The 115,343-nt window shown below is 28.5% G+C and carries 86 protein-coding genes and 1 riboswitch (2 of these 87 only partly in view); of the genes, 74 read left to right on the forward strand and 12 right to left on the reverse strand.

Going from position 1 to position 115,343, the window contains the following annotated elements; all coding sequences use genetic code 11:
- On the forward strand, positions 1-4,557 hold the 3' portion of the coding sequence (locus ACYUEX_RS02265; protein ID WP_460286377.1) for an Ig-like domain-containing protein. The gene continues 1,836 nt to the left of window position 1, outside the view; the window shows 4,557 of its 6,393 coding nt (coding positions 1,837-6,393); its start codon lies beyond the left edge, outside the window; its stop codon occupies positions 4,555-4,557.
- A gap of 425 nt (positions 4,558-4,982) precedes the next feature.
- Here the strand turns inward: ACYUEX_RS02265 and ACYUEX_RS02270 are convergent, their stop codons facing one another.
- Positions 4,983-5,927 (reverse strand): hypothetical protein, encoded by a 945-nt coding sequence (locus ACYUEX_RS02270; RefSeq protein ID WP_460286378.1) that lies wholly within the window; start codon positions 5,925-5,927, stop codon positions 4,983-4,985.
- Positions 5,928-6,518: 591 nt separating this feature from the next.
- Here ACYUEX_RS02270 and dhaK point away from each other — a divergent pair.
- The 3 genes from dhaK to dhaM are packed head-to-tail and all read left to right on the forward strand — an operon-like array spanning position 6,519 to position 8,561.
- Positions 6,519-7,517: a dihydroxyacetone kinase subunit DhaK gene (dhaK, locus tag ACYUEX_RS02275; RefSeq protein ID WP_460286379.1), complete on the forward strand. Its 999-nt coding sequence runs from the start codon at positions 6,519-6,521 to the stop codon at positions 7,515-7,517.
- Positions 7,518-7,529: 12 nt separating this feature from the next.
- Positions 7,530-8,153, forward strand: a complete 624-nt coding sequence (dhaL, locus tag ACYUEX_RS02280; protein WP_460286380.1) for a dihydroxyacetone kinase subunit DhaL — start codon at positions 7,530-7,532, stop codon at positions 8,151-8,153.
- A gap of 18 nt (positions 8,154-8,171) precedes the next feature.
- A complete protein-coding gene (gene dhaM / locus ACYUEX_RS02285) occupies positions 8,172-8,561 on the forward strand; it encodes a dihydroxyacetone kinase phosphoryl donor subunit DhaM (RefSeq protein ID WP_460286381.1) in 390 nt (129 codons plus the stop codon).
- 115 nt (positions 8,562-8,676) lie between these two features.
- On the opposite strand, the gene ACYUEX_RS02290 is transcribed toward dhaM, so the two are convergent.
- Entirely contained in the window at positions 8,677-12,399 is a 3,723-nt protein-coding gene (locus ACYUEX_RS02290; RefSeq protein ID WP_460286382.1) for a discoidin domain-containing protein, read from the reverse strand.
- Positions 12,400-13,301: 902 nt separating this feature from the next.
- On the opposite strand from ACYUEX_RS02290, the gene ACYUEX_RS02295 reads away from it, so the two are divergent.
- Together ACYUEX_RS02295 and ACYUEX_RS02300 are read left to right on the forward strand one after the other, a co-directional pair.
- The gene (locus tag ACYUEX_RS02295; RefSeq protein ID WP_460286383.1) at positions 13,302-17,009 is read left to right on the forward strand and encodes a family 20 glycosylhydrolase; all 3,708 of its coding nucleotides are present in this window, start codon (positions 13,302-13,304) and stop codon (positions 17,007-17,009) included.
- Positions 17,010-17,212: 203 nt separating this feature from the next.
- Positions 17,213-23,653 carry a beta-N-acetylglucosaminidase domain-containing protein gene (locus ACYUEX_RS02300; RefSeq protein WP_460286384.1) on the forward strand — a complete coding sequence of 2,147 codons (6,441 nt, stop codon included), beginning with the start codon at positions 17,213-17,215 and terminating at the stop codon, positions 23,651-23,653.
- 107 nt (positions 23,654-23,760) lie between these two features.
- Here ACYUEX_RS02300 and ACYUEX_RS02305 read toward each other — a convergent pair whose 3' ends face one another.
- Positions 23,761-23,964 (reverse strand): DUF3955 domain-containing protein, encoded by a 204-nt coding sequence (locus ACYUEX_RS02305; RefSeq protein WP_460286385.1) that lies wholly within the window; start codon positions 23,962-23,964, stop codon positions 23,761-23,763.
- A 241-nt stretch (positions 23,965-24,205) separates the two neighbouring features.
- On the opposite strand from ACYUEX_RS02305, the gene ACYUEX_RS02310 reads away from it, so the two are divergent.
- From ACYUEX_RS02310 to rpsD, 24 genes are all read left to right on the forward strand, one after another.
- Positions 24,206-26,956, forward strand: a complete 2,751-nt coding sequence (locus ACYUEX_RS02310) for a sigma 54-interacting transcriptional regulator (RefSeq protein ID WP_460286386.1) — start codon at positions 24,206-24,208, stop codon at positions 26,954-26,956.
- An 87-nt stretch (positions 26,957-27,043) separates the two neighbouring features.
- Positions 27,044-27,463 carry a PTS sugar transporter subunit IIA gene (locus tag ACYUEX_RS02315; RefSeq protein WP_460286387.1) on the forward strand — a complete coding sequence of 140 codons (420 nt, stop codon included), beginning with the start codon at positions 27,044-27,046 and terminating at the stop codon, positions 27,461-27,463.
- A 21-nt stretch (positions 27,464-27,484) separates the two neighbouring features.
- A complete protein-coding gene (locus ACYUEX_RS02320; protein WP_460286388.1) occupies positions 27,485-28,228 on the forward strand; it encodes a BtpA/SgcQ family protein in 744 nt (247 codons plus the stop codon).
- A 1-nt stretch (position 28,229) separates the two neighbouring features.
- Positions 28,230-28,700: a PTS sugar transporter subunit IIB gene (locus ACYUEX_RS02325; RefSeq protein WP_460286389.1), complete on the forward strand. Its 471-nt coding sequence runs from the start codon at positions 28,230-28,232 to the stop codon at positions 28,698-28,700.
- Positions 28,701-28,721: 21 nt separating this feature from the next.
- Positions 28,722-29,498: a PTS mannose/fructose/sorbose/N-acetylgalactosamine transporter subunit IIC gene (locus ACYUEX_RS02330; protein ID WP_460286390.1), complete on the forward strand. Its 777-nt coding sequence runs from the start codon at positions 28,722-28,724 to the stop codon at positions 29,496-29,498.
- Positions 29,482-30,318, forward strand: a complete 837-nt coding sequence (locus ACYUEX_RS02335; protein ID WP_460286391.1) for a PTS system mannose/fructose/sorbose family transporter subunit IID — start codon at positions 29,482-29,484, stop codon at positions 30,316-30,318. Before ACYUEX_RS02330 ends, ACYUEX_RS02335 begins: the two co-directional genes overlap by 17 nt.
- A gap of 207 nt (positions 30,319-30,525) precedes the next feature.
- Complete coding sequence (locus tag ACYUEX_RS02340) at positions 30,526-31,350, forward strand: transketolase (RefSeq protein WP_460286392.1); 825 nt, start codon at positions 30,526-30,528, stop codon at positions 31,348-31,350.
- A 1-nt stretch (position 31,351) separates the two neighbouring features.
- A complete protein-coding gene (locus tag ACYUEX_RS02345) occupies positions 31,352-32,278 on the forward strand; it encodes a transketolase family protein (protein WP_460286393.1) in 927 nt (308 codons plus the stop codon).
- Positions 32,279-32,288: 10 nt separating this feature from the next.
- Entirely contained in the window at positions 32,289-32,936 is a 648-nt protein-coding gene (gene fsa / locus ACYUEX_RS02350; protein ID WP_460286394.1) for a fructose-6-phosphate aldolase, read from the forward strand.
- Between the two features lie 206 nt (positions 32,937-33,142).
- Entirely contained in the window at positions 33,143-34,060 is a 918-nt protein-coding gene (locus ACYUEX_RS02355) for an ABC transporter ATP-binding protein (RefSeq protein WP_460286395.1), read from the forward strand.
- A gap of 18 nt (positions 34,061-34,078) precedes the next feature.
- Positions 34,079-34,873 (forward strand): ABC transporter permease subunit, encoded by a 795-nt coding sequence (locus tag ACYUEX_RS02360; RefSeq protein ID WP_460286396.1) that lies wholly within the window; start codon positions 34,079-34,081, stop codon positions 34,871-34,873.
- A 100-nt stretch (positions 34,874-34,973) separates the two neighbouring features.
- Complete coding sequence (gene sigY, locus ACYUEX_RS02365; protein ID WP_460286397.1) at positions 34,974-35,510, forward strand: RNA polymerase sigma factor SigY; 537 nt, start codon at positions 34,974-34,976, stop codon at positions 35,508-35,510.
- Position 35,511: 1 nt separating this feature from the next.
- The gene (locus ACYUEX_RS02370) at positions 35,512-35,892 is read left to right on the forward strand and encodes a hypothetical protein (protein ID WP_460286398.1); all 381 of its coding nucleotides are present in this window, start codon (positions 35,512-35,514) and stop codon (positions 35,890-35,892) included.
- A complete protein-coding gene (locus ACYUEX_RS02375; RefSeq protein ID WP_460286399.1) occupies positions 35,889-36,092 on the forward strand; it encodes a hypothetical protein in 204 nt (67 codons plus the stop codon). Before ACYUEX_RS02370 ends, ACYUEX_RS02375 begins: the two co-directional genes overlap by 4 nt.
- Positions 36,093-36,106: 14 nt before the next feature.
- Entirely contained in the window at positions 36,107-36,289 is a 183-nt protein-coding gene (locus ACYUEX_RS02380; RefSeq protein ID WP_460286400.1) for a hypothetical protein, read from the forward strand.
- Complete coding sequence (locus ACYUEX_RS02385) at positions 36,289-37,227, forward strand: ABC transporter ATP-binding protein (protein WP_460286401.1); 939 nt, start codon at positions 36,289-36,291, stop codon at positions 37,225-37,227. Before ACYUEX_RS02380 ends, ACYUEX_RS02385 begins: the two co-directional genes overlap by 1 nt.
- Positions 37,217-37,969 (forward strand): hypothetical protein, encoded by a 753-nt coding sequence (locus ACYUEX_RS02390; RefSeq protein WP_460286402.1) that lies wholly within the window; start codon positions 37,217-37,219, stop codon positions 37,967-37,969. Before ACYUEX_RS02385 ends, ACYUEX_RS02390 begins: the two co-directional genes overlap by 11 nt.
- 277 nt (positions 37,970-38,246) lie before the next feature.
- Positions 38,247-38,450: a heavy-metal-associated domain-containing protein gene (locus ACYUEX_RS02395; RefSeq protein ID WP_460286403.1), complete on the forward strand. Its 204-nt coding sequence runs from the start codon at positions 38,247-38,249 to the stop codon at positions 38,448-38,450.
- A 136-nt stretch (positions 38,451-38,586) separates the two neighbouring features.
- Positions 38,587-39,573 carry a hypothetical protein gene (locus tag ACYUEX_RS02400; RefSeq protein WP_460286404.1) on the forward strand — a complete coding sequence of 329 codons (987 nt, stop codon included), beginning with the start codon at positions 38,587-38,589 and terminating at the stop codon, positions 39,571-39,573.
- 80 nt (positions 39,574-39,653) lie between these two features.
- A complete protein-coding gene (locus ACYUEX_RS02405; RefSeq protein WP_460286405.1) occupies positions 39,654-40,907 on the forward strand; it encodes an Nramp family divalent metal transporter in 1,254 nt (417 codons plus the stop codon).
- Positions 40,908-41,039: 132 nt separating this feature from the next.
- A complete protein-coding gene (locus ACYUEX_RS02410; protein ID WP_460286406.1) occupies positions 41,040-42,017 on the forward strand; it encodes a diaminopimelate dehydrogenase in 978 nt (325 codons plus the stop codon).
- A gap of 312 nt (positions 42,018-42,329) precedes the next feature.
- Entirely contained in the window at positions 42,330-43,361 is a 1,032-nt protein-coding gene (locus ACYUEX_RS02415; protein ID WP_411170087.1) for an ArsR/SmtB family transcription factor, read from the forward strand.
- A 281-nt stretch (positions 43,362-43,642) separates the two neighbouring features.
- A complete protein-coding gene (locus tag ACYUEX_RS02420) occupies positions 43,643-45,322 on the forward strand; it encodes an ABC transporter ATP-binding protein (RefSeq protein ID WP_460286407.1) in 1,680 nt (559 codons plus the stop codon).
- 277 nt (positions 45,323-45,599) lie between these two features.
- Positions 45,600-46,193: a 30S ribosomal protein S4 gene (rpsD, locus tag ACYUEX_RS02425; RefSeq protein ID WP_460286408.1), complete on the forward strand. Its 594-nt coding sequence runs from the start codon at positions 45,600-45,602 to the stop codon at positions 46,191-46,193.
- 268 nt (positions 46,194-46,461) lie between these two features.
- On the opposite strand, the gene brnQ is transcribed toward rpsD, so the two are convergent.
- Positions 46,462-47,748: a branched-chain amino acid transport system II carrier protein gene (brnQ, locus tag ACYUEX_RS02430; RefSeq protein WP_460286409.1), complete on the reverse strand. Its 1,287-nt coding sequence runs from the start codon at positions 47,746-47,748 to the stop codon at positions 46,462-46,464.
- 525 nt (positions 47,749-48,273) lie between these two features.
- Complete coding sequence (locus ACYUEX_RS02435; RefSeq protein WP_460286410.1) at positions 48,274-48,822, reverse strand: 50S ribosomal protein L25; 549 nt, start codon at positions 48,820-48,822, stop codon at positions 48,274-48,276.
- Between the two features lie 470 nt (positions 48,823-49,292).
- On the opposite strand from ACYUEX_RS02435, the gene ACYUEX_RS02440 reads away from it, so the two are divergent.
- From ACYUEX_RS02440 to ACYUEX_RS02485, 10 genes are all read left to right on the forward strand, one after another.
- On the forward strand, positions 49,293-49,763 hold the full coding sequence (locus ACYUEX_RS02440) for a L,D-transpeptidase (protein WP_460286411.1): 471 nt from the start codon (positions 49,293-49,295) through the stop codon (positions 49,761-49,763).
- 228 nt (positions 49,764-49,991) lie between these two features.
- Positions 49,992-54,707, forward strand: a complete 4,716-nt coding sequence (locus tag ACYUEX_RS02445) for a SpaA isopeptide-forming pilin-related protein (protein WP_460286412.1) — start codon at positions 49,992-49,994, stop codon at positions 54,705-54,707.
- Positions 54,708-55,051: 344 nt separating this feature from the next.
- A complete protein-coding gene (locus tag ACYUEX_RS02450; protein ID WP_460286413.1) occupies positions 55,052-55,903 on the forward strand; it encodes a DegV family protein in 852 nt (283 codons plus the stop codon).
- Between the two features lie 21 nt (positions 55,904-55,924).
- Positions 55,925-56,446 (forward strand): DUF1836 domain-containing protein, encoded by a 522-nt coding sequence (locus tag ACYUEX_RS02455; RefSeq protein ID WP_411170094.1) that lies wholly within the window; start codon positions 55,925-55,927, stop codon positions 56,444-56,446.
- A 189-nt stretch (positions 56,447-56,635) separates the two neighbouring features.
- The gene (locus ACYUEX_RS02460) at positions 56,636-57,301 is read left to right on the forward strand and encodes an ABC transporter ATP-binding protein (protein WP_460286414.1); all 666 of its coding nucleotides are present in this window, start codon (positions 56,636-56,638) and stop codon (positions 57,299-57,301) included.
- A gap of 11 nt (positions 57,302-57,312) precedes the next feature.
- A complete protein-coding gene (locus tag ACYUEX_RS02465) occupies positions 57,313-59,838 on the forward strand; it encodes an ABC transporter permease (protein ID WP_460286415.1) in 2,526 nt (841 codons plus the stop codon).
- Positions 59,839-60,057: 219 nt separating this feature from the next.
- Positions 60,058-60,738, forward strand: coding sequence for a response regulator transcription factor (locus ACYUEX_RS02470; protein WP_460286416.1), 681 nt, complete (start codon positions 60,058-60,060; stop codon positions 60,736-60,738).
- Positions 60,739-60,740: 2 nt separating this feature from the next.
- Complete coding sequence (locus tag ACYUEX_RS02475; RefSeq protein WP_460286417.1) at positions 60,741-61,985, forward strand: sensor histidine kinase; 1,245 nt, start codon at positions 60,741-60,743, stop codon at positions 61,983-61,985.
- 367 nt (positions 61,986-62,352) lie between these two features.
- Positions 62,353-64,278: a peptidase U32 family protein gene (locus ACYUEX_RS02480; protein ID WP_460286418.1), complete on the forward strand. Its 1,926-nt coding sequence runs from the start codon at positions 62,353-62,355 to the stop codon at positions 64,276-64,278.
- Between the two features lie 78 nt (positions 64,279-64,356).
- A complete protein-coding gene (locus ACYUEX_RS02485; RefSeq protein WP_460286419.1) occupies positions 64,357-65,628 on the forward strand; it encodes an aspartate aminotransferase family protein in 1,272 nt (423 codons plus the stop codon).
- A 67-nt stretch (positions 65,629-65,695) separates the two neighbouring features.
- Here ACYUEX_RS02485 and lpdD read toward each other — a convergent pair whose 3' ends face one another.
- Positions 65,696-66,064 carry a prenylated flavin chaperone LpdD gene (gene lpdD / locus ACYUEX_RS02490; RefSeq protein WP_460286420.1) on the reverse strand — a complete coding sequence of 123 codons (369 nt, stop codon included), beginning with the start codon at positions 66,062-66,064 and terminating at the stop codon, positions 65,696-65,698.
- Positions 66,065-66,436: 372 nt separating this feature from the next.
- Between lpdD and ACYUEX_RS02495 the strand changes: the two genes are divergently transcribed.
- The 6 genes from ACYUEX_RS02495 to ACYUEX_RS02520 are packed head-to-tail and all read left to right on the forward strand — an operon-like array spanning position 66,437 to position 71,804.
- Positions 66,437-67,882 carry a menaquinone biosynthesis decarboxylase gene (locus ACYUEX_RS02495; RefSeq protein ID WP_460286421.1) on the forward strand — a complete coding sequence of 482 codons (1,446 nt, stop codon included), beginning with the start codon at positions 66,437-66,439 and terminating at the stop codon, positions 67,880-67,882.
- Positions 67,872-68,741: a UbiA-like polyprenyltransferase gene (locus ACYUEX_RS02500; RefSeq protein WP_460286422.1), complete on the forward strand. Its 870-nt coding sequence runs from the start codon at positions 67,872-67,874 to the stop codon at positions 68,739-68,741. The genes ACYUEX_RS02495 and ACYUEX_RS02500 overlap by 11 nt, the downstream gene beginning before the upstream one ends.
- Before the next feature lie 10 nt (positions 68,742-68,751).
- The gene (locus ACYUEX_RS02505) at positions 68,752-69,342 is read left to right on the forward strand and encodes a UbiX family flavin prenyltransferase (protein WP_460286423.1); all 591 of its coding nucleotides are present in this window, start codon (positions 68,752-68,754) and stop codon (positions 69,340-69,342) included.
- Positions 69,332-70,285, forward strand: a complete 954-nt coding sequence (locus tag ACYUEX_RS02510; RefSeq protein WP_460286424.1) for an ABC transporter substrate-binding protein — start codon at positions 69,332-69,334, stop codon at positions 70,283-70,285. The genes ACYUEX_RS02505 and ACYUEX_RS02510 overlap by 11 nt, the downstream gene beginning before the upstream one ends.
- Before the next feature lie 17 nt (positions 70,286-70,302).
- A complete protein-coding gene (locus tag ACYUEX_RS02515) occupies positions 70,303-71,055 on the forward strand; it encodes an ABC transporter ATP-binding protein (RefSeq protein ID WP_460286425.1) in 753 nt (250 codons plus the stop codon).
- Complete coding sequence (locus ACYUEX_RS02520) at positions 71,052-71,804, forward strand: ABC transporter permease (protein ID WP_460286426.1); 753 nt, start codon at positions 71,052-71,054, stop codon at positions 71,802-71,804. The genes ACYUEX_RS02515 and ACYUEX_RS02520 overlap by 4 nt, the downstream gene beginning before the upstream one ends.
- Positions 71,805-71,908: 104 nt before the next feature.
- Here the strand turns inward: ACYUEX_RS02520 and ACYUEX_RS02525 are convergent, their stop codons facing one another.
- On the reverse strand, positions 71,909-72,421 hold the full coding sequence (locus ACYUEX_RS02525) for a ferritin (protein ID WP_460286427.1): 513 nt from the start codon (positions 72,419-72,421) through the stop codon (positions 71,909-71,911).
- Positions 72,422-72,929: 508 nt separating this feature from the next.
- On the opposite strand from ACYUEX_RS02525, the gene ACYUEX_RS02530 reads away from it, so the two are divergent.
- The 3 genes from ACYUEX_RS02530 (at position 72,930) to ACYUEX_RS02540 (ending at position 74,715) form a co-directional block, all read left to right on the forward strand.
- Complete coding sequence (locus tag ACYUEX_RS02530) at positions 72,930-73,436, forward strand: GNAT family N-acetyltransferase (RefSeq protein ID WP_460286428.1); 507 nt, start codon at positions 72,930-72,932, stop codon at positions 73,434-73,436.
- A 187-nt stretch (positions 73,437-73,623) separates the two neighbouring features.
- Positions 73,624-74,049, forward strand: coding sequence for a flavodoxin (locus ACYUEX_RS02535; protein WP_460286429.1), 426 nt, complete (start codon positions 73,624-73,626; stop codon positions 74,047-74,049).
- 12 nt (positions 74,050-74,061) lie between these two features.
- A complete protein-coding gene (locus ACYUEX_RS02540; protein ID WP_411170110.1) occupies positions 74,062-74,715 on the forward strand; it encodes a DUF3793 family protein in 654 nt (217 codons plus the stop codon).
- 130 nt (positions 74,716-74,845) lie between these two features.
- On the opposite strand, the gene ACYUEX_RS02545 is transcribed toward ACYUEX_RS02540, so the two are convergent.
- Positions 74,846-75,646 carry a phosphotransferase gene (locus tag ACYUEX_RS02545; RefSeq protein ID WP_460286430.1) on the reverse strand — a complete coding sequence of 267 codons (801 nt, stop codon included), beginning with the start codon at positions 75,644-75,646 and terminating at the stop codon, positions 74,846-74,848.
- Positions 75,647-75,784: 138 nt separating this feature from the next.
- On the opposite strand from ACYUEX_RS02545, the gene ACYUEX_RS02550 reads away from it, so the two are divergent.
- The 20 genes from ACYUEX_RS02550 (at position 75,785) to ACYUEX_RS02645 (ending at position 103,706) form a co-directional block, all read left to right on the forward strand.
- The gene (locus ACYUEX_RS02550) at positions 75,785-76,396 is read left to right on the forward strand and encodes a TetR/AcrR family transcriptional regulator (protein ID WP_460286431.1); all 612 of its coding nucleotides are present in this window, start codon (positions 75,785-75,787) and stop codon (positions 76,394-76,396) included.
- A gap of 12 nt (positions 76,397-76,408) precedes the next feature.
- On the forward strand, positions 76,409-77,110 hold the full coding sequence (locus ACYUEX_RS02555; RefSeq protein ID WP_460286432.1) for an ABC transporter ATP-binding protein: 702 nt from the start codon (positions 76,409-76,411) through the stop codon (positions 77,108-77,110).
- Between the two features lie 6 nt (positions 77,111-77,116).
- On the forward strand, positions 77,117-79,489 hold the full coding sequence (locus ACYUEX_RS02560; RefSeq protein WP_460286433.1) for an ABC transporter permease: 2,373 nt from the start codon (positions 77,117-77,119) through the stop codon (positions 79,487-79,489).
- 233 nt (positions 79,490-79,722) lie between these two features.
- Positions 79,723-81,093: a GTP pyrophosphokinase gene (locus ACYUEX_RS02565; RefSeq protein WP_460286434.1), complete on the forward strand. Its 1,371-nt coding sequence runs from the start codon at positions 79,723-79,725 to the stop codon at positions 81,091-81,093.
- Positions 81,094-81,179: 86 nt separating this feature from the next.
- A complete protein-coding gene (locus ACYUEX_RS02570; protein ID WP_460286436.1) occupies positions 81,180-81,641 on the forward strand; it encodes a YdeI/OmpD-associated family protein in 462 nt (153 codons plus the stop codon).
- Positions 81,642-81,798: 157 nt separating this feature from the next.
- Positions 81,799-82,302, forward strand: coding sequence for a GNAT family N-acetyltransferase (locus ACYUEX_RS02575; protein ID WP_460286437.1), 504 nt, complete (start codon positions 81,799-81,801; stop codon positions 82,300-82,302).
- A gap of 431 nt (positions 82,303-82,733) precedes the next feature.
- Positions 82,734-84,461: an ABC transporter ATP-binding protein gene (locus ACYUEX_RS02580; protein WP_460286438.1), complete on the forward strand. Its 1,728-nt coding sequence runs from the start codon at positions 82,734-82,736 to the stop codon at positions 84,459-84,461.
- A complete protein-coding gene (locus tag ACYUEX_RS02585) occupies positions 84,461-86,248 on the forward strand; it encodes an ABC transporter ATP-binding protein (protein ID WP_460286439.1) in 1,788 nt (595 codons plus the stop codon). Before ACYUEX_RS02580 ends, ACYUEX_RS02585 begins: the two co-directional genes overlap by 1 nt.
- An 80-nt stretch (positions 86,249-86,328) precedes the next feature.
- Positions 86,329-87,228 carry a hypothetical protein gene (locus ACYUEX_RS02590; RefSeq protein WP_460286440.1) on the forward strand — a complete coding sequence of 300 codons (900 nt, stop codon included), beginning with the start codon at positions 86,329-86,331 and terminating at the stop codon, positions 87,226-87,228.
- Positions 87,229-87,752: 524 nt separating this feature from the next.
- Positions 87,753-88,904: a CdaR family transcriptional regulator gene (locus tag ACYUEX_RS02595; protein WP_460286441.1), complete on the forward strand. Its 1,152-nt coding sequence runs from the start codon at positions 87,753-87,755 to the stop codon at positions 88,902-88,904.
- 145 nt (positions 88,905-89,049) lie between these two features.
- Positions 89,050-90,186 (forward strand): glycerate kinase, encoded by a 1,137-nt coding sequence (locus ACYUEX_RS02600; protein WP_460286442.1) that lies wholly within the window; start codon positions 89,050-89,052, stop codon positions 90,184-90,186.
- Positions 90,187-90,281: 95 nt separating this feature from the next.
- Complete coding sequence (locus ACYUEX_RS02605; RefSeq protein WP_460286443.1) at positions 90,282-90,581, forward strand: DUF3307 domain-containing protein; 300 nt, start codon at positions 90,282-90,284, stop codon at positions 90,579-90,581.
- A gap of 61 nt (positions 90,582-90,642) precedes the next feature.
- A complete protein-coding gene (locus tag ACYUEX_RS02610) occupies positions 90,643-91,578 on the forward strand; it encodes a carbohydrate ABC transporter permease (RefSeq protein WP_460286444.1) in 936 nt (311 codons plus the stop codon).
- Between the two features lies 1 nt (position 91,579).
- Positions 91,580-92,431, forward strand: coding sequence for a carbohydrate ABC transporter permease (locus tag ACYUEX_RS02615; protein ID WP_460286445.1), 852 nt, complete (start codon positions 91,580-91,582; stop codon positions 92,429-92,431).
- A 74-nt stretch (positions 92,432-92,505) separates the two neighbouring features.
- A complete protein-coding gene (locus ACYUEX_RS02620) occupies positions 92,506-93,786 on the forward strand; it encodes an ABC transporter substrate-binding protein (protein WP_460286446.1) in 1,281 nt (426 codons plus the stop codon).
- 71 nt (positions 93,787-93,857) lie between these two features.
- Entirely contained in the window at positions 93,858-94,823 is a 966-nt protein-coding gene (locus ACYUEX_RS02625; protein ID WP_460286447.1) for an N-acetylglucosamine kinase, read from the forward strand.
- A complete protein-coding gene (locus tag ACYUEX_RS02630) occupies positions 94,817-95,557 on the forward strand; it encodes a sugar isomerase domain-containing protein (RefSeq protein ID WP_460286448.1) in 741 nt (246 codons plus the stop codon). Before ACYUEX_RS02625 ends, ACYUEX_RS02630 begins: the two co-directional genes overlap by 7 nt.
- 12 nt (positions 95,558-95,569) lie before the next feature.
- Positions 95,570-97,594, forward strand: coding sequence for a DUF6259 domain-containing protein (locus ACYUEX_RS02635; protein ID WP_460286449.1), 2,025 nt, complete (start codon positions 95,570-95,572; stop codon positions 97,592-97,594).
- An 84-nt stretch (positions 97,595-97,678) separates the two neighbouring features.
- Positions 97,679-102,895, forward strand: a complete 5,217-nt coding sequence (locus ACYUEX_RS02640) for an alkaline phosphatase family protein (RefSeq protein WP_460286450.1) — start codon at positions 97,679-97,681, stop codon at positions 102,893-102,895.
- Positions 102,896-102,956: 61 nt separating this feature from the next.
- Complete coding sequence (locus ACYUEX_RS02645) at positions 102,957-103,706, forward strand: SIS domain-containing protein (RefSeq protein WP_460286513.1); 750 nt, start codon at positions 102,957-102,959, stop codon at positions 103,704-103,706.
- A 94-nt stretch (positions 103,707-103,800) separates the two neighbouring features.
- Here the strand turns inward: ACYUEX_RS02645 and ACYUEX_RS02650 are convergent, their stop codons facing one another.
- Entirely contained in the window at positions 103,801-105,807 is a 2,007-nt protein-coding gene (locus tag ACYUEX_RS02650) for a methyl-accepting chemotaxis protein (RefSeq protein ID WP_460286451.1), read from the reverse strand.
- A gap of 258 nt (positions 105,808-106,065) precedes the next feature.
- Between ACYUEX_RS02650 and ACYUEX_RS02655 the strand changes: the two genes are divergently transcribed.
- The 3 genes from ACYUEX_RS02655 (at position 106,066) to hisC (ending at position 109,204) form a co-directional block, all read left to right on the forward strand.
- Positions 106,066-107,121 carry a PTS transporter subunit IIC gene (locus tag ACYUEX_RS02655; protein ID WP_460286452.1) on the forward strand — a complete coding sequence of 352 codons (1,056 nt, stop codon included), beginning with the start codon at positions 106,066-106,068 and terminating at the stop codon, positions 107,119-107,121.
- Between the two features lie 82 nt (positions 107,122-107,203).
- Positions 107,204-108,190 carry a D-isomer specific 2-hydroxyacid dehydrogenase family protein gene (locus ACYUEX_RS02660; RefSeq protein WP_460286453.1) on the forward strand — a complete coding sequence of 329 codons (987 nt, stop codon included), beginning with the start codon at positions 107,204-107,206 and terminating at the stop codon, positions 108,188-108,190.
- Positions 108,191-108,199: 9 nt separating this feature from the next.
- Positions 108,200-109,204 carry a histidinol-phosphate transaminase gene (gene hisC, locus ACYUEX_RS02665; RefSeq protein WP_460286454.1) on the forward strand — a complete coding sequence of 335 codons (1,005 nt, stop codon included), beginning with the start codon at positions 108,200-108,202 and terminating at the stop codon, positions 109,202-109,204.
- Positions 109,205-109,354: 150 nt separating this feature from the next.
- On the opposite strand, the gene ACYUEX_RS02670 is transcribed toward hisC, so the two are convergent.
- Positions 109,355-109,870, reverse strand: a complete 516-nt coding sequence (locus ACYUEX_RS02670; protein WP_460286514.1) for a DUF5698 domain-containing protein — start codon at positions 109,868-109,870, stop codon at positions 109,355-109,357.
- Positions 109,871-110,225: 355 nt separating this feature from the next.
- The gene (locus tag ACYUEX_RS02675) at positions 110,226-110,540 is read right to left on the reverse strand and encodes a hypothetical protein (protein ID WP_460286455.1); all 315 of its coding nucleotides are present in this window, start codon (positions 110,538-110,540) and stop codon (positions 110,226-110,228) included.
- A 358-nt stretch (positions 110,541-110,898) separates the two neighbouring features.
- Between ACYUEX_RS02675 and ACYUEX_RS02680 the strand changes: the two genes are divergently transcribed.
- Positions 110,899-111,462, forward strand: coding sequence for a beta-class carbonic anhydrase (locus ACYUEX_RS02680; protein WP_460286456.1), 564 nt, complete (start codon positions 110,899-110,901; stop codon positions 111,460-111,462).
- 62 nt (positions 111,463-111,524) lie between these two features.
- Here ACYUEX_RS02680 and ACYUEX_RS02685 read toward each other — a convergent pair whose 3' ends face one another.
- On the reverse strand, positions 111,525-112,475 hold the full coding sequence (locus ACYUEX_RS02685; protein ID WP_460286457.1) for an alpha/beta hydrolase: 951 nt from the start codon (positions 112,473-112,475) through the stop codon (positions 111,525-111,527).
- 234 nt (positions 112,476-112,709) lie between these two features.
- A riboswitch (M-box (ykoK) riboswitch) is annotated at positions 112,710-112,869 on the forward strand.
- A gap of 346 nt (positions 112,870-113,215) precedes the next feature.
- On the opposite strand from ACYUEX_RS02685, the gene mgtA reads away from it, so the two are divergent.
- Positions 113,216-115,343, forward strand: the 5' portion of a protein-coding gene (mgtA, locus tag ACYUEX_RS02690; protein ID WP_460286458.1) for a magnesium-translocating P-type ATPase. Its footprint extends 563 nt past the window's final position; the window shows 2,128 of its 2,691 coding nt (coding positions 1-2,128); it begins with the start codon at positions 113,216-113,218; the stop codon falls past the right edge of the window.

Below are 115,343 nucleotides of genomic sequence, written 5' to 3' on the forward strand. Positions count from 1 at the left end.
TCATACTTTGGTGCTATAGATACAGCTGGATTTGAGAAAGATATATTCTATTTCTACCAAAGTCAATGGACAGATAAGCCGATGGTTCATTTATTACCACACTGGAATTGGGAAAATGATGATAGTATAAAGGTTGATGGAGATAAAATATTAGTACATGCATATACTAATGCTAATTCTGTTGATTTATACCTTAATGAAGATGTAACTAGTAATGAGTTAGGAACGTTAGTAGATTCTGAGGAATATGAAGTTACTAATGCAGGTTACAATGGAACTTATAAAGAGACTAAGGATGGTAAGCTTTACTTAGAATTTAGAGTTCCTTATAAACCAGGTAAGTTAACTGCTGTTGCAAAGGATGAAAATGGTAAGGAAATTGCAAGAGATGTAGTTAAAACTGCTAATGATGCTAAAAAGATTGATTTAAGCGCAGATAGACAAGTTATAACTGCAGATGGATATGATTTATCATTTATTACAGTTGATGTAGTTGATGAAAATGGAACTTTAGTTCCAAATGCCGATAACTTAATTAACTTTGACGTTAAAGGTAATGGTAAAATTGTTGGTGTTGACAATGGTAATGCTGCAACTGCTGAGAGATATAAAGATAATAAGAGAAAAGCCTTTAATGGTAAAGCTTTAGTTATTGTTCAATCAACAAAAAATGCTGGTTCATTTACATTAACAGCAACAAGTCCGGGGCTTTCTTCTGATAACACAACAATATACACTGTACCAGAAGAAGAATTAAGTGAAAATAAGATTCTTGGATATGATGTAAGTGATGTTACAGTACCTATTAATGGGGAACTAAAACTTCCAGAGAAAGTAACAGGAATTTATTCAGATGGAAGTAAAAAAGAAGTAGATGTTATGTGGGATTCAGTTCCAGAGGATGCTTTAAAAACTCCTGGAATATTTAAAGTTAAGGGAACTGTAGTAGATAGTAATATACCAGTAAGTATTAAAGTAATAGTTAAAGATATTATTGGGGTATTAGATTCTAGAATGTTATTACCTGTTGGAAAGCAAGATAAACTTCCGACTGAAGTGTCAGTAGTAAGTAATGATGGAAGTATAGAAAAGTATCCAGTAACTTGGGAGAGGGAGTTAACAGCAGAGGATGTTGATTCAGCTAAAACTGTTACAATAGAAGGTATTATTACAGGAGTAGAAAGTTTAAAGGCTAAAGCTATTGTAGTTGTATCTGATAATTTTAAAGAAGCAAATATAGCATTAAATGAAGGTAAGGCATATCCAAGAGCATTTGATGGATTTAGTCTATATGATAGTGTAAATAATATAAATGATGGTATAGTTTCTAAGGTGAGTAGCCCTAAAAACAGATGGACAAACTGGGGGAAACCTGGAGAAAACTATGATGAATATGTTGGTATAGAGTTTGATAAAGAATACTCTATAAGTAAAATAGGAATTTCACTATATGTTGATGGTGGAGTTGCTATTCCAAGTGAGATTTTAGTTGAATATTGGAATGGCAATGAATGGGCTTCTGTTTCTAATCAAAGTAAGACAACTGGATTTTCAGCAGAAGGCACAGAAGAGATTACTTTTGATGAAGTAAATACAACTAAAATAAGAACTTTATTAAAAGAGGATACTGTAGCTAATAAGGCAGTTGGTATTACTGAATTTTATATTTATTCTAATGTAGTAGAGAGTGATGCTACAGCGTTATTAAGTGATATTAAAGTAAATAATGCTAGTATTGAAGGGTTTAATGAGAACACCAATCAGTATGCAATTAATCTACCATATGCTTCAAAGGTACCAGTAGTTACAGCAACTGCTAAGGATAATGCAAGTGTATTTGTAGTTCCAGCATCAAATGTTTATAGCAACGCTACTGTTATGGTTACATCAGAAGATGGAAGAACTAATAATTATATAGTTAATTTTTCAGAAGGTGATCCACAATTAACTTCAGCAACAATAGAATTATCTAAGAAGAATATAATTGAGGATGATATTGTTGATATTATAATAGAGGGAAAATTAGAAGATGATTCTTTAATTGGAAAAGACCAAATACAAGCTAAATATAATATATCTTCAAAGGATTCTGGAGAAGCTAAAATAGAAAATGGTAAGTTATATGCTTATACAGAAGGAACAGTAATTCTAAATGCGGAAATAACTTATAAAGGTAAGACTGTTAGTACTGAAGATATAGAAATAAATATTGGAAAGAATCCAGCTAAAAAGACTATTATTTCATATGAAAAAGTAAATGTAGAAACAAATAAGGGAGTTGCACCAATATTACCAGAAAAGGTAAAAGCAATATATGATATTGGGTTACCTAGAGAGGTAAAGGTTACTTGGGATAATATAAAGGAAGATTCTTATAATAAGTACGGGGTATTTGAAGTAGAAGGAACTGTTGAAGGACAAGCATTAAAAGCTAAGGCAAAAGTGGTTGTTAAGGGGTTATCAGCAGTACAAAATGTTTCACTTGCAACTAATGTAAAGGTGGAACCAAAGCTTCCACAAACAGTAAAGGCTTACTATACAGATGGAACAATAGTTGATCTTCCTGTTACTTGGGAAGATTATGATAAAGAGTTATTAAGTAAAGTTGGAACTTTTGCTGTAAATGGAACAGTAGAAGGAACAGATAAAATTGTAAATGCAAGTATCAGAGTAACTGATGTAACTATAAAAGGTATTAACTTTGCAGGAACAAGAGTAGGTTTCGATTTGGCAATGGCAATAGCTTCATATACACATGAACCATTTGATAGCATTAAATCTGTAAATGATGAAATGATAGATAATAGGAGATGGACTAACTGGGCAGACGTTTCAAGAAGAAGTGATGATTGGGTTGGCGTTATCTTCGGAACAGATGTACCAGAGGATAAATATATAAATAATCTAGAAATTAATTTCTTTGAAGATCATGGATGCAGCCTTCCAGAAAGCTTTGAAATACAATATTATGTTGGAGATAAGGTTGTTCTACCAAATAAACCAGGACAGGTATTAATGGAGCCAGAAAACCCATTTAATGATGAGAGCAATTGGGTAACAGTATCTAATTTAGTTTCTAACCCAGGAATTACATCACCGACAGATACAAATTATTATACTTTTGAAATGGTAAAGACAAAGGCTTTAAGAATAAAGATGAAAGCGAAGGCTGGTAAAGGTTTAGCAATAAGAGAGATGCAATCCTTTGAACAGAGAGTAGTGCAAAATCCAGATTTCGTTGCAAATAGCATAAAGATTAATGGAAAAGATTTAGAAAGCTTTGCTTCAGATAGATATAATTATACAATGAAGTTAAAATCTAATGAAGATTTACCAGAAATAACAGTAGATGCAACTAACAATGCATCAGCATCTGTAGTTTATACTGTAAATAATTCAGAGAAGCTAGATGTTATTGTTAAATCTGAAAATGGACTTAAAGAAGTTAAATATGGAATAACTTTAGAAAGAGAAGCTGAGCAAGGTGAAGTTGATAAAACAGCATTAAGAATGGCAATAGATTATGCGGTAGATGCTGAAGCTAATGGAGCTTTAGAAGGTGTCGTACCAGTGGTTGTTAAAGAGTTTAGAGCTGCATTAGAAGGTGCTAATAAAGTTTATGCTAAGGTTGACGCTACTACAGAAGAAGTTAATGAAACATTTACTAGATTGGTTAATGCAATTCATATGCTTGAGTTTAAGGCTGGAGATAAGACAGAGCTTAATAGACAAATTGAAATAGTTGAAGCTTTAATTGAAGGTAAGTACACTGAAGAAACTTGGTCAAGCTTACAAAAAGTATTAGAAGAAGCTAAAAAGGTATCAGCAGATGAAAATGCTTTAGAGAAAGAAGTTAAAGAGGCTCATGATAAATTAGTTAATGCTATTAGCAAGTTAGAGGTTAAGCCAGAGCCTGCAAATAAATTAAATCTTAAGAATATGATAAAAAAGATTGAAGGGTTAAATAAGGAAGAATATATACCATCTACATGGGCAAAAGTAGAAGAAGTTTTAGCACATGCTAAGGTTATATATGAAAAAGAAGATGCTACACAAGTTGAAGTAAATAAAGTTTATGAAGATTTATTAAAATCATATATTGATTTAAGATTAAAGCCAGATAAGTCTAAACTTGATGATTTAATAAATAAAGTTAAGGAAATGGATTTATCTAAATATACTAATAAGACAGTTGGAAATTTAAAGGCTGCGTTAAATAGAGCAAATGAAGTTTTAGATGATGAAGAAGCCACTAATTCAATTGTAGAAAAAGCCGTTAAAGATTTAGAATTAGCTGTAGCTAGTTTAGAAGAGAAAAAAGACAACGAAGGAAACGGTGGTAATAACAATAATAATGGAGATAACAATAACCAAGGCAACAATGGAAATAATGGAAACAATAATTCAGGAAACAATAAGCCAAATAAAGACAATGGAAAAGGTGGTGAATTACCTAGTACTGGAGCAGCTGTTTCATCTACAGTAATGTTACTTTTAGGAGCTGGAGCAGTTATTGCAGGAGCTAAAACTTTAAAGAAAAGAAAAAGAGAAGAATAATAGAGTTTACTAGAAAAAAATATAGAAGGATTGTAAGATGACATTTCAAATTCATTTTACAATTCTTCTTTTTTATAGAATTAATAATATTAGCTGGATTTGGTGTAGTTACTAATTGTAATATCATAGTAACTACAATAACATCAGTATTTGGTGTAGTTACTAATTATAATATCATAGTAACCACAATAATATTAATTTTATTAGCACCACTTATTTTTTTAGTCTTAGGAATTATGGTAAGAAATAAAATACAAGTTATAACACTAATCTAATAGCTATTTTTTTATAAAATGTATATAAAGTAATGGACACTCCTATTCTTAGATAATTGATATTTTATCTAACTAAGAATGGAAGTGTCCATTATTTTATACTAACAGTATATTTAAAAGTCTTATATTAATTTGATTTTCATTAATAATTTACAAATTTATTTCTTCTGCTTTTATTTTATAATTAGCTTCTCTATATGCTTTTTTAATATAAGAGAATGAACCAATAGCAGTAAGAAGATAACCAATAAGTAAATCTTTCATAAATGCTTCTCTAATGGAAGGCTCTTCTAAGAAATCCGGAACAGCTTTCAATGCATCAAAGAATGTTATATAATAATCCATTTTAAATTCTGAGTAAATATCAATAGCTAAGGAAAAGTGGTTAGCTAAATAAACCATTAAGATAGTAATTATAGAGGTGATGATAACACCTAATAAATTAAGTTTTCCTCCAAGCATTTGATACCCTTTAATACAACAAACAGCAATAGCTAGTCCAGCGATTGCAGCTATATAATTCATTTGATATATAATTATCCAAAGAACAGATCCGAGTAATGCTCCTATAAATCCACCAACAATTCCACCAACTACATTATTACTTTTGTTTTGAACATTATTTTGCTGTTCAGTTATTGTATTTTTTATTTCTAACTGGCAGTTCTTACAACAAGGAATAACAGTAGAGCCTAATAAAAATGGTGTTACTTCTATCCCTTCACCACAAGAACTACAGCAAGTAACTAAATTGTTCATAATAGCAAAATCTATTAACTTATTTAATATAGATAATACTATTTCTGGATTACGATATTTTTTATACTGTGGTGTATATTGTAGCTGAATGCTAGAGGGTTTATATGCTGCATAATTAAGTTTTTTAAATTCAGTTGTTAAATCATGGAGAAAAGAATTCAGTTTATCTTCCCCAAATTCAGAAGTAAGTTTTATAGGGAAATCAATATAATATACATAGTTTATTGAATTTATTGAAATATTATATCCCCTATAGTTTCCAAATAAAACCTCCTGCTTGTTAATAAAATTTAAGTTAGTTGACTCAGCAAGACTTAAAAGTAGTTTATCTTTCATTTCAAATTACCTCCATTACCATCTATTAATATACATAAATAAAAATTAATATTTTTATAAGCTTAATTTAGAAAAATTAATATCCCCAAATATTAATTTAAAAAATTAAGTTAGTTATAATAGTGTCTTAATATATTTTAAATTTGTGTAATTATACCAAAAATTCATTAATATAGCAAGCGGTGTGAAATAATTTTGTGACAAATTTTTGCTTCTAAAATAATAAAGTAGAGTTTAAAAACTACTTAAGATACTATCGTAAGTTTTTAGGGGGTATGCAAAGAGTAATACCAAGAATATGAAGTGAAAATAATGGTTTAACTAATAATAATATTATCATCTAAATAAAGAAATAAAACCATTGTTACGTTTTTATAATTTTCAATGTATTGATAAAATTTGTAAAAAATGATAAAATTTAGCTAAGGTGAATGCGAAAGCTAGTAGTATTCAAGTATGCCAAATAATTTATAAATAGGTAGATTTAAATACTTTTCATAAAGTAGATAATAGATATCTTATCATAAATATACTTGGCATAATTACTGCTTTAAATATAATTAAAGATATTTTTGGGAGGAGAGTGTGGTTATGAAAAAGGTAATAAATGATCCAAGTAATGTTTTAAGTGATATGTTAAAAGGTATTGAGTATGCATATCCTGAGTATTTAAGAAAGATAGAAGAAGGAAATGTTTTAGTAAGAAAGGATAAGGCTACTAATAAAGTTGCTATTATTTCTGGTGGAGGAAGTGGACATGAACCAGCTCATGCAGGCTATGTTGGATATGGAATGTTAGACGGAGCTGTTTGTGGAGAAGTATTTACATCACCTACTCCGGATCAAGTTTATGAAGGGATTAAAGCTGTTGACAGTGGCAAAGGTGTATTGTTAGTAGTAAAAAATTATACTGGTGATATCATGAATTTCGATATGGCTAAGGAAATGGCGGAAATGGAAGGGATAGAAGTTGCTAGTGTAGTTGTAAATGATGATGTTGCTGTTGAGGATAGCCTTTATACAGCTGGAAGAAGGGGAATTGCAGGCACTGTATTTGTTCATAAAATTGCAGGAGCTATGGCTAAAAGAGGTAGAGATCTTTCTGAGGTTAAAAGAGTTGCAGAGAAGACAATTGAAAACGTTAAGAGTATGGGAATGGCAATATCATCTTGTATGGTACCAGCAGCTGGTAAGCCAAACTTTAATTTAGCCGAAGATGAAGTTGAAATTGGAATTGGTATTCATGGTGAGCCAGGAACTCATAGAGAAAAGATTTCAACAGCTGACTCTATAGTAGAGCAGTTAGTGGAAAGAATACTTTTAAACATAGATATTGAAAAAGGTGAAGAAGTAGCAGTTATGGTTAATGGTTTAGCAGCTACACCATTTATGGAACTTTATATAGTAAATAAAAAGCTACATGAAATGTTAGGAGAAAGAGAGATAAAAATATATAAAACCTTTATAGGTGAATATATGACGTCTCTAGAAATGGCAGGATTCTCAATTTCAATTTTAAAATTAGATAAGGAATTAAAGAGTTTATTAGATGAAGAAGCAGATACACCAGCATTAAAAGTTTTTAAATAGGAGGATATACTTATGATAAATGGAATAAAAGTAAAAGAAATATTAAGAAAGATAAATTCAGTTATGGAAGAAAATAAACTATATTTATCTGAGTTAGATGCAGCAATAGGTGATGGTGACCATGGATTAAACATGAGCAAGGGATTTGCAGCAGTAGTTGATAAAATAGATACATTACAATATGATGATATAAGCAATATAATAAAGGCTTCTGGAATGGCTTTAGTATCTAATGTAGGTGGAGCATCAGGTCCCTTATATGGTACAGCTTTTATGAAAGCATCAATGGTTATAGCAAAGAAAACTGAAATAGGAATAGAAGATTTTATTCATATGCTAGATGCGGCACTAGAAGGTATTAAGATGCGAGGCAAAGGAGTTTTAGGAGAGAAAACTATGATAGATTCTCTTGAACCAGCACTTCTATCAGGCAAAAAGGCTTTGGCAGAGGGCATAGAAGCTAAATTAGTATTAAATAAAATTCAAGAAAATGCAGAAAAAGGAATGATTAGCACTAAGGATATAGTAGCAACTAAGGGAAGAGCAAGTTATGTTGGCGATAGAAGTATTGGACATCAAGATGCTGGAGCTACATCTATGTATCTTATATTAAAAACAATTTCACAAGAAGTATAGCAAAGGTAGGATATAATCATGGTTGGTATAGTTATAGTTTCACACAGTAAAAATATCGCAGAAGGAATTAAGGAGCTATCAATGCAAATGGCCCCAGAAGCAAAAGTAGCAACAGCAGGGGGAACAAAGGACAATAGAATAGGAACTGATATGGAGAAAATAACCGAATGTATAAAAGAAGTTTATAGTGAAGATGGAGTACTTGTGTTATTTGATTTAGGAAGTGCCTATATGAATGCAGAAATGGCTATAGAATTTTTAGATGAAGAGCTACGAGGTAAAGTTATCATTGCAGATACAGCTATAGTTGAAGGCGGACTTACTGCAATAGTAGAGGCCTCTATGGGAAGAAATTTACAAGAAATTAAAGATTCAGTAGAGGTTATGAAATTAAATAAAATGCCATAAAGAGATTAGTAAACACGGTTAAGTGTAAAATCAATGTGGAAAATTCTTTAACTAAAAGAAATAGGGATAGTAGGTAGATTTTTGAAAAACTAAATCTACCCACCGTTCCTTTATTTTATTTAAATATTTTACTTGATATAAAGTTTAAATCATAATCATCTACTTTTCCATCATAATTAATATCAGAGTTAATGCTCTTAATATTTGTATCATCTACATTTCCATAATGCTTAGAAGCTATTGCTAAATCCGATATATTAATAAGCTTATCTTTATTTACATCTCCTGTTGTATCAGTTATTAAATACTTATTGAGGATAGATATTTCATTTTTTAAGTTTTGAACTTCGAAGGCAATATCGTATTCAGTAGACATAGGATCATTATATACTTTTTCAGAGTTAGAAATAATTTCAGTGAGTTTATCTTTAACACCTTTTAGGTATTGACCATTTTCAGTACCTTCAACTATAGTACTTAAGAAGGCTTTTGCTTTAATTATTTCATCTTCTAAACTTTTTCTACTTACAGATCCATACACTTCAAATTCATAGAAAGAATATCCATATCCAGAGCTTCTCTTAACACCCTGGAACTTAACATATCGTGCTTTCACTTGAGCAAAGAGTAGCGATTCTGCTCCTCCTGATCCATTTTCTTTATTGTAAACTTCTGTATAGTTTTTTCCATCTTCAGAAACTAAAATTTTATATTTTGTTGCATATGCTGATTGCCAGAATATCTTTACTGAAGATATTTCTTCAACCTTTCCTAAATCAACTTGAAACCATTCATTATCGTTATAATTTGAAGACCACCTAGAGTTTTTAGACGTTTTATCTCCATCTACAGCTTGATTAGGTCCTAAATAAGGTACTTCTGATGATGATGCTGTAGCAGTTTTATTTAAAGCTAAGTTTTCTTGTGGAGCCTCTATTTCAATTCCTGAAAGTTTGCTTATTTCTTCATTAGATAATACTCTATTATAAACTCTTAAATCATCTAAATATCCATTAAAAGAATTAGTCTTACTTCCTATATAATTAAGTGGTAAAACGAATGTTTGAACATATCTACTGCCTTCACCGCCAATTACACCAGGAATTCCATTACCTTCTAATCTTTCTTTAAATTGGCCATTTACATATAAGCTAGTGCCTTTATTATCACCAGTTAGAGTTATATGTGTCCATTTGTTTTCAGGAACAGCATAATTAAAATAATGGTTATAATTTTCTTTTGAAAAACCTAGCTTATTAGTATCGCCTTGCTTTAACTTTAATTTTCCTTCATCAGATTCCATAATTACAGCATCATTTTTATTGTTTTCACTTGGGTTAATCCATGTAGACATTGTCCATCCAAAGCCTAGTGAATCCATATTAGTTTCGATATAACTTTCTCCACCATTTAATTTAACAGAATTTCCAATTCTTCCATCCATGTTCATAGTTATATTTTTACCTTCTAAGGTTACATCTAAATCACTTTTGTTTGTTAGCTCATTATCAAAATCAATTCCTATAACCTCATTATTTGGAAGCTCTTCTTCAACTTTATGAGATATGTTGGCATTTGGAGCTTCTCCTACCTTTTTACTTAATGTTTGGAAGGTACTATAATCTATCTTGCTATCGCTACCACTCCACATTTTTTGTGATAAAGTTTGTACTGCAGGGAAAATTCTATCGTGACAATCATGTTTAGAAATTCCATTTCCATATTTATCATTCCAAAGAGCGAACATACCACCTTTAAGTTGAGGGAATCCATATGGGAAAGTTACATTTCCAATTTTATTTGGCTCCCAATTGTTATAAAGGCTACTGGTATTTAAATAATCATAATAGTATCCAGCTGCTGGAACAATATAAACTGAACCATCTGGTATACTTACTAGATCATAACCTTGTTTTGCCATTTCTATAGGATCAGCATAGCCATTATACCAACAAGCAACAGTTGCATCATTACTTATTGGAGTTTTGCCATTTAAAGCAGTAAGTGATCCCCAGAACATAGGGTCTTTTCCGTAATCATTTACAAGGTTGATTAGATCATCAGCATATTTTCTAAATAACTCCTTAGTTGGTTGATCTGCACCTTTATATTCATCAGTACCTATATGGACATCTGGACCAACAAATACAGGGTCATCTCCTGATAAATATTCATCAAATAGATTTTTTACAAACTCGTATGTTTTTGGATTTTCTAAATTTAAATGATCAGGACCATATTTCTCACTTGCTATTTCAGGCATATAATGTGATATTGCTAAAGAGTGAGCTGGTGTATCTAGTTCTGGTATAATATTTATACCATAATTAATAAATTCTTTTTGAAAGTTTTTAAATTCTTCCTTAGTATAATGTCCATCTTCTGATGCTAATCCTGGATAAGTTTCGGATTCTATTCTAAATCCAGTATAAACTTTAGACCAATCATTACCGAACATTGAAGGGAAGGCGTTGTCATTAAGGTGGATTTGGAAATCATTCATTTTATACCAGGACATAAGTTCTGCTGTATCCTCTAAATAGCTAAGAGGGAAGTATTTTCTTGCTACATCTAGTGAAAAGCCTCTTTTTCCGTACTTAGGGTAATCTCTTGCTTCACCTTTTGGAACATTATCTTTTCCTTCATCTTGCTTTAATATTTGTAATACAGATCTTGTTCCATAAAATACTCCTGTTTCCTCTGGGGCTATAATAGTTATATAGTCATCTATTGATAGCTCATATCCTTGTTTACCTAAAGTAGAATCTTCTTCATTTAATGTTAAATATATATCGCCTTCTGATGGAGAGCCAAACTCTACATTAAAATCTTTTCCTGTAATGTCTTTTAAATCTTTTTTTGTAATATCTGCTGAACTTTCAAGCTTGTCTTTGAATTCAGGATTTACAACTATAGTAGAATCGTCAGTTAAAGTATATTGACCATCATCCCCAGCCCATTCTCTTAATGAAGGAATAACAAATGGTTTTTTATTTTCTCCATCTTGAGGGGGATGGATACCAGGAATATCTATTTTTATATTTTTAGTAATTGCTGTTTTTTCCACATTATCCTTATATGCTAACTCATATAATAAGTTTACACTAACATCTTCTAATGGATTTGTTATGTTTCCGTTTAAATCCAGTACTTCAGCTCTATCAGTACCATATAACTTTAAAGTACATCCTTCTGGAGCATCAGGTAAAATTATAGATTTTCCATCTTCAGAGACAGTAGGTTGAGTAGTAAAATCTTGTGCTATATCATTGATATCTTTAGGTGGAGTTTCTTTATAGATTTCAAATTCATATAGTGAAACACAGTTCCAAACCGCAGGGCTATGTTTTTTTATAAACAACCTTACATATCTTGAAGATACTGATTTATCGAGAGTAATAACTTTTTTTCCTTCAGCACCATCAGTAATACTAGAAACTGTTTCCCAATTAGTTGCATCATTACTTATTTGTATGTCGTATTCCTTTCCTGCGGCAGCTTCCCAATAAAGATGGAACTCCTTAAATTCTTTAACTTCTTCTAAATCAACATAAATCCAAGCACCTACATTTTCATTAAAACTAGAGCTAGACCATCTTGAATCTCTTGATGCTCGGTTTCCATCAAAGGCTTTGTTAGGTGATAGTGATGAGGTCTCATTTCCAGATGAATAAGCTTTTCTATTTAAAGCTAAATTATAGTTGATTTCTTGAGACTGTATATTTTCATATATTATATTTTTATTTTCATTCATAAATGCATTAACTTGAACAGATTGTGATATTGTCATACTTCCAAATATTATGGCACTTATAAGAGCTATAAACTTCTTTTTCATTAATAATTCCCCCTAAAATATTTATTTTAAATCTAATACATTAGTAATTTAAAATAGTTTAATAACCTTAGAATTAAGTAAAGCGTAAAGAATTGTATAGTTATTAAAGTGTAAGATATTAATTTAGCTTCTAATTATCCCTCCTTCATTGTATTACCCAAAATTAAGTTTAATTAACTAAAGAATAGTATGGTAGACAACACCTCCTTTAAGAATTTACTGAAGCTATATTTAGTTAAATATAATTAAAAAAGAAAAGAGCTAGTCCCTCGGTAATAAAGAACTAACTCATGCCTTTTCAGTAACACGTTAATTAACTATATTATTAATAATATAATACTATCTTAACTTTTATTCCAATTTTTGTAAATAGGATTAGGATGGATTATTTAAATAAATAGCAATATGTAGCTCAACTATTAGAAGTAAAGCTTATTTTGAATAAATATACAAAAATATTCAGTGGATACATTTACAGATGGAATTATATGGTATATAATTGAATAAAAGTAATTAAATGGAATAATTTGTGTTGCGTGTTACCAGTTGGGCATTAGCTTTCTCACAATTTTAGTAAGAGAGCTTTTTTTTATGCTCAAATGTAGAATTAAAGATAAAATTCCTAAGAGGACTATTACATAAGAAAAAATTTAAGGATCATATTTTAAATGTTGATAAAGCTGTTTATATAATAAATAAAAAAGTACAAAAACTAACTCTTTTTATAATATGTTGAAATTAATAGAGTTTATAAAAGATTATAGAGGAGGTGAAAGTGAATATTTATTAAATAATTAATAAAGTTTGGAGGTGAAATAATAAAAAGATTATTTAGAAGATAAAAGTTTATTTATAACTAAGTATCATAATTTTTAAGTTTAGAATTTTAGGGGGTAGGATAAATGGGAAAATTAAAATCTAAAATATGCACTATATTAAGTTTTGTATATCTCTTTACATTAACTCCAACTATATCATTTGCAGAAACAAAGGCAACTGATGTTAATAATGAGGTAAGTCTTGAAAGGGCACTTATACCAAAGCCACTTAGCGATTACCAAACAGAAGGAAAATTCATTTTAACAGAAAATACATCTATTTATGTACAAGGAAACACTGAAGAAGAAACAGATGAAATATTTAGAACAGGGGAATATATTTCAAATAAGTTTAGCCCATCAACAGGATTTCAATTCAATGTAGTGAAAGGAGCTAATGTTCCAGATGGAAATATATACTTAACAACTGTAGGTGGAGAAGAAGAGCAAGGTGATGAAGGATACAAAATAAGTGTTACAACTAATGGTGTTGAAGTAGTAGCATATAAGCCAGAAGGTATTTTTAGGGCAGTACAAACATTAAGACAATTACTACCAGCAAGTATTGAAAAAAGTAAAGTAGTTACAGGTGAAGAATGGAGCATGCCATGCTCAGAAATTGATGATAAGCCAGAATATGAATATAGGGGAACAATGCTAGATACTGCAAGACACTTCTTTAGTGTTGATCAAGTTAAGAGATATATTGATAATGCTGCTCAATATAAAATTAACAAATTACATTTACATTTAACTGATGACCAAGGTTGGCGTCTTCAAATTAAAGGAACAATTGGTGAAAAAGAAGAAGACCTTAATAAATTAGTTGAAATTGGAGCCCAATCATCAGTTTATGGTGATAAAGGTGGATATTATACACAAGAAGAATTTAAAGAAATTGTAGAATATGCAAATGAAAGATATGTTGAAGTTATACCAGAATTCGATATGCCAGGACATACTTGGGCTGCATTGGTTTCTTTAAATTATTTAAATTCAACTCAAGATGGAAAACCTGTTGGTCCAAAGGATAATACAAAACCATCTAAAGATTATGATGTAGGATATTCTTCATTTGAATGTAATAATGAAAATACTTATGAATTTGTAGATATTGTATTTAAACAAATATCTGAAATTTCTCCATTAATTAAAACAATTCATGTTGGTGGAGATGAAGCTCATAACACCAGTAAAGAAGATTACAAGAAATTCTGTCAAAGAGTAACTCAAATAGCTCATAACTATAATATGACTACAATCGGATGGCAAGGTTATGATGAAGTAGTAACAGGTGATCAAAATGCTATTTGTCAATACTGGGATAATAGCTCTGCAACTGGAAATAATTTCAAAGGGGATTTAAAACAATTAGTTTCTCCAGCTAATAAAGCATATATTGATCAAAAATATGATAGAAGTACTGAGTTAGGTCTAAGTTGGGCAGGTCCAACTTCAGTTAAACAAGCATATGAATGGGATCCAACTGATTATGGTGCTAGAGATAGAATTATTGGTATTGAAGCACCATTATGGAGTGAAACTATAAGAGAAAGTAAAACTGAAAATCTTGAATTTCTGGCTTTCCCTCGGTTGTTAGGATTAGCTGAAATCGGTTGGTCACAAAAAGAATATACAGAATGGGAAACTTATAAACCACGATTAATTGCTCATGGCGAAAGAATGAAAAATCAAGGAATAAATTACTTTAAAGATCCTAATATATGGGAAGTTCCATATGAGCCAGTAAATGCTGAGTGGAATATGGATGAAGCTGAAGGAACAGTAATTAATGATAAAAATGGTTTATATCCAGGAACAATAAAAGGTGGAACTACATGGGTTGAAGGTAAAAATGGAAGCGCACTTTCATTTGATGGAACTGGGTACGTTGATTTAGGAATAAATGATTTAAAGGGTGATTGGTCTGCTACACTTTGGGTTAAGAAAGGTCAAAATACTGGAACAAATGCAGTTTTAATTGGAGGAAATGAAGGAGAAATCAAGCTTGAACAATGGAAAAATACCAAAAAAGTAGGTATTACAAAATTTGGTGTAAGTGATTCTACATTTAATTATGTAGCTCCAGAAGGAGAGTGGGTACACTTATCATTTGTAGGTGATGGAACAGGTACAATTTTATATGTAAATGGGCAATTACAAGATAAAATATCAGCAAAAATAAATGGACCAGCTAAGAGAATTGGTGCCAATGCTAAGGCAGGATTAGCTGATTCAGGAAATATGAAGGGTTCCTTAGATGAGGTTAAGATATTTAATAGAGCATTAACAGCAGAGGAAATAGCTACAATAGTAAAAGGTGGAGAAGAAGTACCAGTAGAAGTAGGTTTTAAAGTTACTTTACCAACAGATGAAATAACTGTTGGAAATAACTTTGGTATTAAATTAGGAGCTAAAGATTTATCTGCTGATAATATGTATGCTATGCAATTTGATGTAGCTTACGATAAAGAAAAAGTAGACTTTGCTAACGCAACATCAGTTGATGATTCTAAGTATATAGTTTCAGCTAAAGATAATAATGGAACTGTAACTGTAGTAGTTGCTACAAAGGGAGTAGCTATAGAAAATGATAAAGATATTGTTAACTTAGAATTCACTGCTAAGGCTTCTGGAGAAGAGATAGCATTTAATATCACAAATGGTGTAATTGCTGATGAAGATGGTAATGTTGTTGAGATGGCTGATGAGGCTGCAACATTAACTATCGTTGAAGGAGAAGTTGAGCCTGAGCCAGAAGTTGATAAGACAGCATTAAAGATAGCAATAGATTATGCTGATGAAGTAGTAGCTAATGGTGGATTAGAAGGTGTAGTACCAGCTGTTGTTAAAGAATTCAATGAATCGTTGGCACAAGCTAAAGAAGTTTATGGAAATAAAGATGCAACAGAGGTAGAAGTAGATGCTGCATTTAAGAGATTAGTTAATTCAATATGGATGCTTGAATTTAAGCAAGGAAATAAGGAAGCATTACAAGCACTTGCAGATTCAGTAAAAGCATTAGTTGAGAAAGAGTATACATCAGATTCATGGGCGAACTTACAAAGAGCTCTTGGAGAAGCAGAAAAGGTAATAGCTGATGAAAATGCAATGCAAGAGGAAGTAGATGAAGCATTAAATAACTTAAAGACAGCTATAGATGCTTTAGTTAAGAAGAATATAAATAAGACAGCTCTTCAAAGCTTAGTAAATAAGGTTGAAGGCTTAAATAAAGATAAATATATTAAGTCAACTTGGGATAAGTTTGAAAAAGCATTAAAAAATGCAGAAAAAGTTTTAGCAAATGAAGATGCAACTCAAGAGGAAGTAGATGCAGCTTATAATAACTTACTTAAATCTTACCTTGATTTAAGATTAGTTCCAGATAAATCTGCTCTTGAAGATTTAATAAATAAAGTAAAGAATATGAATTTATCTAAATATACTAAGGAAAGTATAGCAATGCTTAAGAAAGAATTAAAGAGTGCTAGTAAAGTAGTAAAAGATAAAGAAGCTACACAAGAAGAAGTAAATGCAGCAACTAAAACTTTAAATCTAGCTTTAGCTAATTTAGAGGCAAAGGGAGACTCAAATAATTCAGGTAATAATAACAATGGAAACAACAATAATAATGGAAATAACAATAATTCAGGTAACAAGAAGCCAAATAAAGACAGAGGAAAAGGTGGTAAATTACCTAATACAGGTGGAACTCCAGCAGCTGCTGTAGGATTATTTGGAACGGTGCTTGCAACAGCAGGAGTATTTATATTAAAGAGAAAAAGTAAATAAGACGAAGTAACATTAAAGAGTGACATAAGATAGATAGAATACTTATGTCACTCTTTATTTTATATTTTTAAAAGACATAATTCTCTTAATTTTTATAAATAAATTAAGAGAATGAACAATATAATATTATGAAGTACAATTAAGCATTAAGTGAAAATGTTTATTGGGTTAAAAGAATAAAGTTTATTATGGGGGGATTGATTTTGAAAAGTAAAATGATTAGAAAATTATTAGCCACAGCAATGGCTACAGTATTTATTATTAATGGATTAACAGTAACCAAAATAGATGCTGTGACTAATAATAGTACAGAGGTAGAAAGAACACTACCTAACTTAAATCCAGTTCCACAAAATATAGAGATAAATGATGGAGTATTGACAATAACATCTTCTGTAAATATAAAAGGTAGTGATGTTGCCGATGAAGATGCTATAAGAATTTTAAATGAGTTTTTAGTTGAAAATAATATTACAGTAAATGAGACATATAATGAAGCTTCTACTACTTTAATAATTGGTGAAGTGGAAGATGATATAGCTGATATGGATACTGCAAAGGAAAAGTTAGGTATTGAAGATACTGTAGAATTAGAAGAAGAGGGATATGTACTTGCTGTTGATAATAGCAAAGGCAAAGGTGGAACTATATTAATAGAAGGTAAGGATGGCGATGGTACTTTCTATGGGGTGAAAACTTTAACACAGCTAGCTGAGAGTGATGGAGGGGAAACTACTGTTACAGAAGTTAAAATAAGTGATGAACCTACAATGAGGACAAGGGGAATAGTTGAAGGTTTTTATGGAAATCCTTGGACTCATCAAGATAGATTAAATCAAATTGAATTTTATGGAGAGCATAAAATGAATACTTATATTTATGCTCCAAAGGATGATCCTTATCATAGGGAACAATGGAGAGCTCCATACCCTGAAAGTGAAATGTCAAGAATGAGTGAGTTAATAGAAACTTCGAAAAAAAATAAGGTGGATTTTGTTTTTGCAATTTCTCCAGGTATAGATATTAGATTTGATGGAGATGCTGGGGAAGAAGACTTTCAAGCATTAATTAATAAATGCCAATCACTATATGATATGGGAGTTAGAAGTTTTGCAATATTATTTGATGATATCAGCAATAAGGATGGAATAAAGCAAGCCACTTTACTAAATAGATTTAATGAAGAGTTTGTTAAGGTTAAAGGTGATGTAAAACCACTTATAACAGTTCCAACAGAGTATGATACTCATTCTATGGGAAGAGTTGAGGAATTAAATCCATATACTAGAGATTTTTCTAGTACATTGGATAGTGACATAATGGTTATGTGGACTGGGCCAGTAGTTGTTTCAGAAGGAATAGATTTAGAAAATGCACAGTTTGTAAATTCTATATATGGTAAGAGAATGGGAGTATGGTGGAATTATCCTGTTACTGATTATATGAAAGAAAAACTAGCATTAGGACCAATATATAATGCTGATAAAGCTTTAAAAGATGAAGTGGACTTCTTTACAATGAACCCAATGGAGCATGCAGAATTTTCTAAAATAGCATTAGCTACAGGTGCAGCCTATTCATGGAACACAGAAGCTTATGATTATGATAAAGCTTGGAATAAAGCTATAGAAATGTTATATGGAGATTTAGCAGAAGAAATGAAGGTTTTTGCAAATCATTCTACAAGAATGGAAGGTGGGTGGGCTTCTACAGGTAGAGCTGATGCACCAGAGGTAAGAGCTAATATGGATAGCTTATTGAAAAAGTTAGCTAAAGGACAAGATGCTTCTTATGAAATAGATTATTTATATAAAGAGTTTGATAGTATGATTAATGCAGCAGATAAATTAAATGCTGAATTACCAAGTGAGGTATTATCAAGATGTAAATCTAATTTGGATAAGTTAAAGCTCTTAGGTGAAAATGATAAATTAGCTTTAGATATGTTAATTGCTTTAGTTAATAATAATGAATCAGAGGTTTATAGAATAAAGAGTATATTAAACGATAATATGTCTAAATTAAATTCTGGAGCTAAGGTTTCAGAAAAAACAGCATTAGCATTTATAAATGAAGCATTAGCATTTGATCCTTATCCAGTGGCCGGATTTAATATATCAAGTACATTTGTAGCTACAGGTGAAGAAGTTACTTTTACAAGTACAAGTTCATTATCAGCTGTTGATATGGAGTGGACATTTGAAGGTGCTAATATTGAGAAAAGCAGAGAGGAAAATCCAACTGTAACTTATGCAGAAGAGGGAATATATTCAGTCTCTCTTAAGGTAAAGAATCCTTTAGGAGAAGATGAAATAGTAAAAGAAGGATTGATTACGGTTTCAAATGCAGCAAAAGAGGAGAAAATCAATCTTTCATTAGGTAAGACAGCAACAGCATCAAGTTTTGTAGCTCCAGGAGAAGCACCAAGATTTGCAATAGATGGAGATGTAAATACTAAATGGTGTGCTTCAGGTAATGGAACACATACTTTAACTATAGATTTAGGAACAGTAAGTACAATAAGCGATGTAATAATTAAACATGCAGAAGCGGGTTCAGAATCACCAGCGTTGAATACACTTTCTTATAGGATACAAGTTAGTAGTGATGGACAAAACTATAAAGAGGTATTAAAGGTAGATAAAAATAATAAGGCTGTAACTAATAATCCAATTCCAGTAACTAAAGGTAGATATGTTAAATTGTTAGTAGACAAGCCTGCGCAAAATAGTGATAAAGCAGCAAGAATTTATGAAGTAGAGATAATGGGATTAAATAAAGATATTGAATTACCACCTATATATGGAGAATCAGGGGATAATAAAGAGCCAATAGTTTACCCAACTCCTCAAAAAACTAAATATTTATCAAAGGAAGACATGTCATTAACTGGTGAAGTAAATGTAGTTGTTCATGGTGATCAAGAAAAGTCAACAATAACTAAATTAGATGAAATATTAAAGAAAAATGATATAGAGTATGCTGTATCTGACAATATAGATGAGAATAAGGCTAATATAGTGATAACTTCTGATAAAAATCATTGTGATGAATGTGTAGATGACGATTTAGTAAATGATAAAGCATTAAAAAATAAAGAAGGTTATGTACTTAAGACTAGTGATGATGATAATAAAAATGGGGATATAACTATTATTGGTTCAGATAAAGATGGAGCATATTATGGCGTATTAAGCTTAGGACAAATATTAGAAAAAGGTTCAGATGATAAATTTGCTGAGGTAGTTATTTCAGACTATCCAGAAATAGAGTTTAGAGGGTTTATCGAGGGGTTCTACGGTATACCTTGGAGTCATGAGGATAGAATGAGCCTTATGAAGGATACAAGTGAATATAAAATGAATACTTATATTTATGCTCCAAAGGATGACCCTTATCACAGGAAGGATTGGAAGAAGTTATATCCAGAAGATAAGGCACAAGAAATTAAGGAGCTTGCAACAGCAGGTGCAGAAAATAACTTTAATTTCTGTTGGACAATACATCCAGGTGCAACTTTGAAGTTTACAGATGAGGATTTTAATGCATTAATTAATAAGCTTGAACAATTATATGATTTAGGGGTTCGCCAATTTGGAGTATTATTTGACGATACAGATGACTGGACTAATGGGAAAAAACAAGCAGAATGGATTAATAGAATAGATACAGAGTTTGTAAAGGCTAAAGGTGATATTGCACCTATGATTGTCATTTCAGCTAGATATAACTCTGCATGGGGACCAAGTATGAATAATTATTTTAAGCCATTCATGCAAACATTACACGAAGATATTCAAGTAATGTGGACAGGACATGCAACAATGTCAAATGTATCTAGAGATGTATTTGAGTGGCCTAAGATTCAAACAGGTGTAGATAAGGATATGGCAGTTTGGTGGAACTATCCTGTTAATGATTATTGTGATAGTAGACTTCTAATGGCTCCATTACACAATCTTAATAAAGATTTAGATAATGTTAGTGGATTCTTTTCTAATCCTATGAATCAAGCGGAGGCGTCTAAGGTTGCATTATATAGCATAGCTGACTATACATGGAATACTGATTCATTTGATTATATGAAGAGTTGGGAGACTTCTATAGAAAAACTTGTTCCAGGGGCTAAGGAAGAATTTATGAGATTTGCATCTAATACTTCTTATTTAAAAGATAGTGGTGGTGCTAGTGGTCCTTTTGAATATGATGAGTCTTGGTATTTGACAGATAAAATAAATAATTTATCCAATAGTATAGCAAATAATGAATCAATAATTGAACCAGCTAATGCATTATTAGATGAATTTAAGCTTATCATATCAGATTACGATAAACTTGTAAGTAATATAAATAATAAAAACTTACTTGAGGAAACACAAGTATTCTTAGATGCATACAAAGCTTTAGGAGAAGCAGGAGCAGCAGCAATGGAATCATTAATAGCTGCAGAAGAAGGTAAAATCGAAAATTGGTTAAATAAAAATAATTTAGCTAAAGAAAAACTAGATTTAATGGAAAGTTATAAGGTAAAGAGAGCAGAAGATAATAATGGAGATTTAGTTGAAGTAGAGTATGTAGTAGCAGTAGGTGAAAAGAGACTTAAACCAATAATAAAAGATGCTATAAGATTATCAAATACTATTCTTTCTAAATCTATATTTGTTGATGAGCAAGCTAAGGCTGTAGGTACATTAGATGGAATTGATAATATTAATGTAAAATTCGAAAATGGATCATATTCAATTGATAATGTAACTGGAGTAAAGTTAGGAGATTATGATTATATTGGAATAGCATTTCCTAAGGCAACTAAATTAAGTGAAGTTGTAATTGAGGCTAGTGATTATGAGGGGTTAGCACTTGAGTACTCATTAAATGGGTTAGAGTGGCAAAAGGCAGAGACAACTGTAGAAGATAATATAATGAAGACTACTTCTAATGTAGCTGCAACTTATGTTAGATTAGTTAGTACAAATGGAGATACAAAGGTTATTGATATAACTAGATTAATAACAAAACCAGTTTATAAAGCGAATTCTAGCATATCTCAAAATATAGGACAATATCAAAGTTATTCTATTGATAAAGCTTTAGATGGAAATATGGATACTAAGTATTGGTCAGATAAAGCTACATCAAAAGGCCATTATATTCAAGTTGACCTTGGAAATAAAATACCTCTTTATGATGTAACTTCATATTTTGGAAATATGGATTATATGAGAAATTCAGAATATTTAATCTCAGAAGATGGTATCAATTGGACATCCTTAGGTGATTTACAATTTGCTGATGAAGGTGGGAAAAAGGTAGCTACTGCAAATGCTGAAGGTAAAATGACAAGATATATTAGAATAAAAGCTAATGGAGAAAATTCAGGATACTGGATACAATTATATGAATTAAAATTTAATAAAACTGTTCCGGATTTTGGTAATGATTATGTTGAATTAGTCACAGGAAGCCCAGCAGGTAGATGGGATGCATTATATGATAGAGATTTATCTACTGCTTTTGAGGCTGATGAGGTAAGTGAAGGTGATGCATTAGTTTATAAAATGACAAGAACAACTAAAGTTGAAGAAATAATGTTCTTACAAGATTCAGAAAGAATAAGTGAAGCAAAGATAAGTGTTAAGAATACAGAGGGTAATTGGAGAGAAGTAGGAAGTTTAGAGGAACAATTAACAACTCTAATTGTTAATGAAGAGATACTTGAAGTAAAATTAGAATTTGATTCAAATAAACCTGCTCCAAAGATTTATGAAATAATAGTTAAAGAGAATGCAAATATTAATGTATTTAAGGAACACTTAAAGATTGCGGTTGAGGAAGCAAACAAAATAACAGAAGAAGATTTAGAAAATGTTGTTCCAATAGTAGTAGAAGAGTTTAAGAAGGCCTTAGAAGAGGCCGAGGCTGTATTATCAAATTTAGGTGCTACGCAAGATTCTGTAGATAAAGCTTTTGATAGATTAAGTAAAGCAATGCATATGTTATCTTTCAAAAAAGGAGATAAGGAACATTTAATTGCATTAGTAGATAGGATTAATAAGCTAGATAAGAACGAATTTATTGCAAGCACTTGGGATAAGCTACAAGTTGCATTAGATGAAGCAAATGTAATAATAAATGACAGTAATGCTATGGAAAAAGAAGTGGTAGAGTCTTATGACAAATTAATGAGAGCATTTTTAGAACTAAGATTAAAACCAAATAAAGATAAGTTAGAAGGATTAATTAATAAAGCTGAAGGTCTGGATTCAACTAAATATACTAAGAAGAGTTGGAAGAATGTAGAGAAGGCTTTAATTTCAGCTAAGAAAGTATTTGCTGATGAAGATGCTACAGAAAAGGAGATTGCTAAGGCTGAAAAAGATTTAGGGGTGGCATTAACTAATTTAGAGGCAAAGGGAGACTCAAATAATTCAGGTAACAATAATAATGGAAATAATAATCAAGATAACAATGGAGATACTGGAAACAATAATTCAGGTAACAAGAAGCCAAATAAAGACAACGGAAAAGGTGGTAAATTACCTAGTACTGGAGCAGCTGTTTCTTCTTCATTAATATTACTTTTAGGAGCTGGAGCAGTTGTTGCTGGAGGAGTAACTATAAAGAAAAGAAAAAGAGAAGAATAATTAATTTATTTGTTGGGTGGATAATAATTTAATATAATCATTATGCTAAAGGAGTTATTTTAAAAATAACTCCTTTTTAAGTAGATTTGTTTATTTTAAAATTATAATTAATGAGATTTTTTTAATTTAAGCACAAACGATACTATAAATGAAATTATAGATATAGCTAAGAATACATAGAAAAGTGGTATTAAGAAGAATGGTTCAACAAGTGTTCCATCCGGAGCAATTTCACTTCCTATAATATTAAATAAAACAATGCATGACACTGAAATAATAAGTGATATTAATGATACAATATATTTTTTCATTTTAAAAACCTCCATATAATGTAATTTAGTCTTTTATTGTTAGTGACTTTATAAATAGAGTATAATACATATATACATGCAAGTCAATAATAAATTATTGAATAACAATAAAAAAATATTGTTATTAAAATGATAGTATATTCTATAATATTAGTTAAAGAACTATTTAGATATTTATAATATACGATTGATAAGATATGTTATAATAAGTATAGGTTTACATATAATGCGGGAGGATGGTATGAAGAATCAGATACTAAAGATGTTAAAAGAAAAAAGTAAAAATATTACTATAGATACATTAGAAGAACTTACTGCAACTAATATAAGTAATGAACTTAAAATAAGCAGAAATTTAGCTAGCCAGTATTTAAATGAATTTGTTAATGAGAGAAAAGCGATAAAGGTTAATAAAAGACCAGTGTATTTTCTAGATGTAGAGGAATTAGAACTTAAGTATAAAAAAAGTATAGATAAAGAAAATTATAGCATTGAAGAAATTGAAGAGTATTTCACCGTATTTTCAGAAGAAAAAAAGGATTTCATGAATTTAATTGGATATAAGGGCAGCTTAAAATATGTTGTAGAGCAATGTAAATCGGCAATTGCATATCCTCCAGATGGACTACCTATATTATTTTATGGACCAACTGGTACAGGAAAGAGCTATATGGCAAATTTAATGTATGAGTATGCTGTAAATACAAGGAAGGTATCGAGTGATAAGAAATTTGTTACGGTTAATTGTTCAGAATATGCAAATAATCCAGAATTATTAACAGCAAATCTTTTTGGAGCAAAAAAAGGATCATACACAGGTGCTGATAAGGATACAGTTGGATTGATTAAAGCAGCTGATGGAGGAATATTATTTTTAGATGAGGTACATTGTTTAAAGCCAGAATGTCAAGAAAAATTATTCTTATTTATGGATAAGGGAATATATCACATGGTTGGTGATAATGAAATTTGGCATGAAGCTAACGTAAGATTAGTATTTGCTACTACTGAAAATCCAGAAGATGTATTGTTAAAGACTCTTCTTAGAAGAATTGCTATTATAGCAACAATACCTTCTTTGGAAGATAGGCCAATTGAGGAAAGAAAAGGAATTATACATCATGTATTTAAAAGGGAATCGGAAAATATAAGAAAAAAAATTAGAATTAGTAATGCTGTTTATAAAGCATTATTAAATTGCAATTTATCAGGAAACATAGGGCAAATAAAAAATTATATAAAAGCAGGTTGTGCGAATGCATTTTTACAACAGATTGATAATTCAGAATATTTAGATGTAAATATATATAATATGCCTCAATTTTTATTGTCCTTTAACAACAAGGATCAAGTTGTAGTTGAAAGAGCCTTAGATAAAAAAATGATAAATATTGAAGAAATTAATCCAGAGAAAAGAGCAGAGAATAATTGTAAAATTGTAGAACTGTATGAAAGTATAATAAAAAGTTATTCAAATAATAAAATTAAGAATTTATCTTTTAAAGATTTTTTAATAGATTATGATAAGCAGTTAAACAGGTTTTATGATTATATAGTTTATTCTAATATAGAGGCTAATTATCAAAAGGTGCAGTATATAAAGACTGTGTTAGAAAATATTTTTGATCTTACAATTAATCAATATAGAATAAATATACCTAATAATGATATTATAGTTTTTTCAAGATATTTAAATGATTATATTCAAAATAGAAGTGAAATAAGTATATGGGAAAATACGAATAAAGAATTAATAAAAAAAGTAGAGGAAGAGGTAAATGTTAAACTAAATAGAGAGCATCATATAGCTGTTGAAATAAGTAATTTATTACAGAATAGCTTAGATGTAACTTTAGGAGGGATGGAATTAGCTTTTCTAACTATGAATATTAAATCTCTTAATAAAGAAGTGGATATTAATAGAATACCTGGGATTATCTTAAGTCATGGCTATTCAACAGCAAGTAGTATTGCAGATGCTGCTAATAAATTATTAGATTGTTATATCTTTGATGCAATAGATATGCCGTTAGGGGTTAGTTCTGAGGAGATAGTTAAAAAGATTAAAGACTATATAAATAAGAAGGGGAATTTTAATGAAATTATACTTTTAGTTGATATGGGATCATTAGAGGATATATATAAAGGCATACAAAATGACACAAACATAAATATAGGAATAATAAACAATATAAATACTAAGCTTGCTTTAGATATAGGCTTAAAACTAATTCAAGGATATGAAGTAGAAGAGATACTAAAAGAATCTTGCAATAGGAACTACTCTAGCTATAAGTACATTAAAAATAGAAAGTTAGAGAAGGTTATTTTAACAGTATGTCCAACTGGAATTGGAACCTCTAAAAAGATTGCAGAATTAATAAATAGAAGTTTACCAAGAAAAATAGAGATAAATATAATACCACAGGATTATGGATTAATAGTTGATGAAAAGACATTAAAGGAGTTACAAGATAAATATGATATTAAGATTGTAATTGGAACTATAAATCCTAATATTGAAGAGGTCCCATTTATATCTCTTGAAAATATTATAGTTAATAATCAATTAGAGTATTTAGAAGAGATATTCAGTGAATATTTAACTGCTGAAGAGATAAAAACATTTAAGGACAATATAGTAAAGGTGTTTTCACTATCTAATATAGTAGATTATCTTACAATATTAAATGCGGAAAAGGTACTAGAGGTTGTAGGTGTTGCAGTAGATGAGATGGAAAAAAAACTTAATATTGAACTTATGACAAGTATAAAGATAGGTCTATATGTACATTTATCATGTTTGTTAGAAAGATTAATAACTAAAACTCATATAACGTCTTATGACGGTATAGAGAAGTTTAAAGAAGAGAATAAAGAGTTTATTGAAATAGTGAGAGAATCGTTAACTGAAGTAGAGAAGTATTTTAGTGTCGAAATACCTGTCGAAGAAATAGGGTACATTTTCGACTATATAAAAAGTAATAAATAATAATAAGGAAAATAGAGGCGTGTAGGCTATCGACTGATAGTTGGCACGCCTCTTGCTTTATATAAATACTGAAAGGAGATGAATCTATTGAGAAGAGTAATTTTAGCAACACATGGGGAATTATCAAAAGGAATGCATAATTCAATTAAATTAATCATCGGTGATATGGCAAATGATATAGAAACATATTCCTTATATACAGGAAATAGCCCAGCTGATTATGTAAATGAAATTAGGCAGGATGTAGAAAGTAAGGAGGATACAGAATTCATTTTTATTACAGATATAAAGGGCGGTAGTGTTCATACTGCATTAATGGAATTATGCGTGTATAAGAATGTTAAGCTATTTTCTGGAATGAATATGAATTTAGTTTTAGATATTTTATTATCTTTTCCAGATGAAATATCAAATAAGCAAAGCGAAATAATAATTAGTCAAGCAAGAGAAGGAATGACCTTTTTAAATTATCAAAGTTTAAATGCAGATGAAAATGAAGAATTTTAATAAAATTTTAGGAGGAATATTATGAAAAAGAATTTTTTAAGTTTATTTAAGAATGAAAAACCAATCTTTGCAATGTTGCACTTAAAAGGAGATACTCAAGAAGAAACTTTTGAAAAAGCAAAAGAAGAAATCAAAATCTATATGGAAAATGGTGTAGATGCAGTAATTGTTGAAAATTACTACGGAAATTACTATGACATGGAAAGAGTTCTACAATATTTGGAAGAAAGTAATTTGGATATTGTTTACGGAGTTAACTGTTTGAATGTTGATGCAATGGGATTTGATTTAGCTAAACGTTTCGGAGCTAGTTTTGTACAATTAGATTCAGTAGCTGGTCACTTACAATTAAGAGATGATCCAGGATTTGAAGCATTTATTAAAAAAATGAGAGAAGAATATGATGGATATATTCTTGGTGGAGTAAGATTTAAATACCAACCATATTTATCTGGAAGATCATTAGAAGAAGATTTAACAATTGGTATGACTCGTTGTGATGCGATTGTTGTAACTCAAGATGCAACTGGACAAGAAACATCTATGGATAAAATTAATGAATTTAGATCTATCATGGGTGATTTCCCACTAGTAGTTGGTGCAGGATTAACTCCAGATAGTTGTGAAAAACAATTTGAAGTTGCAGATGCTGCTATCGTAGGAAGTTACTTTAAAGATACGTACAAAGATACAGGTGATGTTGATGGATCACATGTAAAAACATTGATTGATGCTGTAGAAGAAGTTAGAAGGGGAGGACAATAATATGATTAAGGCAGTAAGAATAGACCATCGTTTAGTGCATGGACAAGTAGCTTTTTCATGGACAAAGTTTTTAGAAGCTGATTGTATTTTAGTTGCTAGTGATAATTTAATGAAAGATGAATTAAAAATGACTGCAATGAAAATTGCAAAACCTACTGGAGTAAAACTAGTTATGAAAAGCATCGATGATTCTATAAAAGCATTAAATAGCGGAGTTACAGATAAATATAAATTGTTTATTGTAGTCGAAAGTGTAGAAGATGCTTATCGCCTAGCAAATGCAGTTCCAGCTATCACATCAATTAATATTGGTGGTATGAAAGCAACAGAAGATCGTAAACAAATTTCAAAAGCTGTTTTTGTATCAGAAAATGATGTGAAAATGATGAAAGAATTGGGGAGTAAAGGAATTGAATTAGAAGTTCGTTTAGTGCCAAGTGATATAAAACAAAATGCTTTAAAATTAATCTAAAAGGAAAGAGAGGAAAAGTGTATGAGCTTAGGATTTCAGGCTATATTAATTGGATTAGTTGCATTTTTTGGTTATTTCCACAATTATGCAGGTTCTACAATGTGGAATCGCCCGATTATTATGGCTACATTAACAGGTCTAGTATTAGGAGATATGACTACAGGTATCATGGTAGGTGCAGCATTAGAACTTGCATTCTTAGGAGCAGTTCCAATTGGGGCAAGTAATCCACCAGATATGACAGCAGGATCAATCATTGGAACGGCATTTGTTATTGCAAGTAATGCTCAAATAGGGGCAGCAATTGCATTGGCTATTCCAGTAGCTACATTAGCATTATTATTTAACAACTTATTAATGATGTTTGTATTAGTATGGGTAGCTCACTTAGCTGATAAATTTGCAGAAGAAGGAAATGCAACAAAAGTAGAATGGTTATGTAGAATTGCTGCAATTGGAAATATGTTAATATTAGCATTGGTAGTATCAATTTCTTTCTACGTAGGTGTTCCAGTAATTGAAAAATTATTAGCAATGATTCCAGAATGGATTATTCATGGTATGGATATAGCTGCAGGAATCTTACCAGCGATAGGGTTTGCAATGTTAGCAAAAATGATTCTTACAAAAGAGTTAGTTGCATTTTTGCTTTTAGGGTTCTTATTAGTAGCTTACTTAAATATTCCGGTTTTTGGAATAGCATTATTAGGTTTAGTTATAGCTCTAATTACTTTCTATATGAGAGACAATAAATCAGGAAATATAGAGGAGGCTTACGCAGATGAAAACGAATTCTAAAAATACTATTGATCCAAATAGTAAAATAACCAAAAGAGATTTTTGGAAAGTATTCACAAGAAGTTGTACGTTAGATTCAGCATGGAATTATGAGCGTCAACAACACTTAATGTATTGCTATACAATGATTCCTATTTTAAAAAGACTTTATTCAGATAATAAAGATAAGATGTCAAAAGCATTAAAACGACATTTAGAATTTATGGCGTGTACTCCACATATAGTAACATTACTAGCTGGTATTACAGGCGCAATGGAAGAACAAAATTCAAAGGATGAAAATTTTGATGAAAGTTCAATCAGCGCTGTAAAAACTTCATTAATGGGACCAATGGCAGGATTAGGAGATTCATTCTTCTGGGGTACTTTATTAACAATAGCAGTTGGAATTGGTGTTTCTTTTGCACAACAAGGAAGTATTATGGGACCAATTATATTCTTGCTTATTATAAATGTTCCAGGATTCTTAGCTCGTTTCTATTGTTTGAAATTCGGATTTAAATATGGGGTTAAATTCTTCACGGATATGTCCAATAATGGTGTTATAGAAAAGGTTACAAAATGTGCATCAGTGGTAGGTTTAATGGTAATTGGAGGAATGATTGCAACAACAGTTAAAATGCCAATTACATTAGAAGTTGGAGTTGGAGAAATTGTTGAACCTCTACAAAAGTATTTAGATCAAATTATGCCTTGTTTATTACCAGCATGTGCATTTGGAGTAATGTACTGGCTATTAGGTAAAAATGTTAAGACAACTCGTATTTTAGTATTCTTATTAATTTTTGGTTGTATTGCTTCATTTTTTGGAATAATGTAATAAAATCAAGCATTAAGAAAAGGTTTATCAATTTATTATTTATTGTTTAATGAAGATCACCAGTTATTATGGTGGTCTTCATTAGCAATATTGCATTTAAGTAAATGTATTATATTACTATAGGTTAATTAAATATTTTGAAAAATATAGGATTTATTAGATATATTTAATTACAAGGACATAAAAGAAGAGGGAGGAGACAAGCTTATGAACAAGGATGAGTTAATACAAATTTCAAAGGAAGTTAGAAAAGATATTATAAATATGATATATGAAGCAAAATCAGGACATCCAGGTGGATCACTATCCTGTGCAGATATAATAACATATTTATATTTTGAAAAAATGAATATAAATAAAGATAATTATTTAAATGATGAAAGAGATAGATTTGTACTTAGCAAAGGACATGCAGCACCAGCTCTTTATGGAGCACTTTGTGAAAAAGGATTCTTTCCCAAAGAGGAATTAAAAACATTGAGAAAAGTTGGTGCATTACTACAAGGACATCCTGATAAGAAAAAGGTTCCAGGTGTTGATGTATCCACAGGATCTCTTGGGCAAGGGATATCAAATGCAGTAGGTATGGCGTTAGGACTTAAACTTAGAAAATCACCAGCTAATGTTTATACAGTTCTAGGTGATGGAGAATTGCAAGAAGGATTAGTATGGGAGGCGGCAATGGCAGCAGCTCATTATAAATTATCAAATTTAGTAGCAATAGTTGATTATAATGGCTTACAAATAGATGGAAGAAACGAAGATGTTATGACTATAACACCATTAGAAGATAAATTCTCAAGTTTTGGGTGGAATGTAGTTAAGTGTAATGGTCATGATTTTGATGAAATCCATGACGCTTTTGATAAAGCAGAAAGTTGTTTGAATAGGCCAACTGTAATAATAGCTAATACCATAAAAGGTAAAGGAGTTAGCTTTATGGAAAATAAAGCTGAGTGGCATGGACAGGCTCCTAATAAAGAGCAAAGAGCGGAAGCTATAGGCTGTATTGAAGGAGAGGAGAGACAGTAGTATGGGAAAAGCAACTAGAGAATCATATGGAATGGCATTGCTGGAATTAGGAAGTGAAAATGAAAAAATAGTAGTTTTAGATGCGGATTTATCAAAATCAACTAAGACAAATGATTTTAAAAGTAAATTTAGTGATAGATTTTTTAATGTAGGGATTGCTGAACAAAATCTAATAGGAATGGCTGCAGGACTAGCCAATGTAGGATATGTACCTTTTGCAAGTACCTTTGCAGTATTTGCTACAGGTAGAGCATTTGAGATAATAAGAAATTCAATATGTTATCCTAAAATGAATGTAAAAATAGCAGCTACTCATGCAGGAATAACAGTTGGTGAAGATGGTGGGTCACACCAGTCTGTAGAGGATATAGCTTTAATGAATTCTCTACCTAATATGACTGTTATTGTTCCAGCAGATCATAGAGAAGCTATGCAGGCTGTTAAGGCAGCAGCTAATTATGAAGGACCTGTATATTTAAGACTTGGAAGATGTAATACACAGGATATATTTAATGATAATTATAAATTTCAAATTGGAAAAGGTGTTGAAGTAGTTTCAGGAGATGATGTTACTATAATAGCTACAGGAATGATGGTTGAAAAGGCTATTGAAGCTTCAAAAGAGTTATCATTAGAGGGCATTAATGCTAGAGTAATAAATATTTCAACAATAAAACCTATAGATAGAGAGATAATATTAAAGGCTGCAAGAGAAACAAAGGGAATAGTAACAGCAGAAGAACATTCAATAATAGGGGGACTTGGAGCTATGGTAGCTTCTGTAGTTTCTAGTAAAGAGCCTATAATCGTAAATATGTTAGGAATAAATGACACGTTTGGAGAATCAGGAACCCCTGATGAACTTATGTATAAGTATGGGTTAACTAAGGATGAAATCATAAAGAAAGTGAAAGAAATTTTAAACTAGGAGGCTGGATATGAAACTTTTTATAGATACTGCAAACATAGAAGAAATAAGAAAAGCAAATGAATTAGGAGTTATATGTGGTGTAACAACTAATCCATCATTAATTGCAAAAGAGGGAAGAAATCTTAAAGAAGTTATAAATGAAATCTGCTCAATTGTGGATGGACCTATAAGTGCAGAGGTAATGAGTCTAGAAAGTAAAGAGATGTACAAAGAAGGAAGAGAGCTAGCAGCACTTAATAAAAATATAGTTGTTAAGATTCCAATGTGTGATGAAGGGCTAAAGGCAACTAAGCTTCTAGCTAAAGATGGAATTAAGACAAATGTTACTTTGATATTTTCTCCGTTACAGGCTTTATTAGCTGCAAGAGCTGGAGCTAGCTATGTTAGTCCATTCCTAGGCAGATTAGATGATATAGGTAATCCAGGTATTGATCTTGTAGAAAGAATAGCTGAAATATTTAAAGTTCATAAAATAGAGACAGAAATAATATCTGCAAGTGTTAGAAATCCAATGCATGTACTAGATGCATCCTTAAAAGGATCTCATATTGCAACTGTGCCTTATTCAGTAATAATACAAATGATTAAACATCCATTAACTGATAGTGGAATTGAAAAGTTTATTAGTGACTATAAAGATGCATTTGGAAAATAGCAATGATATATGGTTAATTAAAGAGACTGTTGGAAAATATGTTTTTTCTAAAATTTTTTGATATATTCTTTGATGAATAGCATTTTTAATATTAAAAAAGACATTAATACGATAAATATCATATCGTATTAATGTCTTTTATATTTATATCAAGATTTTTGAACTTTTTATCTGATTATACGTTTAATAGGTAAGAGGTGAAAAAAATGAATGCAATAAAAATAAAAAATCTTACAAAATCCTATGATGGTAAGACTAATGCTTTGAACAATATAAGTCTAAGTATACCGAAAGGTGAGATATTTGGATTTCTTGGTCCTAATGGTTCAGGGAAAACTACTGCAGTTAGAATACTTAATGGAATTCTTTCAGCAACATCAGGATATGTTGAAATTTTAGGGATACCTGTGGGAAAAAATAATCTTGAGATTCATAAATTATGTGGAGTTATGACTGAAAGTTCCTCTTGTTACGAAAACCTTACTGCAGAAGAAAATTTAATATTCTTCGGGAAAATGCATGGAATTGAGGAAAAAGTCCTTAAGGAGCGGATTAACTTTATATTGAAAAGACTAGAGTTATTAGAGGTAAAGAATAAAAAGGTAAAATCTTTTAGTACAGGAATGAAAAAGAGAATTTCCCTGGCTATAGCATTAGTTCACAATCCTCAGATTTTATTTCTTGATGAACCTACTTCTGGTTTAGACCCAGAAAATGCACTTAATGTTACAAGGCTTATAAAGGAACTTGCAGAAGAAAACCAGGTTACAATATTTCTTTGTACTCATCAATTAAAGTATGCTGAAGATATTTGTACACTATATGGTTTTATAAATAATGGAAACATCCTTGGGTTAGGTACATTTGATCAACTTGCTGCAAGTAAAAATGCAACTATTCAATTAAAAGTTAGAGGAAAAAATATTTCTGAAGAATTTGGATTTATACATGAGGGTGATGATATATATAGTAAATCTATTTCAGGAGATAAAGAAGTAGATACTTTAATAAAAGGAATACTTACAAGTGGTGGGGAAATCTATGAGGCTGTACAGCAAAAATGGTCTTTAGAGCAGCTGTATTTTAAATATATAAAAGGTATATCTAATGATATAACATTATAAATAAGGAGTGGTTAGAGAATGAATAGAAATGAAAAAGCATTGATATATAAAGATGTGAATGAAATAACAAGTTCAAAAAAGGTTTTCCTTCCTATGACTATTGTACCGATTATTCTAATTATAATCATACCAATAGCAATATTAATAGGGGCTAACTATATTGGAAATGATTCAAGTATATTTTCAAAGATGGCGCATCTTATAGAAAAATTACCTTCTGAATATGCAAAATACAATCCAGCGCAATTTTTAATAAAGGTGGCAATAAATTTTATGTTTCCATCATATTTTCTTATAATTCCAATAATGTGTTCAGGAGTTATTGGAGCTAGTAGTTTTGTGGGAGAAAAGGAGCATAAAACTCTTGAGTCTTTGCTTTATACACCAATATCTATGGAACAACTGCTCAGAGCCAAAATTTTAGGGGTTTTTGTGCCATCTTACATTGTGACTTTGATTTCATTTATATGCTTTGGCATAATATTTAATATAGGTGGTGTTATTTATTTTGGAGGGCTTATTTTTCCAGATATAAAATGGCTTATAATTATACTTTGGATTTCGCCTGCAATTAATTTATTATCGCTAATATTTACTGTGATGGTATCAGCAAAGTCAGAAACATTCCAAGAAGCACAGCAAGTAAGTGGAATTCTTGTGATTCCAGTTATTCTTATATTAGTTGGTCAAATGACAGGAGTTATTTTGATTAGTAACTTTGTAATGTTTATAGCAGGTGCTATTATTTTAATACTTGATTATATATTGATAAAGAGGATTTCCTCTAAATTTGTTCCAGAGAAATTGATTTAAAGTTAAAAATATTAATAGGGTAAAATAAATTTGAAATTTCATTGAACTTTTTTTTGAGTTCTACGTTTAATAAATGAAAACAGCGAAAGGAGGATGGTTTATGAATTTTGAAAATTTAAAAGAAGAAAATTTAATTGCTCGAGCTAAAGAAAATGATAAATATGCCTTTGAGATATTGATTAATAATAATTTTCAAGTTTTAAAGGGATATATATTAAAGTTAACCTGTAATAAAGATTTAACCGAAGATATACTTCAAGAAACTTTATTATCAGCTGTTATTCACATAGACTCATTTACTCCAAATGCTAAGTTTTCAACCTGGTTAATAAAAATCGCAACAAATAAATATAGGGATTATCTAAGAAAGAATAAGGAAACAGATATACTTTTAGATATTGTTCCATCATCTTATTCTTTAGAAGATGAATTTATAAAAAAAGAAGAAGTAGAAACTGTATTAAAAATATTAAAAGATATGCCTAATGATAAAAGAACTGTATTTATATTAAAACATTATTATGGGTATAGTTATGATGAGATAAGTGAAATAGTAAATTGTCCAATTGGTACTGTACGGTCGAGGTTACATTATGGAATAAAAGAAATTATTTCTAAATTTAAAGGAGGTAAGTAGAATGAAATCTTTTGATGACTTAGATAAGAATATTGATAAATATTATGAGGGCTCATTAAATGATAGTACCTCTGATGAATTAGAGATAAGGTCTGCATTAGATAAGATGTCTATTGTGAATAATATAGAAAATAGGATATCAATACCAATTGATATAAGCTCTATAGTAGAAGAGGGGCAAGAAATACATTTTAATAAAAATTTGAAAAAAGCTACATTTAAATTTTTATTATTTGCTATAGCACTGTCTATTTTAATAGGGTTTATATACGTAAAAGTTTCTATACCAGTGGTAATGACATCGCAATTTATAGTGATAGTTGGATTATTAATAATTAATTCAATTATTATAAAGAGAAAAGCAAGGAGTGAGGTAAAATGAAATATAGTGAAATAGCTATTATTATAATTCTCCTTATACTTGTTACTACTCAAGGAACTATTATTTTTAGAGATGCATTAAAAAAGAAGATTCCAAATCCGTGGCTATGGGGGATTATTGGATTAATAAGTGTACCTTCATCAAGCATAATTTATTTAATATATAGAAAAGCATATTTAAAGCGAAAAATAAAAAAATAAAGGGGATTTATATTATGACTATGGATTTTAAACTTTTACTACCAATTTTAATTCTACAAGCTATTTTTTTTATTTATTGTGTTTCGATAATAGTGAAAAATCCAGTGAAATTTATACCAAAATGGGCGTGGGGAATATTGTGCCTTAATGCTATAGGATGTATTGCATTTTTGATATTAGGAAGGGATGAGGAATAATGAATGTAAATGAAGTTACTAAGGAATTTACCTTAAAACTTGTAAATATAAATAAGAGTTATGGTAATTCACAAGTACTTAAAAATATAGATTTAAACATCCCACAGGGTGTTATATATGGATTCATTGGAGAAAATGGAGCAGGTAAAACAACTACTATGAATATAATATGTGGATTAAAAAAGGCTTCTTCTGGAGATGTTATATTTTGTGGAAAAGAGCTTGATTATGATGATGAAAGAAAAGCAATTGGGTATCTTCCTCAACAACCTAAATTTTATGGATATATGAAAGTAAAAGAATATTTAGATTTTATACTTTCACTTTCACCATCAAAGGATAAAAGATTTTCTAGAGATGAATTGCTAACAATTGTTGGTTTAAAAGAAGCTTCAAATAAAAGTGTAAAAACTCTTTCTGGAGGAATGCTTCAAAGACTAGGGATAGCAGTTGCCATATGTAATAATCCTAAGCTTGTAATATTAGATGAACCTACATCTGCATTAGATCCAGAAGGTAGAAGAGAAGTTATGAGTATAATTAAAGGCTTAAAAGAAAGGGGGATGACAGTATTTTTCTCCACTCATCTTTTAAGTGATGTTGAAAATATATGTGATTATATAACCATAATTCATAAAGGGGAACTTCTTAAATCTACTACATTGCAATCCCTTAAGGAAGAATATTCATCTAGTTACTATGAGGTTATATTTGATGGAGAGATAGAAAGGGGAAATAATCCACAGTTTATAAAAAGTGTTAAACAAAAAGATGAAGTAACTTTGATATTTGTTGATAATACTTTAAAGGATGAGAGACGGTTATTTAGTTATTTATTAAGCTTAAATAAACCTATTAAATCCTTTGTAAAAAAAGAAGTATCATTAGAGGATATATTCTTTACAATTATTAAAGGTGGTGAATCTAATGACATTTAAGGCATATTTGAATAAAGAGTTTACAGAGGCTAAAAGAGAACATAAACTAATAACATTATTTATGGGATTCTTTTTCTTCGCACTAATTGGACCTCCAATTTTAAAGCTTACACCAAAGCTTCTAGAAAGCCAGTATGGAAGTGATATGTCTAGTCTTTTTAATGTATCAGCAACTGATTCTATAGCAAGTTATTTAGGGGGTAATTTACCACAAATATGTATATTGGTTTTATGCCTTACACTTGGTGGAATTTTATGTAACGAAATATCTAAAGGGGTAATAATATTTCCTATTACAAAGGGAGCAAATAAGTCTTCAATTGTATTAGCAAAATTTTGTTTTTATGGACTTGCAATATTTATAATAAGTACAATAGCTGTAATTACAAATATATATTATTCATTTATTGTGTTTGAACAAGATTTTCCGACTATAAAATCTATTTTAATCTGCGCCATTAATGTTTATATTTACTTAATGTTTATTCTTTCAGTAATATTTATATTTAGTAGTTTATTTAAGAAAGCCATGGGAGTAGCATTATTATCCATGGGGATAAATATAGGGTTAACCCTTTTAAAGGGATTTAATTATTCGTATAACCCTTTTACCCTTATAGAAGAAGCTACAAAGCTTTCAACTGAATTTTCAACTGGGACTATAATAGTAACAATTTTATTAATTGTTTTATTAACCAGTGCTTCAGTCTTAATATTTAGCAAAAAGGAAATAGAAGCTTAAGTATAATAATTAATGAAAAAAACTACAGCTTAACCTGTAGTTTTTTAGTTATATAATTACTTAAAAGTTTTTTGTAATATTTAATGTAAGAAAATTTATTTATTATTAACAAACTCAACTACTTTGCTAAAGGCTTTTTCCATTTCGGAATCGCCGGTATTCATGTCAGTTAAATCAGTTGCAGGATAATTAGTATTCTGAAAATTAAGCGAATATAATATATATTAAGATGTTTTTGAACATACTATACTTGTATCAATTTTGAAAGGAGATAAGTATGGAAAGATTACATTGTAGAATAAATGGAATAGCTAATGAAAATATGAAAACACAACTGAAAAATTCATTAGAGAAGGTTGAAGGCGTAAATCAGGTATGTGTTGATATGGCAAGAGGATCTGTTGAAGTAATTTATAATGAACCAGCAACACAAGAATCTATAAGAAGTTGTATAGAAAATACAGGACATGAAATTGACTAATTAAGATAAGAAGCAGTTTGTAATTTTAAAATTATAGACTGCTTTTATTTTTATCGTAGACTTAGTAATTTTAAGATTTTTATAGAATAAAAATAATAATAGATTTATTAAGTGTATTAGATGAGGAGTAATTTCAATGGTTATTTATGTTAAAAAGATAAAAGGGTATTTTTTATTGTTTTTACTAGCTTTAATTTCTCTTGGTTTTATATTTTATAAATATATAGTACAAAGCAACAATAAGGATTTCATTGCAGGAGCGTTTATTATCAATATAGAATTAGAAGAGAATCATGATAAGGAAGCTATAATGTTATTAGATGAAGAAAAATATTTTAGACCATCAAAGCTCCCGGCACTAAATATAAAGAAAGAAACTAATGAACTTATTAATAATTATTATAATAAAGAGTTAGATAAAATGCTTGTACCTAGTAAGTATCTTAAAACACCAGATGATACAATATTAAATTATTTTTCAATTCTAAGGGAAGCAGCTAATCCTGTAGAAGGAAAATATATTGGATGTGGTTCATTAGGAGAAGGTGATATACCTTACAAAATAGCATATAACTTTTTTACTGGAGCATATAAGAAGAATGTAAGCTTTAAAGATTATAAAAATTCATTTTCTAATATACTTCACATAAGTCTTATAAAATTTAAAGAGGTTCCAAGTGATAATGATAACTTAAAGTACTTTTATGAAATGGAAACAATACAGGGATTAGAAAATAATATAGCTAGTTTTACATATTACTATGGATTTTTAGAACTATCTAAAGTAGGAAATGAATATAAAATAGATAATATTAATATAACCCCTGAAAATTATCTTTGTGCGCCATATCATGGATGGGTATACGACGGAACTTCAAAAGTTGAAATAGAATATGGAAATTGGTGTAAGTTTATTAAGAAGATGGGGAAAACAGAAGTCGATGGATATGTTAAGAATATATATTTCCTTGGTAATGACAATAAAAATTACAAAATACAATTTTATACATTAACAAATGATTATGATATAGAGGTAGCTCAGTATGTTAAAAATAGTAATGGAACATGGGAGAATATAAAGTTAAATCCAAATGATTGCTTAGAAAAGAGTAATAGTGAATAATATAAATAAAATATTCTTACTAAAAAAATATATTAATCAATTATTATTATTGTATAATAATAATAAGGAGTGAATAAACTATGAAAAAAACTAAATTGATAAATAAAGAAAAAGAAAAGAAAGATTTTAATGGAAAAGAATTTTTAAAATATATTGGACCAGGGATTTTAGTTACAGTAGGATTTATAGATCCAGGTAACTGGGCTTCAAACATAGCAGCAGGTTCTACCTTTGGATACAAATTACTTTGGATTGTAACATTATCAACAATAATGCTTATTATACTACAACATAATGCAGCACATCTTGGTATAGTTACAGGTTTATGTATTTCAGAAGCAATAAGCAAATATATAAGACCTACTATCGGTAAAATAATAACAGCTACAGCAATTTTAGCAGCTATAAGCACAGCAATGGCTGAAATTTTAGGCGCAAGTATAGCTTTAGAAATGTTATTTAAGATACCTATTAAGATAGGTGCAATTATTTCATCAGCAGTAATATTATTTATGCTATTTTCAAATTCATATAAAAAGATAGAAAAGGTAATTATAGGATTTGTATCCTTAGTTGGATTAGCTTTTATATTTGAAGTTGCATTAGTAAAGGTAGATTGGGTTGAGGCTGCAAAAAGCTTTATTATACCATCTATTCCATCTGGATCAGCAATTATAATAATGAGTGTTTTAGGGGCTGTAGTTATGCCACATAACTTATTCTTACATTCAGAAGTTATTCAAAGCAGAAAGTGGAATTTAGAAGATAAAACTATAATAGAAAGACAGTTAAAGTACGAATTTTTAGATACAATATTATCTATGGTAATTGGATTTATTATAAATAGTGCAATGATTATAGTAGCTGTAACATTTTATAAAAATAATATAGTAGTTACAGAATTAGGTCAGGCTCAAGAACTATTAAGACCAATTCTTGGAAGCAGTGCAGCAGTAGTATTTGGAGTAGCTTTATTATTTGCAGGAGTAGCATCTACTATAACTGCAGGTATGGCAGGTGGATCAATATTTGCAGGTTTATTTGAAGAGCCTTACGATATAAAAGAAAAAAATACTAAAATAGGAGTTATAATAACTATATTAGCAGCTTTAGCAATAATATTCTTTGTTAGTGATCCATTTAAAGGATTGGTGTATTCACAAATGCTATTAAGCATACAATTGCCTATAACAATTTTTACACAAATATATTTGACATCATCTAAAAAAGTAATGGGAGAGTATAAAAATACAACAATAGAAAATATTACACTATGGTTAGTTGCTGGAATAGTAACTGTTTTAAATATAATTTTATTAATCTCTTTGTTTTAATAATGTGGGGAAATGCATATAAATATAATAAACTTATTATAAGTTTAAATTATTAAGGCTTTAAAGCAAACTTAATAATAAAATATGTATATAAAGGGGGGAATACTTGGTTTTAGAAGCCAAGGGAAAGAGATGAATAAAAAAATTAGAGTGGGGATTGTTGGATATGGAAATCTCGGAAAGTGTGTAGAAGCATCTTTATCAAAAAAGTCAGATTTTATTTTAGAAGCTATTTTTACAAGAAGGAATCCTGATATGTTAAACTCATCTTCAAGAATGGTACATATTTCAGAGATATCAGGATACAAGGATAAAATTGATGTTATGATTCTTTGTGGAGGATCTGCTACTGATTTACAAGAACAGTCCCCAAATATTGCAGAAAATTTTAATATAATAGATAGTTTTGATACTCATGTAAATATACCAGAACATTTTAATAGAGTAGATAAAGTGACAAAAAAAGCTGGTACGATTGCTCTTATATCTGCTGGTTGGGATCCAGGATTGTTTTCATTAAATCGTCTTTTAGCTCAAGCTATACTTCCAAATGGAAAAGACTATACTTTTTGGGGAGAGGGAGTAAGTCAAGGACATTCGGATGCTATTAGGAGAATAGAAGGTGTAGAATATGGTGTTCAATACACTATACCAATTGAAAGTGCTATGGAGAGTGTACGAGCAGGAGAATGTCCAGATTTGTCAGATAGAGAAAAGCATAAGAGAATTTGTTATATAGTACCTAAAAAAGAGGCTGATTTAAGCTTTATAGAAAACAAAATTAAGAATATGCCAAACTATTTTTCAGACTATGATACTACAGTAAATTTTATAAATGAAGAAGATTTTAAGGCAAATCACAAGGGAATGCCTCATGGTGGCTTTGTTATTCGTACAGGAGTTACTGGTGAAAGTACAAAGCATAGAGTAGAATTTAATTTAAAACTTGATAGTAATCCGGAGTTTACTGCTAATGTTTTATTAGCTTATTCAAGAGCAGTTTATAAATTATCTAAGGAGGGGCAAACGGGAGCACGGACAGTATTGGATATTCCCTTTAGCTATTTATCAACAAAGTCAGAAGAAGAATTAAGAAAAGAATTGTTATAAGATTATAGCAAATCATTTAAAATAGATAAATTCTAATAGAGTTTATTTATTTAGGTAAAGTAAATGCAATTTGCTAAAGTAAGTGCAATTTGTTATAGTTTCATATTAATAAAAAGGGGCGATATGCTCCTTTTTATTTTACAATTGTATTTTTAAAATCTAAGGATAAGTTATTTATAGAATATAAGTTATTCAAGTTAACCCTATAGAGTAAAGTGCGAGTATTTCTATATTAAAAATATTAGCTTATATAAAAAATCATGTTATAGAGTATGCTATAATAAATTAAAGTAACTTATAGGAGTGAAAAACATGAATATTAAGATAACTGAAAAGCTAAATCCAATTTGCGAAATACTAGGATTGCTTTTTGTCAGTGAGAATTATGAAATGCTTATAAGTAGGTCAATTAAGGAACTCGATTCTCATGGAGTCAATGGTGAATTATTTATAAAAAAGAATTTCAAGATTATTGATAAGTATATAAAAGAATTTAATAAATATAAGGTAGTTAATAAAAAGGACTTGTTTTTATTGGAAGAAGAGGACTCAAGTATTTTTATTATTCTTGCACTTTTAATAATAAAGAATGAGAAGATGATAAGCTCATTAGATGATTTTAGTGAAGAAGAGCTTAAAATGATGATATTAGATATTATAAATGAGGCCTATGAGCTAGAAAATTCTATAGATGATATTAAAACTCTTAATAATATTTTAGGGTTTTTAAGAAAGTTAGATATAGCTGAAAATATAAAGTGGAAATTAATGCTTATTTTAGAAAGTCCTAAAAGTTATTATAAGGATTTAATTGAGGAGTTAGAGAAGAACAGAGGTGCATATAATGAAGCTTATAAAGTAATTGAAAAGAAGTTACCTAAGTTAATATCAGATTTGAGTAAATATATTAAGTCTGGTAAATGTGAAATTATAACTAATAATAAGACTAAATCTTCTCAAAATTATGCTGTAATACCAACACTAGCTTTTGTAAATTCATTAATTGAAATTAAAGATACATACTTTGTTGGATTATTATACGAAATTATACATAAAGAGCATATTAAAGCAATTGGAAATAAGGGAGAGATAATTTTAAAATTAAAAGCTTTAGCTGATAAAAGTAAGTTAGATATAATTTCACTTATAAAGGGTGATCCAAAGTATAGCTTGGAAATAGCCAAGAGTTTGAGTTTGACGCCTGCTACTGTTTCGTATCATATGGCAACTTTATTAGAAAGTAATATGGTTATTGTAGAAAAGAAAAATGGAAAGGTGTATTACTCTTTAAATAATGAAGGAATTGAAAAGTTTATAGAAGAACTTAATAGAGTTTTATTATAAAATTATGATGTTGCAATAATAAAATAACTGCAATAGTTAAACTTTGAAAAGCCAATAATAACTTAGAAGATATCAATAAGATATAATATTTATCGAATTGATGTCTTTTTTCATATTTAAAATAACATTTGTAAAAGAAGACATTGACTACTTCTAAACAAATTAGAAAGTTATCTAATTTGTTTGACAAAAATTAAAAAATATCATATATTGATATATATTAGAAAAATATCTAATATATATTAATATTATCTAATATATATTTACTTGGAGGAGATAGAATGAAAGAATGTATTAAAAGGAATAAGATTTTATTAGTAATTACGGTTATATTTAGTGCTATATCTTCTATATCAGTTGTGGGATTGTCTTTATTTATACAAAGAACAATAGATGTAGCTACTAGTGGAAATATGGAGGGGTTTAGTAAAATACTTTTATATTCAGGAATTTATGGTATCTTTATAGGGATTATATATTTTATATATGACATTTTAAGTAAAATATTTATAAGAAACTTAACTAAAATGATGAGGAGTAAAATATTCACAGGGATATTTAAAAGTAATTATAAGGATTTCACATCTACAAACACAGCAGATTATATTTCTGTTTTAACTAATGATATGAAATTAATAGAAGAAAACTGTATTAGGCCATTACTTGAAATACTTCAATATAGTGTTATGTTTTTAGTTACAGTAATCTTATTAGTTTATATAAGTCCATTAGTGACTGGCGGATTATTTATAAGCATGATATTAATATTTATATCACCAGCTATTTTGGGTAAGGTGTTAGAGGACAAGCAGTTAGCACTTTCTAATAGACTATCATTGTTTACAATCAAAATTAAAGATATATTTTTAGGATATGATGTTATTAGATCTTATGGTTTAAAGGACAATACATTGAAAGAATTCGAAAATGAAAATAACATTTTAGCAAATACAAAATTTGCAGCAGACAAGCTATTTGTTATAAATGAATCTATATCTCAAACACTAGGTATGGGGACCCAATTTGTAGCAATATTTTTATCAGCTTATTTAGTTATAAAGGGAAATTTAACAATGGGAATGCTTATTGCTATAGTTCAACTTTCTGGCACTCTTGTTCAACCTGTAATTATGATAATGAATAATGTTCCTAAAATCAGTAGTATGAAGCCTGTTTTTGAAAGAATAGATAGTTTTTCAAATTATGTTGATACTGGTTTAATAGGAAAAGATAAACCTTCTCTTAATAATAATATAAAAATATCAAATTTATCATTCAACTATGATGAAGATACACAAATTATAAAAGGAATAGATTTAAATATAGATAAAAATAAAAAATATGCTATTTTAGGAGAAAGTGGATGCGGTAAATCTACTTTAATAAAGTTAATGCTTGGTTACTACTCAGAGTTTAATGGCGATATAAGGTATGATGGTGATAATATAAGAAATTTAGATATTGATGAACTAAATAAAATGATTTCTATAATACACCAAAATGTTTATATGTTTGATAAGAATATAAGAGATAATATTTGTTTATACAATGAATTTTCTAAAGAAGAGATTGATGATGTATTAAAGTTAAGTGGTGTAGATAAGTTTATAGGAAATAATTCAGAAGGGTTAGATTATTTAGTTGGGGAAAATGGAAGCAACCTTTCAGGTGGTCAAAGACAAAGGATTGCAATAGCTAGGGCTTTGATTCAAAAGACTCCAATTCTCGTGTTAGATGAAGGAACCTCCTCAATAGATATGCAAACTGCTTGTGATATAGAAAGTAAATTATTAGATATAGATAATTTAACTTTAATTACTATTACTCATAAGACTAGTGAAGATTTATTAAAATTGTATGATGAAATAATTTATATGGAGAAGGGACATATAGTTGAAAAAGGAAATTTTGAAGATTTATCAAATAAAAAGGGGAAATTTTTTGAGTTTTATAATGTATAGTATTTATATAATAGTAATAGAGAATTTTTCAAAAGAACTCATGAATTATATTAAAAAGTGTATCAAGTAAAAAAGAGTCAAGTTCTTAAATTAAGATAAAATTAAAAATATTTTTCATATGCTCCTTAATTGATAAATATTATCAATTAAGGAGAGATAGTGAGAATAATTAAAATAATTTGATATAATAAGCTTAAATGAACTGATAATGATTTTCGATTAAAAAGAATCTGTGATATTATAAATGCATAATTTAATTTTAAAGAGGAGGGAAACAATGGCTAGAGAAAGAGGCCCAAGATTTAAACAGTGCAGAAGACTTGGATTAAATGTTGTAGGACATCCAAAAGCTATGAATAGGGCTGTTAAGGGAACAAGCAGAGCAGATAAGAAGTTATCTGAGTATGGTATAAGATTATTAGAAAAACAAAGATTAAGAGCTTATTATGGAGTTTTAGAAAAGCAATTCAGAAAATATGTTGAAGATGCTTTTAAGACTAAAGAAGGTACAACTGGTGAAGCTTTATTAATAAGGTTAGAATCAAGGTTAGACAATCTTGTATATAGAATGGGATTTGCAAACTCTATAAGAGCTGCAAGACAAATGGTTAATCATGGACATATCCTTGTTAATGGAAAGAAGATTGATATTCCATCTTATAAAGTAGAACCAGGAACAGAAATTTCTTTAAGGGAAAAATCAAGAAAATCTGAGAATTATCTTGAAATTATAAAAAATCATGTAAATGTGTTACCTTATATTGATTCTAATTTAGATGAGTTTAAGGCTGTTTACACTAGACTTCCATTAAGAAATGAAATACCGATAGAGATTAATGAAAATCTAATAGTTGAATTCTACTCTAGATAATTATCTTAGCTAATAGCATAAGTTTCATAACTTCTTAAAATTAAAGTATATTTTGCCATTAAAGAAAGCTATACAGTGCAGTGTATAGCTTTCTTTTTATTTTATAGGAAATTATAATAACGCATCCTGTGGATAAGCTATTATAATTTCTTCCTTCAGTTTTCAAGTGGACGCATATAAGTTTTCGATGACTTGGAGTGAAACGATGGAATAAGCAAACTTATATGTGTCCACTTTTTTTATAGAACAATTAAATTGAAAAATCTTTTTAATAATTACTTAAATATTTTTTGCTTCTGTAACTGCAAATTAACCCTATAAATCCACCAAATACAGCTGGTAATACCCAATTAAATCCAAAACTAGCCAAAGGTAATTTGTGGACAAAACTTATACTTACACCTAAACTATCCACAACAGTAAAAAGGCTGGTGAGAAGAGTAGCATAAGCAGCTCCTTTATAAATTTCAATCCTAGTAAATATTCTTCTGAAATAATTCATTAAGATTAAAACTATAGAAACTGGATAAATTATTGTTAATATAGGAGCTGAAATAGATATTATTTTATCAACACCAAAATTAGATATAATAGCGCTAAATACACATATAAAAATTACTATGTAATTATATTTTAACTTTCTATTTGTGACATCTTCAAAGTATTTGCTTGTAACAGAAGTCAAACCAATAGCTGTAGTAAGACATGCAAAGGCTACAACTATGCTTAATATTATTGTTCCTATGTTACCTAAAAGCGTATTTGTTATATTAATTAATAATGTAGTTTGAGGTATATTTAAATTATAAATAGTAGATGCAGTTGCTCCTAAGTATGTTAAACCACCATATACCAAAGAAAGTGCTATACCAGCAATTATAGCTGATCTTATAGTAAGTCCCATAGTTTCTTTTTTATTATATCCCTTACTTAAGAAAGAAGATATCATGAGTGCAGTAATGCCGCCTGTTCCAAGAGGATCCATAGTTTGATATCCTTGAGTAAGTCCTGTCATAAATAAATTTGAAGATTCTATGTTAATATTTAAATTTCCAATAGGTGAAATAACTCCTTTTATTATAAGTGCAGCTAGTGCAATTAATAATATTGGGGTTAAGAATTTACCTAATATATCCATAACTTTAGTAGGTCTTATTGTTAAAATAAGAACTATAGAAAAGAATATTATTGAAAATAAAACTGGATTAACTGAACTAAGAAGCGGCTTAATGCTCATTTCAAAAGTTGTAGCAGCAGTTCTTGGAACAATTAATATTGGACCTAAGCAAAGCATTATTATAATTTCTAAAATAAGGCCAAATTTATTACCTGCCTTCTCTAAAATTGATTTAAATGACCCAGCAGTTGCTATTGCACCTATAGATAAAAGAATAAGTCCAACATCAGAGAATATAAATCCTAAAAAGCTCACAATCCATTTACTACCAGAAGTTACTCCTATATAAGGAGGAAAAATTAAATTTCCAGCACCAAAAAACATTGAGAATACTGCAAAAGCAATAATTATTACATCTTTATTTTTATTTTTTTTCATATTGATCCCTCTTTCATGTTTTATATATAAAAAAGCCACATAGTATATTTACTATGTGGCTTTAAGGCCTAGGATGTAAAGCCACATAGTGTTTATCTATGTGGCTTTACATAACAAATTAACTTTAGCCTTCATAGACACAAACAATTGCGTGTTTGTATCTATGGTTAATATATAAACTCATAAATACAAACCTAACTAAAAAAGCTAAAGAAGAAATTATTAAGTTTTAGCAAATTTGGTAAGCTTATATTTTTTATCATTCTTTTAAGTCTCCTAAAAATTAAAATTTATAAATATTTTAAAATAATTATATAGATTAAATTTGAAAATTGCAATAGAAAAATATATTTTCTAAATAAATATTAAAAGATAAGTTGTTGGCAGGAACTTTTATTGGAGAAATAAGTAGTGTTGAATTTAAATATTTAAATGAAAAAGGGATATATGAATAGATAATTTATATTAAGTATCCATAGTATCCCTTTTTATTCTAATTTATATAATATTTATACGATATATAGATTAAACGTATTGGCTGCTTACAACAGCTAGTAAAGTTTTAGGGTCAGTTAAAATTGTTATTTCCTGTGGAATAACAATGTCCTCAATAAATATTTTATCATCAGCTTGCATATCAGCTACATTGATTTCAATTGATTCAGGAATTATTTCAACATTTCCTTGTAAATCTATAAATAGATTATGAGTTTCTAACGTTAATCTCCTGGATTCTAAATTTTCTTGTCCAATAGTTTTTATAGGAATTCTCATTTTTATTACTTCATTTGCTTTAATATATTGAAAATCTACATGCAATATTTCATGTAGATTATTTTTTTGAACTTCCTTAACTACACAATTAAGTTTCTTATCCTCTAGCTCAACCTCTATAATAGATCCGCTATTATTTTTCTTAAGCATTCTTCTAAGTTCTGCATTGCACATTTTTACAGGGATTGTACCATCAAGGAATTCCCCATATATTATTCCAGGAATTTGTCCATTTTTTCTAAGCTTATTTTGATTTGTTTTTTCGTTTCTTTCATATACCTTAAATGCTATATTTGACATAATAAATACCTCTTTCTTAACTTTTTTATTGTTTATGTATTTATTTATTAAGCTCTATAGAAGTTAAGGTTAAAATACTCATAATATGAGATATTTAAATAACCGCACCTAGAGCTTAATTTCAAAGCCCCACATATGCATCATCCTCCCTTATGCTATTAAATCAAGTCTAATAGATACACAAATTAAAATCAAAGATAAGAAAGTATAGATTTGTCAATAGAATGCTTATTTAAAAGAGAAGTATTAAAGAAAAACACAGAATATTATGATAAATCAATAAAAATTGAAAAATATTATTAAAGTGGGAAATTTAGTATATATGCTTTTAAAGAGATTATATATGCATATTAAACTATTATAGAATTTTAAATAAAATATAAATAATCTATAAGTAAATATTTATTTTGTTTCATAAATTATTAGTTATGAATACTATATTTTAGAAAAAATTTTTAAGGATGGTAACTATGAAAATAATTAATAAGATTTTTGGAAAATTTAATAGGGGAGAGGACTACACTGATACTGCTAGTGAATTTGTTAATTCAGGAAATTTTTCTAGTAGCACAAATTACTTTATATGGGTAGATCTTAAAAAGTTTAAAGTTAATGTATTTGAAGGGTCAACAAATAAATGGAGACTAATACACAGTTATATTTGCACTATTGGTAAACCATCTACGCCTACACCGAAAGGAACTTACACTATTGGTATTAAAGGACTATACTTTGGCGTAGAGAAGGGATATAAATGTTGGTACTATACACAATTTTATGGAAACTACTTATTTCACTCAATTATTTATAATCTTGATGGGAGTGTAAGGGATGGAAGGCTTGGTATGGCTTTATCAGATGGATGTGTAAGACTTTCTAAAGAAAATGCTAAATGGATATATGACAATATTTCAAAAGGAACCAAGGTTTATATTAGTTAAAGTATTAAAATAATAAAATAAATTTAAATTTAATAGAAATATATTGATGTTAATGGGAAATTTTTGATTTTATCATAAATTTAGTAATTTATGATTGATTTATAAATAATTATTGTTATACTTTAAAGTGCTATTAAAATTAAATAATAATTATTATTATCTAATTGTTAATGTTTACAGAAACAGTTAGATATTTTTTACAAATAATTTTGAAGGGGAGTGGGTTTAATGAAAAAAATAAAAAATTCAGCAATTGCAATGACTATTATATTCATATTTCAGATATTTTCTGGAATAAAGCCTATTAATATTGTAAAAGCTGATGAAACAAAAAAGTTTTCATTTATAACAGGGGTTACTATAAGTGATTTACAAGATAAACCTCTAAAGGATGGAATTGATAAAAGTTCTGAGGTGCGTATAAAATATAGTTTTGCTATTCCAAATGCAAATGATGTAAAAGACGGGGAAGTATTTAAAATGAATATGCCAAAGCAAATAGCTATTCAATATCCACTTGATATGGATATTAAAGATGATGATGGAAATGTAATAGCTAAGGCACATTTCGATACAAATGGAGAAATAACAATTGTTTTTACAAACTATGCAAGTACACATTCTAATATAGACGGCTATTTTTATATAGATACTATTTTTGATAGAGATAATATAGGAGATATAAATCCAGAGAAAATAGTATTTGAATTAGGTGGTGATGCAGAACCAGTTGTTATTGACGTGAATTTTGATCAACCAGAGCAGCCATCAACATCTATTGAAAAAACTGGAAGCTATGATGCAAGCAAAAATGAAATTACTTGGAATGTTAAAGTTAATAATGAGAGGGTTACTGTTAATAATGCTCAGTTAATTGATAATATTCCTATAGGACAAGAATATGTAGAGGGATCAGCTACTATAGATAATGGAGCAGACGCAAGTGGATTTACATATGAAAAGGCAACTAATGGCAATAGTGATAAAACTGGAACTTTAATTTATAAATTTAAGGATACAATTAATGATGTATATAATGTAACATTTAAAACCAAGGTAACAGATCCTAAAGTTTTTGAAACAGAAGGGGCTAGCACCGACATATATAATAAAGCAATTTTAAATCATGATGGTACAGAGATAACATCTAATACGGCATATGTTACTGTAACTACAGATTACATTGATAAAAGTGGTAAGTATGTAGAAATACGTAATCAAGATGGAACTGTAACAAGAAGGATTGAGTGGACTATTAATGTTAATAATAATGGATTAACTCTTACAAATCCTAAAATTACAGATAATATTCCAGTAGGATTGAAGCTTACTGATGGAAGCTTTAAAGTAAATGGACAACCAACATCTGGGTATGTATACAATAATAATGTATTGGAGTACACTTTTCCAGGTACGATAGACAAGCCTCAAGTTATTACATTTTCTACTGATATAATAGATAAAGAAGCTCATGAATCAAATAACTGGAAGGTATATACTAATACTGCTAGCATTAGTGGAAATGGAATTAATGGAGAACCATCTGCTAATAGTAATGAAGTAGGTGTTCCAAGCTATGTCATTGAAAAAAGTGGTATAGAGTATGATCCATCTACTCATCATATAAAATGGCAAATTATTGTTAATCGTAACATGATAAATATAGAAAATGCAGTAATTACAGATAATATTCCAATGGGACAAAAATATGTAGAAGGCTCTGCAACTATAGATGGTGGCGCAGATATTAATGGTTTTACTTATATACCAGCAAATAAAGACGATAAAGAAAAAACAGGAACTCTTAAATATGAATTTAAAGGACCAATTAATAAATACTATGTTATAACTTTTAAAACAGAAGTAACAGACAATAATATTTTCTCAGGGAACATAGCTAATGAAAAGTATTATAATACAGCAACATTAACAGGTAGTAATTTAAGTAAGCCTTCTTCCTCTACTGGTACACAAGATGTGTCAAGTGAAGTTATAAAGAAAAATATTGAAAACTATGATTATATAACAAATGAGTTAACATGGAGTATTAAAGTAAATAAAAATGCAATGAAAATGAAAAACGTAGTAGTTACAGATAATATTCCAATAGGGCAAGAATATGTAGAAGGTTCTGCAACTATAGATAAAGGAGCAGATGTAAAAAAATTCTCATACAAAAAAGCAGATGACAATGATAGTGTGAAGACAGGAACATTAACTTATACATTTCCAAATGAAATTAATGAAACTTATATAATTACTTTTAAAACTAAAATTACTGATTTAACTATATTTCATTCAAATGGAGATAAAACTATAAAAAATAAAGCAGAGTTATCAGGGGATTTAGTACCACCAAATGTAAGTAGTGAAGCTTCTAAAACTGTATCTAATGCAATAATTGATAAAAGTGCTGATTATAAGATTGGAAATGATTATATTGATTGGAATATAGATATAAATTCTAATTCTATTCAATTAGACGATGCAAAAGTTCAAGATATATTACAAGAAGGATTAGAATTAGATACAACATCTGTAGAACTATATAATCAAACTTTAAATTCAAATGGAACTCTTACTAAAGGAGAAAAAGTAGAGTTAGATGAAAATAACGTTAAATATGATAGCATAAAAAGAGAATTTATTTTTAATTTTCCAGGTCCTGTGAATAGTCCATATTTATTAACTTTTAGAACAAATGTAACTGATAAATCTAAATCGCCTTTTAAGAATACTGCTTCATTTATAGGAAGTAAAACTATAGAAGAAGGTAGTTCAGGTTCTGTAAATGTAGTATTCCAAGGTGGTGGAAGTGGTGGAATAGGTGAAAAGGGTAGTATTACTATTTCAAAAGTAGATAGTGATGATAATTCTAAAAAGTTACAAGGTGCAAAATTTAATCTTTTAGATAAGTATAAAAATATAGTAAGCACTGGTATTACTGATGAAAATGGTTCTCTTACTTTTGATAAGATAAAATATGATATACCTTATTATGTTCAAGAGATAACGCCACCTATTGGATATACTTTAACAAATCAAGAAGGCTTTAAAGATGGATTATATGAGTTTAATATAAGTAGTAAAAGTGATATAAAAAATATAAAATATGTATGGAAAAATAATATTATTAAGGGTGGAATTAAAATATTAAAAGTTGATTCTGAAACATCTAAAGTAGTAAAGGGAGCAACGATTTCAATATATACTAATGATGATAAATTGGTAGATAGTAAGATAACAGAAGCTGATGGAACTGTAGAATTTAGTAATTTACCTTATGGGGATTATTATTTCCTAGAGACTAAAGCACCGGAAGGTTATGTTATAAATAGCAATAAATATCCGTTCAGTATTAAAGAAGATGGATTAGTAATACAAGATACATTAGAAAATAAAAAAGTATATGGTGGTATTAATATAACTAAAACAGATTTATCTACTTCTGAGGCATTATCTGGATCAACAATTTCAATATATACTGTTGATGATAAACTAGTAGATAGCAAGATAACAGGAACCAATGGAATTGTAGAATTTAATAACTTAGTTTACGGAGATTATTATTTCCTAGAAACTAAAGCACCAGAAGGATATACATTAAATAATAAGAAGCATTATTTTAGTATTAAAGAAGACAGTATTATATTAAAAGATACGTTAACAAATAAAAAGATACATGGTGGTATTAATATAAGCAAAAAAGATTCAGTTACTTCTAAACTTTTACCTGGAGCAACAATTTCAATATATACTAAGGATGATATATTAGTAGATACTAAGATAACAGGTGAAGATGGAACTATAGAATTTAATGATTTAGTCTATGGAGACTATTATTTTGTTGAAACTAAGGCACCAGAAGGATATCTATTAAATAATAACAAGTACTATTTTAGTATTAAAGATGATGGTGTTATATTAAAAGATACTTTAACAAATGAAAAAATTACAGGCAGAGTTGAGGTTATTAAGAAAAGTGAGGATGGAAATTATCTTTCAGATGCAGAATTCACTTTATTTGATGCAAATGGAAAGGAAGTTAAAAAAGCAATAACTGATTTAAATGGACTTGCAATATTTACTGATATTCCATACGGAAGTTACGAGGTTAAAGAAACAAGAGCACCTGAAGGGTACAATATTTCAGATGAAATATTGAATGTTGAAGTAAATGGAGTAGAAAGTGGAATAACTTATGAAGCAGGAACAATTACTGATACAAAAATTAAGGCATTAATTAAAATAAAGAAATTAGATCAAGATGGAAAGGTGCTGCAAGGAGCAGAGTTTACTTTATACGATTCTAATAATAATGCATTAGAATCAGTTGTATCTGATAAAGATGGGATTATAGTATTTAATGATGTACTTTATGGAGATTATTATATAAAAGAAACTAAAGCTCCAGACGGATACGTATCATCAAGTGATATTATAAAAGTATCAATTATAGAAAATAGAGTTGTTTACTACTATGAAGTTGAAAACACTAGAATAAAAGGAACAATTGAAATCAAGAAGGTTGATAATAATGGAAATGTCCTTGAAGGAGCAGAGTTTACCTTATATGATAAGGATGGTAAAGCTATAGCGACAGCAATAAGTGATGCCAATGGAATAGCTAGATTTGAAGCTGTAGATTATGGAATATATACAATTAAGGAAACAAAGGCACCAAATGGATACAAGATAAGTGATGAAGAAATTAAAGTTGAGATTACTTCTTCAGAAAAGAAAATATTCAATATTAAGAATGATAAAATAAAAAATGAAAGTATTAATGAAAGCAATAATGAAAGTAGTAATAAAAATACAAATGAAGATAAACTATTGCCTAAGACTGGAAGTGCTTTTGATGTAAGGATTTTATTATTAATAGGATTACTAGCAATAATCCTAGGTAGCGTATTTTTATTCAAAAGAAAAGCATCAGAATAATAAGAATAGTAAACATTAAAATATTTAAAGAAAAAAGATGGTTTTAGTAACTAACTAAAATCATCTTTTTTATTAAGTTTAATTAATGATAAGATTTAAAATCCCATTGAATAATAGTATGAATATAATATTTATATTAGTATTCAATGAGATTAGAAATTAAATAATACAAATATATAATTTAGAAATAAAGAAGTAATGAAATTAACTAAAGATAGATAGAAATTATTGGTCTAAATACTTGAAAAAATGTTATTGACATCGATTACTTAGTATGATAATCTGAAACAAATAGTTTTAAAAACTACATATATTAGATTAAAATACGAAATTGGAGAGAAAAGATGATAAAAATTGTATCAGACTCATCTACACTTTATTCTATCAAAGAAGGACAAGCTAATAATGTTGATATTGCTCCTCTTACTGTTAGCATTAATAACAAGACATATAGGGAATATGAAGATATTAATACAGAAGAATTTATTGATATTATAAACCAAGGACATATTCCTAAATCTTCACAACCATCTATTGGATATGTATTAGATTTATATAGTAAATATCCAGAGGATGAAATAATAAATATTTCCATGGCAGATGGTTTATCAGGTACATATAACTCAGCATGTATGGCAAAAAATATGGATAATAATCCAGAACGTATAACAGTAATTAATTCAAAGACTCTTTGTGGGCCTCACAGATATTTAGTTGACTTAGCTGTTAAATTTGTTGAGAGTGGATATACAAAGACTGAGATTTTAAATGAAATAAATGAAAAAATTGAAACATCAAAGTCATTTTTAATTCCACACGATTTTGAGTTTTTAGCAAGGGGCGGAAGAGTTTCATCTTTAGTTGGTAAAATAGGTAGTGCAATTAAATTAGTTCCAGTAATGGTACTTTCAGAAGATGGTAAGTCTCTTACAAAATTCACTACTAAACGTACATTTAAAAAGGCAGTTAAAAAGGTATGTGAATCATTAACTGAAAATAACATTGATTCAAGTTATAAGATTTATATTTCTCATGCTTGTAAAGAAGAGTTAGTAGATGAAGCAAAAGAGGTTATATTAGAAAATATTAAAGATGCTGATATAGAAGTCAAGTTGTTAAGTCCAGCATTTACAACACAAGGTGGTCCAGGATGCGTTGCGATACAAGTAATAAAAAAGCATGATTTATTAAAATGATGATATAAATTGGAGGCTATAATGGATAAAAGTAATAGGGGTGAAAATTTTAATGAGTTTTTAGATTTTCATTGCCCAAGGTTTGATGAACTACCTAAAGTATCTCTGTATAAAGAGCAGGTTATCACATATATAGAGGATGTATTAAGTGTAATAAATATTAACAGTGATGAGAAATTACTAACTCCTACAATGCTTAATAATTATGTAAAACAAAAGGTAGTTTATCCTCCAAAAGATAAAAAATATGATGAAAAACATTTAGCATATTTAATTGTAGTTTGTACTTTAAAACAAGTATTTACTTTAAAAGAAATATGTACTCTTATAAATAAACAGATAAATACTTGTCCTATAGAAGAAGCATATGATTTTTTTTGTATAGAACTTGAAAAAGCTTTAAAATCTGTTTTTACTACAAGAAATTTTTCGGGGCATAGTTCTACTAAAAAGATTATCTATGAGGCAGAAGTAGTTAGATCTACAGTAATGTCATTTGCACATAAGATATATATAAAAAAATATCTTTTAGATAAAACATAATTAGATATATAATCTTTTGATTAAGATCCATTTTTATTTTTAATAGGAATGGGTCTTTTATTATATAATCATAGAGAAAAGTAAAAAAATTATTTATTACAAATTTGTAATAATAGATTTAATCTTATAGTAATATTTCTATCTTATTATAAAGGTATAGAATAAATAAGAGAAGGAGAGGAATAAAAAATGGTTGTTATAAAAACAGAAAATTTAAGTAAGATGTATGGAAAAGATGGTAATAAAGTAATTGCTTTAGACAATGTTAGTATAGATGTGGAAAAAGGGGAGTTTGTAGCTGTAGTTGGTGCAAGTGGTTCAGGAAAAAGTACACTTCTTCATCAGGTTGGAGGAGTAGATAGACCAACAAGTGGAAAGGTAATTATAGATGGAGAAGATATTTATAAGCTAAAAGAGGAGAAATTAGCTATATTTAGAAGAAGAAAAATAGGATTTGTATTTCAATCCTTTAACTTAATACCTGTTTTATCAGTAGAAGAAAATATAAAGATGCCAGCACTTTTAGATCACCAAAAAGTAGATGATGAATATTTTAAAGATTTAGTTAAAACCTTGGGAATTAAAGATAGGTTAAATCATCTTCCATCAGAACTTTCAGGAGGACAACAACAAAGGGTTGCAATAGCAAGAGCATTAATAAACAAACCAGCTATTATTTTAGCAGATGAACCAACTGGAAATTTAGATAGTGAGACATCTAAGGAAATATTAGATATGTTAAAGCTTTCAGTAAGAAAATATAATCAAACAGCAATAGTAATAACTCATGATTTAGGTATAGCAGAAAATGCAGATAGAATAATTAAAATAAAAGATGGTAAAGTTTGTGAATAGGAGGTGATATAGTGAAAAGTTATAGTGAAATATCTAATAGATATATGAAACAAAACAAGAAGCGTACCTCTTTAACAGTAATGGGAATAGTTTTAGCAACTGTATTAATTTTTGCTGTAGGAACATTTCTTTTGAGCTTTAGAGATTCAATGATAGCAGAGAAAAAAAGAAGTGGCGGAGATGCTGAGTTTGTATTGTATAATATTACCAATAATCAAGGAGAAAAGATAAAAAATAATGCAGAAGTAAAAGATACATCAATAATAGTAGATGATAACACTAACTATAAAATTGATGGTGTTGAAAAAGATATATCTATAAGCAGAGGAAATAAAGATTACTATGAAAAAATGCAAACTTCTAAAATATTAGAAGGACGTACACCAATTAATGAAAATGAAGTTATAATTAATACATCTTATAAAAGAATATTAAATGTGAATGTTGGGGATGAAATTACATTAAAAGATGATTCTGAAAATATTAAGGTATTAAAAATAGTTGGAATAGAAGAAGGGACTTCATATGCTTCTGATTCAGCAATAGGATTAATGGGATATTTTAATGATACTAATCTAGAAGAAAATTTAGATTATACCTTATATATAAATTTAAAATCAAAGAAAAATAAACAACAGATTATATCAAAAATTATAGAAGAAAATAATATTGATTTTAAAAATAAGAGTGATAACCATGAGTTATTATATTTAACTGGCAATGGTGGTAATAGTTATGTAACTAGTTCATTAAAGAAAATGTCCATTTTTGTTATTATAACTATAATGATATGCACAATAGTTGTTATATATAATTCCTTTAATATATCTGTAATAGAGAGGATTAGATATTTTGGAATACTTAAAGCAATAGGGGCTACACCAAAGCAAATAAGAAGAATTATATTTAAAGAAGGTTTCTTAATGGGAATTATAGCCCTGCCATTAGGATGTATAATAGGGTTTTTATCTTTAAAGTATGGAGTAAAGATATTTATTGGTGATACTTTAATGTTTATAGAGGATTTTAAGGTGGGATTTTATCCAAGTATAATCTTAGGCACAGCGTTGTTAGTTGCTATTACAATTTTATTATCTATAATTGGACCAGCTAGAAAAGCTAATAAAATATCTGCTGTTGATGCAATAAGAAATAAAAATGAAATTAAGTTAGGTAAACTTAAGAGAAGAAGGGGTAAATTAGTAACTAAAATATTTGGAATAGAAGGAAATATAGCATATAAAAATATTAGAAGAACACCAGTTAGATTTATAGTTACATCCCTAGCATTAACAATTTCAATAATTATTTTTAATGTATTTTATGGATTTCTAGACTTCGCAAAACAAGCTGTATTACAACAATATCAATATTCACTTTATGATTCTGCACTATCACTTTCTAACGGTGAAATGTTAAAAGATGAACAAGTTAAAGAATTAGAAGAGCTAAGCTTTGTTAGGAGTATTTATAAGTATTATTCAGAAGGTTTAAATTTTGCACTGCCAGTTGAATATGTTAATAAAGATTATAATGCTAAAACTAATTCAAAGGAATTTAGTGAAAACTATAATGCATTAGGTTTTGTAGACTTTGGTGGTAGTCGAGGATATATTGGGGGAGATGATGAGCTAAAGGCAATTGAAAGATATATTGTATCAGGAAGTCTAGATTTAACTAAGTTAAAGAAAAATGGAGTAATACTTTTAGATGGTACTAAAGTACGTAATGAAAATGGTGATGTAGAAACTATTAGAGCAACAAAGTATAAGGTAGGAGATAAGATAAAAATACCAAAGATTGATGATTATAGTTCAAGGTTAGAAAATAGTATAAATAAAATAGAAGAAGCTATAAAGAATGGTGATTTTTACGAGTTAGAGATTGTGGCAATAGCTGATAGAGAGCCTCTTGTTGGAAATAATCTTAGGAATGGGATTCAATTAATGTTCCATGAAGATTTATATAGTCGTATGGTGAAAGATTTTAAATATAATACTATATTTTTTAGCTTTAATGATGATGTAAATGCTAGAAATGACGCAGTACAATATTTTAATGAAAACTCTATAGATAAGGGATATAGTTATATGGATATGGGAGAGGCATTTAATCAAGTAGAAAGTATATATAAGCAAGTAGAATTTTTTGTTTATTGTTTTATAGCAATAGTTTCAATAATATCTGTCGTTAATATATTTAATACTATATCAACAAATCTTTTATTAAGAAAAAGGGAATTTTCAACATTAAAAGCTATAGGTATGACAGAAAAGCAGCTTAAGAAAAGTGTATTATTAGAGGGAACTTTATATGGAATAATTGCAGCAATAATAGGTGGAGTAATATCAGCAATACTTTTAGCAGTATTAATAAAAATATCAGCAGGTTTTGCAGAAATTAAATATAAATTTGACTTTATTGCCTTTGGACTTTCAATAGTATGCGCAGTTGGAGTAACATATATAGCTACAGTATTTCCTATGAATAAATTAAAAAAATTAACAGTAGTAGAAGGTATTTCTGAAGAAGAATAGTTTTAATAATAAATTTAATTATAAAAATGCTACATATATAATGTAGCATTTTTTATTATTAAATAAATCCAAATTATTTAAATATGAAAAATTTTTATGAGAAATGGTAGCATAAATTTATAAAAGAAGTTTCCTATAACAAATTGGATAAAATAACTCATTTTGTAAATTATTTTAATTTATATTAAAATAGATATAGATAGTTTTTTAGGAGGAAATATGAATATTTTATTAGTTGAAGATGATGTTACACTAGCAATGGGAATTGAATATTCTTTAAAAAATGAAGGATTTAATGTTGTTCATACTATTACAGTGAAAGAAGCAAAGGGAAAATTTCACACTATAGGTGCAGATATTATATTATTAGATGTAAATTTGCCTGATGGGAATGGATATGATTTGTGTAAAGAATTTAGAAAAGAAAGTGATGTTCCAATAATATTTTTAACTGCATGTGACGAGGAAGTAAATATAGTAATGGGGTTGGATTTAGGAGCAGATGATTATATAACTAAGCCAGTAAGAGTAAGGGAGCTAGTAGCTAGAATAAATGCTGTTGCTAGACGAAAGGGTTCTGCTATAAAAGAAGATAATAATAAAATTATATTTAGAGATTTAATTATATTTCCTTTAAAGTATGAAGTTTATAAAGAGAGCGAAAAGCTTCAGTTAACCTCAGTGGAATATAAATTATTATTATTATTAATCGAAAATAAAGGAAATGTTTTAACTAGAAAGACTTTATTAGAAAAACTTTGGGATATTGAAGGGGACTTTATAGAAGAAAATACCCTTACAGTATATATAAATCGAGTAAGAGAGAAGATTAAAGAAGATAAAGAAAGACCATACATTAAGACTGTCAGAGGAATAGGTTATAAGTGGATAGGTGAATGAGAATGGATTTAAAAAGATTATATAATAATCCTGAAGTAAAAAGAGTAACAATAAAATTTATAATTATTTTTATAATAGGTATATCAATAATTTTTGTAGCTTCATATGGAGTAGTGAAAAATATAAATAAGACATTAATTGATCAAAACACATCAGTTTTAAGCAGTGTTATAGAAGGCGAAGATATTAATCATGTAATAAAAGGATTTTATGAGATAAAAACTGATGAAGAGATAAATGAAGCAAAGAAATTATTAAAGAGTTATGGATATGATGATGATTTATCAATAATAACAAATGAGGTAACTAATAAATTTTATAAAAAAATATTTCTTACATTTTTACCTATAAGTATAATATTTACAGTTTTACTTTATTTAATATTTATTAAAGAATTGAAAGGAATATATTCTAAGTTACATTGTGCAATTAAAAGTATATCTAAAGCGTCATCAGGAGAGTTTGAGAGTATTAAGGGAGTATATGAAGAAGGGGATTTAGCTGTATTAATTAACTCTTTAAATTATATGGGAGATAGAGCTAATAAATCAATTCATTTATTGAAAGAGGAAAAAGAATACTTAAAGGATTTTTTATCTGATATATCACATCAATTAAAAACACCGTTAGCATCTTTAGTTATGTTTACTGATATTATGAAAGAAAATGAAAATATGCTTTTTCAAGATAGAAGGAAATTTTTAGAAAAGTGCGAAGAGCAGCAGTTAAGAATGGAATGGCTTATAATGAATCTTTTAAAGGTAGGAAGACTAGAGGCTGGAGTTATTAATTTTTGTAAGGAAAAACAACCATTAAGAGAAACAATTAACTTAGCAATATCATCATTAATAGAAGGGGCGAAGAAGAGAAATCAAAGATTAGCTATAACAGGAGACCTGGATTGTGAACTACTTCATGATAGAAGATGGTTAGGAGAAGCAATATCAAATATTGTAAAAAATGCAATTGAACATACAGAAGAGGGAAAGGAGATAGAAATAAGAGTATCAGCAGGTAAGTTAATAACTAAAATATATATTAAAGATAATGGACCAGGAATACCAAAGGAGCATATAAATAACGTATTTAAGAGATTTTACAAAGGTGAAGGTAGTATAAATCCAAAGAGCATAGGAATTGGATTATCTTTATCTAAAAGTATAATAGAGGAACTTGGAGGAGAGATAAGGTTAATAAGTGAAGAAGGCGTAGGAACTACATTTATTATTAGCTTTATACATTACTAGTGAAAATAGTTAATCAGCTAAAAGAGGAAGGGGGTATATAGTAGGTATCTAATAAATTTATGTAGTAACTACATTTAAAGCCTTGGTAAGTAAATTTATATATACCCACTTTTTTACTCTATAGGAAATTATATTTTTAAAATCTATTGATAAATTATTTATAGGATATAAGTTATTAAAATTAGTCCTATAGAGTAAAAAGAGAATAAAGTGCGCGTGCAAGATTTTCCTCAGGCAAGCTTCGGAAATGCACATGCGCAAAAAAAAGTCGACAGCTCGGCAAGCTCGCCTTGGCGACTTTTTTATTGTTGTGATATAATTAATAAGGTTAAAATAATAACAATATACAAGAAAGAGGAAACACAAGATGAGTAGATACTTTAATAATCAAGAAGTTGAGTTATTAGCTCCTGCTGGAAACTATGAAATCTTTAAGGAAGTAATAAAAAGTGGAGCTGATGCAGTTTATTTAGGTGGGAAAATATTTAATATGCGTTTGCATAGAAAAGACTTTAATTTTACAAATGAAGAGCTAGAGGAAGCAATAAATCTAGCACATTCTCTAAATAAAAAAGTTTATATTACAGTAAATAATCTATTAAGTTCAGAGGATTTATTACAGGCTGAGGAATATCTTAGATTCCTTGAGAAGATTCAACCAGATGCTTTAATAGTACAAGATATGAGCGTAGTAAAGTTAATTAAAGATTTAGGACTAAATTTAAATATTCACTCATCTGTAATGATGAATGTACATAATTTTGAAACTATAAAAAAGTTACATGAGTTAGGTATTACAAGAGTAGTTGTATCTAGAGATATAGATTTAAATACAGTAAAACAATTTTCAAAAAAGACAAATATGGAGTTTGAATACTTTGTCCATGGGGATATGTGCGTAGCTCATGGCTCACAATGTCTTTATAGTGGAATGTTATTTGGAAAAAGCAGTAACAGAGGTATGTGCATGAAGCCATGTCGTTGGGCTTATAAGACTAATAAAGAAGGACAACAATATGATACAACTTTCCCTATGGCAGTAAAAGATATGTATATGTATGAAAATATTCCAGAATTAATTGATGCTGGAGTTGTTTCTTTTAAAATAGAGGGAAGAATGAGAGATGCTGATTATCTTATAAATTTAATAAATACATATAGTGATGCTATAGATAGATATATAAATGATCCTATTCATTATGATAGAAGGAAAGAAGCAGAAAGTTTATATGAAAATAGAAAGAGAGATTTTTCAACAGCCTATGCCTTTGGAAATCCAGGACTTTCTTATATAAATGAGCGTTATGAAGGTACTGGAAAGTTCTATAGCACAGGTAAAGTATTTAGTAAACCTGTTGATGAGTTTGAAATAAGTGAGGAAAGAGTAGTAGAAGTTAAAGAGCTTCTTAAAGTTGATAAAAAATCAAAGGATAAAGTAAAGCTAAGCGTAAAAGTAAATTCATATGAAGCAGCTATGGTAGCTATAGAAGAGGGTGTAGATAATATATATTTATCAGGGGAAGTATTCCAGCCCAATAGTCCATTTAGCAAAGAGGAAATAATAGATATAGTTAAGAAGAAAAGAAATTCTAAGATTTATTTAGGGTTACCGAGAATGATGTATGAAGAAGATTTCTCTACCTATAACGATTTATTAAGAAATAGTAATTTAGGAATTGACGGAATATTAGTTACTAATTTAGGTAGCATAGAGAAGTTTAAAGATTTAGGATTAGATCTTATTGGAGACTATTCATTAAATATATATAATAAGCTTTCAGCAGATTTTTATAAGAATCAAGGATTAAGCTTAGGAACATTATCCTGTGAATCTCCAGTAATAAATACAAAGGAAATATTAATGGAATCATTATTGCCATTAGAAATAATAGTTCATGGTTCACCAGTTGTAATGTATATGAGTCATGATTTATATGAAAATACTAAAGTATTAGAGGCTAATAAAAATAGTAATAGAAAATATAGAGATAAAAATGTTCTTTTATTAATAGATGATAAAGGAAATGAACATCCTGTATATAGAGACAATAATGGAAATAATCATATGCTATTATCTAAAGAGTTATGCTATATGCCTATATTGAAGGAACTAAGTGAACTAGGAGCTAAGTCTTTTAGAATTGAAGGATGTAGCTATGATAATGATACATTGAGAAATATCATAAAAGATTATAAGAAGGCAATGATAGATTTAGATCTTTGTAGTGAGATATTTAACGAGTTTGATTATTATTGTTTAGGTTTTACTTTAGGAGCAATGCAATTTAATTAAGTAGAGAATATTCCTAAAGAGTATTTTAAACAAATAAACTTTTAGTATAAAGGCAATTTAATTGAGGAGGAATAGATTTTGATTGGAGCAGAAAAAATAATCCAAAAGAAAAAGCAGTACTTGTTTCCATCATCTCAAGGAAATCATTTCTATAAAAATCCCCCACAAATAGTAAAGGGAGATATGCAGTATTTGTATGATGATAAGGGTAATAAGTATATAGACTTTTTTGCTGGAGTATCAGTAATGAACTGTGGGCATTGTAATAAGGAAATATTAGATGCAACAATTAAGCAAATGCAAAGACTTCAGCATACAACAGTTATTTACTTAACTGAGGAAATGGTTAATCTAGCAGAAAGATTATCTAAGGTACTACCAGGAGATTTAAGACGTTCATTTTTCTGTTGTACTGGTTCAGAAGCTAATGAAGGAGCAATGCTATTAGCTAGATTATATACAGGTAAAAAGGAGTTTATTGCATTAAATAACGGATTACATGGAAGAACTTATTTAACTATGAGTGCTACAGAAATACCAATGTGGAGAGCTGATCCAGACCTATCACCTGTATTTCATTTTGCAAGTAATGTATGGGATGAAAATCTTAATGCAGAGGATGCTGCAAGAGAATCATTAAAAAGTATTAAAGATATAATTGAAAAAAGAGGAGCGGAAAATATAGCAGCTTTAATAACTGAGCCTATACAAGGAAATGGAGGAATAATAACTCCACCATTATGGTACTTTAAAGAACTTAAAAAAATATTAGAAGAAAATAAAATACTATTAATAGTTGATGAAGTTCAAACAGGTTTTGCTAGGACAGGAAAAATGTTTGCTATAGAGAATTATGATGTTGTACCAGATATAATGACAGTGGCAAAAGCACTTGGTAATGGTATGCCAATATCAGCATTTTGTACTAATGATGAAATAGCAAAATCATTTACGAAGCCATCTGCATCAACACTAGGAGGGAACCCAGTTTCATCAGCTACTGCTATGGCAGTTTTAGATTATATAGAGAAAAATGAGTTGTGCAAGAAGGCTGAAGAATTAGGGAAAATATTAAAAGATAAATTAGAGGGTTTAAAAGATAAATACAATATAATAAAAGAGGTTAGAGGTTTAGGTCTTATGCTAGGAGCAGAACTAGTAAAAGAAAATGGAGAACCAGCAACAGAAGAAACTGACATAATATTAGAAAAGTTAAAGGATAGAGGGCTAATAGTAGGTAAGAATGGATTAAATAGAAATGTATTAGCCTTCCAACCACCATTAGTAATAACAGAAGAGAATGTAGAAATTCTAATTAAAAACTTAGATGAAGTTTTATATGAAGTTTAATAAAAAGGCAGTAGGTAGATTTGACTTTAAACAAAACTAGCTACTGTCCATGCTTTTGACGTAAGAATTATTTAATATTTTGTATTAACTCATTTACAATTTCATCTATTATAGAATTTAAGCTTTCAATTTCAGCAAATGTAATATTATCAATATGTATTCCACAAGAAACAACTACAGTGCTATTAATGGTACTAGATATCTTTTTAGCAACATTTTGAACTATTACATCTTCTTTATGGCCTGTAATTGTTAGTATTGATACAGAAGAGCTTATTTTATTTTTATCTAAAAGACTTTCTCTAGGGATTCCAAGGGCAACAGCACCGATATGGGCAGTGTCACCACCATAGATACTTATATTCCAATCATTTCCCATTCTTATAGCTACACAATTTACATTATAATCTTTAAATCTTTTTGTTAATTGAACCATGGAGATCCTCCTAAAGTTTATTTTAGTATATAAGTTGTAATAAATATTTTACCTTAAATGAATTATTTTTAAATTTGTTAGTATTTAAATAAAGTAAGTATTTCAGCAACTTATATAAAAATTTTAATAATATATATGCTTTCAATTTTGCCATTTTACTTAAATAAGACTATTTACTTTTAATCTTATTACACTGTAAGGATGTAGATTATGAATTGAAACATATATATTTATAATTATAGCTGGAATTAGATATAAATGAAATGTTAAAAGTAATATATAGTACAAGCTGTTTGTTGAAATAGTAAGAAAAATATAGTAATATAGTAAAGTTGAAAATGGTGAAGGCAAACAACAATTTGGAGGTGTTTTATGTCTTTTAAGGATTTGCAAGTATTTATTAAAGAGTTAGAAAAAAAGGATCAATTAAAGAGAATAACGGCTGAAGTAGATTCAGAATTAGAAATCACAGAAATAACAGATAGAGTTTCAAAGGAATATGGTCCAGCATTACTATTTGAAAATGTTAAAGGATCAAAGTATCCAGTTTTAATTAATGCTATGGGAACTTATGAAAGAATGGCCATGGCATTAGGGGTTGAAAAGTTAAATGATATTGGAAATGATATAGAAGAATTTATTGATATGGCTAATTATATGGGACTTATTAATAAATTTAAATCATTACCTAGACTAAGTAGAATGGCAACCATGTTTCCTATTAAACTACCTACAAAGGGAGCTTGTCAAGAAGTTATAAATCATGATCCTGATTTATCAGAGTTACCTATATTAAAGTGTTGGCCAGAAGATGGAGGAAAGTTTATAACACTTCCTTTAGTTATAACTAAAGATCCTGATACTGGTATTCAAAACATGGGTATGTATAGGATGCAAGTTTATGATAAAAACACTACAGGTATGCACTGGCACTGGCATAAAGACGGAAGAGAAATATATGAACAATATAGAAAGCTTGGCGGTAAAATGCCTATATCAGTAGTATTAGGTTGTGATCCAGCAATTACATATGCTGCAACAGCACCACTACCTAAAATGGTAGATGAAATGATGTTTGCAGGATTTCTTAGAAAAATGCCTATAAATATGGTTAAATCAATTACAAATGATATTTATGTTCCTTCAGATGCTGAATTTGTTATTGAAGGATATGTAGATGTAAATGAAGAGTTAAGAAGAGAAGGACCTTTTGGTGATCATACTGGATATTATTCCTTAGCAGATGATTATCCTGTATTCCATGTAACATGTATTACGCATAAAAAGAGTCCTGTTTATCCAACTACAATAGTAGGAAAGCCACCAATGGAAGATTGCTATATGGGAAAGGCTACAGAGAGAATTTTCTTACCATTATTAAAAATGATGAATCCAGAAATAATAGATATTAATTTCCCATTAGAAGGAGTATTCCATAGTTGTGTTATAGTATCTATTAAAAAAAAGTTCCCAGGACATGCAAGAAAAATAATGAATTCATTATGGGGAATGGGACAAATGATGTATACAAAAATGATTATTATAGTAGATGAAGATGTAAATCCTCAAGATGTATCTAAGGTAGCTTGGAAGGTATTTAATAATATTGACGCTAAAAGAGATTTAGTAATATCAGAAGGACCATTAGATGCACTAGATCATGCAGCAGACATACCTTTCTATGGTAGCAGAATAGGAATAGATGCTACGATAAAATGGCCTAGTGAAGGTCATACTAGAGAATGGCCAGAAGATATAGAAATGTCAGAAGAAATGAAGAAGCAAGTAGATAAAAGGTGGTCAGAATATGGAATTTAGTAAAGTGAAAAATAAGATTACCGATTATGGAACCTTAGTAATGTTTTCTCATACTATTTTTTCATTATCCTTTGCTTTGATTTCTATGTTGCTAGCGGGAAATGGAAAGTTGAATTTTAATACAATATTTTGGATAGTAGTAGCTTTTTTAGGGGCAAGAACAGGAGCAAATGCTTTAAATAGAGTAATAGATGCTGAAATAGATGCAAGGAATCCAAGAACAGCTACAAGGCAAGTTCCACAAGGTTTAATGAATAAAAAAGAAATACTTATTTTTGTAGTAATATGTTTTGGAATTATGGTTTTTGCGGCATGGAAGCTCAATACAATTTGTTTAATACTTTCGCCAATAGCTTTATTTCTAATGATAATATATTCTTATACTAAAAGATTTACATGGATGTGTCATTTAGTTCTTGGTATAACTTCAGCAGCAGCACCAGTAGGTGCATGGCTTGCTGTTACTGGCAAGATTATTTTTCTTCCATTAGTAATGGGAGCAGCTAACACGTTATGGGTAGCCGGTTTTGATATTATTTATGGAGCTCAAGATTATGAGTTTGATACTAAAAATGGAATTCACTCAATACCAGCAAAATTTGGAGTTAAAAATGCTTTATTAATATCAAGAGCATTTCATGTAATTGCGTTAATTTGTTTAGTAATAGTAGGCTTATTATCAAATGAGCTAGGAACTTTATATTACATAGGATTATTTATAATAGGTATATTATTTATAGTACAGCACAACATGGTAAGTGAAGTTAATTTAAAGAATGTTAAAATTGCTTCATATAACGTTAATCAAGTAATAAGTATTGTGTTTTTAGTTTTTGGTTTATTAGACTGTTTAATATAAGGAGAAAAACATGAAAAAAATAGTGGTTGGAATTACTGGAGCAAGTGGAAGCATATACGCTAAAAGGTTAATAGAAGTGTTATTAAATGAAGAAATTTATGTAAATATTGTAGCCACAGAAAAAGGGAGACAAGTATTTAAGTATGAGCTAGCTTTAGATTTAGACTCATGGGTTAAAGAATTAACAAAAGATTATAAAAATGTAAAGCTTGAAGATAATAATAATCTATTTGCAGGGGTAGCTAGTGGGTCTAATAAATATGATGCAGTAATAATATTACCATGCTCTATGGGAACATTAGCTGAAATAAGTCATGGATTATCTAAAAATTTATTATGCAGAGCAGCAGATGTAGCTTTAAAAGAAGGAAGAAAACTTATAATAGTTCCAAGAGAAACCCCTCTTAATTCAATACATCTAGAAAATATGCTTAGATTATCAAAACTTGGAGTTGGAATAATTCCTGCAATGCCAGGATTTTATCATCATCCAACTTCAATGAATGATTTGGTAGACTTTTTAATCGGAAAGATATTAGATTATCTTAATATAAGTAATAAACTATTCAACAAGTGGGAGGACAAATCTAATGAAAATTAAAAAAATATTAAGTTTAGCTATGGCAATGGTTTTATCAACAGCTATAGTGGCTTGTGGAAACAAAGCTGAAACTCCAAAAGAAACAAAAGAAAAGGTTAAGCTAAGAGTAGGTGTAATGGGATCTATTGATGCTGTACCATTAGTAATAGCAAAAGAAAATGGATACTTTGATGAATTAGGAGTAGATTTAGATCTTCAAATATTTAAAGCAGCCAAAGATAGAGATGCAGCACTTCAAGCGAAAGAATTAGATGGAGTATTATGTGATGAAGTAGCTATTTCTATTTATCAAAATTCAGGAATAGATATGAAAATTACAGGAACAACTAATGGTTACTGGACTTTAGTATCTGGAAAAGATTCTGGAGTTAACTCTATAAATGATATAAAAGGAAAGAAAATTGGAATATCAGAGCGTACTATGATTGATTACTTAGCTTATTATATAACAAGTAAGAATGGAATAGATGCTAATGCAGTTGAAAAAGTGGCAATACCAGCAATGCCAGCAAGATTAGAAGCACTTAAAAATAATCAAATAGATGCAGCTATATTGCCAGCACCATTTAATGATAAAGCAATTGCAGATGGTGGAAAAGAAATAGTTAAAATATATAATAAAGATATAATGATTTCAACTACTGCATTTTTACAAGGTGTTATAGATGAAAAGTCTGAAGCTATAAAGAATTTTTATAAGGCTTATGACAAGGCAATAGATTATATTAGTAGTAATGATATAAGTAAATATGAAGATTTGATTATATCAACAGTTGGATATTCAGAAGATATGAAGGGGAACATTGAGTTACCTGAATTTAATAAAAATTATTTACCAGCAGAAGAAAAGGTTCAAGAAGTATTAGATTGGTCAAAATCTAATGGAATAATAGAAAAAGATCTAAAAGCTAAAGATGTAATGAGTGATATAGCGGTTAAGTAGTTTGTGGAGGAATTTTTATGATACAGATAAAAAATATATCTGTTTTCTATGAATCCAAAGAAAAAGTCAAAGCTTTAGAATCTATAAGTTTTAAGGCTGAAAGTGATGATATATGTGCAATAATAGGCCCTTCAGGCTGTGGTAAAACCACATTACTTAATGTACTATCGGGGATAATAAAAAAGTATGAGGGAGAGGTTCTTCTAGATAAAGAAGAGCTTAACCCTCATATTCATAAAATTGGACTTATTCCTCAAAACTTTGGGCTTTTACCTTGGAAAACAGTAAAAGAAAATTGTCTTTTGCCTTTTAAAATAAGAGGTGAAAAAATTAATAGTGAAACTATAGAAAAAATGAATACAATGATGAAAAGATTGAACATAAATGGATTGGAAAATAGATTTCCAAGAGAATTAAGTGGAGGGCAAAGACAGAGAGTTTCAATAGTAAGAAGCTTTTTGATGAAGCCAGATTTACTTCTAATGGATGAGGCTTTTTCAGCTTTAGACGCTATTATAAGGGATGAGGCACAAGAATTATTTCTAGACATTTGGAATGAGAATAAAATGACTACATTTTTTGTGACTCATAGCATAGATGAAGCTTTATATATGGGTAAAAAAATAATTGTAATGTCTAACACTCCAGGGGAAATTATCGAAGTAATAGATAATACACTTTTTAATAATAAAAATTATAAAGAAGATAAAGACTATTCAAGATTATTTTCACATATAAAAAATATGGTGAAAAGGGGCTGGGATAAGTGAGAGCACTAAAAAAGATTGGTGTATTTATTAAGGGATTTATAATATTAAATGTACTTTGGTATATTTTTAGCATGGTTATGAATTCAAGAATTGTGCCTAAGCCACATGAAATATATATTTATATACCTGAGCTTTTTAAAGAAAAGTTTTATACACATATACTAGCGAGTTTATATAGAGTGTCTATAGGACTATTAATATCCTTTGCTATTGGAATTACATTAGGAATACTAATGGGATATTCAAAGAAAGTAGATAAATTATTAAACCCATTAATATATTTTACTTATCCCATTCCTAAAACTGCTTTATTACCAGTGATTATGACTATATATGGACTTGGAGATGGATCGAAGATAACATTGATAGTTTTAATAACTGTTTTTCAAGTAATAGTATCAGTAAGAGATGCAGTATCAAATATAATAAATGAAAATTATAATCCATTAATCAGTTTAGGGGCAACAAAGTTTCAATTAATTCGCCATGTAACTATTCCAGCAATATTACCAGATATATTAACTAATGTTAGAGTAGCTATAGGTACAGCTTTTTCAATTTTATTTTTTGTAGAAGCTTATGGAACAAAAGTTGGAGTAGGTTATTTTATACAAGATGCATGGACAAGAATTGATTATATAGATATGTATGCAGCTATAGTAATTTTAAGTTTTTTAGGATTAATATTATTTATTTTAGTAGACTGTATTGAAGATATAGTATGTAGATGGAAAGTTAGAGATATATGATTTTAAAAGTTAATAATATCTATTAATTCACAAATTTTTTGATACAATTAAAAACCTCATGAGTTAATTAACTCATGAGGTTTTTTATCTGAGGTTTAGATTATTTATGCAGTAGTTGTTGGAGGTGTATAAACTCTTTTCGCAAGTTCTTCATCCAACATATATATAGCTGCAGGATTTCCATCAGATCTTCTAACTTTCTTTAAAAATGAGTTGAAATTATTTTCTTCTTCAACTTGTTCATCGATAAACCATTTAAGTAAACTAATTGTTGCATGTTCCTTTTCTTCAAGAGCAATGTCAGCTAGTTGGTAAATTTTCTTAGTTACTAACTGTTCATGTTCATAACCTTTTTCAAATAAATCAATAATGTTATCATAGTTTCCTTCAGGTTGTGGAACCTCTTTTAGTTTAACTACACCATTTTTTTGAAAAATATAATCATATAATTTCATAGCATGAGCTAGTTCCTCCTGAGCTTGAACTCTAAAAAAATTAGCAAATCCACTTAAATCAATTGATTCAGCATAAGCAGACATAGATAAGTAAGTATAAGATGAATAAAATTCAAAATTAACTTGTTCATTAAGATTATTTAATAGATTTTCACTTAACATTTGTTTCCTCCTATAATTTAAATTAGAATTTTTAATTTATATAAATTTATTTATGTAAACAAATTTAACTAATTTTCTATTAAATCCAAAATTTTATTATAAATCTTATTATATACTAATCTTCTATATAATACTATTAATATTGACTTTCTTAAGACGAATAATACCTTAATAATTCCAATTATATAGGATTAGAAGTTTAATATGGTTAAATTAAATACAAGAATATAAAAAATAATATGATTAATAAAATTTATAAAGACAAAATTACAGAAAAATACTTTTAATAACTTTAAATGGAAATAAAATACTAAAAATGGGAAATATAAGTTGATTGGTAATATGCTAGAAAATAAAGATAAGGATACAAAAAATGAGTTAAATGTAAGTAACAGAAGATAGTATTTTTTACTTATATAGATAATGATAGTAATATATGAGTATTACTAGTAATAATTAATTTATAAAGTTTTATAGATTTATAAATATAACTAAGGAGTTGTACTTTGTGGAAGTAAGTAGTATTAATCTAAGTCAAGAAGTGTATAGATCTGATGCGGAAAAAATATGCAATTGGCTTAGTGATGAGGAAGTAATTAGTCATTTAAATGAAGATGCTAATGTTAAAAGCAATTTAATTAACGTTATAAATAGAATTAATATGCCTATTTTAACTCATTTATTTAATAATAATTGTAGATTTTTTACTATTAAAAATATATATGGAACAGTAGGATTTTTAAGATTAGTACCGAAAAATGAATTAGTAGAAATAGTTATTGCAGTAGGTGAAAAGGAATTATGGGGTAAAGGAATAGGACACAATGCAGTGGTAGAAGCTTTAAAAGTAGCTTTTTTTGATATGAGAGCAGATAGAGTTGTTGCTAAAATAAAAAAAGCTAATAAAAGATCTCAAAATCTTTTTAAAGGTATTGGATTTAAGCAAGTAAAAGAGCTTGAAAGGGAAATCGAATATCATATTAATATGGAAGAGTTTTGGAAAATAGCTGCATAAGGCTATTTTAGCTTATATTTAAACATTAAAGAGTCTGTTTATGAAGATTTATAAATATTTTCATAAACAGACTCTTTATATTTCAAATAAATGCAAAATATAAAAAATATATTGACTTTATTTGGGAAGCAGTATATTATATAGATATAATAATGATAATCATTCTCAGATAAAAGGAGGAGACTATATGAAAATTATTTATTGGAGTGGTACTGGAAATACTGAGGCTATGGCAAATTTAATTTTAAAGGGAATTAATGAGGAAGGTGGTATGGGAGAACTAATAAATATATCATCTAAAGATGTAAATTCAATAGTTAATGAAGATATTCTTATATTAGGATGTCCTTCTATGGGAGATGAGGAACTTGAAGAAGGTGAATTTTTACCTTTCTTTGAATCGATAGAAAAAGATTTAAATAACAAGAAAGTAGCTTTATTTGGATCTTATGGTTGGGGAACAGGAGAATGGATGGCAAGTTTTGAAGAGAGAGTTCAAGCATCAGGAGGTATATTACCTTTAGAATCATTAATAGTTAATTACCTACCAGAAGGTGAAGATGAAGAAAAGTGTGTAGAATACGGAAGACAAATATATAAGCTTAACAAATAACTGGAGGAGTAAATGATGGTTAGTAAAGTTGATAGTCTTTATAAATTATTAAACAGAATGGAGGATAAGGAATATATAGAAAATTTCATATCTTATAATGTTGCTTTAATAAGTGCGAAACTAAAACCATCAATTACTTTAAATTTATTTAAAAATAATAATAAGAAAACATATTTTTTATGGAATACCTATGGAGAAGAATATCTGAAAAAATTAGGGCTGAATTATATTGAACTAAGAGAAAATGATAAAGCATTAATTGTTTTTATATATAGTGAAGAATTGCTTAAAAAGGTAATAAGTAATTATAAAAGTTTAAATTTCTTAGGTTCTATTGGTTATGAAAATTGCTTTAATATAAAAGAGGTATTACAAAAATTAAAAGAAAGATATAGTATATACAATTGCCCACATGAACTTGGGATATTTTTAGGATATCCATTAGAAGATGTAAAAGATTTTATGGAATGTACTGAAAAAAAGTGCTTAGCTTGTGGATATTGGAAAGTTTATAATGAGTGCAATAAAGCAAAGACTGTATTTGCTCTTTTTGATAAAGTAAAAGAGCATACAGCTGAAAATATATTAATTGGTAATAGACATATTAATTTATCTAATATATTAAAAGATAAATTTGAAAAAAATCAAAAAATAGTATTTGGATAAAAAATCTTATTAAAAAAATTTCGGGATATATTTTTACTTACAATATAAATATATAAAATTTTTCTCATCATGTAGGAACCTTAAATAATTTAGGGTTCCTAATTATTTTCATAATAGTATAGTAAAATATCTATATTGAATTCATTAAATCGTCTAATATCATGTTCCCGCCAAGTTTATAATCATAATCTAAATTTGAATTAATTGATTTAATAAAACTCCAAGTTGCATTCCAAAGTTTAACTATAAATAGATACTCTTCTAACTTTTCTTTGTGTTCTAATGAGTAATGTCCAAAATAATTTTTAAGTAATTTAACTTTCATATCTTCATTCAAAAACCAGGATAAGGTTGCTAAATCAAAGAATATATCACCCATCCCAGAAAATTCAAAGTCTATAAAATAAACTTTTTCATTAGAGTACAAAATATTAGAAATATTTAAGTCGTTATGGCACAATCCATAAGTTATTTCTTTAGTTAATTTCTTTTCAAGATATTTTAATTTCTTCAATATTTGATTTATGTTATGATTGAAATCAAATTTATCATTAATTAAAAAGTTTATATTATTTTCAATAACTTCAAATGGATTAAAATTATTATTATATTCTAAATTATGTAATTTTTTTAATGTAAAGGTTAAAGTATTTAGAAAGCTTTTTGAATTATAAATATCTATGCTGATTTGAGAACTTTCTATAAATTTACTTATGAGAATTCCGTTATCTTTACTATGATAGATTATATCTGGGCAAATATTTAGTGGTTGGACTAAATTTAGTATAGAATTTTCATAGTAAAAATTATTTTTATTGTCTTTACCAGGTATTCTTAAAACGTATTTTTTATTATTAGACTTCAATAAGTAATTTGAATTATTAAGTCCTCCTAATTTAGTAAGTTCATTATTTTTTAAAAAAGTACTCATTTCTATCTCCTTAAAAGATTACTAAAAGTATTATATCATTATTTAAATATAGGATATAATATTTTTTAAAAGCCATTGACCATGTGGTCATGGGGGTATATAATTATGATAATTAAATATTGGAGGAGGGGTGAAGTGATGAATATACCTAAGGATAAAGAGGAACTTATTTATGAAGTATCCTTGAAAGAATTTGCTGAAAAGGGATATGAATTAGCATCAACTAATAATATTGTAAAGGAATGTGGATTTTCTAAAGGTACGCTATTCAATTATGTTAAAAATAAAAGAAACTTATATCTATTTGTAGTTGAAAAAACTTTAAATGATATTGGTATTACTATTGAAGAGGAATTAAATATAAAAAGTACTGATATATTTGAGAAAATAAAGGAAATACAAAAGATAAAGTTAAATATATTTTTAAAGTATCCAAATGAAAATAAGTTGATTATTCAGGCTTTTACAGAGGCAGATGAGGATATTAAAGATAAGTTTTCTATAAAATATGAAAAATATTCAAAGATGTTTTTTGAGTTAATGACTACAAATGTTGATTACTCAAAATTTAAAGATGGAATAGATATAGAAATGACTCTTAGTACAATACTTTTAACAATGAATGGTTTATCAGAAAAAATATCTAGAAAATATAAAAACAATCAAGAACAAATGATTAAAGATCTTGAAAAAATAATTAAAGAGTCCAATAAGTATTTAAACTTTATAAAGGAATTAGTATATAAGTAAGAGGTGAAAAGTATGTTATTATCATTAAAAGATGTAACCAAGATATATAAAGCAGGTGAAGTAGAAACCTATGCTTTAAAAAATGTTTCTATGAATATTGAAGAAGGGGATTTTATAGTTATTCTAGGGCCAAGTGGAAGCGGAAAAAGTACATTACTTAATGTAATTAGTGGACTCGATACAGTAACATCAGGAAAAATAAACTTTAAAGATGAATGTATTTCAGGCTATAATACAGAAAAGTTAACTTTATTTAGAAGAAAATATTTAGGCTTTATATTTCAACAGTATAATTTGCTTCAAAATTTAACAGTTAGAGAAAATATAGATATTGGAGCGAATTTAAGTGAAAATCCAATAAATATAGATGAAATTATAGAAAAGGTATCACTAACAAATGAGAAAAATAAATACCCATCACAATTATCAGGAGGACAACAACAAAGAGTCTCTATCGCAAGAAGTATAGTTAAAAACCCAAAGATTTTATTTTGTGATGAACCAACAGGAGCTTTAGATGAAAAGACTGCAAAAGAAGTATTAAAGTTGCTTCAAGAAATGAATAAAGACTACAAAACAACTGTAGTTATGATTACACATAATACGGGAATTTCTAAGATGGCTGATAAAGTTATAAAAATGAATTCAGGAGAAATAGTAGAGACAGTTATAAATAAAGAAAAGATAAATCCATCTGAAATTATATGGGGGTAGATAATTATGCTATTTAAGAATACCTTACAGTTATTTAAGAAAAAGAAATTTCAATTTTTAGGTGTTTGTATAATTATTTTCTTAAGCTCATTTTTATTTACAGCTATGTTTAATACAATGGAAACAATGCAAAACACCATAGATAAATATCTTACTGAAGGAAATCAAGAGGATTTTTCTATAGATATGATAAACTCATTAACAGCCGAAGAGTATGAAGAATTAATAAAAGAAAATTTGCGAATAAACCCTATAACTACATTAACTAACTTAAAAGCAATTGATAAAGATAGTTTTTACAAAATATTAGACAATAGAATTAAGAGTTTCAATGATAGATATGAGGGGTATGATTTAGAGACGAGAGAAGGAAAAGATGTAACCTTTAATCTTAACAGCACTTCAGTAAAGCTTAGATTTTTAAAGGATTCAGAAAATATAAACAAATCAAAAATAGAAGAGGGAAAAAAGCCAGAAAATGAAGATGAAATAGCTTTAACAAGAGTTTTTGCTCAAATGAATAATTTAACTATAGGGGATACTATAGAAATAAATAATAAGAAGTATGAGATTGTAGGTTATGTGCTTTTTCCAGATTACACATTACCTATGTTTGGAACGGATTTTATATTAGATGCAAAAACAATATCATTAGCTTTAGTATCAAATAATGAATTTTATAATCTAGAAGGAAAAGAAGAGATAAGGCTATCTGGTAAAGGTAATAAAAATTTTGATACAGAAAATTTTAAGAAAGATGTAATTGAAACTTATAGGGATGATAATAGCCTTGGGTTTATAACTAATATAAATTTAACTAAGGAAACCATGAGAAGTGGAGCAATTTATGAAGAGGTAAAAGCAGGTAAAGTTGCAACTGTAAGTATGAGTTCTGGTATTGCATTTATTGCAATAATTATTGTATCAATAATTTTATATAAAATTATAAATGGAGAAAAAGGTCAAATAGGTATAATGAAGGCTTTGGGCTATAGAAAAAGAGAAATAGCAAAGCCATATTTAATAATGATAACTATAATTTCATTGCCTACTTTATTATTAGGAGCTGTTTTAGGGTTTTTTATAAGTGAGCCATTAAAAGAGTTTTATTCAGTGTTTTATTTATTCCCACATGAAGAAATGGTTTTTGCTTATGAGTCATTAATTTATTCAATATTAGTTCCATTTATTTGTATATTCTCATTAGCCTTTTTAATAATTATGAGAATGCTTAAAACAAGACCTTTAGATTTATTAAGAGTTGGTAAAAGTGAAGGCATTAATAAACTAAATAAAATAGCAGATAAAATATTAAATAAGGCAAAAGCTACAACTAAATTTAAATATTCTTTCTTACTAAGAGATTATGGAAAATTTATAGTGTTTTTAATAGGTGTAATTTCTTCATCAGTTATGATTATGTTTAGTTTAACTATGCCAGATTTTATGGGTAAAATGACTATGGATAATTATAAAATCCAGGAATATAAGTACGATGGGATAGTTGATATAACAAAAGAACTTCCAAAGACAAATAATGATGATGAAAAATATTTAACATTACCATCGATAAAATACGAAGATAAATCAGTTGAAGTTAAGGGGATAGATATAAAGGGTAAGTTATTTAGATTATATAATAAAAAAGATAAGGATGTTACTGAAGAAATAAAAGATGGAATTATAGTAACAAAGAGTTTTCAAATGTTTAACAAAAAGAAAATTGGAGATGAAATAACAATAAATATTAATAATAAAGACTATACATTTGAAATAAAAGAAATAGCGGATGACTACAGTAGTTCTACCATATATATAGATAGGGAAAAGCTAAGTAATATAATATCAGACAATAAGGATTCAAGTTTATTTAATGGTGTATATTCGAAAGATTCTCTAGACAAGAAGGATTATTTAACTGTGACAAATAAGCAAGATATAATAGATCAAGCAGCATCAATGCAAAAATTTGTCATTGTAGCTATTGGAGGAATGTTATTATCAGCAATATTTATGGCTGCAATAATTCTTTCAATATTGACTTCACTATCAGTAGAAGATAATTATTATAATATATCATTATTAAAAGTAATGGGATATACCAAAAAAGAAGTCAATTCAATGATATTAAATAGCTATTTAGGATATTCAATAATAGCATTTTTAATAAGTATTCCAATAACCATAGCATCAATGAATTTCTTCGTGGATTATCTAGCCACAGGATTTAATATGGTAATGCCACTTGAATTTAAGGCCTGGCATGGAGTAGTTGGGTTATTAATAGTTATTTTAATATTTTTAATAGGAAGCTACGGAGCTAAAAGAAAAATAAATAAAATTGCTTTGCAAGAGATTTTGAAAGAATATAGGGAATAGATGTAATTTATTAATTAGTAAAGAGCTGGAGTTATTCAGCTCTTTTTATATTAATTAAAATAATATATTTAGTTAATAAAACATTAATGATAAAATTATATCATTAAAAAATATGCAATATTCATGATATAATGTAAGCATAATAGAAATTATTTTTTTATAAATAAATTAGAAACATATTATGTAATCTTGAACATTAAAATAGAATTTTAAAACAAATTAGGAGGAGTTTAATGGAATTAGAATTATTTAATTTTGTTGAGAATGTTACTGCGTCTTTAGAAGATTTAGGAAGTGAACTAGAAGAAATAAGTAAGGATATAGAATCATATTTTGCAAAGGTATTAGAAGACTATAATGAAGGATATTTAAATATAAATTCAAGAGTAAAATCAACAACAAGTTTAAGGGAAAAAATATTAAGAAATAGTTATTATAAAAAGTATAAGAATTCGGAGGAATTTATATCAAATCTTTCAGATCTAGTGGGGGTTAGAATTGAATGTAGATTTATTGAAGATGAAAAGACAATACATAAAATGTTAAAAAAACACTTCAATATAAAGGATTTAAAAGGATATTTTTATAATGATGATAATGATAATATAAGACTAGAGCTAGAAAGTAAACAACCACAAAAGCAGAAAAATGGTTTTGGAATATATAGAATAGATGGACTGTATCAGCATAATAACAGAAGTATTAAATTTGAGTTACAAATTAAATCTCTTGTTAACATATTTTGGGGAGAAATAGAGCACAAAGTAATATATAAAAATAATAATTATATGTTAGGTGATGAATTTATAAAAAATATAATGTTGTCTATAAAGGAAAATCTTTATATGATAGATAGACAACTTCTTGCAGTAGATAATCAATTTAATAAAGTAAACTCTATTAACCCTGAAGCTAGAAAAGAACAATTAGAAAAGCTTCTTTCCAAAATAATTTATGATATTTATTCAAGAAAGATGAAAAATGATATTGGATTTATCATAGATTTTAGAGAATCTTGTGATACTATAATGAAATATATTTTTAGAACAAATAACGCTAAAAAATTAGAGGATTATAGTGAAACCTTAATAAAGACATTAGCTAGATTAAATGATATTAGCACAAATGATGTTAGCTTCAACACTGAATTAAAGTTTGAGAGGGATTTACATTTTGAAAGTGATTTTTGTAATATTATAGGTAATACAATATTAAAGTCAATAAATAGTGATTTTAAATGGAATTTATTTTTTAGAATACTATTTGAAATTGAACTTGGAAATAATTCTGAGGATTTTGAAAACTTTATAAATTTCATTGAAAATAGATTTTATGAAAGTACTAAGCTTTCAAATTTATATTTGTTATTTAAAAAAGAAGAAGCACAGGATATAAAAAACTTATTTATGAAAGAAATAGCATTAAGTTTTAGAGAGGTAGATTCTATAAAATTTATATATGATAGTAATATAATGGTAGTAAATAAGGCTATAAATAAATCAGTTGATTTAATACAAGAAAATATAAAGTCATATATAGAATGGGAAGCAGTAAAGGATGATTACTTAAATAAGTTACGACTAGATATTGTTTCTAGAATATAAATATAGAAGTTTATTATATTAAATAAAGTACTTTTAGAATAAAAAAATTATATAAAATATAATTATTATAGAACCTAGGAGGAACTATGAAAAAATATAAATTTGAAGCAGAATTAAAAAAGCATGAAGGAAAAGATGCTACATATATAGAAATACCTTTAGATGTTGAACATGAATTTGGAGCAAAAAGAGTAAAGGTTAAAGCAAAGTTTGATAGTATAGAGTATAGAGGTTCTATAGTAAAAATGGGGTTGCCTTGTTATATGATAGGAATTACAAAAGAAATAAGAAATAAAATAGGAAAGACTCATGGAGATGTTATAAGTGTTGAGATAGAAAAGGATGAAGATGAAAGAGTAATAGAATTACCAATTGAGTTTGAAGAAAGACTTAAGTTAAATAAAGAGGCATATAAATTCTATGAAAGTTTATCATATTCAAACAAAAGAAAATACTTTCAATGGATAACATCTGCTAAAAAAGAAGAAACAAAGATTAAAAGGATAGAAGAAGCTATAGAAAAGCTTGAGAATAATATAAAACTATAAGAGTAAAAATCCATGGTGAACGCTATGGATTTTTCTTGTTAATTATTTTATATAATAATGATTTGCTAAATTTAATTATAAATATTATTATAGAAATGATAATTGTTGTTATATAATACTAATTAATAGATTCGATGTTAAGGAGAAGATCAAGATAATGAAGTTAAGAAAATCAACAAAAAATGATTTAAAATGCATAATGGAAATTATTAATGAAGCTAAGAGATTTTTAAATGAAAATAAAGTTGATCAGTGGCAACAAGGATATCCAAATGAAGAATCTGTTTTGGAGGACATAGTGAGTGAATGTAGCTATGTTTTAGAGGAAAATAATGAAATCATAGGTACGGCAGCAATATCTTTTGATGGAGAAAAAACTTACGATGCAATTTATGAAGGAAAATGGATTTCTAATGGAAGATATGCAGTTATTCATAGAATAGCAATTTCTAAAAAAGCAAAAATAAAAGGAATTGGAACAGAAATAATTAAAAAAGCAGAAGAAATTTGTTTATCTAAAGATATAAAAAGTATAAAAATAGATACCCATGAAGATAATTTAGCTATGCAGAAATTATTAGAAAGAAATAACTTTAAATATTGTGGTATTGTTTATGTGTTAGATAATAGTAAAAGAATTGCTTTTGAAAAAGAGATCTAATTATTTTAAATATAGAATTAAATTATAATTCACGATATAATATAAAATCATAAGATAAAAATCTATATTAAATAATATGGATTTTTATTTTAACCTATGTTACAATGTAATGAAAAAATTGAATATATAGTTAAAAGAGGAAATAATATATTCTTCTAACTAATAAACAATTAACATATAGTATTTCTCAAAGCATCTTTTGAAAAGTTTATCTTATATTTTCTAAGTTTAGAAATGTCATGATTATAGGAATATAATCCAATTAAAAGAATTCTAAGGCTAATTTCTAAAAGTAATGCATAAATAAAGTTCGGTAATAAACTATAGCAATATAATTACATATAGTTCTTTAAGTGATGAAATAATAGTACTATAGTCTGTTTATTTCATTTTTTATTTTATTTGTTAAAGAAAAGGAGTGATTCACAGCAATGAAATTAATATTAAAGTATATAAAAAATTATAAGACGCTTCTTATATTAAATATTATATCTGTCTTTGGCTTTGCTTTAGTTGAACTTGGAATACCAACTATAATGGCAAAAGTTATAGATAAAGGAATAGTAAACAGCGATATAAATTATATAAAAAGAATGGGACTAATTATTGCAATTATTTCAGTTATAGGTGTCCTTGGAACAATACTTTTAGGCTTTTGTTCAGCAAGAATTTCAACTGGAATAACAAGAGATATTAGAAATGATATCTTTAAAAAGTCTCAAGAATTTTCACACACTGAGTATGATAAATTTGGGGTATCATCAATGATAACAAGAACAACAAATGATGCTTTTGTACTACTTCAATTTACTAATACTCTATTAAGAATGGCATTAATAACACCAGTAATGTTTACAATTAGTTTAGTAATGATACTTAGAACAAGTCTCTCATTATCTATAGTACTAGCTATAACAATCCCATTTATAATAGGTGGAGTTATAATTATTGCAAAGATTTCAGAGCCTTTATCAGAAGCTCAGCAAAATAGACTAGATAAGTTAAATAGAATATCAAGAGAAAATTTAACAGGTATAAGAGTTATAAGAGCTTTTGGAAATGATAAGTATGAAGGTGAAAGATTTAGTGGAACAAATAATTTATATGCAGAGGTTTCAAAGAAGCTTAACAAGCTTATGGCTATATCTCAACCAATGTTCTTTTTCCTTCTTAACCTAGCAATAATAGCGATATTTTGGGTATCAAGTAAGATGATAAATGCAGAAACTCTTCAAGTTGGACAATTAGTAGCATTTATTGAGTATTTATTTCATGCTATGTTTTCAATTATGCTATTTTCAATGGTGTTTATAATGTATCCTAAAGCTCAAGTTTCAGCTAATAGAATTCAAGAAATATTAGATGAAGATCCTATAATAAAGAGTCCAGAAAATGGAGTTAAGGAAACTGATATAAAAGGTTTAGTGGAGTTTGATAATGTATCATTTGTATATCCAAATGGTGAAGCGGCTGTACTTAAAGATATTTCCTTTAAGGCTAAAAAGGGAGAAACAATTGCCTTTATTGGTAGCACAGGTAGTGGTAAGAGTACATTAATTAATCTTATTCCAAGATTTTATGATGTCACACAAGGTAGTATTAAAATTGATGGAGTAGACGTAAGAGATTATGATTTGAAAGCTTTACGTAAGAAGATTGGATTTATACCTCAAAAAACTCTTTTATTTACAGGAAGTATAGCAAGTAATATTAAGTTTGGTAAGAAAAATGCTGATACAGGTGAAATAGAATATTCTGCAAAGATTGCACAAGCTTATGATTTTATTTCTAGAAAACCTAAAAAGTTTGATGAGTTAATAAGTGAAGGTGGATCAAATGTATCAGGAGGACAAAAGCAAAGACTTTCAATAGCAAGAGCATTAGTTAGAAAACCAGAAATTTATATATTTGATGATAGCTTTTCTGCTTTAGATTTTAAAACAGATGCTGTTTTAAGAAAAAGACTTAAGTCTGAAACTAAGAATTCAGTAGTTTTAATTGTTGCTCAAAGAATAGGATCAATAATGGATGCAGATAAGATAATTGTACTAAATGAAGGAGAAGTAGTAGGGATTGGTACTCATAAGGATCTTCTTAAGACTTGTGAAATTTATCATGAAATAGCATTATCACAACTTACAGAGGAGGAGCTTGCGTAATGAAGAAATTTAAATTAGTAGTAAAAAAGATTACTCCTTTTATAAAAAACTATAAATGGTCATTTGGAGGAGCAATACTGTTTATTATATCAGCAGCTATATTTGTAGCATTAGCTCCAAGAACAGAGGGATTAATTATTACACAATTAACAAAAGATTTTGAATTAATCATAAAGGGTACTAAAGGAGCTTCAGTTAATTTTGATTATATTATTAAAGTTTTAATTTTATTATTCGGAGTTTATATAAGTAGTGCAGGATCTACATTTATAGCAAGTTTTTTATTAACGAATGCGATTCAAAATACAATGAAGGATATAAGAGATGCAGTACAAAATAAAATAAGTAGACTTCCTATAAGATATTTTGATAATAATAGCTATGGAGATGTTTTAAGTCGTATAACAAATGATGTAGATACAATTTCTAATGCATTACAACAAAGTTTTATTCAGGTGGTTAATGCATTTTTATCATTAAGTTTAGCACTTATAATGATGTATTCAATAAATGTAAAGCTTGCACTTTTAGCTACAGTTATAATTCCGTTAAGTATTTTAATTACAAAAGTTATAGTAAGTAAGTCACAAAACTTATTTAATAAGCAACAAAAAGCATTAGGTAAATTAAATGGTAAAGTACAAGAAATGTACACTGGATTTAATGAGATTAAGTTATATGGAAAACAAGATGATGCGCTAAAAGAATTTATGGAAACAAATGAAGAACTTTGCAATACAGGATTTAAGGCTCAATTTATATCAAGTATAATGTCTCCATTGGTTAATCTTGTAAGTTATTTAGGGATTGCAGTTGTTGGAGTCACAGGAGCAATAACAGCAATAGGTGGAGGAATAACTGTTGGTAACCTACAAGCTTTTATACGTTATATATGGCAAATAAATCAACCTTTATCTCAAGTGACACAATTATCATCAGCAATACAATCAGCAGTTGCAGCTACTTATAGAGTATTTGAATTTTTAGATGAAGAGGAAGAAGTAGCAGATATAGAAAAGACAATAAAAATAGAAAATCCAAAGGGAAATGTAACATTTGAAAATGTTAAGTTTGGATATAGTGAAGATAAAGTTTTAATTGAAGATTTAAGTGCAGAAGTTAAGAGTGGACAAATGGTTGCAATAGTAGGACCAACAGGTGCTGGAAAAACTACATTAATTAATCTTTTAATGAGATTTTATGAAATCCAAGGTGGAACTATAAAGATAGATGGCGTAGATATAAGAGATATGAAACGTGAAGATTTACGTTCAATATTTGGGATGGTTCTACAAGATACATGGTTATTTAATGGAAGGATTTATGATAATATAGAGTACGGTAGATTTGGAGCGACAAAAGAAGAAATAATAGATGCTGCTAAAATAGCCAATGTACATCACTTTATAAAAACACTTCCAGATGGATATAATATGTTTTTAAATGAAGAAGCATCTAATATATCTCAAGGAGAAAAACAGCTTTTAACAATAGCAAGAGCTATATTAAAGGACCCAGCTATATTAATTTTAGATGAAGCAACAAGTTCTGTAGATACAAGATTAGAATTATTACTTCAAAAAGCCATGAGAAATATAATGAATGGTAGAACTAGCTTTGTAATAGCACATAGGCTTTCAACTATAAGAAGTGCTGATTTAATTTTAGTAATGAATGATGGAAATATAATTGAACAAGGAACTCATGAGGATTTAATGAAAAAGGATGGATTCTATGAAAAATTATATAACAGTCAGTTTGCTGATAAAGAAGCTAGTACTAAATAATATTTTCTTTATTTAGTATCCTATATATAATAAATGCATACTTTAGTACTAGAAATAACTAATGTGCTAGAGGTGGTATATTGAAATCTAAAAAGTCTAAAAAAGCTAAAAAATGTAATAAAGAATATATCACTTTAAATTGCAAAGAAAATAGTAAAGTAGAAGTTGAAAATAAAGCTAAAGATGAAATTAGTGAGAAGGCTAACAATAATAATAACAGTAGTAATAATAACAATAATAATGATAACAATAATAATACACCTAATGTAAATATAGAAGAATTATTATCTAAATTAGATATGTTAGGCTTATCTAGAGATACGATTTATATAATATTATTGGTTATACTTACTAATAATAACAATAATAATACACCTAATGTAAATATAGGAGAATTATTATCTAAATTAGATATGTTAGGTTTATCTAGAGATACAATTTATATAATATTATTAGCTATACTTGTTAATAATACACCTAATGCAAATATGGAAGACCTACTATCTCAATTAGATATATTAAATTTATCTAGAGATACAGTTTATATAATATTATTATCCTTACTTGCTAGTAATATTATCAATAATAATAATACACCTAATTCAACTACAGAAGCATTATTATCTCAATTATGTACAATAAATTTATCTATAGACACAATTTATATAATATCATTAGCTGTACTTTTATACATTTATTATTTATATAGTTTAAGAGCAAAAGTTTTAGATGGATTATGTAATACTAATGAATCAAAGGAATTTATTGATACAGAGAATTTTCCTAAAATGATAAATTTACTACTTCTATATTCAACAGGAGTATTTTTAGATATTAATTATAAGGCTTTGCAAACAGCTATATTAGAGAATAGATGTAATGAAGACAAAGGTCCAGTAATTACAGCTTGGAAAGTGTTCTTAGCTAGTTTATTAAGATTTATTTCAATTGCTATAAATATGGATAACGTAGATATGTAATTAATTAAGAGTGATAAAGTAATTTTTACTGCTCTTGATTAATTATAATTTTTAAAGAGCCTGCGACTAATTATGTAAATGTAATTAATCGCAGGCTCTTTAATATTATATTAAATTTTAAAACCCAGTAGTATAAGCTATTGTAAACTACCAACTGCCTATTTGGCAGGGGCAGAGTCATTGGTTAACTACTGGGTTTATTATAGCATTTTAAATTTACCACAGTTATGTATCCATTTTTTATGTTTACTACTATTAAATAATAATATACTATATCAAAAAAGAAAGTATTATTGGGAATAGCTAGATATATGATTAATTTAATAATGGGAAATCATGAAAAAAATAACAGTTTTTATGATAAAATATATTTATGTCAGTAAAAAGGAGGATTAGTATTAAGAGGATATAAATTCCTCTTTTTATTATAAAATTTTATAGATAAATTATGTAAATGTTAATAATGAGGTAGTGTGATAATAATATTATAAGGTGCTATTAGAGCGTTTTGGGGAGGGAAAGGTATGCTTGATTATAATTTCTGTGTAAAACTAATTAAAAGATTGACTTTAATTATGGACAAAGATATTAATATTATGGGCTTAGATGGTGTTATTATTGCATCAAGCAATGAGAAGCGTATTAATACATTTCATGAAGGAGCAAGATTATGTGGAAGTAGCAATAGAAATGTAGTAATTAATTCATCTAATAGGCATATGTATAGAGGCTGTAAAGAGGGAATTAATATGCCTATTACATATGATAATAAGGTTGTAGGGGTAGTAGGAATTACAGGAACCGTAGAGGAAGTATTGCCTTATGGCCCACTTATTAAGGAAATAGTTGAGTTAATTGTAAATGAATCAGATACTGAACTTTCAAAAAAAGTAAAAAAGAATAATGTTGAAAACTATTTTAAAGATTTAATTCAAGGTATAGAGATACAAGATTTAGATGCATACTACTCAAGAGCAAAATTACTTGATTTAAACATATCTGATTCAAGGAAGATGGTAGTGTTTAAGATAAAGGAAGAAAAAGATGACATAATGAAAAAAATATATGAAGACATTGAAGGACAGTTTAAAAAACTTCTTTATAATGTAGATGTCGAAATATTAAATTTATCAAATAAAAAGTTAGTGCTTTTATTTAGAAATTGTAGTGATGTAGAAGGGTATATAGAAAAGCTTAAAGATAAACTAAGCAGTAAAAAGATTAACAATTATATTTTTATTATAGGAGAAGACTGTAATGATATTTTAGATTACAAAAGAGCATATTCACAAATATCATTAGTAAACTCTATTCAAACTTATGATACAAAGAAGAAATTTATAAATGTAAAAGATTATGACTTAAAACTTTTAATGAAAGGAATTTCTAAAGAATTTAAAACTAGGTATATTAAAACATATTTTCCGACATTATTCCAAGGTGCAGATAAGATAACGGATGAGATGATTAAAACAATAAAGGTTTACTTTTCAAATAATATGATGGTAAGTGAAACGGCAAAAATTATGTATGTTCATAGAAATACAATCACCTATAGACTAAATAAGTTTAAATCACTATATGATGTAGATTTAACAAAGCCATATGAATGCACAAAAATATATTTAGCTATATTAATTTATGAAGATATTAAGAGAGAACTAAAAAATAGATAATGTATAAATTGTTTTATGCATAATGCACAATTAAATTATCAGAAAATTTAGTTTATTTTGGTTACTATGCACATTGTTCAGAAGTTTGTAAATGTTTACTATAGGGATATAGAGTTTTTAAAGATAGAGATGAGGTGGTGAGCATATGAAGGTACTAATTGCTCCAGATTCTTATAAAGGAAGTTTATCTTCCATAGAAGTGGCAGACTGTATTGAAAAAGGGATGAAAAGATATAGCAAAGATATAGAAACTATTAAAGTTCCTATGGCAGATGGAGGAGAAGGAACAGTTGAAACTCTAGTTAATATAACAGGAGGAAAGATAGTTAATATAAAGGTTTGTGATCCATTATTAAGAGAAGTAGATTCATTTTATGGAATACTAGGAGACGAGAAAACTGCAGTAATTGAAATGGCAGCGGCTTCAGGATTAAATTTACTTAGCAAAGAAGAACTAAACCCATTAATTACATCTACTTATGGGACAGGGCAAATAATAAATGATGCAATTGCAAAAGGATGCACAAACTTAATAATAGGAATTGGAGGAACTGCAACTAATGATGGAGGAGCAGGTATGCTTAGAGCATTAGGATTAAGATTTTTAAATGAAGATGGAAGAGATATTCCCGAAGGTGGAAAAGCGTTAATGGAGCTTCATCACTTAGATAGTAAAAATCTTAATAAAGCAATATTAAGCTGCAACATTAAAGTTGCATGCGATGTTGATAATCCACTTTGTGGTCCTAATGGAGCATCAGTAGTTTTTGGTCCACAAAAGGGAGCAAATGAAAATGACATAATGAGTTTAGATAATGCATTAAAGCATTACTCAAAAATATTAAAAGATAACTTCGAAGTCGATGTTTTAGATGTAGCAGGATCTGGAGCAGCTGGAGGAACAGGAGCAGCTTTTATAGCTTTAGGAGCAAAGCTTGAAAGTGGTGTAGACATAATCTTAAAAGAAGCTAAGTTTGTTGAAATTTTAAAAGATATAGATTTAGTTATTACAGGAGAGGGAAAGATAGATTTTCAAACAAAGTTTGGTAAAACACCTTCAGGAGTTGCAAGAGAAGCAAGTAAAGAAAATATACCAGTAATTGCAATATGTGGAGCTATGGGATCGGGATATAGGGAATTATATGATTATGGATTTACAAGTATATTTAGTATTAACAATAAACCCATGACTGTAGAAGAAAGTGTTGAAGATTCGAGGGAACTTATAGTAGATATATCAGAACGTATAATGAGGGTGATTTGTACAAGCTACTCAAAATAGTAGTAATGTAAAACTTAATTAAACTTTAGTAAGAACCTAAGAATAAAAATCAATTTAAAGGGGGGACTATTATTAAATTTATATTATTTATACTAATGTCTCACTTGACAGGAGATTATCTTTTTCAAACTCAACATTTGTCTGAATGTAAAGGAAAAGACAATTATGTACTATTTGTTCACTCAATTTTATACTCCTGTGGAATTATGGTTATAGCTTACATTATGGGATATTCATTTACAGCCGTTGAGCTTGCAATAATAGCAGCTACACATTTTCCAATAGATTATGTAAAGGCAAGAGGAATATCCCCTAAATACATAGGAGATAAATATGCATTATTAGTGGATCAAGTGATTCACTACATTATATTAATATGTATCTTTGCTTTATAGCTTAAAATTTAGATAATTTTATCAAAAGAAGTAAGCCTTGATTAATAGAAGGGGGAAATAAATGAAAACTGAAATTACTCCTAATATGGAAATAAAAAATAAAAAGAAAAGAATACTTACTTTAAAGAAAAAGGATGCTTTAACAGGGTGGTTATTTGTATCACCAGCATTAATTGGGTTTTCAATATTCACATTTGGGTCAATAATATACTCATTTTATCTTTCACTAACAGATTATAATCTAATGACAAAACCAAAATTTGTAGGACTTGAAAACTATATTAGGGCATTTACAAAGGATGATTACTTTTATAAATACTTTGGAAACACATTATACTTTGTAGTTTTCCTTGTACCAATAGTACTTATTATTTCATTATTACTAGCATTGCTAATAAATAAAAAAGCAGGGAAGCTAAGTAATGCATATAGAGTCGCTCTTTTTCTACCAAGTATAACATCTACTATAGCAGTGAGTATGGTATGGCTTTGGATATTTAATCCTGATATGGGGATTATAAATAATTTCTTAATTTCAATAGGTTTTTCTAATCCACCAATGTGGTTAAATAGCACAGAATCAAGCAAGATGGCTCTAATAATAATGCGTGTGTGGCAAATGAGTGGATATTATATGCTTATGTTCCTTGCAGGACTTCAAACTATACCGGAAAGTCTTTATGAATCATCTGATGTTGATGGAGCAAATGGGATACAAAAATTCTTTAAAATTACAGTACCAATGCTATCAAATACAACCTTTGTAGTAATTATATTATTAGTAATTGAAGCATTTAATATGTTTGAATCAATTTTCATAATGACTGGGGGAGGTCCACTTGGATCAACTAGTACAATTATGTACTACATTTATGAACAAGGTTTTGGAAATTATAATATGGGATATGCATCAGCAATAGCTTGGATATTCTTTGCAGTAATTATGGTAATTACAATGATTCAATATAAATATCGTAATGAGCAAGGAGGGGAATAAAATGAATTTGGGAATGAAAAAGAAAAAATCAATAGGTAACGTCTTTTACCATATATTTATGATAATCCTTAGTTTAGTTATGATATATCCATTTTTATGGGCTTTTATGTCATCTTTTAAGCCAGTTCAAGAGCTATATTCAGGGAATCCGCTTAATCTTATTCCTGACACATTTACTATGCAAAATTATGATAGATTAATGGAAGTATTACCTTTTGGTAAGATGATGTTTAACTCACTATTTTTATCAATAACTATACCAATAGCAATGATAGCAGTAGCATCATTAGCAGCTTATGCAATTACAAGAATTGAATTTAAAGGGAAAAACATATTATTCTTTGCCTTTATTGCAACTATGATGATTCCAAGTCATGTTACTCTTATACCAAACTATAAAATAATAACTGATATGAATTTATTTAATACATTTACAGCATTATTTTTATCCAGTATGTTTACAGCTTCTAATGCATTTAATATTTTCTTCTTTAGACAATACTTTTTAAGTATTCCAAAGGATTTAGAAAATGCAGCAATAATAGATGGTTGTTCAAAAATAGGAGTTTTCTTCAGAATTGTATTACCTAATGCAAAGCCTGCAATAGCAACAACTATAATATTATCATTTAGAAGTGTATGGAATTCATTTTTATGGCCAATGCTTGTAATTAGTGATTATGACAAGCTTCCAATTACAGTAGGATTAAAATATTTAAAAGAATGTGAACCCAATTGGGCTGTATTACTATCAGGAGCAACATTAAGTATTATACCTATTGTAATAGTATTCCTAACTCTTCAAAAATACTTTATGGCCTCTACTATGAACTCGGGTTTTGGTGGGAAATAGAGAAATTATTTCAGATTATAAAAGCAATTGATAATTGTTTTTAATAATAAACTATAAAAATAGGGGGATTTGCTATGAAAAATAATATCAAAAAACTATTAATTATGTTATTAGCTATGATAATGACAATTGGACTAGTAAGCTGTGGCGGGGGAAAAAAAGCTGAAGGTGATAAGAAAAAAGATAATGGTAAGCCAACTACATTAAAGGTTTATACATGGTGGGATATTACTAAATTTGCTCATTTACAAAAAATGAAGGATCAATTTGAAACTGAAAATCCAGATATTAAATTAGAATTTGTAACAGTTCCAAGTGATTATGCCAATACTATGGTTACAAAGCTTGCTGGCGGAGAAATTCCAGATGTAATGATGCTTGCAATGGATCAAGTTCCACGTTATGCGAAATCAGATACTATTATGGCAATTGATGATTTAGCAAGTAAAGAATACAAAGAAGCACTATATCCAGTTGTAAAAAAAGCTCTTACAGTTGATGGTAAGATGTATGCAGCAGGACGTGATGTTACTCCTAGAGTAATGTATATTAATAAAAAGATGTTTGCTGATGCAGGCATTGAGATTCCAAGTGATAAATGGACAATGGAAGAATTCACTGAAGTTGCTAAAAAATTAACTAAAGGTAGCGGAGCTGATGCTCAATGGGGATATTATTGGAAGAACTTTACTGATCAAACCTTTGCTCATATTGCCGCATTTGGAGGAGGATTATACTCAGAAGACGGAAAATCAAGTGTATTTACAACTGATGAAAATACAAAGAAGGCAGTTCAATTTATGTATGACTTAAATAATACTTACAAAGTTTGTCCAACTAATGCACAAGCTGGACAATTTGGAGATAATGAATATTCAGCATTTATGGCTAATAAAGTAGCTATGCAAATGGGATCATTATCAGCAGCATCAATCTTTGATACAAATAAAACTGACTATACAGTTTTACCAATTCCATATGTAAATGGTGTTAGTAGATCAACATCCTTTGTAAATACATGGACTATTCCAAAGAAAGCAGCTAATCCAGATTTATCATGGCGTGTAGTTGAATTCTTATCAGGTAAAGAAGGACAACAAATAGCTTTAGATATGAAGTTTGGATTACCAGCATCTAACCTTGTTGATACAACTGCATTTGTTGGTGAAAAACCGTACAATAAATATTTTGTTGACTCATTAAAGGATGCAGTACCATTCCCAGTTAATATAAATGGTTCAGAGTTCCAAAATATGTTCCAAAAGGAGTGCGAAGCATTATGGGGGGGATCTATAAGTCCAGAGGATTTTGCTAAACGTGTAGATGAGCAAGGAAAAGCAATTTTAAATAAATAGAAAAGATAAATTTGGGATGGTGTGTACCTTCCCAAATTTATTATAAATTAAAATATTCTAGGAGTAATAATATGAAAAAATTTTTAGTTTGTGATGGTGGTGGAACAAAAACTGATTTTTTAGTTTTTAATGAAGAGGCTGAAGTCTTAGGATATTGTCAAAAATCTGGTGCCAATGCTAATTTTATTAGCAAAATTACGGCAATTAATAATGTTTTAGAAGGTATATCAGAATGTATCTTAAAAGCTAATTTATCAATAAAAGAAATAGAATCAATAACATTATTTATACCTGGTTTTGATGAATGTAAAGAAGAACTCAAATCAAGACTAAAAGTAAATAACATAACTTGCTTTGGAGATATAGACAATGCCTTTTATGGTGCACTAGGAACTAGTAAGGGAATAGTAGCACTATCTGGCACAGGCTCATTTGCTGTAGGAATTTCAAGTAACGATGAAAAAATTTCAACTGGTGGATGGGGACCATTAATTGGTGATAGAGGTAGTGGCTATCATATAGGAATACTTCTACTTGAAAAAATAGTAGATTTTTATGATAGGGATATTAAATTAGGATATCTTAGGGACTTATGCTTTAGTGAGCTAGGTGTTAATAATGAGATTGAAATGCGAGATGAGATATATAAGCAGGATTTTACAAGAGAGAAAGTAGCAAGTCTTTGTAAAGTTGTAGCTAAGGCTGCATCAAATAATGATAAGTATGCATTAGAGATTTTAAGAGAGGCTGCGAAGGAATTAGTAAGGCTTGTAGCTTATGTCAATGAGAGATTAGGAAAGGATCAATTGAAGGTTTCATTAATTGGAGGGGTATCTAAAATAGGCAAAGGATTTATAGATATTTTCAAGAAAGAATTAGAATATCAGTGTAGTAATTTGACATATTCTCAGCCAATGTATGACCCATTAATTGGTGCAATGCTATGTGTATTAAAAAATGAACTAAACATTAATATAGAAAGTAATGTAATAAGGAATAATTTGAAGAAATATAAAGGAGGCTATATAAAATGTTAATGGATAAATATTTTGAAAATATGAAAAAAATCTTAGTTGATATTGAAACATCTCAAAGAGATAAAATTATTGAAGTTTCAGAGGAGATAGCAAAAAGATTAGTAAAAGGACAAGCTTGGCACATTATGGATACAGGACACATGTTAATGTTTGAAGGGGTAGGGCGTACTGGAGGTATGATGGCTCTAAAGCCAATAAGAATTACATGTGAAGTAGATAATCCAGTTAGATATAGACCTTCAGCTTCAAATGGAGCTATAGGATATGACACTATACCTGGATTTGCTGATTTTGCTATTGGAAGATCTAATATTTTACCTGGAGATATAATTATGATTGGATCAGTTTCAGGGTATAAATACTTTCCAGTAGATTTAGCTTTAAAAGGGAATGAAATTGATTGTTTAACTATTGCTATTACAACAGTAGATTATTCAAGTAAATTAAAATCAGAGCATCCAAGTGGAAAGAGATTATTTGAAGCATGTACTTATTATATTGATAATCGTAGTAATTATGGCGATACGCTTGTAGAGGTTGAAGAATTAGGGCAAAATATATGCCCTGCAAGTGGAATAAGTGCAAGTTATGTAATGTGGGCTATTCAAAGTACTGTAGTTGAAAAACTACTAGAGATGGGATTGAAACCAAGTGTTTATATATCAAATCATATGCCAAATGCGACAAAGATTAATAGTGATGCAATAGATAACTATACAAATAATGGATACTAAAAGAGGTGTGTTATGAAATTACAAGGTAAGACTTTTACTGCAGAATATTCTTCTGATGTTAATAATTTTATTAGTATAAAAAATTTAGTTACTAATGATGAGTATATAAAAAATAATCCCAAGGCTCCAATAATTTTATTATATGCAATCAATGATAATGAAAAAATTGAGTTAATTCCTGAAAAAGCAAAAGTTATCGAAAATGAAGAAAACCAAACAATTATCTTTGAAAGCTTTTCTAGCTTTAAAGTAAAAGCAAAAATAAATTTATCTGCAAGAGAAGATAAGTTAATAATAAGTTCAGAAATAGAAAACTTAGAAGAATCTTTAGAGATAGCTGAGATATTAATTCCAAATATATCAGGAATATATCTTGGAGAAAACTTTGCTGATAATATTATTATTTATCCTCATCATGCAGGTGAAAAAACAATAAATCCAGTAAAGGAATATGGAAAAAATAAGAAAGATTTTTGGCGTGCGAGCAGTGTTAAATATAAGGATTATTACAAAAGAGAAATAAATTACTGTGGGCTTGCATCTATGAGTTGGATGTATTATTACGATAAAGAAAATGGACTATATATTGGTAGTCATGATGAAAGATTTCCAGTTACAGGGATATTAGCTGAAACAAGTGGAGATGATAAAAATCCTTGGATGGGATTTTCATTTAGAAAGCATAAAAAAATTAAATATGGTGAAAAGTACAATACAGGAGAATATGTATTAGCAATTACAAATAAAGATTGGCATTATGGTTCAAAAATATATAGAAAATATATAGAAAAATATTTAGATTTTAACCATAACCCAGAGCACTTAAAAGAACAATATGCATTAAATCAATGTTATAACTTTAAAAGATCAGGAGCCATAGAAAATACATTTGATAAAATTCCATATCTTTATGAAAAAGGAAAAGAACTTGGAGTAAATCATATGTTCATTGCTAGTTGGAATAGGACAGGCTTTGATTCTTTTTATCCAGAATATTATCCAGATATGGAACTTGGCTCAGCTATGGAATTTAGAAGAGGACTTGAATATATAAGAGAAAATGGTGGTATGTCAACCTTATATATCAATGCAAGAATATTTGATGTTAAATCTGATTATCATAAAACTTTAGGTGAAAAGATGGCAATTAAAACTTATAATGGTGAAAATATTTTCGAAACTTATGGACCTGAGAAATTTACTGTAAATTGTCCATCAGATAAATTGTGGAGAGAGTTTTTATTAGATACAGCAGAGTTTACAGTTAAAGCTTATGGCTCAGATGGCATTTATTTAGATCAACTTGCTTCAGCAGAGCCAATGCCTTGTTACAATAAGGAACATAGCCATGAAGATATTGGTGACTTTAATAATGGTTATGTATATGTTTTAAGGGAACTTTTAAGGAGAATTAGAAAACACAACAAGGATTCTTATATAATGACAGAAAACTGTGGTGACATTTATGGAAGTTATACTTGGGGAAATTTAACTTGGAATGGTGCAGATTATGATGAGCATTATAATGTTTTTAAATATACTTTCCCTGAGTTTGTACAAGTTAATATGGTAAATCCTAGAGGTTGGGAAGAGGATGAAAATAAAAAATATAAATGGTTTTTTAGAGATATGCAAAGGGCTATAATTCTTGGAAATATATTATGGTTAGGAATAACAACAAGACTTACTGAAAAAGCTGGGGAATACCATGTTTATGCAAAAGAAGCATTAAATTTTAGAAAGAATATACATGAATTTGTAAAAGAAGCAGTATTTTTGGACAACAAGTATATAGAAGGTATTACGGCAGAGTGCGATGCAGCAGTTTATGAAATATCTGATAGTAAGCATGTAGTTATTGCGGGAAATTGTAGTAAGTTAAAAGAAGCAAAATTAAAATTAGCCTTAGAAAAAGAAATTAAGACAATAGAGTCTTACGATATTAGTTGGAATAAAAAAGATATAGAGGTTAATAAAAAGGAATTTGAGTTATCTATGGAAGAAAGTAGATTATATTGTTTTATAATAAATAGTTAATAATTTATAGGGGAAATTAAACTTCAACTAGTGGTTAGCATTCTAAATATAAAATTACATTTTAATTATGTTTAGGAGGAAATTATGAGGGGATTTAATAAGGTAAAACGGGGTATTTCGTTAATAGTGTCAACACTTTTATTATTATCAATGGTACATTTTAAACCAACATTTGCTGAAGGAACAAATAACAAAAGAGTCATTAATATTGTAATTGATGGCTTATCAGATAAAATGTATGAAGAAATAAAGGAAAGAGGAGTAGAGACACCTAATATTGATTTATTAATTAACAATGGGACAAGACTAAGAGAAGTAGAAACTGTTATTCCTGCTTATGGAGGTTCACAAGCAGCAGCTTTAACGGGGGCAGATACAGATACAAATAGATTTTTATATAGATATTATGATAGAAATAACAATACATGTATAAATGATACAAATGTGGCTTTTAAAATGGAAGCTCAAACTATATTTGAAAAGTTTATAGAAGATAATAATGGAATAAATGTACTAGCTACTGGATGGCAACTTGCTGATAAATCTATTGATGGTAGAGGTGTTTATAAAGAAGGTAATGAAAACTATGTTCTTAAAGAATATGATAAAGGAGATAAGCTTTTATCAATAGAGACAGTAACAAAAGATATAGTGGAAGCTATTAATAAGGATAATACACCAAGACTTATAACAGCTTACTCTAATGACATAAAAATGGTGGGATGGGGCGGAACAGACTCATCAATAAATAATAAATTAGATGATACTATAAGACTTATTGATGCAAATATAGGAAAAGTTATAAAAGCTTTAAATGATAATGGAAAGTATGATGATACAACAATAATTTTAAATTCATTATCAACTGTTTATACTATTGGAAGTAAAATTACTACAGCAAGTTTAGCTAGTAAAATAACATCAGCAACAGAGGTAAAGGCAGTGGAAAGTGGTGGCGGACCAATTGTTAATGATGCAAAAGTTGTAGTTGTTAAGCAATATATTATGTCATTTGCTCAATTATATTTTACTAATAAAGCTACTGAAGAAGATAAGACTAAGGTATTAGAATATTTAAATGATAAAACAAATGATATAGGTGAAAATATTGAAAAAGTATATTCTAATAAAGAGTTAGGTTTATCAAGTGACTACTGTGATTATTTAATTAATCCAATAGAAGGAAAAAGTTTCTCAGCAGCAGCCTCAGGGGTATTTAGGACAGATAATTTAAATTATAAAGAAGTATTTTGTGTAGTTTCAGGAAATGATATTGAAAATGGTAGTGGTGTTAAGGGGCAACTAAGTATTAAAGATATTCCAGCAACTATTTGTAATATTCTTAGAGCTAATGCACCTAATAATAATGAAGGTAAAGCATGGATATTTGAACAAGTATCAGCAGCACCAAAAGTAACAGTAACCTATCCTAAAAACAACTTAACAGTCTATAAAAATGTAATTACTTTAACAGGAACTGTTGATATGGACTCAATTGTTAAAGTAAGTGGTATTGAAGTATCTACTTTAGATAATAAATTTTCAGCAGAAATAACATTAAGTGAAGGTAATAATGATATTCATATTTCAGCTACTAATAAAGATGGTAAAACTTCAAACTTAGTTACTAAGGTTAAATATGTAGTTAAGCCTGAAATTCCAGAAGGAAATACAGTTGTATATATAAATTGGGATGGATTTGCTAATTATTATGTAGACTTAGCAGAAGAACAAGGTAAAATTCCAACACTTAGTAATATAAAAAATAATGAAGGTGTTTATTTTTCAAATGCCACTACAGGAATTCCTTCAATTACAAATCCTATGCAAGCTGCAATAGCATCAGGAACAACATCAAAATATACAGGAAATAGCTATAGATATTTTAATAAGGATCAAAATACAGTTATTCAAGAAGCTCCATCAAGAAGAAATGAAAGCGAAACAATGGCTGAAAGCGTAGTAAGACAAGGGTTAAATGCTTTATCAATAAATCAATTTGCCTTTGAAGATAGAGGTACAGTAATTGGTGATGAGGTAAACCCATATATTAATGCAGATCCAGGCACAACAGGATACACAGATGCAGTTGCACGCTTTGATACAGCTATAGAACTAGTTAAAAACCTAAAGGTTTCAGATATAACTTTAGATAAACTTCCAAGATTTATATCTTTATATATGGATGATTTAGATGGTGTAGGACATAATGAAGCTGAAACTTATGGGGTAAAACTTGCTAAAACAGAAGAAGAAAGAAAAGAAAATGTAGTAAATAGATTAGAATTAATGGACAAAAAGTTAGGTGAATTTATTCAAGCTTGCAAGGATTCTGGAGTTTATGACAAAATGACTTTTGTTTTAACAGCAGATCATGGGATGGCAAACTTTGGTTCACAAAACTCTCCTTTAGATGATAGTACAAAGAGTAAATTGCCAGCTTTAACTAGTGCAATAGAAAGTTTAGGTGATGGTTTTAAATGTGAATTTTTACATCCAAGTCAAACATCAGTACCATCAGAAGGAACAGATATAGCTATTGTAACAGTAGGTTTACAAGCACAAGTTTCATATGTAGGTGAATTTGATGAATCTGTAATAGCTGAAAAAAATAAAAAAATATTAGAGGTTCTTAAGGACCAAGATTACATTGGTGAAATAATGCTACCAGATGAAATGGAAGAAAGAGGTGTAAGAAAAAGTTTTGCGGACTTAATAGTATCACCTAAAACTCCATATCATTTCCATGGACCACAAGTTTCAGCTTTAACTGCAAGAGGACAACATGATAGCTTAGAAAAAGAAGCTCAAAATATTGCTTCTTTTATGTGGGGAAATGGAGTTAAAAAAGGAGAAGTTTATACTGATAAAATTTACAACTCTCATTTTGTTCCTACAATGTCTAAATTATTAGGCTTAAATTTACCAATTGATTCTACAGGAAATATTTTATACAACGCCTTAGAGCAGTCAGAAGTTGAAGAAGAATATATAGAAATGATAGAAGCTGAAAAAGCTACTTTAAATGGATCAGCAAATAAATATTTTGATAATAATGCTTCAGGAGAGATGGCTATTGGTGGATTAAGTAGTGAGGGTGCTTATACAGAATTTATAAATGTACCTAAAGCTAATAAAATGGTTGTTAATTATTCTTCTAAAGATGATGGAAGACTTGTAATGTATGTTAATGACAAGGTAGTTAGAAATATATATTTTCCAGAAATAAATTCAAATAATAAGTATGAAGGAAAAATTATAAATATTAATTTGAATGAAGGAGATACAGTTAAGTTTGTTTATGAGTCAGCTAATGCTTCAGCAAAAGTAAATTTAGATAAAATAGAATTTTATAGTAATGAAGCTCCAAAGGAAGAAGAAAGCAAAACAGGAAAGCCTTTTACTTTAGTAATGACTCCAAATGGAAATACAGAAACTTCAATGGGATTTGCTTGGTATACAGATAAAGATGTTAAGGGGACAAAGTTAGAAGTAGTTAAGGATAGTGGACAAGATATAGATTTTTCTAAAGCTACAGTATTTAATGGAGTATGTGAAACAGTAGGTACAAAATTAAATGGTGATAATGCAGTTTATGAAAGTCATAAAGTAGTTGCTAGTGAATTAGAAGCAGGAACAAAATATTTTTATAGAGTTGGAGATGGAACTACTTGGAGTGAAATAGGAAGTTTTGAAACAGCTAGTGAAGGAGAGTTTTCATTTTTATATTTAACAGATGCTCAAGGTAAAAATGAAGGTGACTATGATGTTTGGGCAAAGACACTTAATGCTGCCTTTAGTAGGTTTAATGATTCTAAACTCTTTATAATGGGTGGAGATATGGTTGATGCAGGTTTAAATGTACCTAACAATGAGCAAGAATGGATACATTTATTTGAAAAGGCTAAAGGTGATTTATTAAACTTGCCTATGGCTCCAGTTGTAGGAAACCATGAAGGAAGAAATAACACAGGATTTAATAATCATTTTAATTTACCAATAACTAATGATGTTATGGCTACTCCTTTAAATTCAGTTTATTCCTTTGATTATAATTATGTTCATTTTGCAATGCTTAATACAGAAATGGCAGAAAGTCAGGAAATGTTTAAGCCACAAGTTGAATGGTTAAAAAGAGATATGATAGCAACAGATAAAAAGTGGAAAATTGTTGTTCTTCATAAACCTTTATATAGTACGTCATCACATATTAAAGATAAGGATATAGTAGAAGTTGTTAAACCAATGTTAGGGCCAGTTATAGACGAACTAGGTATAGATTTAGTTCTTCAAGGCCATGACCATATATATGCAAGAACAAGTCAACTTTATAATGGGGAAAAAACTGGTGACGAAGTTACTGACGGAAAAGTAAAAGATCCAAAAGGAACTATGTATTTAATAAGTAATACATCAGGATTTAAGTATTATGATCAGCATCCAGATGCTAATCTTGATTTGTTTGAGAAGACTGAGCAACCAAAGGATCAAGTATATACAGGGATAAAAGTTAATAATTCAGAGCTGAAAATTGAATCATATCTATTAAATGCAAATAGTTTGTATGATAGTTATACAATAGAAAGAACAGATGTTGCACCTAATAAAGTTCAAAACTTTATGATAAGTAAAACTGATGATGGTAAGATAAAACTTACATGGGAACGAGTAGATAATGCAAAGGAATACGTAATTTATGAATTAGATAATAAGCTTAATAGCAATTGGTCAACTAGAGTAGAAGCTAAAGAAGATACCAATTCTTATGAGATTAATTTAGATTATGATTACTCAGAGGACTATAGATTTGCAATTAAAGCTGTTGGGGATAGAGCATATTCAGGTTACACAGAGGCAATAACAGAAGAGGTAAAAACTTTAATTGAAGATATTAATAATTTACCTGATAATATTACATTAAAGCATAAATCATTAGTTATGTCTTTAATAGATAGATTCAATGCTCTTTCAGAAAAAGATAAGGCTTTAGTAACTAATATAGATAAGTTACAAGCTGCTGTAGAAAAAATTAAACAGCTCGAATCAGAAGAAAATGAAAAGCCAGGTGGAGATAACGGAGAAACAGGTGGAGGAAATGGCAGTAATAACGGAGGAAATACTGATAATGGTGGAGGTACAAATAATAATGGAAACACAGACAATGGTGGAAATATAAATGATAATAATATTATTCCAAATACAGGTGACGCTATAGGGTATTTTAGTATGGTCATACTTGCACTTATAGCTATATCAGTAGGAGGTTATTTGATAATGAAAAATAAAAAAGTAGCTGAATAAAAAGAGAAGGCTTGGAGATTTTTCTCTAAGCCTTCTTAAGTAAATTTGATTTTTGAATGGAGTGAAAAGTTTGGAGTTTAAATATTTTGATATAATAAAGAGATTAATTAATACTGTTGAATCAAAGGAAAAAGAAGATATGGAAGCTACAGTAAAGTTAATGGTAAATGCTATTTTAAATAAAAAATCTATCTTTGTTTTTGGAGCTTCTCATGCAGGAATTATAAGTGAAGAACTTTATTATAGGGCAGGAGGACTTGTAGTTATTAATCCTATATTTGCAAAGGCTCTTATGTTAGATACATCGCCAATTACTCTAACTAGTGAAGTAGAAAGATTAGTAGGTTATGGTAGTGCAGTTATGAATAAAACACCAGTAAAGGAAGGTGATATAGTTATAGTGCATTCAGTTTCAGGAAGGAATCCTGTATCAATTGAAGTAGCTATTGAAACCCAAAAAAGAAATGCTAAAGTAATATGCATTACAAATTTAAAATACTCTAAATCTGTTACATCAAGACATCCTTCAGGAAAAAATCTTTATGAAATATCTGATATAGTATTAGACAATCATGGGGATATTGGAGATGCTTGTGTAGAAATAGATGGTATTGATCAAAAGGTAGGACCAACTTCAACTGTAATAGCTGCAGCCATAATGAATTCAATAGTTGCGGAAGTTGCACAGGAGTTAATAAATAAAGGAATAGATAAGCCGCCTATTTTCTATAGTGCAAATCTTGATGGGGGAGATGAATTAAATCAAAAAATATTTAATGAGTATAAAGATGCAATACATTACAAATATTAATATTAGTTATACTATAAATAGGTTTTAATATAAAAAATAAAGATGCTTGTAAAATAAGTAATAAAAATTCATTTTACAAGCATCTATTTTTTATCTAATCTATTTTAAATTGACTAAGTTTATCTAATATAGATTGTGTTAATCCATGTAAGTTTTCAGCTGAATCAGAAACTCTTTCACTTGAAGTAGATAATTCAGTTGATGAAGCATGTATTTCTTCAGTAGCTGCACTTAATTCTTCAGATATAGCAGAAGAATTATTTATGCTATCTATTATATTTTGCTTTCCTGAGGATATATCATCCGAACTCTTATTTAAAACATTTATTTCTTTAGTAACATCATGAACTAAAGATATAATTTCATCAAAGCTATTCATAGCTTTTGTTGTTTCACTTATTTGAGTTTGAAGCAATGAGCTTATGTTATTATTTTCTTTAACAATAACTGAAGTTTCAGTAAGAACGTTTTGCACTATAGAAGTAATTTTGCTAGAAGAGGACTTACTTTCTTCTGCTAGTTTTCTTATTTCATCTGCTACTACAGCAAAACCCTTGCCAGCTTCTCCAGCTCTTGAAGCCTCAATAGCTGCATTTAAAGCAAGAAGATTAGTTTGTTCTGATAATGAATTTATAACATCAGTTATAGTCGTAATATCAGTAATGTTATTTTTCATGCTTAATACACTGTTACTAAAAGATTTAAAGTTATTTTCTAAAGTTTTTATTGTTACTACTAGTTCAGCTATGTCTTTATTAGATGCTGTTGATTTATGATTAATATTATTTACCATAGTAGCAATATTAGTAATTGATGAAATTATAGAATTTAAATTAACATCAAATGTATCTATAGCAACTGCTATATTTGAAAGCTGATTAGCTTGAGTATATGTACCTTCAGAACTTTCTTTTGTTGCTGCAATTATGTTTTTACAAGAAGTTAAGTAATCTTCAGACATATTAGTTAAAGATAAAGCTTCGTTTTCTAAAGTATTTGAAGAATTCTTAATAGAGAAAATCATATCCTTTAAAGAAGTTTGAGATTTTTCTATAGAAGAAAGTATTATGCCTACTTCATCTTTTTCATCTAATTCTTTTTTAGGAAGAACTTGAGAAAAGTCTCCTTTTGCAAAGTTAGAAACTATATTAGAAACTAAAGTTAATCTCTTACTAATAGAATTAGAGAATCTATAAGCTATAACTATTGAAATAATTAATGTTACTATTCCAATAGAAACTACTATTTTTAAAATAGTATTAACTACTGCAAATAAGTCACTACTATCAACCATAAGTCCTATTGACCAATTAAATTCTGGAATATTAACATAAGAAATTACTCTCTTGGTTCCATTAAATCCGTATTCATCAAATCCTGTTTCACCTGATTTCATTTTTTCAATACTTTTAGCTAATTCAGCTAGTTCAGGATTAGTTTTAGCTAATTCAATAATATTTTCGCCTTTTTGAACCCTTTCATAGTCATAATGTCCTATAGTTATACCGTTACTATCTATTAAACATGTTTTTCCTGTATTTCTAAAGGTTATTTCGGCTACTTTGTCAGATACTTCTTTAGCATCTCTACCAAAGGATAGTACTCCCACTATTTCTCCATTATTTTTAATTGGAGCTGCATATATCATCATAGTTTTTCCTGTAGTCTTATCAGTTAATGGACTACTAACTGTTGAGTCACCTGCCATAGCTGATTTAAAATAATCTCTATCTGCAATATTTAAAGTTTTATTATCACTATTTAAAGCATTACCAGACTTATCTGCAATTAGTATTCTATCTAAATTATATTGAGATAGATACTTGTCAAGTGATTTTAAATTTTTTTCAATATCTGAATATGAAGACATAGTTACTGTTGAAGCTAATGTTTCAGATAACATAATATATTTATTTACATATTCTTTTAAGTCACCTGCACTTCTTTGAGCTAATTCATTCATCATTTTTAGTGATTCATTTTTTACTTGTTTATTTACTATAAAAGTTGTAACAGCTGTAAGAGCTAAAAATGATACTAGTAGTAAAGATGAACAAAGTGCTATTATCTTTGTTTTAATTGATTTGTTTAAATTTTTCATATGTACCTCCTATTTTTGTGCTATATAAATTATCGAGGGAGTGTACTGGAAACTTTAGAATTTAATTCTATAAACTATAAAAATAGGTACTATAAATATACAAATTATCTTAAATTTAGATATATTAAGACAGGGGTGAAATGGAATTCCAGGAAAAAGCAATAAAGTTTGACTTAAAATTGACAAAATAAATATTTTAATGTATATTATAAATGGATTTTTAAAATTAAATTAAATAAGATAAAGGAGACGGAAATTATGAGCAATGATAAGATGACAGCTAAGCAGTTTTCGGACAAGCTATTAACAGGGTTAAGTATTGGTATTGTAGTAGCACTTATACCAAATGCCCTATTAGGGGAGTTATTAAAAGCAATAATCCCTCATTTTGCTCCAGCACAAACAATTTTTGATGTAACTGTACTTGCAATGAGACTTACACCAATGGTAATTGGAGTTTGTATTGCAATGCAATTTAAATTAACTCCGATTCAAACAGCTTCTATAGGTATGGCTACTGTAATTGGATCGGGTGTAGCAAAAGTTGCTGAAAAAGGTACCTTTGTATTTGCAGGTACAGGTGATGTAATTAATGCTGCAATTACAGCAGCTATAGCAGTTGGACTTGTTCTTCTTTTAGGTAACAAGTTGAAAGCGTATACTATATTATTAGTTCCAGCAATAGTTGTAATTGTAGCAGGAACAATGGGTATTGTTACGCTACCATATGTTAAAGGAATAACACTAGCCGTTGGTGATGTTATTAATAAATTCACTACTTTACAACCAATAGTAATGGGAATATTAATATCTGTATCTTTTGCATTTTTAATTGTTTCACCTTTCTCTACTGTTGCTGTTGCGACAGCAATTGCTCTTGCAGGAGTGGGATCAGGTGCAGCTAATTTAGGAGTAGTAGCAGCAGGATTTGGTTTAGCTATTGGTGGATGGAAAGTAAATTCATTTGGTACTTCAATAGCACATTTCCTTGGTTCTCCTAAGATGCAAATGGCTAACTTAATTAAGAAGCCAATAATGATGGTTCCAGTCCTTTGTAATGCTGCAGTTTTAGGAGCATTAGCTGGAATGTTTAATATTCAAGGAACACCAATGAGTGCTGGATTTGGTATTTCAGGACTAATAGGCCCAATAAATGCTTTAAATTTAATGGGTGGATATACAACATCAAACATAATTATAGTTACTTTAATATTCGTAGTTGTTCCAATAGCATTAGGAATTTTATTTAACTATGTGTTTACTAAGGTTGTAAAAATAGTTTCAGAAGAAGATTACAAATTAACATTTGAATAAAAAGAAATTATATGTAGGAGGTAACTCCTACTATATTTCTTTTTAATAAAAATAATAAAGTGTATAAAAAGGAGTTTTAATTATGAAAGTGTTAGCTTATTGTGTAAGACCAGATGAAATGAGCAGTTTCGAAAAATTTTCAAGCAAGTATAATCATGAAGTTACAATTTTAAAGGAGTCTTTTGGACCTTCAAATGCTAATTTAGCAGAAGGGTACGATGCTGTAAGTATATTAGGAAATTGTAATGCAAATAGAGAAGCAATAGAAATTATTTCTAAATTAGGTGTTAAATATTTAGCGACTCGTTCTGCAGGATATAATAATATTGATTTAGAAGCAGCTAAAGAATTTGGAATAGGTGTATCAAATGTACCAGCTTATTCACCAAATGCAGTAGGAGAATTTGCAGTAGGACTTACTTTATGTTTAGCAAGAAACTTTAAACAAGCATTTAGAAGAGTAGAAGCTCAAGATTTTTCATTAGGTGGATTAATTGGATTTGAATTAAGAAATAAGACAATTGGATTTATAGGAACAGGAAGAATCGGACAAACTGCTATTAAAGCATTTTCTGGATTTGGCTGTAAGATGATTGGATATGATTTATACCCAAGTGAAAATGCTGCAAAATATTTAGAATATAAAACATTAGATGAAGTATTTGAACAAGCAGATATAATATCTTTTCACTGTCCATTAACAGATGATAATTATCATTTAGTAAACGAAGAAACAATTGCTAAAATGAAAGATGGGGTAATTTTAATAAATACGTCTAGAGGACAATTAATGGATGCTAAGGCTTTAATTGAAGGATTAAAGAGTGAAAAAATTGGCGGTGTAGCAACAGATGTTTATGAATATGAGTATGGAATTTTCCATAATAATCATCAAAATAATGTAATTAAAGATGAGACATTATTAACTTTAAAATCATTCCCTAATGCTATAGTAACACCTCATTATGGATTCTATACAGACGAAGCAGTAGCAAATATGGTTGAATATTCATTACAAAATTTATATGATTTTGAAACAACAAATGATTGCAAAAATAAGTTAGCATAGGTGATAAATTTGAGTTGGGAGTTAATTAAGTTAGATTCAAATGAGAACCAAATAAAGCATCATTTTAATATAGAAGACTACATAAAAGATATAAACCCTAAGTTATATCCAGATGTGACAAATGGTTTAGTGAGAGAAAAGATTGCTCAGCATTTTGGAGTGACAAAAGAAGAAGTAGTTTGCTCTCATGGTTCAGACTATTTAATTAAGGCTTTAACTTTTGGCTTAGTAAGAGGAAATAATGAAGTAATAATGCCTGAAGTAGCTTTCCCGACATATGAGATTGCTGCAAAAATAAAAGAATGTAAGTATATTAAAGTTCCATTAAAGAATTATGGAATTGATTTAGATACAACTTTAGAAAAAATAAATGAAAATACAAGATTAATTTGGATATCAAATCCTCATAATCCAACAGGGACATTATTAACTGATGAAGAGATTATAGCATTCTTAAAAAAGGTTCCATCTTATGTTAAAGTAGTTTTAGATGAAGCTTATGTAGAATTTTTAGATAAGGATCCATTAGATTCTATAAAAATTTATAAAGAGTTTCCTAATGTTATAATATTAAGAACTTTTTCGAAAGCATATGGATTAGCTGGTGTTAGAGTAGGATATAGCATTGCTAGACCTAAAATAAATGATGAGTTTAATTTTGTTATCGGACCTTTTGATTTAAATTCTTATGCACAAGCTTTGGCAGTAAGAGTTATAGATGAAAAAGAGTATGTAGAGAAAGTTAGAGTCGAAAATAAAGAAGCGCTTAGGATGTATGAAAAAGCTTTAGAAGAGATTGATTTAGAATATATAAAATCATATGCATCATTTATTATGATTAAATTAGGACATAGAGCAACTGAGTTTGTAAACTTTATGAAAGAAGAAGGCATAATAATAAAAGATGGTGCTTTAATAGGAATGAATGGATTTGTTAGAATTTCAATGGGCACAAAGGATCAGAATGAGAAAGTTATACAGATTATAAAAAGGTTTTTTAACTATAATCTTTAGCTAAATTATTTGCAAGTTTAATAATTCTTTAGAATATAAAAGGAAGTTATTTTTTAATAACTTCCTTTTATATTTTAAGTTAAGTTAAATATAATTGTTTGAATTTTATCATTAAAATAAGAACTTTCTTATAGGGGTATTAAAGTTTATTTACAAATTTTTGATATGTTTTATTATATATCCACCTTTGAATTGTGTAGGTTCATAAGAAACTATGAAGGCGTTTTTTTCCATTGATTCAATAATAGATATAACTTCATTTTCCCTATTTCTATGAGAAACTATTTCAAGTCTGTATCTTTTTTCTTTATTAATTCCTTCTCCGGTATAAATAGTTACACCAAATTTTAAACTTCGTAGTTTATCTACTAACTCTTGGTTATAATTTGTTAAATTTACATGAATAGATCTATATCCAATGGCTAATTTTTCTTCTATTATTCCGCCTAAGTATATTCCAATACCATATCCAAGTATATAAGCACCTATGTTAAGAAAGTTACTTAAATCAGAGAAAACTATCCCAAGACTTGCTATATAAATAATAGCTTCAAGAAAAGCAAATAATGATGCTTGAGCCTTCTTACCTTTTACAACGAAGGTAGTTCTAAGAGTTAAAAGAGGAACATAAATAAGTTGTAAAATAAAAATTGTTAATGCATTCATCAATTTTAATACCTCCTTCTAGTTTAGTTTCACTTTATTATAAGTTAATAAGGTAAGTATTTCATATTAGAAAAAATTAATTAACTATAGTATAAGAAAGTTTAAAGAATAATAGATGAGATAATGTTTAATTTTAGAATTATTATATTAGTGAAATCTTAGTAGACAGATTATGTAATAAAATTATTTAAATTTAGTTAATATTGAAGAATTTATAATTAAATATACTAATTATAAACTTATACATAGTTAAATTTTTTTGTTAAGATTAGATAGCACTTCTATTATTAAAAATACTAAATAAATATAAGAGATGGATTTACTATAAAATCCATCTCTTATATTTATTTAGTTACTAAGCTTTTATCCAATCTACAACTCCAGGAGTTAAAGATGCAACATCATCTTCATCAACTTTAGTTACAAAAAGTAAATCATTAGGTGCTAAGAATTCTTTAATTTTTTCTGCTATTTCTTTAGCTGAAACATCAGTTTTAACTAAATAGCTATCAGGCATAAAGTTAGCCCAAGCTCCAAGTGATTTTATTGTTCCAACTATTTCATAATCATCACGATGATTATGATGATGTTCATGATCGTGATCATGAGATTCACATCCGCATGAATGTGAGTCTTCATTTAAGTAAAATGTTATTGCATAAACTGTCATATATGTACCACCTTATATTTGTATTTTTTATAATCATAATATATATTTTCTTCAAAAGCTAGTTATATTATTAAATAATAAATATTAAATATTAAATTTAAGATACTTTGTAAATATAATTAATAAACAAAAGGTTACGTCTCTAAGATTTTTTGCTAAAGTTTAAATTTAATAATTTAACCATATCATTAAATACTCCTTTTCGTATAGTAACATAAATATAATAAAATTAAAATAAGTATATGTGTAAAAAAAGAGTTCAAAAGAGTCAATTAACATTACATAAAAAACTATATGAAATATTATAATCTTAGTATAAAATAAGAAAAAGACTAAAAAAGATAAGAGAGGAGATTATATGAGTAAATTAAATGATATATTAGAATTTAATAAAAATTTTGTTGAGAATAAAGAATATGAACAGTACAAAACTTCAAAAGAGCCAAAGAAAAAGATACTTATTTTATCTTGTATGGATACCAGACTTACAGATTTACTACCTAAAGCATTAAATTTAAAAAATGGTGATGCTAAAATTGTTAAAAATGCTGGAGCATCAATTATGCATCCTTTTGGAAGTGTAATTAGAAGCGTTATTGTTGCAATTTATGAATTTAATGTAGATGAAATTTTTGTGATTGGCCATCATGGATGTGGGATGTGTAATTTAAATACAGAAAATTTATTAGAAAAAGCTATTGATAGAGGAATCTCACAGGAAGCTATAAATACACTTTTTAATGGCGGAATTGATGTGAAAAAGTGGTTACATGGATTTGATTCAGTAGAAGAATCTATAAAAGATAGTGTTAATTTAATAAAAAGACATCCTTTAATGCCACAAGGAATATCAGTTCATGGTCTAGCAATAGATCCGGAAATTGGTAAACTTGATGTGATTATAAATGGTTACGAAAATTAAAGCTAAATACTAATAAAAAGGCAAAAGATTAAATTATCTTTTGCCTTTTTAGTTATATAAAATTAATCAATGTATTTATTTATAAAAGTTTCAATGGTTGACCAGTAAAGATCAGGATTCACTTTTGATGCTTTAGCATGTCCCGCTCCTTCAATAGTAAGTTTTTCTTTTTCAGAACTCGTAGCGGTATATAGTTCGTCCATCATTGAATATGGAACAAAGTCATCTTTATCACCATGAATAAAAAGTATTGGAGTTTTAGATTTCGAAACTTGATTTAATGCTGATGCTTTTCTTAAGTTATATCCAGCTCTAAATTTTGATACTAATGAAGAAGCATGCATTACAGGGAAGTCTGGAAGTGAATAAAGCCCCTTTAATTTATGAGAAAATTGCTTCCAAACAGATGTATAACCGCAATCTGCTATAATTGCCTTTACATTATTAGGTAAATTTTCACCTGATACCATAGAAACAGTAGCAGCTCCCATAGATACTCCATGAAGTATAATTTCTGTATTTTCATAATCTTTAATAATCAAATTTATCCACTCTATAATATCAAGTCTGTCATTCCATCCCATTCCAATGTAACTACCCTCGCTACTTCCATGAGCTCTTAAATCTGGGATCAAAACATTATAACCCATATCATAAAAGTTTTTAGCATAAATGATCATATCAGAACCTTTGCAAGTATATCCATGAACAGTTATTACCCACTTATTAGTAGGATTTTTGTTTAGTATTTTATATCCATGCAATTTTAAATTATCAAATGAAGTTATATATTCATCAGAAAAGTTTGAATTACTAGTTAGCCAATTTTCATCTTTGTTTAAAACTTGTCCACTTTCACTTTCAGATTCTTCAGCTTTACCAAAAATAATATCTTTAGAAGTTTTTGGATTAAGAGCTAAATTATAAAAATAATTACCTACAAAACCTAGAGCACCAACAGACAAAGTTGCTATAACACCAGTTGATATCAGTGCTATATTTTTCTTTTTCATAGTTACCTCCTTGAATTTTTCTAATATTATTAAGGGTTATTTTATCACTTTTAAATAAAATTCACAATAAATTATTTGAAAGTGGCTTTAGAATAATAATATGAATCAAATTTTAAAAATTGGTGCTATAAACTCGTTTTTTATAATTAAATTAAATAAAAATATTAAAAAGGGTTGACAAATATAGAGTAATTTCATATGATGAAGTAGAATTAGAAATTAAAATTCGAAAATTAAATATCTCGGTAGGTGAGGTTACCACAAGGATAAGGGTTGCTGCCGCAAAATAGTGGAGACACTATGAGAAGGTTAGCAGTCTATGTCGAATCCAAGGCATAGACTAATGCAATTTCATCGCCTTGTGAAGCTGAAGCTTGAACGATGGTGAAACAATTTTTTTGTTTTATATTTTTATTGCAATTAATTATTGCATAGTTTAGGAATTTTATTTCCCTTACCATTGTTTTAGCTTTGGTAAGGGTTTTTTATTTTTAATCAATTTTATGTTTATATATTTTGAATTTTTGGAGGTGAGAGGAATGGATGAAGAGAGTAGTAAGAACATAGACCCATTAGGGAGAAGTATGATTTTCGTAAGCACGATGAATTTATTATGTACTAGATTGTACATTCATTCCTCTTGCTCATTACAATTGAATAATTTACATTAGTATTTCTTTTGGGTTTATGTCTTACTTTCTAAAAAAATATTAAAATCTATTTTTTAGGAGGGAAAGACAATGAAAAAAAGAATATTGAAAAAAAACACTACTAATGAATTAAGATTAGCTGAAACAAAGAATAGATTAATTTCAGCTGCAATTCAAAATGAAAGTGCTATATTAAAGATATATGATACAAGCTATAATGGCTATGAAGAAAGTAAAGTTGAATTAATGAGAGAGAAGTTTGGAAAAAATGAAGTTACTCATCAAAAAGGTGACTCTTTATTAAAAAGACTTTTAGAAGCTTTTATTAATCCATTTACTATAATTTTATTGATTTTAGCAGTTATATCATTCATTACAGATATAGCTATTGTTGAACCAGCAAACAGAGATGCAACATCAGTTATTATAGTAACTACAATGGTTTTAGTTAGTGGAATCCTTCGTTTTGTACAAGAGGCAAGGTCAAGTAAAGCAGCTGAAAAGCTAAGTGAAATGGTTAAGACAACTATAAGTGTAGAGCGTAAAGAAATTGGAAGACAAGAAATTTCAATTAATGAAATTGTAGTTGGAGATATAATTCATTTAGCGGCTGGTGATATGATTCCAGCTGATGTTAGAATATTAAGATCTAAGGATTTATTTATAAGTCAATCATCATTAACTGGTGAAAGTGAACCAGTTGAAAAAATAGATAAGGCTATTATAAGTGATTGTAAAAATCCTGTTGATATGAATAATTTAGCTTTTATGGGAAGTAATGTTATTAGTGGTTCAGCTACAGCAATAGCAATTAATGTTGGAGACGATACAATATTTGGTTCTATGGCAAAGCAAATAGTAGGTAAAAAAGTTACTACAAGCTTTGAAAAAGGTGTAAACTCAGTATCCTGGGTATTAATTAGATTTATGTTAGTAATGGTTCCGATAGTGCTATTCATGAATGGTTTTACTAAAGGAGATTGGATGGAAGCATTTCTATTTGCTCTTTCTATTGCAGTAGGTCTTACCCCAGAAATGCTACCAATGATTGTTTCAGCAAACCTTGCAAAAGGTGCAGTTTCTATGTCAAAGAAAAAAGTAATAGTTAAAGATTTAAATGCAATACAAAATTTTGGATCTATGGATGTTCTTTGTACTGATAAAACTGGAACACTTACACAAGATAAAGTTGTTTTAGAATATTCTCTTGATATTGAAGGAAATGAAGATAGTAGAGTATTACGCCATGCTTTTCTTAACAGCTATCATCAAACAGGATTAAAAAACTTAATGGATATAGCTATAGTAAATCATGCAAATGAAAAAGATATGATTGAATTATGGAAAGATTATAAAAAAGTAGATGAAATACCATTTGATTTTAGTCGTCGTCGTATGAGTGTAGTAGTTGAAGATAAATATGGTAAAACTCAACTTATTACAAAAGGAGCAATTGAAGAAATGATATCAGTTTGCTCACATGTAGAATATAAGGGGAAAATAGAACCTATTACAGAAAAAATAAAAGATGAAATTCTAGAGACAGTTGCAGGCTACAATAGAGAAGGAATGCGTATATTAGGTATTGCTCAAAAGAATAATCCATCAAAAGTAGGAGAACTTTCAGTAAAAGATGAAGCTGATATGGTTCTAATAGGATATCTTGCATTCTTAGATCCTCCAAAGAAAAGTACAGCTGGAGCAATAAAGGCTCTTGAGGAGTATGGTGTTAATGTTAAAATTCTTACTGGAGATAATGATGCTGTAACATCTTCAATTTGTCGTCAAGTTGGAATAAAAGTAAGTAATTTATTGCTTGGATCAGATATTGAAGAAATGGATGATGAACTACTTAGTGAAGTAGTAGAAGAAACTAATGTATTTGCTAAGCTTTCACCACAACAAAAGGTACGTGTTGTAGCTGCTTTAAGAAATAATGGACATACTGTTGGTTTTATGGGAGACGGAATAAATGATGCAGGAGCTATGACAGAAGCAGATGTTGGGATTTCTGTAGATACAGCAGTAGATATATCTAAAGAATCAGCTAACATTATATTGTTAGAAAAAGATTTGATGGTTTTAGAAGATGGAGTAATAGAAGGCAGAAAGATATATGCAAATATCATTAAATATATTAAAATGACAGCAAGCTCTAACTTTGGAAATATGTTTTCTGTTCTAGCAGCAAGTATATTCTTACCATTCTTACCTATGA

The sequence above is a fragment of the Clostridium sp. CTA-7 genome, from assembly GCF_054768095.1.

Bases quoted from the DNA above. Each gene is read 5' to 3' on its own strand.
- ACYUEX_RS02270 (WP_460286378.1), bottom strand. From the start codon at position 5,927: ATGAAAGATAAACTACTTTTAAGTCTTGCTGAGTCAACTAACTTAAAT.
- dhaK (WP_460286379.1), top strand. From the start codon at position 6,519: ATGAAAAAGGTAATAAATGATCCAAGTAATGTTTTAAGTGATATGTTA.
- dhaL (WP_460286380.1), top strand. From the start codon at position 7,530: ATGATAAATGGAATAAAAGTAAAAGAAATATTAAGAAAGATAAATTCA.
- dhaM (WP_460286381.1), top strand. From the start codon at position 8,172: ATGGTTGGTATAGTTATAGTTTCACACAGTAAAAATATCGCAGAAGGA.
- ACYUEX_RS02290 (WP_460286382.1), bottom strand. From the start codon at position 12,399: ATGAAAAAGAAGTTTATAGCTCTTATAAGTGCCATAATATTTGGAAGT.
- ACYUEX_RS02295 (WP_460286383.1), top strand. From the start codon at position 13,302: ATGGGAAAATTAAAATCTAAAATATGCACTATATTAAGTTTTGTATAT.
- ACYUEX_RS02305 (WP_460286385.1), bottom strand. From the start codon at position 23,964: ATGAAAAAATATATTGTATCATTAATATCACTTATTATTTCAGTGTCA.
- ACYUEX_RS02310 (WP_460286386.1), top strand. From the start codon at position 24,206: ATGAAGAATCAGATACTAAAGATGTTAAAAGAAAAAAGTAAAAATATT.
- ACYUEX_RS02320 (WP_460286388.1), top strand. From the start codon at position 27,485: ATGAAAAAGAATTTTTTAAGTTTATTTAAGAATGAAAAACCAATCTTT.
- ACYUEX_RS02325 (WP_460286389.1), top strand. From the start codon at position 28,230: ATGATTAAGGCAGTAAGAATAGACCATCGTTTAGTGCATGGACAAGTA.
- ACYUEX_RS02330 (WP_460286390.1), top strand. From the start codon at position 28,722: ATGAGCTTAGGATTTCAGGCTATATTAATTGGATTAGTTGCATTTTTT.
- ACYUEX_RS02335 (WP_460286391.1), top strand. From the start codon at position 29,482: ATGAAAACGAATTCTAAAAATACTATTGATCCAAATAGTAAAATAACC.
- ACYUEX_RS02340 (WP_460286392.1), top strand. From the start codon at position 30,526: ATGAACAAGGATGAGTTAATACAAATTTCAAAGGAAGTTAGAAAAGAT.
- ACYUEX_RS02345 (WP_460286393.1), top strand. From the start codon at position 31,352: ATGGGAAAAGCAACTAGAGAATCATATGGAATGGCATTGCTGGAATTA.
- fsa (WP_460286394.1), top strand. From the start codon at position 32,289: ATGAAACTTTTTATAGATACTGCAAACATAGAAGAAATAAGAAAAGCA.
- ACYUEX_RS02355 (WP_460286395.1), top strand. From the start codon at position 33,143: ATGAATGCAATAAAAATAAAAAATCTTACAAAATCCTATGATGGTAAG.
- ACYUEX_RS02360 (WP_460286396.1), top strand. From the start codon at position 34,079: ATGAATAGAAATGAAAAAGCATTGATATATAAAGATGTGAATGAAATA.
- sigY (WP_460286397.1), top strand. From the start codon at position 34,974: ATGAATTTTGAAAATTTAAAAGAAGAAAATTTAATTGCTCGAGCTAAA.
- ACYUEX_RS02370 (WP_460286398.1), top strand. From the start codon at position 35,512: ATGAAATCTTTTGATGACTTAGATAAGAATATTGATAAATATTATGAG.
- ACYUEX_RS02375 (WP_460286399.1), top strand. From the start codon at position 35,889: ATGAAATATAGTGAAATAGCTATTATTATAATTCTCCTTATACTTGTT.
- ACYUEX_RS02380 (WP_460286400.1), top strand. From the start codon at position 36,107: ATGACTATGGATTTTAAACTTTTACTACCAATTTTAATTCTACAAGCT.
- ACYUEX_RS02385 (WP_460286401.1), top strand. From the start codon at position 36,289: ATGAATGTAAATGAAGTTACTAAGGAATTTACCTTAAAACTTGTAAAT.
- ACYUEX_RS02390 (WP_460286402.1), top strand. From the start codon at position 37,217: ATGACATTTAAGGCATATTTGAATAAAGAGTTTACAGAGGCTAAAAGA.
- ACYUEX_RS02395 (WP_460286403.1), top strand. From the start codon at position 38,247: ATGGAAAGATTACATTGTAGAATAAATGGAATAGCTAATGAAAATATG.
- ACYUEX_RS02400 (WP_460286404.1), top strand. From the start codon at position 38,587: ATGGTTATTTATGTTAAAAAGATAAAAGGGTATTTTTTATTGTTTTTA.
- ACYUEX_RS02405 (WP_460286405.1), top strand. From the start codon at position 39,654: ATGAAAAAAACTAAATTGATAAATAAAGAAAAAGAAAAGAAAGATTTT.
- ACYUEX_RS02410 (WP_460286406.1), top strand. From the start codon at position 41,040: ATGAATAAAAAAATTAGAGTGGGGATTGTTGGATATGGAAATCTCGGA.
- ACYUEX_RS02415 (WP_411170087.1), top strand. From the start codon at position 42,330: ATGAATATTAAGATAACTGAAAAGCTAAATCCAATTTGCGAAATACTA.
- ACYUEX_RS02420 (WP_460286407.1), top strand. From the start codon at position 43,643: ATGAAAGAATGTATTAAAAGGAATAAGATTTTATTAGTAATTACGGTT.
- rpsD (WP_460286408.1), top strand. From the start codon at position 45,600: ATGGCTAGAGAAAGAGGCCCAAGATTTAAACAGTGCAGAAGACTTGGA.
- brnQ (WP_460286409.1), bottom strand. From the start codon at position 47,748: ATGAAAAAAAATAAAAATAAAGATGTAATAATTATTGCTTTTGCAGTA.
- ACYUEX_RS02435 (WP_460286410.1), bottom strand. From the start codon at position 48,822: ATGTCAAATATAGCATTTAAGGTATATGAAAGAAACGAAAAAACAAAT.
- ACYUEX_RS02440 (WP_460286411.1), top strand. From the start codon at position 49,293: ATGAAAATAATTAATAAGATTTTTGGAAAATTTAATAGGGGAGAGGAC.
- ACYUEX_RS02445 (WP_460286412.1), top strand. From the start codon at position 49,992: ATGAAAAAAATAAAAAATTCAGCAATTGCAATGACTATTATATTCATA.
- ACYUEX_RS02450 (WP_460286413.1), top strand. From the start codon at position 55,052: ATGATAAAAATTGTATCAGACTCATCTACACTTTATTCTATCAAAGAA.
- ACYUEX_RS02455 (WP_411170094.1), top strand. From the start codon at position 55,925: ATGGATAAAAGTAATAGGGGTGAAAATTTTAATGAGTTTTTAGATTTT.
- ACYUEX_RS02460 (WP_460286414.1), top strand. From the start codon at position 56,636: ATGGTTGTTATAAAAACAGAAAATTTAAGTAAGATGTATGGAAAAGAT.
- ACYUEX_RS02470 (WP_460286416.1), top strand. From the start codon at position 60,058: ATGAATATTTTATTAGTTGAAGATGATGTTACACTAGCAATGGGAATT.
- ACYUEX_RS02475 (WP_460286417.1), top strand. From the start codon at position 60,741: ATGGATTTAAAAAGATTATATAATAATCCTGAAGTAAAAAGAGTAACA.
- ACYUEX_RS02480 (WP_460286418.1), top strand. From the start codon at position 62,353: ATGAGTAGATACTTTAATAATCAAGAAGTTGAGTTATTAGCTCCTGCT.
- lpdD (WP_460286420.1), bottom strand. From the start codon at position 66,064: ATGGTTCAATTAACAAAAAGATTTAAAGATTATAATGTAAATTGTGTA.
- ACYUEX_RS02495 (WP_460286421.1), top strand. From the start codon at position 66,437: ATGTCTTTTAAGGATTTGCAAGTATTTATTAAAGAGTTAGAAAAAAAG.
- ACYUEX_RS02500 (WP_460286422.1), top strand. From the start codon at position 67,872: ATGGAATTTAGTAAAGTGAAAAATAAGATTACCGATTATGGAACCTTA.
- ACYUEX_RS02505 (WP_460286423.1), top strand. From the start codon at position 68,752: ATGAAAAAAATAGTGGTTGGAATTACTGGAGCAAGTGGAAGCATATAC.
- ACYUEX_RS02510 (WP_460286424.1), top strand. From the start codon at position 69,332: ATGAAAATTAAAAAAATATTAAGTTTAGCTATGGCAATGGTTTTATCA.
- ACYUEX_RS02515 (WP_460286425.1), top strand. From the start codon at position 70,303: ATGATACAGATAAAAAATATATCTGTTTTCTATGAATCCAAAGAAAAA.
- ACYUEX_RS02525 (WP_460286427.1), bottom strand. From the start codon at position 72,421: ATGTTAAGTGAAAATCTATTAAATAATCTTAATGAACAAGTTAATTTT.
- ACYUEX_RS02535 (WP_460286429.1), top strand. From the start codon at position 73,624: ATGAAAATTATTTATTGGAGTGGTACTGGAAATACTGAGGCTATGGCA.
- ACYUEX_RS02540 (WP_411170110.1), top strand. From the start codon at position 74,062: ATGATGGTTAGTAAAGTTGATAGTCTTTATAAATTATTAAACAGAATG.
- ACYUEX_RS02545 (WP_460286430.1), bottom strand. From the start codon at position 75,646: ATGAGTACTTTTTTAAAAAATAATGAACTTACTAAATTAGGAGGACTT.
- ACYUEX_RS02550 (WP_460286431.1), top strand. From the start codon at position 75,785: ATGAATATACCTAAGGATAAAGAGGAACTTATTTATGAAGTATCCTTG.
- ACYUEX_RS02555 (WP_460286432.1), top strand. From the start codon at position 76,409: ATGTTATTATCATTAAAAGATGTAACCAAGATATATAAAGCAGGTGAA.
- ACYUEX_RS02560 (WP_460286433.1), top strand. From the start codon at position 77,117: ATGCTATTTAAGAATACCTTACAGTTATTTAAGAAAAAGAAATTTCAA.
- ACYUEX_RS02565 (WP_460286434.1), top strand. From the start codon at position 79,723: ATGGAATTAGAATTATTTAATTTTGTTGAGAATGTTACTGCGTCTTTA.
- ACYUEX_RS02570 (WP_460286436.1), top strand. From the start codon at position 81,180: ATGAAAAAATATAAATTTGAAGCAGAATTAAAAAAGCATGAAGGAAAA.
- ACYUEX_RS02575 (WP_460286437.1), top strand. From the start codon at position 81,799: ATGAAGTTAAGAAAATCAACAAAAAATGATTTAAAATGCATAATGGAA.
- ACYUEX_RS02580 (WP_460286438.1), top strand. From the start codon at position 82,734: ATGAAATTAATATTAAAGTATATAAAAAATTATAAGACGCTTCTTATA.
- ACYUEX_RS02585 (WP_460286439.1), top strand. From the start codon at position 84,461: ATGAAGAAATTTAAATTAGTAGTAAAAAAGATTACTCCTTTTATAAAA.
- ACYUEX_RS02595 (WP_460286441.1), top strand. From the start codon at position 87,753: ATGCTTGATTATAATTTCTGTGTAAAACTAATTAAAAGATTGACTTTA.
- ACYUEX_RS02600 (WP_460286442.1), top strand. From the start codon at position 89,050: ATGAAGGTACTAATTGCTCCAGATTCTTATAAAGGAAGTTTATCTTCC.
- ACYUEX_RS02605 (WP_460286443.1), top strand. From the start codon at position 90,282: ATGTCTCACTTGACAGGAGATTATCTTTTTCAAACTCAACATTTGTCT.
- ACYUEX_RS02610 (WP_460286444.1), top strand. From the start codon at position 90,643: ATGAAAACTGAAATTACTCCTAATATGGAAATAAAAAATAAAAAGAAA.
- ACYUEX_RS02615 (WP_460286445.1), top strand. From the start codon at position 91,580: ATGAATTTGGGAATGAAAAAGAAAAAATCAATAGGTAACGTCTTTTAC.
- ACYUEX_RS02620 (WP_460286446.1), top strand. From the start codon at position 92,506: ATGAAAAATAATATCAAAAAACTATTAATTATGTTATTAGCTATGATA.
- ACYUEX_RS02625 (WP_460286447.1), top strand. From the start codon at position 93,858: ATGAAAAAATTTTTAGTTTGTGATGGTGGTGGAACAAAAACTGATTTT.
- ACYUEX_RS02630 (WP_460286448.1), top strand. From the start codon at position 94,817: ATGTTAATGGATAAATATTTTGAAAATATGAAAAAAATCTTAGTTGAT.
- ACYUEX_RS02635 (WP_460286449.1), top strand. From the start codon at position 95,570: ATGAAATTACAAGGTAAGACTTTTACTGCAGAATATTCTTCTGATGTT.
- ACYUEX_RS02640 (WP_460286450.1), top strand. From the start codon at position 97,679: ATGAGGGGATTTAATAAGGTAAAACGGGGTATTTCGTTAATAGTGTCA.
- ACYUEX_RS02650 (WP_460286451.1), bottom strand. From the start codon at position 105,807: ATGAAAAATTTAAACAAATCAATTAAAACAAAGATAATAGCACTTTGT.
- ACYUEX_RS02655 (WP_460286452.1), top strand. From the start codon at position 106,066: ATGAGCAATGATAAGATGACAGCTAAGCAGTTTTCGGACAAGCTATTA.
- ACYUEX_RS02660 (WP_460286453.1), top strand. From the start codon at position 107,204: ATGAAAGTGTTAGCTTATTGTGTAAGACCAGATGAAATGAGCAGTTTC.
- ACYUEX_RS02670 (WP_460286514.1), bottom strand. From the start codon at position 109,870: ATGAATGCATTAACAATTTTTATTTTACAACTTATTTATGTTCCTCTT.
- ACYUEX_RS02675 (WP_460286455.1), bottom strand. From the start codon at position 110,540: ATGACAGTTTATGCAATAACATTTTACTTAAATGAAGACTCACATTCA.
- ACYUEX_RS02680 (WP_460286456.1), top strand. From the start codon at position 110,899: ATGAGTAAATTAAATGATATATTAGAATTTAATAAAAATTTTGTTGAG.
- ACYUEX_RS02685 (WP_460286457.1), bottom strand. From the start codon at position 112,475: ATGAAAAAGAAAAATATAGCACTGATATCAACTGGTGTTATAGCAACT.